The 111,951-nt window shown below is 73.1% G+C and carries 111 protein-coding genes, 2 tRNA genes and 2 pseudogenes (2 of these 115 only partly in view); 35 read left to right on the top strand and 80 right to left on the bottom strand.

What is annotated here, in order from left to right; translation table 11 throughout:
* The 7 genes from H5V45_RS22570 to H5V45_RS04275 all read left to right on the top strand — a co-directional run.
* Positions 1-521: the end of a rhodanese-like domain-containing protein gene (locus H5V45_RS22570; RefSeq protein ID WP_221633902.1), read on the top strand. It extends 838 nt beyond the left edge of the window; the window shows 521 of its 1,359 coding nt (coding positions 839-1,359); the start codon falls outside the window, past its left edge; it ends in the stop codon at positions 519-521.
* 131 nt (positions 522-652) lie between these two features.
* Complete coding sequence (locus H5V45_RS04250) at positions 653-2,626, top strand: hypothetical protein (RefSeq protein WP_185251795.1); 1,974 nt, start codon at positions 653-655, stop codon at positions 2,624-2,626.
* Positions 2,610-3,875 (top strand): type 1 periplasmic-binding domain-containing protein, encoded by a 1,266-nt coding sequence (locus H5V45_RS04255; protein WP_185251796.1) that lies wholly within the window; start codon positions 2,610-2,612, stop codon positions 3,873-3,875. The genes H5V45_RS04250 and H5V45_RS04255 overlap by 17 nt, the downstream gene beginning before the upstream one ends.
* 22 nt (positions 3,876-3,897) lie before the next feature.
* Positions 3,898-5,196 (top strand): YeeE/YedE family protein, encoded by a 1,299-nt coding sequence (locus H5V45_RS04260; protein WP_185251797.1) that lies wholly within the window; start codon positions 3,898-3,900, stop codon positions 5,194-5,196.
* Positions 5,197-5,380: 184 nt separating this feature from the next.
* Positions 5,381-6,307, top strand: coding sequence for a serine protein kinase RIO (locus H5V45_RS04265; protein WP_185251798.1), 927 nt, complete (start codon positions 5,381-5,383; stop codon positions 6,305-6,307).
* Between the two features lie 40 nt (positions 6,308-6,347).
* The gene (locus H5V45_RS04270) at positions 6,348-7,436 is read left to right on the top strand and encodes a Rossmann fold nucleotide-binding protein (RefSeq protein ID WP_185251799.1); all 1,089 of its coding nucleotides are present in this window, start codon (positions 6,348-6,350) and stop codon (positions 7,434-7,436) included.
* Between the two features lie 28 nt (positions 7,437-7,464).
* Entirely contained in the window at positions 7,465-9,039 is a 1,575-nt protein-coding gene (locus H5V45_RS04275; protein ID WP_185251800.1) for a metallophosphoesterase, read from the top strand.
* Positions 9,040-9,117: 78 nt separating this feature from the next.
* Here the strand turns inward: H5V45_RS04275 and H5V45_RS04280 are convergent, their stop codons facing one another.
* From H5V45_RS04280 to rpsB, 11 genes are all read right to left on the bottom strand, one after another.
* Positions 9,118-9,972, bottom strand: a complete 855-nt coding sequence (locus H5V45_RS04280; RefSeq protein ID WP_185251801.1) for a hypothetical protein — start codon at positions 9,970-9,972, stop codon at positions 9,118-9,120.
* Between the two features lie 863 nt (positions 9,973-10,835).
* Complete coding sequence (rlmN, locus tag H5V45_RS04285; RefSeq protein ID WP_185251802.1) at positions 10,836-11,990, bottom strand: dual-specificity RNA methyltransferase RlmN; 1,155 nt, start codon at positions 11,988-11,990, stop codon at positions 10,836-10,838.
* Between the two features lie 85 nt (positions 11,991-12,075).
* A complete protein-coding gene (locus H5V45_RS04290; protein WP_185251803.1) occupies positions 12,076-12,423 on the bottom strand; it encodes a hypothetical protein in 348 nt (115 codons plus the stop codon).
* A gap of 88 nt (positions 12,424-12,511) precedes the next feature.
* Complete coding sequence (locus H5V45_RS04295; protein ID WP_185251804.1) at positions 12,512-13,024, bottom strand: histidine phosphatase family protein; 513 nt, start codon at positions 13,022-13,024, stop codon at positions 12,512-12,514.
* The gene (locus H5V45_RS04300; protein ID WP_185251805.1) at positions 13,021-13,926 is read right to left on the bottom strand and encodes a phosphatidate cytidylyltransferase; all 906 of its coding nucleotides are present in this window, start codon (positions 13,924-13,926) and stop codon (positions 13,021-13,023) included. Before H5V45_RS04300 ends, H5V45_RS04295 begins: the two co-directional genes overlap by 4 nt.
* 13 nt (positions 13,927-13,939) lie before the next feature.
* Positions 13,940-14,494: a ribosome recycling factor gene (gene frr, locus H5V45_RS04305; RefSeq protein WP_343061634.1), complete on the bottom strand. Its 555-nt coding sequence runs from the start codon at positions 14,492-14,494 to the stop codon at positions 13,940-13,942.
* A gap of 79 nt (positions 14,495-14,573) precedes the next feature.
* Positions 14,574-15,287, bottom strand: coding sequence for a UMP kinase (pyrH, locus tag H5V45_RS04310; RefSeq protein ID WP_185251807.1), 714 nt, complete (start codon positions 15,285-15,287; stop codon positions 14,574-14,576).
* A 144-nt stretch (positions 15,288-15,431) separates the two neighbouring features.
* Entirely contained in the window at positions 15,432-16,589 is a 1,158-nt protein-coding gene (locus H5V45_RS04315; protein WP_221633903.1) for a hypothetical protein, read from the bottom strand.
* A gap of 13 nt (positions 16,590-16,602) precedes the next feature.
* Positions 16,603-17,724: an SPFH domain-containing protein gene (locus H5V45_RS04320; protein ID WP_185251808.1), complete on the bottom strand. Its 1,122-nt coding sequence runs from the start codon at positions 17,722-17,724 to the stop codon at positions 16,603-16,605.
* 190 nt (positions 17,725-17,914) lie between these two features.
* Complete coding sequence (gene tsf, locus H5V45_RS04325; RefSeq protein WP_185251809.1) at positions 17,915-18,727, bottom strand: translation elongation factor Ts; 813 nt, start codon at positions 18,725-18,727, stop codon at positions 17,915-17,917.
* A 102-nt stretch (positions 18,728-18,829) separates the two neighbouring features.
* A complete protein-coding gene (gene rpsB / locus H5V45_RS04330) occupies positions 18,830-19,837 on the bottom strand; it encodes a 30S ribosomal protein S2 (protein ID WP_185251810.1) in 1,008 nt (335 codons plus the stop codon).
* 396 nt (positions 19,838-20,233) lie between these two features.
* Between rpsB and H5V45_RS04335 the strand changes: the two genes are divergently transcribed.
* Complete coding sequence (locus H5V45_RS04335) at positions 20,234-20,845, top strand: M23 family metallopeptidase (RefSeq protein WP_221633904.1); 612 nt, start codon at positions 20,234-20,236, stop codon at positions 20,843-20,845.
* A 7-nt stretch (positions 20,846-20,852) separates the two neighbouring features.
* Here the strand turns inward: H5V45_RS04335 and H5V45_RS04340 are convergent, their stop codons facing one another.
* The 11 genes from H5V45_RS04340 to H5V45_RS04390 all read right to left on the bottom strand — a co-directional run bounded on the left by H5V45_RS04340 (position 20,853) and on the right by H5V45_RS04390 (position 31,541).
* Positions 20,853-21,752: a tyrosine recombinase XerC gene (locus tag H5V45_RS04340; protein ID WP_185254461.1), complete on the bottom strand. Its 900-nt coding sequence runs from the start codon at positions 21,750-21,752 to the stop codon at positions 20,853-20,855.
* Positions 21,753-21,859: 107 nt separating this feature from the next.
* Positions 21,860-22,117, bottom strand: a complete 258-nt coding sequence (locus tag H5V45_RS04345) for a hypothetical protein (protein ID WP_185251811.1) — start codon at positions 22,115-22,117, stop codon at positions 21,860-21,862.
* Positions 22,118-22,203: 86 nt separating this feature from the next.
* Positions 22,204-23,334: a DNA-processing protein DprA gene (gene dprA, locus H5V45_RS04350; protein ID WP_185251812.1), complete on the bottom strand. Its 1,131-nt coding sequence runs from the start codon at positions 23,332-23,334 to the stop codon at positions 22,204-22,206.
* Positions 23,331-24,920, bottom strand: coding sequence for a YifB family Mg chelatase-like AAA ATPase (locus tag H5V45_RS04355; protein ID WP_185251813.1), 1,590 nt, complete (start codon positions 24,918-24,920; stop codon positions 23,331-23,333). The genes dprA and H5V45_RS04355 overlap by 4 nt, the downstream gene beginning before the upstream one ends.
* The gene (locus tag H5V45_RS04360; protein WP_185251814.1) at positions 24,920-25,294 is read right to left on the bottom strand and encodes a YraN family protein; all 375 of its coding nucleotides are present in this window, start codon (positions 25,292-25,294) and stop codon (positions 24,920-24,922) included. The genes H5V45_RS04355 and H5V45_RS04360 overlap by 1 nt, the downstream gene beginning before the upstream one ends.
* A gap of 119 nt (positions 25,295-25,413) precedes the next feature.
* Positions 25,414-27,336, bottom strand: a complete 1,923-nt coding sequence (locus H5V45_RS04365) for a TadE/TadG family type IV pilus assembly protein (RefSeq protein ID WP_185251815.1) — start codon at positions 27,334-27,336, stop codon at positions 25,414-25,416.
* On the bottom strand, positions 27,333-27,788 hold the full coding sequence (locus H5V45_RS04370) for a TadE/TadG family type IV pilus assembly protein (protein WP_221633905.1): 456 nt from the start codon (positions 27,786-27,788) through the stop codon (positions 27,333-27,335). The genes H5V45_RS04365 and H5V45_RS04370 overlap by 4 nt, the downstream gene beginning before the upstream one ends.
* 103 nt (positions 27,789-27,891) lie before the next feature.
* A complete protein-coding gene (locus tag H5V45_RS04375; RefSeq protein WP_185251817.1) occupies positions 27,892-28,317 on the bottom strand; it encodes a TadE/TadG family type IV pilus assembly protein in 426 nt (141 codons plus the stop codon).
* A complete protein-coding gene (locus tag H5V45_RS04380) occupies positions 28,314-30,560 on the bottom strand; it encodes a pilus assembly protein TadG-related protein (RefSeq protein WP_185251818.1) in 2,247 nt (748 codons plus the stop codon). Before H5V45_RS04380 ends, H5V45_RS04375 begins: the two co-directional genes overlap by 4 nt.
* Positions 30,554-31,054 (bottom strand): hypothetical protein, encoded by a 501-nt coding sequence (locus H5V45_RS04385; protein ID WP_185251819.1) that lies wholly within the window; start codon positions 31,052-31,054, stop codon positions 30,554-30,556. The genes H5V45_RS04380 and H5V45_RS04385 overlap by 7 nt, the downstream gene beginning before the upstream one ends.
* Before the next feature lie 178 nt (positions 31,055-31,232).
* Entirely contained in the window at positions 31,233-31,541 is a 309-nt protein-coding gene (locus tag H5V45_RS04390) for a DUF2469 domain-containing protein (protein ID WP_185251820.1), read from the bottom strand.
* Positions 31,542-31,633: 92 nt separating this feature from the next.
* On the opposite strand from H5V45_RS04390, the gene H5V45_RS04395 reads away from it, so the two are divergent.
* Together H5V45_RS04395 and H5V45_RS04400 are read left to right on the top strand one after the other, a co-directional pair.
* Positions 31,634-32,881 (top strand): FAD-dependent oxidoreductase, encoded by a 1,248-nt coding sequence (locus H5V45_RS04395; protein WP_221633906.1) that lies wholly within the window; start codon positions 31,634-31,636, stop codon positions 32,879-32,881.
* On the top strand, positions 32,878-33,615 hold the full coding sequence (locus tag H5V45_RS04400; protein ID WP_185251821.1) for a YqjF family protein: 738 nt from the start codon (positions 32,878-32,880) through the stop codon (positions 33,613-33,615). The genes H5V45_RS04395 and H5V45_RS04400 overlap by 4 nt, the downstream gene beginning before the upstream one ends.
* Here H5V45_RS04400 and H5V45_RS04405 read toward each other — a convergent pair.
* From H5V45_RS04405 to rpsP, 8 genes and pseudogenes are all read right to left on the bottom strand, one after another.
* Positions 33,547-34,296 (bottom strand): ribonuclease HII, encoded by a 750-nt coding sequence (locus H5V45_RS04405; protein WP_185251822.1) that lies wholly within the window; start codon positions 34,294-34,296, stop codon positions 33,547-33,549. The two genes, H5V45_RS04400 and H5V45_RS04405, sit on opposite strands and share 69 nt — an antisense overlap.
* Before the next feature lie 10 nt (positions 34,297-34,306).
* On the bottom strand, positions 34,307-35,113 hold the full coding sequence (lepB, locus tag H5V45_RS04410) for a signal peptidase I (protein ID WP_185251823.1): 807 nt from the start codon (positions 35,111-35,113) through the stop codon (positions 34,307-34,309).
* A gap of 37 nt (positions 35,114-35,150) precedes the next feature.
* A complete protein-coding gene (rplS, locus tag H5V45_RS04415) occupies positions 35,151-35,504 on the bottom strand; it encodes a 50S ribosomal protein L19 (RefSeq protein WP_185251824.1) in 354 nt (117 codons plus the stop codon).
* A gap of 213 nt (positions 35,505-35,717) precedes the next feature.
* Positions 35,718-36,200, bottom strand: coding sequence for a GNAT family N-acetyltransferase (locus H5V45_RS22240; RefSeq protein WP_343061635.1), 483 nt, complete (start codon positions 36,198-36,200; stop codon positions 35,718-35,720).
* A pseudogene (trmD, locus tag H5V45_RS22245) lies at positions 36,201-36,881 on the bottom strand (tRNA (guanosine(37)-N1)-methyltransferase TrmD); the annotation flags it as partial.
* Positions 36,882-36,894: 13 nt separating this feature from the next.
* Positions 36,895-37,443 carry a ribosome maturation factor RimM gene (gene rimM / locus H5V45_RS04425; protein ID WP_343061416.1) on the bottom strand — a complete coding sequence of 183 codons (549 nt, stop codon included), beginning with the start codon at positions 37,441-37,443 and terminating at the stop codon, positions 36,895-36,897.
* A gap of 79 nt (positions 37,444-37,522) precedes the next feature.
* The gene (locus H5V45_RS04430; RefSeq protein ID WP_185251826.1) at positions 37,523-37,765 is read right to left on the bottom strand and encodes an RNA-binding protein; all 243 of its coding nucleotides are present in this window, start codon (positions 37,763-37,765) and stop codon (positions 37,523-37,525) included.
* A gap of 140 nt (positions 37,766-37,905) precedes the next feature.
* Positions 37,906-38,352: pseudogene (rpsP, locus tag H5V45_RS21740) on the bottom strand (30S ribosomal protein S16); the annotation flags it as partial.
* 178 nt (positions 38,353-38,530) lie between these two features.
* On the opposite strand from rpsP, the gene H5V45_RS04440 reads away from it, so the two are divergent.
* Positions 38,531-39,148, top strand: coding sequence for a hypothetical protein (locus H5V45_RS04440; protein ID WP_185251828.1), 618 nt, complete (start codon positions 38,531-38,533; stop codon positions 39,146-39,148).
* A gap of 42 nt (positions 39,149-39,190) precedes the next feature.
* Positions 39,191-40,024: a VanW family protein gene (locus H5V45_RS04445; protein ID WP_246415856.1), complete on the top strand. Its 834-nt coding sequence runs from the start codon at positions 39,191-39,193 to the stop codon at positions 40,022-40,024.
* Between the two features lie 50 nt (positions 40,025-40,074).
* Here H5V45_RS04445 and H5V45_RS04450 read toward each other — a convergent pair whose 3' ends face one another.
* The 9 genes from H5V45_RS04450 to H5V45_RS04490 form a co-directional block, all read right to left on the bottom strand.
* On the bottom strand, positions 40,075-40,494 hold the full coding sequence (locus H5V45_RS04450; protein WP_221633907.1) for a VOC family protein: 420 nt from the start codon (positions 40,492-40,494) through the stop codon (positions 40,075-40,077).
* A complete protein-coding gene (locus H5V45_RS04455; protein WP_185251829.1) occupies positions 40,491-41,561 on the bottom strand; it encodes an amidohydrolase family protein in 1,071 nt (356 codons plus the stop codon). Before H5V45_RS04455 ends, H5V45_RS04450 begins: the two co-directional genes overlap by 4 nt.
* A gap of 105 nt (positions 41,562-41,666) precedes the next feature.
* Complete coding sequence (locus H5V45_RS04460) at positions 41,667-42,035, bottom strand: PIN domain-containing protein (RefSeq protein WP_185251830.1); 369 nt, start codon at positions 42,033-42,035, stop codon at positions 41,667-41,669.
* A gap of 133 nt (positions 42,036-42,168) precedes the next feature.
* A complete protein-coding gene (ffh, locus tag H5V45_RS04465; protein ID WP_185251831.1) occupies positions 42,169-43,728 on the bottom strand; it encodes a signal recognition particle protein in 1,560 nt (519 codons plus the stop codon).
* 90 nt (positions 43,729-43,818) lie between these two features.
* Entirely contained in the window at positions 43,819-46,035 is a 2,217-nt protein-coding gene (locus H5V45_RS04470; protein WP_185251832.1) for a [protein-PII] uridylyltransferase, read from the bottom strand.
* 75 nt (positions 46,036-46,110) lie between these two features.
* Complete coding sequence (locus H5V45_RS04475) at positions 46,111-46,449, bottom strand: P-II family nitrogen regulator (RefSeq protein ID WP_185251833.1); 339 nt, start codon at positions 46,447-46,449, stop codon at positions 46,111-46,113.
* Positions 46,446-47,810, bottom strand: coding sequence for an ammonium transporter (locus H5V45_RS04480; RefSeq protein WP_185251834.1), 1,365 nt, complete (start codon positions 47,808-47,810; stop codon positions 46,446-46,448). The genes H5V45_RS04475 and H5V45_RS04480 overlap by 4 nt, the downstream gene beginning before the upstream one ends.
* A 181-nt stretch (positions 47,811-47,991) precedes the next feature.
* Complete coding sequence (locus H5V45_RS04485) at positions 47,992-48,330, bottom strand: P-II family nitrogen regulator (protein WP_185251835.1); 339 nt, start codon at positions 48,328-48,330, stop codon at positions 47,992-47,994.
* Complete coding sequence (locus H5V45_RS04490) at positions 48,327-49,646, bottom strand: ammonium transporter (protein WP_343061417.1); 1,320 nt, start codon at positions 49,644-49,646, stop codon at positions 48,327-48,329. Before H5V45_RS04490 ends, H5V45_RS04485 begins: the two co-directional genes overlap by 4 nt.
* Positions 49,647-49,942: 296 nt before the next feature.
* On the opposite strand from H5V45_RS04490, the gene H5V45_RS04495 reads away from it, so the two are divergent.
* On the top strand, positions 49,943-52,174 hold the full coding sequence (locus tag H5V45_RS04495) for a glycosyltransferase family protein (protein ID WP_185251836.1): 2,232 nt from the start codon (positions 49,943-49,945) through the stop codon (positions 52,172-52,174).
* 6 nt (positions 52,175-52,180) lie between these two features.
* Here the strand turns inward: H5V45_RS04495 and ftsY are convergent, their stop codons facing one another.
* The 15 genes from ftsY to H5V45_RS04570 form a co-directional block, all read right to left on the bottom strand.
* Positions 52,181-53,329: a signal recognition particle-docking protein FtsY gene (gene ftsY / locus H5V45_RS04500; protein ID WP_185251837.1), complete on the bottom strand. Its 1,149-nt coding sequence runs from the start codon at positions 53,327-53,329 to the stop codon at positions 52,181-52,183.
* A 33-nt stretch (positions 53,330-53,362) separates the two neighbouring features.
* Positions 53,363-53,584, bottom strand: a complete 222-nt coding sequence (locus tag H5V45_RS04505) for a hypothetical protein (protein ID WP_185251838.1) — start codon at positions 53,582-53,584, stop codon at positions 53,363-53,365.
* A 135-nt stretch (positions 53,585-53,719) separates the two neighbouring features.
* Complete coding sequence (locus H5V45_RS04510) at positions 53,720-54,163, bottom strand: acyl-CoA thioesterase (protein WP_185251839.1); 444 nt, start codon at positions 54,161-54,163, stop codon at positions 53,720-53,722.
* Positions 54,160-57,744: a chromosome segregation protein SMC gene (gene smc / locus H5V45_RS04515; protein WP_185251840.1), complete on the bottom strand. Its 3,585-nt coding sequence runs from the start codon at positions 57,742-57,744 to the stop codon at positions 54,160-54,162. The genes H5V45_RS04510 and smc overlap by 4 nt, the downstream gene beginning before the upstream one ends.
* A gap of 154 nt (positions 57,745-57,898) precedes the next feature.
* Positions 57,899-59,113 carry an MFS transporter gene (locus H5V45_RS04520; protein WP_185251841.1) on the bottom strand — a complete coding sequence of 405 codons (1,215 nt, stop codon included), beginning with the start codon at positions 59,111-59,113 and terminating at the stop codon, positions 57,899-57,901.
* Positions 59,114-59,217: 104 nt separating this feature from the next.
* The gene (locus tag H5V45_RS04525) at positions 59,218-60,726 is read right to left on the bottom strand and encodes an LVIVD repeat-containing protein (RefSeq protein ID WP_185251842.1); all 1,509 of its coding nucleotides are present in this window, start codon (positions 60,724-60,726) and stop codon (positions 59,218-59,220) included.
* Positions 60,727-60,782: 56 nt separating this feature from the next.
* Entirely contained in the window at positions 60,783-60,992 is a 210-nt protein-coding gene (locus H5V45_RS04530; RefSeq protein ID WP_185251843.1) for a hypothetical protein, read from the bottom strand.
* Between the two features lie 75 nt (positions 60,993-61,067).
* Positions 61,068-61,955, bottom strand: coding sequence for a bifunctional DNA-formamidopyrimidine glycosylase/DNA-(apurinic or apyrimidinic site) lyase (mutM, locus tag H5V45_RS04535; protein ID WP_185251844.1), 888 nt, complete (start codon positions 61,953-61,955; stop codon positions 61,068-61,070).
* A gap of 10 nt (positions 61,956-61,965) precedes the next feature.
* Positions 61,966-62,781 (bottom strand): ribonuclease III, encoded by an 816-nt coding sequence (gene rnc, locus H5V45_RS04540; protein WP_185254466.1) that lies wholly within the window; start codon positions 62,779-62,781, stop codon positions 61,966-61,968.
* On the bottom strand, positions 62,729-62,914 hold the full coding sequence (gene rpmF / locus H5V45_RS04545; RefSeq protein ID WP_185251845.1) for a 50S ribosomal protein L32: 186 nt from the start codon (positions 62,912-62,914) through the stop codon (positions 62,729-62,731). The genes rnc and rpmF overlap by 53 nt, the downstream gene beginning before the upstream one ends.
* An 88-nt stretch (positions 62,915-63,002) precedes the next feature.
* Positions 63,003-63,578: a YceD family protein gene (locus H5V45_RS04550; protein WP_343061419.1), complete on the bottom strand. Its 576-nt coding sequence runs from the start codon at positions 63,576-63,578 to the stop codon at positions 63,003-63,005.
* A 71-nt stretch (positions 63,579-63,649) separates the two neighbouring features.
* Positions 63,650-64,147, bottom strand: a complete 498-nt coding sequence (coaD, locus tag H5V45_RS04555; RefSeq protein ID WP_185251846.1) for a pantetheine-phosphate adenylyltransferase — start codon at positions 64,145-64,147, stop codon at positions 63,650-63,652.
* A gap of 5 nt (positions 64,148-64,152) precedes the next feature.
* A complete protein-coding gene (gene rsmD, locus H5V45_RS04560; protein ID WP_185251847.1) occupies positions 64,153-64,767 on the bottom strand; it encodes a 16S rRNA (guanine(966)-N(2))-methyltransferase RsmD in 615 nt (204 codons plus the stop codon).
* Positions 64,768-64,822: 55 nt separating this feature from the next.
* Positions 64,823-67,066: an ATP-dependent DNA helicase RecG gene (locus H5V45_RS04565; protein ID WP_185251848.1), complete on the bottom strand. Its 2,244-nt coding sequence runs from the start codon at positions 67,064-67,066 to the stop codon at positions 64,823-64,825.
* Between the two features lie 22 nt (positions 67,067-67,088).
* Entirely contained in the window at positions 67,089-68,741 is a 1,653-nt protein-coding gene (locus H5V45_RS04570; protein ID WP_185251849.1) for a DAK2 domain-containing protein, read from the bottom strand.
* Positions 68,742-68,954: 213 nt separating this feature from the next.
* On the opposite strand from H5V45_RS04570, the gene rpmB reads away from it, so the two are divergent.
* Complete coding sequence (rpmB, locus tag H5V45_RS04575; protein WP_011756723.1) at positions 68,955-69,140, top strand: 50S ribosomal protein L28; 186 nt, start codon at positions 68,955-68,957, stop codon at positions 69,138-69,140.
* Positions 69,141-69,715: 575 nt separating this feature from the next.
* Here rpmB and H5V45_RS04580 read toward each other — a convergent pair.
* Positions 69,716-70,675, bottom strand: coding sequence for a thiamine-phosphate kinase (locus H5V45_RS04580; protein WP_185251850.1), 960 nt, complete (start codon positions 70,673-70,675; stop codon positions 69,716-69,718).
* 104 nt (positions 70,676-70,779) lie between these two features.
* Between H5V45_RS04580 and H5V45_RS04585 the strand changes: the two genes are divergently transcribed.
* Both H5V45_RS04585 and H5V45_RS04590 read left to right on the top strand, forming a co-directional pair.
* On the top strand, positions 70,780-71,016 hold the full coding sequence (locus tag H5V45_RS04585) for an Lrp/AsnC family transcriptional regulator (protein ID WP_028645383.1): 237 nt from the start codon (positions 70,780-70,782) through the stop codon (positions 71,014-71,016).
* Between the two features lie 33 nt (positions 71,017-71,049).
* Positions 71,050-71,541, top strand: coding sequence for a DUF3515 family protein (locus H5V45_RS04590; protein ID WP_185251851.1), 492 nt, complete (start codon positions 71,050-71,052; stop codon positions 71,539-71,541).
* Between the two features lie 16 nt (positions 71,542-71,557).
* Here the strand turns inward: H5V45_RS04590 and H5V45_RS04595 are convergent, their stop codons facing one another.
* Entirely contained in the window at positions 71,558-72,688 is a 1,131-nt protein-coding gene (locus H5V45_RS04595) for a D-alanine--D-alanine ligase family protein (protein ID WP_185251852.1), read from the bottom strand.
* A 61-nt stretch (positions 72,689-72,749) separates the two neighbouring features.
* Between H5V45_RS04595 and H5V45_RS04600 the strand changes: the two genes are divergently transcribed.
* Positions 72,750-73,847 (top strand): trans-sulfuration enzyme family protein, encoded by a 1,098-nt coding sequence (locus H5V45_RS04600; protein WP_185251853.1) that lies wholly within the window; start codon positions 72,750-72,752, stop codon positions 73,845-73,847.
* A 229-nt stretch (positions 73,848-74,076) separates the two neighbouring features.
* Here the strand turns inward: H5V45_RS04600 and H5V45_RS04605 are convergent, their stop codons facing one another.
* Positions 74,077-75,078, bottom strand: a complete 1,002-nt coding sequence (locus tag H5V45_RS04605; RefSeq protein WP_185251854.1) for an NAD(P)H-dependent glycerol-3-phosphate dehydrogenase — start codon at positions 75,076-75,078, stop codon at positions 74,077-74,079.
* Positions 75,075-75,860: a 1-acyl-sn-glycerol-3-phosphate acyltransferase gene (locus H5V45_RS04610; RefSeq protein WP_185251855.1), complete on the bottom strand. Its 786-nt coding sequence runs from the start codon at positions 75,858-75,860 to the stop codon at positions 75,075-75,077. Before H5V45_RS04610 ends, H5V45_RS04605 begins: the two co-directional genes overlap by 4 nt.
* A 140-nt stretch (positions 75,861-76,000) precedes the next feature.
* Here H5V45_RS04610 and cofC point away from each other — a divergent pair, with 140 nt between their 5' ends.
* Positions 76,001-76,615: a 2-phospho-L-lactate guanylyltransferase gene (cofC, locus tag H5V45_RS04615; RefSeq protein WP_185251856.1), complete on the top strand. Its 615-nt coding sequence runs from the start codon at positions 76,001-76,003 to the stop codon at positions 76,613-76,615.
* Between the two features lie 87 nt (positions 76,616-76,702).
* Here cofC and H5V45_RS04620 read toward each other — a convergent pair whose 3' ends face one another.
* Positions 76,703-77,404 (bottom strand): HU family DNA-binding protein, encoded by a 702-nt coding sequence (locus H5V45_RS04620; RefSeq protein WP_185251857.1) that lies wholly within the window; start codon positions 77,402-77,404, stop codon positions 76,703-76,705.
* A 305-nt stretch (positions 77,405-77,709) separates the two neighbouring features.
* On the opposite strand from H5V45_RS04620, the gene H5V45_RS04625 reads away from it, so the two are divergent.
* The gene (locus tag H5V45_RS04625; RefSeq protein WP_185251858.1) at positions 77,710-78,390 is read left to right on the top strand and encodes a GNAT family N-acetyltransferase; all 681 of its coding nucleotides are present in this window, start codon (positions 77,710-77,712) and stop codon (positions 78,388-78,390) included.
* 66 nt (positions 78,391-78,456) lie between these two features.
* On the opposite strand, the gene leuD is transcribed toward H5V45_RS04625, so the two are convergent.
* Entirely contained in the window at positions 78,457-79,056 is a 600-nt protein-coding gene (leuD, locus tag H5V45_RS04630; protein WP_185251859.1) for a 3-isopropylmalate dehydratase small subunit, read from the bottom strand.
* 3 nt (positions 79,057-79,059) lie between these two features.
* Positions 79,060-80,463, bottom strand: coding sequence for a 3-isopropylmalate dehydratase large subunit (gene leuC, locus H5V45_RS04635; protein ID WP_185251860.1), 1,404 nt, complete (start codon positions 80,461-80,463; stop codon positions 79,060-79,062).
* A gap of 108 nt (positions 80,464-80,571) precedes the next feature.
* Here leuC and H5V45_RS04640 point away from each other — a divergent pair, with 108 nt between their 5' ends.
* The gene (locus H5V45_RS04640; protein WP_125038842.1) at positions 80,572-81,294 is read left to right on the top strand and encodes an IclR family transcriptional regulator; all 723 of its coding nucleotides are present in this window, start codon (positions 80,572-80,574) and stop codon (positions 81,292-81,294) included.
* Positions 81,295-81,405: 111 nt separating this feature from the next.
* On the opposite strand, the gene H5V45_RS04645 is transcribed toward H5V45_RS04640, so the two are convergent.
* From H5V45_RS04645 to H5V45_RS04655, 3 genes are all read right to left on the bottom strand, one after another.
* Positions 81,406-81,954 carry an NUDIX domain-containing protein gene (locus tag H5V45_RS04645; RefSeq protein ID WP_185251861.1) on the bottom strand — a complete coding sequence of 183 codons (549 nt, stop codon included), beginning with the start codon at positions 81,952-81,954 and terminating at the stop codon, positions 81,406-81,408.
* Between the two features lie 91 nt (positions 81,955-82,045).
* A complete protein-coding gene (locus tag H5V45_RS04650; RefSeq protein WP_185251862.1) occupies positions 82,046-82,525 on the bottom strand; it encodes a methylated-DNA--[protein]-cysteine S-methyltransferase in 480 nt (159 codons plus the stop codon).
* 1 nt (position 82,526) lies between these two features.
* Positions 82,527-84,017 carry an AlkA N-terminal domain-containing protein gene (locus H5V45_RS04655; protein ID WP_185251863.1) on the bottom strand — a complete coding sequence of 497 codons (1,491 nt, stop codon included), beginning with the start codon at positions 84,015-84,017 and terminating at the stop codon, positions 82,527-82,529.
* A gap of 137 nt (positions 84,018-84,154) precedes the next feature.
* On the opposite strand from H5V45_RS04655, the gene H5V45_RS04660 reads away from it, so the two are divergent.
* Complete coding sequence (locus tag H5V45_RS04660; RefSeq protein WP_185251864.1) at positions 84,155-85,297, top strand: LCP family glycopolymer transferase; 1,143 nt, start codon at positions 84,155-84,157, stop codon at positions 85,295-85,297.
* A gap of 95 nt (positions 85,298-85,392) precedes the next feature.
* Here H5V45_RS04660 and H5V45_RS04665 read toward each other — a convergent pair.
* From H5V45_RS04665 to H5V45_RS04685, 5 genes are all read right to left on the bottom strand, one after another.
* Positions 85,393-85,468: transfer RNA gene (locus tag H5V45_RS04665), tRNA-Glu, on the bottom strand.
* Positions 85,469-85,592: 124 nt separating this feature from the next.
* Positions 85,593-85,664: transfer RNA gene (locus H5V45_RS04670), tRNA-Gln, on the bottom strand.
* Between the two features lie 43 nt (positions 85,665-85,707).
* On the bottom strand, positions 85,708-86,667 hold the full coding sequence (locus H5V45_RS04675; RefSeq protein ID WP_185251865.1) for a CPBP family intramembrane glutamic endopeptidase: 960 nt from the start codon (positions 86,665-86,667) through the stop codon (positions 85,708-85,710).
* 16 nt (positions 86,668-86,683) lie between these two features.
* Positions 86,684-88,159: a glutamate--tRNA ligase gene (gene gltX / locus H5V45_RS04680; protein ID WP_185251866.1), complete on the bottom strand. Its 1,476-nt coding sequence runs from the start codon at positions 88,157-88,159 to the stop codon at positions 86,684-86,686.
* A complete protein-coding gene (locus tag H5V45_RS04685) occupies positions 88,156-88,965 on the bottom strand; it encodes a fumarylacetoacetate hydrolase family protein (RefSeq protein ID WP_185251867.1) in 810 nt (269 codons plus the stop codon). Before H5V45_RS04685 ends, gltX begins: the two co-directional genes overlap by 4 nt.
* A 194-nt stretch (positions 88,966-89,159) precedes the next feature.
* Here H5V45_RS04685 and H5V45_RS04690 point away from each other — a divergent pair, with 194 nt between their 5' ends.
* The 5 genes from H5V45_RS04690 (at position 89,160) to H5V45_RS04710 (ending at position 92,641) form a co-directional block, all read left to right on the top strand.
* Positions 89,160-90,188 (top strand): 3-methyladenine DNA glycosylase, encoded by a 1,029-nt coding sequence (locus H5V45_RS04690; protein ID WP_246415858.1) that lies wholly within the window; start codon positions 89,160-89,162, stop codon positions 90,186-90,188.
* Positions 90,189-90,276: 88 nt separating this feature from the next.
* Positions 90,277-90,879 carry a M23 family metallopeptidase gene (locus H5V45_RS04695; protein ID WP_185251868.1) on the top strand — a complete coding sequence of 201 codons (603 nt, stop codon included), beginning with the start codon at positions 90,277-90,279 and terminating at the stop codon, positions 90,877-90,879.
* 37 nt (positions 90,880-90,916) lie between these two features.
* Positions 90,917-91,183, top strand: coding sequence for a DUF2087 domain-containing protein (locus H5V45_RS04700; RefSeq protein WP_221633911.1), 267 nt, complete (start codon positions 90,917-90,919; stop codon positions 91,181-91,183).
* Entirely contained in the window at positions 91,176-91,787 is a 612-nt protein-coding gene (locus H5V45_RS22250) for a pentapeptide repeat-containing protein (RefSeq protein ID WP_185251870.1), read from the top strand. The genes H5V45_RS04700 and H5V45_RS22250 overlap by 8 nt, the downstream gene beginning before the upstream one ends.
* On the top strand, positions 91,784-92,641 hold the full coding sequence (locus H5V45_RS04710) for an alpha/beta hydrolase (protein ID WP_185251871.1): 858 nt from the start codon (positions 91,784-91,786) through the stop codon (positions 92,639-92,641). The genes H5V45_RS22250 and H5V45_RS04710 overlap by 4 nt, the downstream gene beginning before the upstream one ends.
* Here the strand turns inward: H5V45_RS04710 and H5V45_RS22575 are convergent.
* Positions 92,638-93,405, bottom strand: a complete 768-nt coding sequence (locus H5V45_RS22575; RefSeq protein ID WP_185251872.1) for an MOSC domain-containing protein — start codon at positions 93,403-93,405, stop codon at positions 92,638-92,640. The genes H5V45_RS04710 and H5V45_RS22575 overlap by 4 nt on opposite strands.
* Positions 93,402-93,977: a TetR/AcrR family transcriptional regulator C-terminal domain-containing protein gene (locus tag H5V45_RS04720; RefSeq protein ID WP_185251873.1), complete on the bottom strand. Its 576-nt coding sequence runs from the start codon at positions 93,975-93,977 to the stop codon at positions 93,402-93,404. Before H5V45_RS04720 ends, H5V45_RS22575 begins: the two co-directional genes overlap by 4 nt.
* Before the next feature lie 130 nt (positions 93,978-94,107).
* On the opposite strand from H5V45_RS04720, the gene H5V45_RS04725 reads away from it, so the two are divergent.
* From H5V45_RS04725 to H5V45_RS04735, 3 genes are read left to right on the top strand one after another with little or no spacing between them, the layout of a single operon-like run.
* The gene (locus H5V45_RS04725) at positions 94,108-94,713 is read left to right on the top strand and encodes a biotin transporter BioY (protein WP_185251874.1); all 606 of its coding nucleotides are present in this window, start codon (positions 94,108-94,110) and stop codon (positions 94,711-94,713) included.
* A gap of 9 nt (positions 94,714-94,722) precedes the next feature.
* Positions 94,723-95,412, top strand: a complete 690-nt coding sequence (locus H5V45_RS04730; RefSeq protein WP_185251875.1) for an ATP-binding cassette domain-containing protein — start codon at positions 94,723-94,725, stop codon at positions 95,410-95,412.
* Complete coding sequence (locus H5V45_RS04735) at positions 95,409-96,020, top strand: CbiQ family ECF transporter T component (RefSeq protein ID WP_185251876.1); 612 nt, start codon at positions 95,409-95,411, stop codon at positions 96,018-96,020. Before H5V45_RS04730 ends, H5V45_RS04735 begins: the two co-directional genes overlap by 4 nt.
* Positions 96,021-96,188: 168 nt before the next feature.
* On the opposite strand, the gene H5V45_RS04740 is transcribed toward H5V45_RS04735, so the two are convergent.
* Positions 96,189-97,607, bottom strand: coding sequence for an amidase family protein (locus H5V45_RS04740; protein WP_185251877.1), 1,419 nt, complete (start codon positions 97,605-97,607; stop codon positions 96,189-96,191).
* Between the two features lie 52 nt (positions 97,608-97,659).
* Positions 97,660-98,205, bottom strand: a complete 546-nt coding sequence (locus H5V45_RS04745; protein ID WP_185251878.1) for an NAD(P)H-dependent oxidoreductase — start codon at positions 98,203-98,205, stop codon at positions 97,660-97,662.
* A gap of 132 nt (positions 98,206-98,337) precedes the next feature.
* Here H5V45_RS04745 and H5V45_RS04750 point away from each other — a divergent pair, with 132 nt between their 5' ends.
* The gene (locus H5V45_RS04750; protein WP_185251879.1) at positions 98,338-98,934 is read left to right on the top strand and encodes a TetR/AcrR family transcriptional regulator; all 597 of its coding nucleotides are present in this window, start codon (positions 98,338-98,340) and stop codon (positions 98,932-98,934) included.
* 191 nt (positions 98,935-99,125) lie between these two features.
* On the opposite strand, the gene cimA is transcribed toward H5V45_RS04750, so the two are convergent.
* Both cimA and H5V45_RS04760 read right to left on the bottom strand, forming a co-directional pair.
* Positions 99,126-100,721, bottom strand: coding sequence for a citramalate synthase (cimA, locus tag H5V45_RS04755; RefSeq protein WP_185251880.1), 1,596 nt, complete (start codon positions 100,719-100,721; stop codon positions 99,126-99,128).
* Between the two features lie 208 nt (positions 100,722-100,929).
* Positions 100,930-102,600 (bottom strand): protein kinase domain-containing protein, encoded by a 1,671-nt coding sequence (locus tag H5V45_RS04760; RefSeq protein WP_185251881.1) that lies wholly within the window; start codon positions 102,598-102,600, stop codon positions 100,930-100,932.
* A gap of 147 nt (positions 102,601-102,747) precedes the next feature.
* Between H5V45_RS04760 and H5V45_RS04765 the strand changes: the two genes are divergently transcribed.
* From H5V45_RS04765 to H5V45_RS04775, 3 genes are read left to right on the top strand one after another with little or no spacing between them, the layout of a single operon-like run.
* Complete coding sequence (locus H5V45_RS04765) at positions 102,748-103,743, top strand: FecCD family ABC transporter permease (protein WP_185251882.1); 996 nt, start codon at positions 102,748-102,750, stop codon at positions 103,741-103,743.
* An 11-nt stretch (positions 103,744-103,754) separates the two neighbouring features.
* Complete coding sequence (locus tag H5V45_RS04770) at positions 103,755-104,849, top strand: iron chelate uptake ABC transporter family permease subunit (RefSeq protein ID WP_185251883.1); 1,095 nt, start codon at positions 103,755-103,757, stop codon at positions 104,847-104,849.
* Positions 104,846-105,682 (top strand): ABC transporter ATP-binding protein, encoded by an 837-nt coding sequence (locus H5V45_RS04775; RefSeq protein ID WP_185251884.1) that lies wholly within the window; start codon positions 104,846-104,848, stop codon positions 105,680-105,682. The genes H5V45_RS04770 and H5V45_RS04775 overlap by 4 nt, the downstream gene beginning before the upstream one ends.
* 120 nt (positions 105,683-105,802) lie before the next feature.
* Here H5V45_RS04775 and H5V45_RS04780 read toward each other — a convergent pair whose 3' ends face one another.
* From H5V45_RS04780 to H5V45_RS04795, 4 genes are all read right to left on the bottom strand, one after another.
* Positions 105,803-106,855, bottom strand: a complete 1,053-nt coding sequence (locus tag H5V45_RS04780; protein WP_185251885.1) for an ABC transporter substrate-binding protein — start codon at positions 106,853-106,855, stop codon at positions 105,803-105,805.
* 182 nt (positions 106,856-107,037) lie between these two features.
* Complete coding sequence (locus tag H5V45_RS04785) at positions 107,038-108,111, bottom strand: branched-chain amino acid aminotransferase (RefSeq protein WP_185251886.1); 1,074 nt, start codon at positions 108,109-108,111, stop codon at positions 107,038-107,040.
* Positions 108,112-108,189: 78 nt separating this feature from the next.
* Positions 108,190-109,278, bottom strand: coding sequence for a 3-isopropylmalate dehydrogenase (locus H5V45_RS04790; RefSeq protein ID WP_185251887.1), 1,089 nt, complete (start codon positions 109,276-109,278; stop codon positions 108,190-108,192).
* Positions 109,279-109,288: 10 nt separating this feature from the next.
* Positions 109,289-109,426 carry a hypothetical protein gene (locus H5V45_RS04795; RefSeq protein WP_185251888.1) on the bottom strand — a complete coding sequence of 46 codons (138 nt, stop codon included), beginning with the start codon at positions 109,424-109,426 and terminating at the stop codon, positions 109,289-109,291.
* A 407-nt stretch (positions 109,427-109,833) separates the two neighbouring features.
* Here H5V45_RS04795 and H5V45_RS04800 point away from each other — a divergent pair, with 407 nt between their 5' ends.
* Positions 109,834-110,400, top strand: coding sequence for an O-methyltransferase (locus H5V45_RS04800; protein ID WP_185251889.1), 567 nt, complete (start codon positions 109,834-109,836; stop codon positions 110,398-110,400).
* Here the strand turns inward: H5V45_RS04800 and yczE are convergent.
* Entirely contained in the window at positions 110,374-111,069 is a 696-nt protein-coding gene (yczE, locus tag H5V45_RS04805) for a membrane protein YczE (protein ID WP_185251890.1), read from the bottom strand. The genes H5V45_RS04800 and yczE overlap by 27 nt on opposite strands.
* Before the next feature lie 62 nt (positions 111,070-111,131).
* Between yczE and yczR the strand changes: the two genes are divergently transcribed.
* Positions 111,132-111,951 carry the 5' portion of a MocR-like transcription factor YczR gene (gene yczR / locus H5V45_RS04810; protein WP_185251891.1) on the top strand. Its footprint extends 617 nt past the window's final position, so only the first 820 of its 1,437 coding nucleotides appear in the window; it begins with the start codon at positions 111,132-111,134; the stop codon falls past the right edge of the window.

The raw sequence follows: 111,951 nt of genomic DNA on the forward strand, positions 1-111,951 counted from the left end.
ACTTCGCCCACGCGCACCTGCCGGGCACGGTCAGCGTGGAGTACGGCACCCAGTTCGCGACGTACGTCGGGTGGCTGGTGCCGTGGCAGCACGAGCTCGTGCTCCTGACGGACGCGGCACCCGACCTGGGTCCGGCGTTGCGCGACCTCGCCGCGATCGGCATCGAGGGCGCCGGCGCCCACGTGCTGACGTCGCCCGCCGAGCTCGCCGGGACCTACCGCCGCACGGACTGGGCAGGCTTCCTCGAGGCCGCCACCGCGCCGCGCGTGGTCGTCGACGTGCGCCAGCGCGACGAGTTCGAGGACGGCCACCTGCCCGACGCGATCCACCTGCCCGTCCAGGACGTCGAGGTCGCGGCCGACTCCCTGCCCGCGGGCGAGCTGTGGGTCCACTGCCGCTCGGGCTACCGCGCCGGCATCGCCGCCAGCCTGCTGCACCGCACCGGCCGCTCGGTCGTGCACGTCGACGACGCGTGGGAGCGCGTCGGCGAGCTCGCGATCCCGACCACGACTGCGGCCTGAACGGGTGACGCCAGGCGTGCCCGGCACCGGATCCTGAGACAGGGGTTTACAGATCCTGAAAGTCACGTAAGTTGATGGTGTTTGTATACAAGGGCACGTTCCATGGGCCCCGATCTCGGAGGTATGACACCTTGCAGACACCTATCGCACGACCCCCAGCACGACGGCGGCGGCGCCGGATCCTCGGCGCCGCCGCAGCCACGCTCGGCCTCGTCGCCGCCTTCCAGGCGACCGACGTGGCCTCGGCGCTCGGCTCGGACCCGGCCACGGACGCCGGCCCGGTCGGCACCGACCCGGCGGCCGGCTCGCTGATCCAGACGCTGCTCACCGCGGCCGACGGGATCGTCACCGACACCTCGCGGATCACCGCGGGTGACGGCAAGGACTACTGGATCGAGAACCACGTCGACACCACCAAGCTCCCGGGCTCGGTGCTCGACGGTCTCGACATCCCCTCGCTCCCGGGCGGGCTGGGGGGCGCCGACGCCGGCGGCACCGTGCCGGACGACGGCATCCGCCGCGAGTACCTCGTCGTCTGGGCCGGCGACAACAACGTGCTCGACAAGAGCGGCGCGGAGCTCACCGCCCTGCCGAAGTCCGTCGGCACCGACCTGATCGGCCAGAAGGACCTGGTCGGGCCCGACTTCTTCGCCGTCGTCGACGCGACCAAGGGCTCGCCGTCGTACGGCACGGTCGTCAACACCGCGACCGTCGGGCCGCTCGTCGAGAACGAGCCGCACCACATGCAGTACATCTGGCACAAGGGCAACAACATCTACGCCGGCGGCCTGTTCACGGACGTCACCTACGTCGTGGACACCTCGAAGCTCCCGACGCTGCAGCTCAAGGCGGTCAACCTGCCCACCGACACCCTGTGCGGCTCCGTGCCGGACGCCTACTGGGTGACCAAGGACGGCGACGCCTACGGCACCTACATGGGCGGCCCGGACCTGCCCGGTCCGTGCACCTACACCGACGGCAGCGTCCGGGTCGGCAACGGCTTCGGCGGCTCCCCCGGTGAGCTCGTGCGGCTCGGCAAGGACGGCAGGACGATCAGCGAGGCGCCGGCCGCCACCGAGGCGCCCGAGACCGAGCAGCGCTGCGACAACATCCCCGCGCTGCCCGCGCCGACGTGCGCCAACCCGCACGGCGTGCAGGCCCGCGAGGACCTCGGCATCGTCGTCACGAGCGACTACAACGAGCCGCGCAACATCATCCTCAACCCGGTCGCCGCGCCGTCGTCCTACCTGCGTCGGCCGACCGTCCGCACCTGGGACGTCTCCGACAAGGACCACCCGAAGCTGAAGGCGGTGTCCTTCCTCCCGGACGGCCCCCGCGTCGGCAAGGTGCCGCACCAGGAGGAGCCGCGCGCGGCGATGGAGACCACGGTCACCAACCTGCCCGAGCACAAGGGCGCGTTCGCCGAGACGATGCAGGGCGGGGCGATCTACTACGCCCCCGACATCACCGTCGACGAGCCGCAGTGGCGCGAGGTCTTCGACCTGACCACGTCGAACAAGCTGACCGACCCGAACAGCAGCTACTACGGCGGCGGCAGCAACGGCGGCTGGCTCCAGACCAGCCTGGACGACAAGTACCTCTACCACGCAGTCGTGGGTCGTCCGGCGTCCGGCGACGACGCCGGCTCGCCGCCGTACATCCTCAAGCTCGACATCCAGCAGCTGCTGGCGTCGGGTGCCGACCCGCAGTGCTCGATCGACACGCTCGACGAGGTCACCGCCGGTGGTGCCGAGAGCGACTGCCCGGCCGTGGTCGACACGCTGCCCGCCAAGGGTGGCCCGCACTGGGGCGCGCTCGACAACTTCGCCCTCGGCGACGACGGGTACTACCACGAGACCACGGACGTGAAGCGGTTGGCGTACTCCAACTACTTCGTCGCCCGCACGGGTCTCAACGGCGACCACCGCGTCTGCATGGTCGACATCGCCGGCGACGGCTCGCTGGCCCTCGACCCGCAGTTCCGGGACGAGCGCACCGGTGAGTCCTGCATCGACTTCGACCGCGCCACCTGGCCGCACGGCGACTGGGGTCCGGCGAAGCCGCACTCGATGCTCTTCGTGACGGCAGATGACGACGTCAAGTAGCAGGGACGCCCGTGGGCGGGGCCGGTCCGACCGGTCCCGCCCGCGGGCGGTCGCCCTCGTCCCCGCAGCCGTGGTCGCGGCGCTGCTCGTGGGCGGTGCGGTGTACGCCGGCTCCGACGACGTCCATGCCCCGCCCCGCCAGGGCAACGCCCTGGTGGCCGACTGGTCCGCGCGCAAGGAGGGCCAGCAGGTCCTCGGCGGCGCCCGGACCCCCGGCGTCCCGAGCATCCAGCGGCTGCGCCACGACCGGGTCGAGTTCACCGTCACGGTGGCCCCGGCCCGCCCCGGGCCGAACCTGGTCCGCGTCGACACCACCCACCTCGGGGCCGGTCACCGGCACCGGGGCCTGCCGGTCCTCGTCGGGACCACGGAGCAGACCCTGGTGCGCGCCGTGCCACGCCCCGGCACCGACGGGCTCTGGGCCGTCGTCGACCTCCCCGAGGGATCCGGGACGGTGCTCGTCACGCACGGGCGCTACCACCGGGTCCCGTTCGCGGTGGAGACCGGCACCGACCGGCCCGACACCACCGCCTGGACCGGGCCCGACGGGCCCGAGTGCCTGGCCGCCGCCACCGCGGCGATCCTCGGTGGCGGCTCCGCCGACGCGTCGTGCCCGGCCGCGACGCTCGGCCCCACGGACGCGACCGCGCTGCGGTCCGTCGTCGACACGCTCGCCACGCGTGGGGTCGAGCAGCTCGCGGTCCAGCACGACGCGTCGGCACGCAGCCGGGCGGCGTACGACGTGGTCCGCGCAGCGGCGACGTCCCGGGGGCTCGACGTGGTCGAGCCGTCGGTGCGGCCCGGGCGGCGCAGCGCGCTGCTCGTGGTGAGCGGGTGGAGCGACGCGTCGCGGAGCCTGGCCCGCGTGACCGCGCTGCCGCTGCGGCAGCAGCCGATGCGCAACGACGGCACCTGGCTGGCGCCGTGGCTGCTCAGCCCGGCCGTCGTGGACTCCACGCTCGGGGCGGTCCTGCCGCTCGACTTCGACGTCCGCGACCCCGCGGCGCAGGAGTTCAGCCAGACCCTCGCGACCTACCTCCCCGGGCAGTCGCCCACCGCGTCGGGCTACCTGGCCTGGCGCTCCGTGCGGGGCACCGACCCGGACCCGCTGGAGCTCTTCGCGGCCTCGCGCACGGCGATCATGCCCGCGCAGGGCGGCCACGAGCAGCACGAGACGGCCGTCGCCTGGTTCCCCGGCGGCACCGTCACCCCCGTCGGCGCGCTCGTCCCCCGGACCGGCGCGCGCTAGTTTCGACCGAAAGGAACCCATCATGTCCACCACCGAACGCGCCGGCGCCGGCAGGCGTCGCGACGATGCCCGCAGACCGGGGACCGAGCAGGGCGACAGCCCCGCCCGGGTCGCAACCGCGCCCGAGGCGCCGCCGGCCCAGGCGAGCGTGGTCCTCGGCGGCCTGATCGCCGCCCTCCTGCTCGGCGGCATCATCTTCAGCCGCTCCGGGCAGGTCCCCGCGATCCTCTTCGGGATCGGCCTGGCCCTGGGCTTCGTGCTCTTCCACAGCCGCTTCGGCTTCACGTCCGCGTGGCGCCAGCTGGTCGCCGTACGCCAGGGCAAGGCGCTGCGCGCGCACATGCTGATGCTGGCCGTCGCGTGCACGCTCTTCGCCCCGATCCTGGCCACCCAGGCGTCGTTCGGCGACGTGCCGGCGGCGCCGTCGCTGGCGCCCATCGGCTTCGGGCTGTTCGTCGGCTCGTTCCTCTTCGGGGTCGGGATGCAGCTCGGCGGCTCCTGCGCCTCCGGGACGCTCTTCGCGATCGGCAGCGGCCAGACAGCCATCCTGCTCACGCTGACCGGCTTCATCATCGGCTCGGTGCTGGGGGCCTACACGTTCAGCTTCTGGACGACCACGCTGCCCTCGCACCCGCCGGTGTCGCTGGCGGACACGTTCGGCGGCTACTTCGGGGCCTGGGCTGTGTCGCTCGCGGTGATGGCCGCGATCGTCGGGCTGACCTACGCGATCGCCCGTCGCGGCGACGTCCCGCCCGTCGAGGAGCCCCCGGTCGCCCGCGGGGCCGCCCGCGCGGTGCGCGGCTCCTGGCCGCTGTGGGTCGGCGCGCTGCTGCTGGCCGGTCTCAACGCCCTGACCCTGTGGATCTCGGGCGGCACCTGGGGCGTGACGTTCGCGTTCTCCATGTGGGGCTCGAAGATCCTCGACGTGATCGGCGTCGACGTCCTGTCGTGGCCGTTCTGGGCGGACCCGGCGAACCTGGCGAAGTACCAGGCCGGGGTCCTCGGCGAGAAGACCTCGGTCATGGACCTCGGCATCATCGTCGGCGCGCTCGTCGCCTCGGCGGCGGCCGGCACCTGGGTCGTGCACCGCAACGTCCCCGGCAAGCTCGCGGCCGGCGCGGTCATCGGCGGGATCATGATGGGGTACGGCGCCCGGATCGCCTTCGGCTGCAACATCGGTGCCTACTTCGGCGGGATCGCCTCCTTCAGCCTGCACGGCTGGCTCTGGGGCGTGATGGCGGTGGCCGGCACCTTCGCCGGGCTGGCGCTGCGCCCGCTCTTCGGGCTGACCAACCCGAGGCCGACCGACTCGGTCTGCTGATCCGCACGGGCCGCGGCGACGCGTCCCGATAATGAGTTGTGGCGCCCGGCGCCGACCGTCACCATGGTCGGACCGGGCGCCACTGACGTGTGCCCATGACCCGAGAGGAGCCGTGACATGTCCATCACTGTTCCCGGCCTGCCCGCAGACCGATCCCCTCTCACCTCATGGAGCACCCGTACCGATGTCCCAGGACTTCACGCAGGACCCCGAGCTCGCTGAGCTCTTCGCACGCCACCACGAGCAGCACCCCTCTCGCGAGCCCTTCGACGGTTCGCGCCTCGACGACATCGACCCGTCGTTCGTCGTCGACTTCCGCGCCTACGACGACGTGGACGAGTCGTCGCAGCGCTGGTCGACCTGGCTGAGCGTCGAGCCGCTCTCGCGCGGCCCGGAGCCCCGACCCGACTGGCTGGTCACCTCCCAGGGCGCGATCGACACCGACCTCGGCATCCTCAAGACCGGCAAGGAGGCCGACGTCTTCCTGCTCGAGCGCTGCGACCCTGCCGAGCCGGACAAGGCGGTCGTGATGGCCGCCAAGCGCTACCGCAGCACCGAGCACCGCACCTTCCACCGGGCGGCGTCCTACACCGAGGGCCGCAGCACCAAGCGCTCCCGCGACGAGCGGGCGCTCAAGCGCAAGAGCACCTGGGGCAAGACCGTCGCCGCCGGCGAGTGGGCGGTCTCCGAGTGGGACGCGCTCAAGCGGCTCTGGACGCTCGGGCTGCCGGTCCCCTACCCGGTGCAGATCGACGGCACCGAGATCCTCATGGAGTGGGTGACCGTCGACGGCGAGACCGCGCCGCGCCTGGCCCAGACCCGCCCCGGGCCCGAGCTGCTCGCGTCGTACTACGACCAGCTGCGCGACGCGCTCGCGCTGATGGTGCAGGACGGCATCGTGCACGGCGACCTGTCGCCGTACAACATCCTCGCCGCGGGCGAGCGCCTCGTCATCATCGACCTCCCCCAGATCGTCGACCTGGTCGGGAACGTCAACGGCATGGACTTCCTGCTCCGCGACTGCACGAACGTGTGCTCGTGGTTCCGCGCCCGCGGGCTGAGGGTGGACGAGCACGAGCTCTTCGGCGACCTGATGGCGCACGCCTTTTGATGGGCCGGACCCCTGCGGCCCCATCACCTAGATTCGCAGGGTGAAGCCCACCCGCGGACGCGTCGTCCAGCTCGACTCCCTGGCGGCCCTCGACCGGCGATGGGCGGCGGGCGCCCGCGCGCTGGCCGGCTGGCGGCTCCGCTCGCTCGACCTGAGCGGGCGGAGCGCCGAGCTGGCCCGATCCGAGGTCGCGGGGGCGACCTTCGTCGGCTGCACCTTCGCGCCCGGGGACGCCGAGCGGCTCGCCGCCGCCGGCGCCCTGGTGGTGCCCGACCTCGGCGAGGTGCCGGTCGACCCGATGCGGACGACGCTCTACACCGCCGACGAGCTCTACGGCAGCGGGGCGTACGCCGACTCGCTGGACGCCCGGGCCTACGCCTGGTCCCAGCGCCGGCACGGCCACCCGGGGCTGCTCGCCTCCGCGCTGCACGACCAGGCCGTCGACGAGGCGCTGACGGCGTGGCGGTCCGGTCGCCGCCTGGTCGGGGTGATGGGCGGCCACGCCGTGCAGCGGGGCGAGCCGGCCTACGCCGAGGCCGCGCGGCTCGGTCACGCGCTCGGGGACCGGCTGACCGTGGCGACCGGCGGAGGGCCCGGCGCGATGGAGGCCGCCAACCTCGGCGCCCGGCTGGCGGGACACAGCCAGGCCGACCTGGACACGGCGCTGGAGCGGCTGTCCCGGGTGCCGACCTTCCGTCCCTCCGTCGGCGCCTGGGCGCGCACGGCGTTCGAGGTCCGCGACCTGGTCCCGGACGCCACCGAGTCGCTCGGCATCCCGACCTGGCACTACGGCCACGAGCCGCCCAACGTGTTCGCGACCGCGATCGCGAAGTACTTCCGCAACTCCACGCGCGAGGCCGTCCTCCTGGAGGTCTGCGACGGCGGGATCGTCTTCCTGCCGGGAGCCGCCGGCACCGTGCAGGAGGTCTTCCAGGACGCCTGCGAGAACTACTACGCCGACGCGTCCTCCCTCGCGCCCATGGTGCTCGTCGGGGTCGAGCACTGGACCCGGACGGTCCCCGCGTGGCCGCTGCTGGAGGCGCTGGCCCGCGACCGGCCCATGCAGGAGCACGTGCACCTGGTCGACTCCCTCGAGGAGGCCACCAAACTGCTTGTTTCGGGGACGTGAACAGGTCCCGACACCTAGCGTGACGCGCATGGAATTCTCCCGTCGTGACCTCTTCCGCTCGGCCGGCGCACTCGGTGCGCTGGCCGCCTTCTCGGGTGTCGGCGGCCTCGCCGCCGAGGCCGTCGCCGGCACCGGCAGCGCGGCCCGGGGCGGCGCCACCCTCGGGAGCGTCATCGCCAAGGGCAAGGCCGGCAAGGGTGGCTGGCGTCCCCTCGTCCGCAAGGCGGGCGAGCCGCACCGGGTGCGCGCCACCCTCGGCACGGCCAAGTCGGGTCGCCAGGCCCGCCGCACCGCGCTGCTGGCGTTCGTCCAGCTCTCCGACGTGCACATCGTCGACGCCCAGTCGCCGATGCGCCTGGAGAGCGGCGAGGGCGTGTCCTCCTCGGCGTACCGGCCCCAGGAGATCCTGACGGCCCACATCGCGGAGTCGATGGTCCGCGAGATCAACGCCGTCGGCAAGGGTGTCGTGACCGGACGCCCGCTGGACCTGGCCCTGCAGACCGGCGACAACTCCGACAACAGCCAGTACAACGAGATCCGCTGGAACATCGACCTCCTCGACGGCGGCCGGATCACCCCCGACTCGGGCGACCTCACCCGCTACGAGGGCGTCATGGACGGCAACCCCGACTCCTACGACACGCTCTTCTGGCACCCGCACGGGACGCCGAAGGGCAAGGAGAAGGACGTCTACCGCAAGGACTACGGCTTCCCGAAGGTCCCGGGCCTGCTCGACGACTGCCGCCGCCCGTTCTCCGCGCACGGCCTGGGCATCGAGTGGATCGCCGCGATGGGCAACCACGACCAGCTCGTGCAGGGCAACTTCGTGCACAACTCGGTCTTCGAGAACAGGGCGATCGGCAACCTGAAGGGCAACCGCACGGTCACCGCGGACCCGAACCGGCGCCTGCTCAGCCGGACGGAGACCGTGGCCGAGCACTTCACGACCACCGGCCTGCCGCTCGGCCACGGCTTCACGGAGGAGAACCGCACCAACGGGACGGCGTACTACACCTTCGACCGCGGTCCGGTCCGCTTCGTCGTGATGGACACCGTGAACGCGAACGGCGGGTCCGAGGGGTCGCTGGACGCCACGCAGTTCTCCTGGCTCCAGGAGCAGCTCGCCACGGCGACCGACAAGCTCGTCATCGTCTCCAGCCACCACACCTCGTGGACCATGGACAACCCCGCCGGTGGCAACCGCGTCTTCGGTGCGGCGGTCGTCCAGGAGCTCCTCAGCCACGAGAACGTCATCGCCTGGGTCAACGGGCACACGCACAGCAACACGGTGCGCGCGCGCGCCCGCTCCGGTGGCGGCGGCTTCTGGGAGATCAACACCGCCTCGCACATCGACTGGCCGCAGCAGTCGCGGATCATCGAGATCGTCGACAACGAGGACGCCACCCTGTCGATCTTCACGACGATGCTCGACCACGGTGCCGGGCTCGGCAAGGGCACCAAGCTCAACGGTCCGATGAAGCTGGCGGCGCTCGGCCGGCTGCTCGCCGCCAACGACTACCAGGAGCGCGAGAACCACCGTCGCGGCCGCAGCGTCGACCGCAACGTCGAGCTGCTGCTGCCGGCGCCGGCCTTCATGCGCTGAGCCCGACGACCGGCGCCGGCTGCGTCGTACGCCGGGTGTCCCGCTCCCGTGGGAGCGGGACACCCGGCGGCTGGCTGTCTAGGTGACCCTGCGCGTGGGCGCCGACCGGGCCGACCCGCGGGTGTACCCCGTCTTGCGCGCCGTCACCCTCACCGTGATCCGCTTGCCCCGGCTGGCCGGCGTCAGCCGGTAGGACCGTGCGTCGGCCCCGCGGATCACCTTGCCGTCGCGCAACCAGCGGAACGTGACGTCGACATCGCTCACCGACCACACCCCCACCGTGGCCCTGAGGGTCCTGCCCACCTTCATGACGCCGGTGATCCTCGGGGCGCCGGTCGAGCGGATCCGTGGTGGACCCGTCCCGACGTCGACGGTCGTGCTGCCCAGCAGCACGTTGTCGCCCGGACCGACGTTGATCGCGTAGACGTAGACCGGCTGCATCCCGGTCTTGCCGGTGGCGAAGGTCAGGTCGTACCCGTGGTTGCTGCCCGCGGCCGGGAAGGCGCTGCCGACGTCGGGCCTGCTGCCGTCGGCCGGTCCGAAGGCGTGGCCCTCACCGTTCGGATCACCGGCGGGGCCTCCGACGTAGACGTGGAAGCTGATGGCCGCCTGGGGGTCGTTGGGGTCGAAGGTCCAGCCGGCCACCCGCACCTCGCCGCCCTGGGGAGAGCCGGCCTGGTCGAAGGACCCGGTGGGGTTCGGGTCGGCGACCGCGACGGACCGCTGCCCGAGCAGGACGTTCTGCCCGGATCCCACGTTGATCGCGTAGACGTAGACGACCTGCGTCCCACCGGCCGCGTCGACCACGGCGTCGTAGCCGTGGTTGTCCCCCACGCCCGGGTAGGCAGCACCCACGTCCGGCCGGGAGGCGTTGGCCGGGCCGATGGAGTAGCCCCTGCCCTCCGGCGACCCGGCGGGTCCCCCGACGTACACGTGGAGTCCAGGCTCGCTCCGGTGTCATCGGGGTCGAATGCCCAGCCGCGCACCCGGACCTGACCCGGCGCCGGGCTCAGCGTCTCGTCGAAGCTGCCCTTCGGGTTCCCGACGCCGGCGGGCGCGTGGGCCGCCAGCCACGGGATCGGGTTGACGTGGCCGCCCCCGGCCCCGGCCCCGCTGGTGCAGTCCCGGTAGCCGTACCAGGACGTCGCGGACGAGTACGGCCCCGGGATCAGCGAGACGTGGACGTGGTTGTTGCTGGTGTTCGGCCAGTTGGCGACGGTCCCGACCTGCGTGCCGGGGCTCACCGACGCACCGACTCCCAGTCCGGGATTCACGTGCTGGTAGATCAGCGTGAACGGTCCCGCGTCGCTCTGGTACTCGACCATCAGGCCGTTGTTCGGAGCGGCGGCGTTGACGACCCGCCTGACGGTCCCGCTCCCGATGGACCTGACCGGCCCGGACCGGTACCCCTGGGAGTCGTCGCCGAGGTGAGCCCAGGAGTGACCGGTGCTGGGGTCGGTGTAGTAGCCGCACTGGTTGAACCCCCAGTCCTCCCACTGGGCCCCGCCGGCGGGGTTCGTCCACCCCGACGGCCACGAGAACAGCGTGGCCGACGCCGGCGATGCCGCGAGGCCGGTGCCCACGGCGAGGCCGCAGGTCGTCAGCACGATCCCGATCACGGACGCAACGAAACGGCGCACGGCACGACTCCCCCTGGCCCGTGACGGCCACCTGGCAGGTGACGGCGGAGGGTCGCGAACCGTGGTCGAAGTCAAGCAGTTCCCGGCCACGTCCGACCGGAGAACGTCAGAGGTCGCGGCATCGCGCGCCGGGTGACCCACTCCCCTGGGAGCGGGCTACTCGACGGCGGCCAGCTGGCCGCAGGCTCCGTCGATGTCGCTGCCGCGGGTGTCGCGCACGGTGGTCGGGATCCCCTTGGCCTCGAGGCGGAACACGAACTCACGCTCGTCCGCAGGGTCGGAGGCGGTCCACTTGCTGCCCGGGGTCGGGTTCAGCGGGATCAGGTTCACGTGCACCCAGCCCCAGTCGCCGTAGGAGTTCAGCACGTCGCCGAGCAGGTCGGCGCGCCAGGCCTGGTCGTTGATGCCGCGCATCATGGCGTACTCGATCGAGACGCGACGCTTGGTGACCCGGGCGTAGTCCCAGGCCGCCTCGACGGTCTCCACGACGGAGTAGCGCGTGTTGATCGGGACCAGCTCGTTGCGCAGCTCGTCGTCGGGGGCGTGCAGGCTCAGGGCGAGCGTGACCGGGATGCCCTCCTCGGTCAACTGGCGGATCCGCGGCACCAGGCCGACGGTGGAGACCGTGATCCCACGCGCCGACATGCCGAGCCCGTCGGGGGCCGGCTCGGTGAGGCGGCGTACGGCGCCGATCACGGCCTTGTAGTTGGCGAGCGGCTCGCCCATGCCCATGAAGACGACGTTCGAGACACGGCCGGGGCCGCCCGGGACCTCGTCGCGCGCCAGAGAGCGGGCACCCGCCACGACCTGCTCGACGATCTCGGCGGTCGACATGTTGCGCTGCAGGCCGCCCTGGCCCGTGGCGCAGAACGGGCAGGCCATGCCGCAGCCGGCCTGGCTGGAGACGCACATCGTGACGCGGCCGGGGTAGCGCATCAGGACGGACTCGACGAGCGCGCCGTCGAAGAGCTTCCACAGCGTCTTGCGGGTGGTGCCCTTGTCGGCCTCGAGCGTGCGCAGCGGCGTCATCAACGACGGCAGCAGGGCGCCGACGAGGGCGTCGCGCTGGCCGGCCGGGAGGTCGGTCATCTCGGCCGGGTCGTCGACCAGGCGGGAGAAGTAGTGCGTGCTGAGCTGCTTGGCGCGGAAGCCGGGCAGGCCCTGCTCCTCGAGCAGCGTCTTGCGCTCGGGAGCGGTCAGGTCGGCGAGGTGGCGCGGGGGCTTCTTGCGGCCGCGCGGCTCGTCGAAGACCAGCGTCAGCGGCGTGCTGCCGGCGGCTTCGGGGGTGGGGGCCTGCGAGGTGTCGGACATCAGGACCCGATCCTCTCATCCGGGCGGGTGCCGGGTCGAAAGCCCGGACGAGCGCGACCGCTCCCGGACGGTTGCCCGGGCCGGGTCAGCGGAAGAGGAACCAGAGCACGACGGCCGCGACACCGAGCACGACCAGCGCGGTGACGACCATCCCCAGGGTCATGTAGATGCCGAAGCGACGGGTGCGCTCGACCACGATCAGCGCGATCGGCACGACGAAGATGACGAGCACCAGCGGGAAGAGGTCCTCGGCGGTGTGGTCGGCGAAGAGCAGGTGCAGGATGCCGGCGAAGAGCCCGGGGACCACGATGACGAACACCAGGCCGGTGAAGAAGCCGGAGAGCGCGGTGAACGTCGGGTGGTCGCGGTGCCACCAGTCGGGCTGGCGGGCCGGGGCGGACCCGGTGGGTTCGACGGACTGCTCGGTGGTCATGCTGGCTCCCGGGTTCGAGGGTCGTCGATCATCGTAGGCCCGTCGCGGCCCGCGGCCGCGGCGCCACACGCCCGGCCGGTCGAGCCGGTCAGGGCACGACGAGGACGTCGGGCAGCGCGAGCGCCCGCCACCGGTCGAGGTCCGGCTCGGTCCCGGTCAGCGCCGCCACGACGAGGATCCAGGCGGTGCCGTGGCCGACCAGCACGACGTCCTCCCCCGCGTGCACGTCCAGCACCCGGCGTACGGCGGGGACGACGCGGTCCCGGCACGTGCTGATCGGCTCCCACCCGCGGTGGGCGGAGGTGTCGGGCTCCGCGAAGGCGCGCCGGACGGCGCCCTCGAAGTCCTCGATCCAGACCGCGTCGTCGCGCACCTGCTCGCGCAGGTCGTCGAGGATCCCGACGTCGCCCTCGGTGAGGAGCTGGGCGGTGGCGACGGCCTTGGGCTCGGGTGAGCAGAACCACGCCGCCCGGGCCGGGAGCCGCCCGGACTCGCGGAGCGCCCAGACGTCGTCGAAGCCGGCCGGGTCGAGCTCCCAGGCCGAGGCCGGCTGGCCGGGGACGGGCAGCGGGCGGCCGTGCCGCACGAGGTGGAGGGTCACGCCCGGAAGACGAGGTAGTGCAGCAGCAGCCAGATCGGGGCGATCGTGGCCAGCAAGGAGTCCAGCCGGTCCATCAGACCGCCGTGGCCGGGGATCACCTGGCTCATGTCCTTGATGCCGAGGTCGCGCTTGATGACCGACTCGCACAGGTCGCCGAGCGTGGCCATCACGACCGCGATCAGGCCCAGGGCGATGCCGACCCACCAGTCGCCGTCGAGGAGGTAGACGACGAGCAGCCAGCCACCGACCACGCAGGCCAGCAGGGAGCCGGCGAAGCCCTCCCAGGACTTCTTGGGCGAGATGACCGGCGCCATGGGGTGCTTGCCGAACAGCACGCCGGCGATGTAGCCGCCGATGTCGGAGCAGATGGTCACCAGGATGAAGGCGATGATCCCGCGCACGCCGTTGTCGTCCAGCCCGTCGCCGCGCCAGCCGCCCTCCGCGAGCAGCAGCGCCACGAACGAGCCGAGGAACGGCACGTAGACCAGCGTGAAGACCGACGCCGTGGCGTTCATGACGTAGCCGTCGATGCCCCGCCGCAGCAGCCAGAGCATGATGACCAGCGCCGTCACCGCGGTCGCGGTCACGAGCGCCGGCGCGCCGTAGAAGTAGGCCACGCCGACCATGACGACGCCGCCGAGCATGAGCGGCTGCTCGGGCAGGTCGATGCCCTTGGCCAGCATCCCCTTGCGCAGCTCCCAGATCGCCACGACGACCGCCGCCGCCACGATCAGCATGAAGGCGGTCTTCCAGAAGGCGAGCGAGGCGGCGATCGCGCCGAGCAGGACCACGGCGGAGAGTACGGCGGCCCGCAGGTCGCGGCCGGCACGGCCATGGTCCTTGGTCGGGGGCACCGGTGCCGCGGGGCCCGAGGCGGGGGCCGGGGTGGTGGCGTCGCTCATGTGATGGAGCCGCTCAGACCTCGAGCAGCTCGGACTCCTTGTTCTTCAGCATGTCGTCGACGGCGTCGGTGTGCTGCTTGGTCATCCCGTCCAGCCGCTTCTCGGCACCGGTGACGTCGTCCTTGCCGACCTCGCCGTCCTTCTCGAGCTTCTCGAGGTTCTGCTTGGCGGTGCGGCGCAGGTTGCGGATCGCGATCTTGCCGTCCTCGGCCTTGGTGCGGGCGACCTTGATGTACTCCTTGCGGCGCTCCTCGGTCAGCTCGGGGAACACGCAGCGCAGGAGCTTGCCGTCGTTGGAGGGGTTGACGCCCAGGTCGGACTCGCGGATGGCCTTCTCGATCGCGTTCATCGCGCTCACGTCGAAGGGCTGGATCAGGATGATCCGGGCCTCGGGGGCCGTGAACGACGCCAGCTGCTGCAGCGGCGTGGGCGAGCCGTAGTAGTCGACGACGATCTTGTTGAACATGCTGGGCTGGGCCCGGCCGGCGCGGATCGCGGCGAACTCCTCGCGCGTCGCCTCGACCGACTTGTCCATCTTGCCGTCGGCCTCGTTGAGGATGTCGTTGATCACGGCTGTCTTCCTTACTCCGTCGGTGGTCGGGCCGGGGCCCTGCTGCGGTGGGGCGTCGCTGCGGTGGCTGAGCGGGTCAGCCCGCGCTGACGAGCGTGCCAATCTTCTCACCCTGCACGACGCGCAGGATGTTGCCCTCGGGCTCCATCCCGAAGACGACCATCGGCAGCTTGTTCTCGCCGCACAGGGCGAACGCCGTCTGGTCCATGATCCGCAGGCCCTGCCGGATCGCGTCGCCGTAGGTGAGCTCGTCGTACTTCGTGGCCGTGGGGTCGAGCTTGGGGTCGGCGCTGTAGACGCCGTCCACCCCGCTCTTGGCCACCAGCACCACGTCGCACTTGCTCTCGAGCGCGCGCTGCACCGCCACGGTGTCGGTCGAGAAGAACGGCATGCCCATGCCGGCGCCGAAGATGACGACCCGGCCCTTCTCCATGTGGCGGATCGCGCGGCGCGGGACGTAGGGCTCGGCGACCTGGCCCATCGTGATCGCGGTCTGCACGCGGGTCTCGACGCCCATCTTCTCGAGGAAGTCCTGGAGCGCGAGGCAGTTCATCACGATCCCGAGCATGCCCATGTAGTCCGCGCGGACGCGGTCCATGCCGCGCTGCTGCAGCTCGGCGCCGCGGAAGAAGTTGCCGCCGCCGGTCACCACCGCGATCTGGACGCCCGCCTCGGCGACGTTGGCGATCTCGCGGGCGATCTTCTGGACCACGTCGGGGTCGACGCCGACCTTGCCGCCGCCGAACACCTCGCCGGAGAGCTTGAGCAGGACTCGTTTGTACCCGGTCACGGACCGTCCCTTCGTGATGCGTCGACAGTGATGCGGACACGCACGAAGGCCGGTCCGATGGTCAGTGTCTGATCCATCGAACCGGCCTCCTCGTGTGGTCTGGCTGCAACCTATCCGATCATCCGGGCCGCCGCCGAACGGCCGTCAGCCCCCGCTGCCCCTCTGGGAGGCGACGACCACGCCGATCACGGCGAGGACCAGCAGGATCGCGATCACCAGCCCGGCGATCTTCCAGGCGCTGTACGGGCGCTTGCCGACGACCTCGCCGGTGTTCGCGTTGACCATCACCTGGAAGGTCTTGCCGCCGTAGAGGTAGCTCGCGATCCACAGCGGCATCAGCAGCAGCTTGAACATCGCGTGGGCGTAGGTGACGTCCATGCCGCTGATGCGCTGCTCGTCCCCGCCGATGTCGCGCTCGACGTCGTTGGTGATCACCTGCCGCATCTCGTCGCGGGCGACCTTGGCGCCCTCCTGGGGGTCGACGTCGTAGCGCAGCGCGGAGTAGCCGGTGAGGTACTCCGGCTGGAAGGGACGCGCCTCCTCCAGCTTCCAGGGGCCCATCTTGCCCAGCTGCTTGGCGTCGAGCTGGCCGGTGCCGGGCACCAGGACGTCGTCGAAGGACCTCGCGACCTGACCCGACGCGTGCGACCAGCGGGTGTGCTGCTGCTGGTAGGTCTCGGTGCGGGTGCCGCCCTTGCCGTCGGAGACCTGGCGGGTCTCGGTCGTGTAGTAGTGGTCGCCCCGCTGCCCGGTGTAGACCGTCGAGGTGTCGGCGTCGAAGGTCCAGTGCGGCACGTAGGTGCCCTGCAGGCCCTCGGTCGAGCCGACCTTCTTCAGGGCGCTCGGAGCGAAGCGACGGGTGCGGACCCACGTCGTGAACGCGTCCTGGGCGCCGCGGCGGTCGACGTGGAAGGGCAGCACGGCCTCCGGGGGCACCACGCCCTCCGGCTGCTCGATCGAGACCAGCGCGCCGCCGCAGAACTGGCAGGTGCCGGCGAGGTCGACGGTCTCGGTCCGGGCACCGCACCCACGGCACTCCAGGACGTGCGCGCCGATGGCGGCCACCTGGGTGTCACCGTGCTTGGCCCGCCACTCGTCGTACGAGTGCTCCTGGATCTGCAGGCCGCTGTCGGCGATCGCGAGCTCGGCGCCGCAGGAGCCGCAGCGCAGCACCGTGGTGCCGGGGGCGTACGCCGTCTGGGCGCCGCACGAGGGGCACGTCGAGCTCAGCGGGGTCGGTGGCGGGCCGGCCGGCGGCGTCGTGGAGGCGGCCTGCGGCTCGGGCTGGGAGTCGGCGAGCATCGGTCCCCCGCTCTCAGGCGCTCGGCGGCATGGGCGGGGGCACGGCGGGGAAGAGGCCGGCCAGCTCGGGCACCTCGGCCGCGGCGGTCCAGGCGGCCATGCCCTGCTGCCAGACCAGGGTGTCCGGCTTCAGCTCGCCCGCGGCGACGCGCGGCGGCAGCTCGGCCAGGGCGACCGGTCCGACCTGCTGCCCGCCGAGCGCCAGGAACCACGGCGCGGCCGCACCCGGGATCGGCGGCGGGCTGGTCGAGGGGGCGGCCGGAGCGGCGGCCTGGGCCGGCTTGGGGGCCATCGCGTTGGCCATCTGCTGACCCATCGCCATGCCCATGCCGAGGCCCATGCCCTCCCCCGCGCCACCCGGGTTGTTGGCGGCGTCGCCGATGGCGGTGGCGGCCTGGTACTTGGCGTACTGGTCGAGGTCGCCCATCACGCCCATCGAGGTGCGCTTGTCGAGGACGGCCTCCACCTCGGGCGGCAGCGAGATGTTCTCGATCACGAAGCGCGGGATGCTGATGCCCATGTCGGCCAGGCTCGTCGTGAGCGTGCCGGCGAGGGTCGCGGCGATCGTCTGCTGGTTGGCGGCGAGGTCGAGCATCGGGAGCTTCGAGTTGGCCAGCGCGGTGCCGACCTGGCCGACGATGTTCTGGCGCAGGAACTCCGCGACCTCCTCGGTGCGGAACTGCGGGTCGGTGCCGACCAGCGCGCGCAGCAGCTTGCTGGCGTCGGTCACCTGGAGCGCGTAGGCGCCGAACGCGCGCAGCCGGACGATGCCGAACTCGGGGTCCCGCAGCGTGACGGGGTTCTGGGTGCCCCACTTCATGTCGGTGTAGAGGCGGGTCCCGACGAAGTAGACCTCGACCTTGAAGGGCGAGTTGAAGCCGTACTTCCAGCCCTTGAGGTCCGAGAGGATCGGCATGTTCTGGGTGTCGAGCGTGTAGGTGCCGGGCGTGTAGACGTCGGCCAGCTGGCCCTCGTCGACCAGCACGGCGACCTGGCCCTCGCGGACGACCAGCTGGGCGCCGTTCTTGATCTCGTTGCCCTGGCGCGGGAAGCGCCAGACGATGGTGTCGCGACTGTCGTCGAGGAACTCGACGATGTCGATGAACTGACCGCGGACCTTGTCCATGAAACCCATCGGGCGCCCCTCCTCGCGGTGGCCGGACCGACCACGTCAGCGAGGAACGCTACTGCAGATGGGGCACCCGCGAGGCGGGATTCAGGGAGTGTTCAGGTGCCCGAAATCGCCCCGACCCGCCGGGCACCGGGGTGCTCGACGGGTCGGGATCGGTGCGGGTCCGCGAGGGGACCTGCTCGGGTGCTGCGGCTCAGGCGCCGACCTCGAAGCGGGCGAACCGCTTCAGGGTGGTGCCGGCCTCGTCCAGGACGGTCTTGACGGACTTCTTGTTCTCCACGACCGACGGCTGCTCGAGCAGCACGACGTCCTTGAAGAAGCCGTTGAGGCGACCCTCGGTGATCTTGGCGATCGCCTGCTCGGGCTTGCCCTCCTCGCGGGAGGTCGCCTCGGCGATCTCGCGCTCCTTGGCGACGACGTCCGCGGGGACCTCGTCACGGGTGAGGAACTGCGGACGCATCGCGGCGACCTGCATGGCGGCCGAGCGGGCGGCGTCCTCGTTGCCGTCGTACTCGACCAGCACGCCCACGGCGGGCGGCAGGTCGGCGGCACGCTTGTGCATGTAGACCACGACGGGGCCGTCGAAGTAGGCCACGCGGCCCAGCTCGATCTTCTCGCCGATGGAGACGGCCAGGTCGTTGACGACCTCGCCGACGGTCTTGCCGTCGAGCTCGATGGCCTTGAGGGTCTCGGCGTCGCCGGCCTTGGCGGCGTCGGCCGCGTCGGCGATGCGCTGCGCGGTGCTGATGAACTCGTCGCCCTTGGCGACGAAGTCGGTCTCGCAGTTCAGCTCGACCAGGGCACCGCCGGAGGTGGCGACCAGACCGGCCGACGCCTCGCGCTCGGCGGCGCGCTCGGCCATCTTCTTGCCACCCTTGATCCGCAGGATCTCGACGGCCTTGTCGAAGTCGCCGTCGGCCTCGGTGAGGGCCTTCTTGCAGTCCATCATGCCGGCGCCGGACTGCTCGCGCAGCTTCTTGACGTCGGCGGCGGTGATGTTCGCCATGTGTGTCTTCCCCTCGGGTTCGTGTGTGTCAGGACCGATGCGCTCGGACCGGCACGACGGGTCCCGTAGGTCGTACGGGACCCGTCGTGCTCGGGGAACGAATCAGGCCTTGGCCTCGTCGGCGGCGGGCGCAGCGGCCTCGGTCGCGTCGGTGGTCTCGGCGGCGGGCTCGTCGGTCGAGGCGGTGGCCTCGGCGGCGGGCTCGTCGGTCGCGGCGTCGGCGGCCTCGGTCGCCTCGGCGGCCTCGGACGACGCGCCGGTGGCCTCGGAGGCCGGGGTCTCGGCGGTCTTGTCGGCGTCGCCACCGGTCGCCTCGACGGCGGCCTTCTCGGCGTCACCGGCGAGCAGCTCGCGCTCCCACTCGGCCAGGGGCTCCTCGGCACCGACCTCGGCCGCACCCTCGCTGCCGGCCTTGGCGCCGGAGCGGGCGATGAGGCCCTCGGCGACGGCGTCGGCGATCACGCGGGTGAGCAGGCCGACGGCGCGGATCGCGTCGTCGTTGCCGGGGATCGGGAAGTCGACCAGGTCCGGGTCGCAGTTGGAGTCCAGGATGCCGATGATCGGGATCCGCAGCTTGCGGGCCTCCTCGACGGCGAGGTGCTCCTTGTTCGTGTCGACGATCCACACCGCGGAGGGCGTGCGGGTCATCTCACGGATACCGCCGAGCGACTTGTTGAGCTTGTCGCGCTCGCGGCGCATCTGGAGCAGCTCCTTCTTCGTGCGGCTGCTGCCGGCCACGTCGTCGAAGTCGACCTCGTCGAGCTCCTTGAGGCGGTTGATCCGCTGGTGCACGGTCTGGAAGTTGGTGAGCATGCCACCCAGCCAGCGCTGGTTGACGTAGGGCATCCCGACGCGGGTCGCCTGCTCGGCGATCGCCTCCTGGGCCTGCTTCTTCGTGCCGACGAACATCACGGTGCCGCCCTTGGCGACGGTCTCCTTGATGAAGGCGTACGAGCGGTCGATATAGGCCAGCGACTGCTGCAGGTCGATGATGTAGATGCCGTTGCGCTCGGTCATGATGAAGCGCTTCATCTTGGGGTTCCAGCGACGGGTCTGGTGCCCGAAGTGGACGCCGCTCTCGAGGAGCTGGCGCATGGTGACGACTGCCATTGAGGTGTTCTCCTGTGGTGGAGCCGCTCCCGTTGTCGCCCGCCCTTCGTGCAGGGCGGGCCGGTGGCGTGCTCCGGTTGTGGTGTTCAGTTGCCACAGCCGACGGGTGCCGGCTGTCCTGACGCTCACGCGCGACCCCACCCGGATTTCTCCGGGACCGGGGATCGTCGCCCACGGGTGGCCGGGACCAAGGAGCTGGACCCGTCGCGGTCTGAGAGCGTGCGAAGTCAATCCAGAAGGATTGCTGCCGCTCAGGATAGTCCGCAGCGCTGCCGCGGGCGAATCGGTGCCACCGGTGCGCCAGGTGCCGTCCACAGGCGCCTCCCCCGACCCCGTTGTCCCCAGCCGCGAGCGCCCGGCGGGCGGGGCCGCGACGGCGTCGGCAGGCTGCTGCCCATGTCCCTGCGCCGCCTCGTCCTCGTCGTCCCGTTCCTGCTCGTCGCGGGGATGTTCCCGCCCGCGCAGGCGACGCAGGTCGGGGCGACGCCCGCCGAGGTGACGCCGGTCGGGATGTGGCCGCTGCTGCCAGTTCCGGAGGTCGTCGAGGGCTTCGACCCTCCGGACTCGCCGTGGGGCGCGGGGCACCGGGGGGTGGACCTGCTCGGCCGGGCGGGCCAGCCGGTGCGCAGCGCGCTGCCGGGGCGGGTGTCGTTCGCCGGACGGCTGGCCGGGCGCGGGATCGTCGTGGTGGACCACGGCGACACCCGGACGACGTACGAGCCCGTGGCCGCGGACGTCGCCGTCGGCGACCCGGTCGCGGCGGGCGACCGCCTCGGTCGGCTCGAGGTCGTCGGCTCGCACTGCTTCCCGCGGGCCTGCCTGCACTGGGGCTGGCTGCGCGGCGCGACCTACCTCGACCCGCTGCTCCTCGTCGGCCTGGGCCCGGTCCGGCTGCTCCCGCTCTGGCGGGACCAGCCGGTGGGGTCCACCGGGGAGGTCGCGGCGCCCTGGGCGCCCGGCGTCCCGCCGTACGCCGCCTGGCAGCCGCTGGTCCGGACGTCGAGGTGACGCGCACTCAGGCTCGTGGGTGCGCCTGCTGGTAGGCCCGACGCAGCCGGTCGGTGGTCACGTGCGTGTAGAGCTGCGTGGTGGCCAGCGAGGCGTGGCCGAGCAGCTCCTGGACCGAGCGGAGGTCGGCCCCGCCCTCGAGCAGGTGGGTCGCGGCGGTGTGCCGCAGCCCGTGCGGGCCGATGTCGGGAGCCCCGGGCACCTGGGCGATCCGCTGGTGCACCAGGGTGCGGACGGCCCGCTGGTCGATGCGGCGGCCCCGGGCGCCGAGGAACAGCGCGGCGCCGGCCCCCTCGACCCGGAGCGCGGGCCGGCCCTCGGCGAGCCAGCGCTCGACCGCGCGGGCGGCGGGCAGCCCGAACGGCACCATCCGCTCCTTGCGCCCCTTGCCGAAGACGCGGACCACGTTGCGCTCGCGGTCCAGGTCGTCGAGGTCGAGGCCGACGAGCTCGCCCACCCGGATGCCGGTGGCGTAGAGCAGCTCGAGCATCGCGACGTCGCGCAGCCCGACGGGGCTGCCGTCGTCGGCCAGCGCCGCGGCGCCGCGGATCAGGTCGGCCGCCTCGTCGGCGCGCAGCACCGGTGGCAGGGTCTTGTGCGCCTTCGGCGAGCCCAGGCTCGCCCCGGCGTCGGTCGTGGCGCGGTCGGTGCGCACCAGCCACGCGGTGAACACCCGCGCCGCCGTGGCCCGCCGGGCCAGCGTGGTGCGCGAGCGGCCGAGCGTCTGCTGCTTCGCCAGCCAGCTGCGCAGGGTCCGCAGGTCGAGCTCCCCGACCTCGGTGTGCCCGAGCCGCGACGCGTGCTCGAGCAGGCCGGCCACGTCGGCCAGGTAGGCCCGCACCGTGTGCGGGGCCAGGTCCCGCTCCGCCACCAGGTGGCGTTCGTAGTCGCCCAGCACCCGGGCCATCGGCTCGGGCAGGTGCTCCTGCTCCTCGCGGACGTCCTCCGTGGCTGCCACCCGTCGAGTCTAGGTCGGCGCGACTCCCCCGGCCGTGCCCTTGCACGGCGAGCCGGTCAGTCGTCGTCCTCGAACGCCGACCGCGCCCGGGCGTACGCGTCGACCCTGCGGTCCAGCCCGACCAGCACCACGCAGGCCAGGGCGAACCCCGCGATGCCCAGCGCCCGGTGGCCCCAGACGGCCTCCCCGACCCGCGCGAACACCGCCGTGAGAACCCAGAGGACGAGCACGTTGGCCGCCACGACCAGGACGGCGACGAGCACCAGGGGCGGGAACTCGTGCCGTCGGGTCTCGCGCACCGGGCCTGTCGTCATGCCCGCAGCCTCCCAGCCGAGGCGACGCGTGTGCGTCAGATCAGGAAATCCGGCCGTGGATCTTGATCCCACGCACACGCGTGCCCTCAGGTGGCGGCCCGCTCGGCGAGCCGCCAGCCCTCCGGGACCTGCAGGACCAGACCGAGGCGGGACAGACCGCCGAGGGCGGTGCGGACCTCGAGGAGGGCGACCCCGGCGGTGCGCGCGATCGAGTCGGCCGGGGCGGCGTGGCGCAGGGGCACGGCGTCGAGGACCTGTTGCTGGCGCGTCGAGAGCCGGTCGCGCGAGCGGGTCGCGCCGCGCGGCTCCTCGACCAGGAAGGCTCCGGACTCCCCCACCATCTCCAGGACCTCCGCGCCCGAGGTCACCAGGGTGGCGGCGCCCGAGCGGATCAGCTGGTGCACGCCCTGGGAGGGGGCGCTGGTCACGGGGCCGGGCACCCCGAGCAGCTGCCGGTTGAGGCGACCGGCCCAGTTGGCGGTGTTGAGCGCCCCGGAGCGCACGGCCGCCTCGACCACGACCGTGCCGCGGGTGAGAGCGGCGATGACGCGGTTGCGGGACAGGAAGCGCAGCCGGGTGGGCGAGCAGCCGGGCGGCAGCTCGGAGACCACGGCGCAGGTGGCGCCGAGGTGGTCGAGCAGGGCCCGGTGGGCGGCCGGGTAGACCCGGTCGACCCCGCAGGCGAGCACTGCCACCGTGGCGCCGCCACCGCCGAGCGCACCCCGGTGGGCGGCCTGGTCGATGCCGAACGCCGCACCGGAGACCACCGTGAAGCCGGCCCGGGCGCAGACCGCCGAGATCTCGGCGGCGGTGTCGGCGCCGTACGTCGTGGCCGACCGCGACCCGACGACCGCGACCGACCGGTCCAGCGAGTCCAGGCGCAGCGGTCCCCTCACCCACAGCCCCAGCGGCGCGCCGCCCCGCTCGTGCACCGCCTCGGCGCCCTCGAGGTCGTCGACCTGGCGCGGCCACTCCTCGTCGGAGGGGATGAGGAAGCGGATGCCCAGCCGGGCGGCGGTCTCGAGGTCGCGCTCCGGCTGCACGGCGGCCATCCGCGAGGTGACGTCGGGGAGCAGGCCGGCGAGGTCGCCGCCCGCGGCCAGGACCTCGTGCAGGCGGACCGCCCCGATCTCCTCGACCAGCGCGGACACCCGCGGGTCACCCGGCTCGGTGAGCCGGCCCAGGGCCACGCGGGCGAGCCGCTCGTCCGCGCTCATCCGGCCCGCTCCGTCAGCGTCGTCAGCAGCAGCGGCTCCCCGGTGCGCAGCCGGATCGCGGTGTCCGTCTCGCGGGGGCCGGGGCGCTCCACCCCGGCCAGGTCGGCGACCGTCCAGGCCAGGCGGTGCACACGCACGGCTCCCCGGGCGGTCAGCCGTCCGTCGTAGACCTTGTCGTCCACCAGCCGCTGCGCCTCGGGCGGCAGCGGCCAGCGCTCGCGCAGCACCGCCCCGGGGGCGTGACCGTTCAGCCGCCAGGTCTCCTCGGCGTAGCGGGCGGCCTGCCGGGCCCGGGCACGCTCGACGCGCACCCGGACCTCGGCGCTCGACTCGGGGACGTGCAGGGGGTCGCGCCGCTCGTGCGGCCGCAGCGGCTGCAGGTGGCGCACGACGTCGACCCGGTCGGTCAGCGGACCCGTGACGCGGCTGCGGTAGTCGCGGCGCTGCACCTCGCGGCACGTGCAGCCGTTGCGCCCGGCCAGGGGCGAGAACTCGCCGCACGGGCAGGGGTTGCACGCCAGGACCACCATCGCCCGGGCCGGGAGCACCACCGACTCGTCGCGCCGCGCGATCGCGACCTCCCCGCTCTCGAGCGGCTGGCGCAAGGCCTCGATCAGGTCGGTGCGGAACAGCGGGAACTCGTCGAGGAACAGCACGCCGCCGTGCGCCCGGCTCAGCTCGCCGGGCCGGACCTGCCCGCTGCCCCCGCCGATCACGCTCACCTTGCTGGCGTCGTGGTGCGGGGCGCAGAACGGGGGCCGAACCACGAGCCCGTCGCGGGACTCCAGGGCGCCGGCGAGCGAGTGCAGGGCGGTCAGCTCGAGCGACTCCTCGCGGTCGAGGTCGGGCAGGATCCCGGGGATCCGCTCGGCGATGCTGGTCTTGCCGACCCCCTTGGGCCCGGACAGCAGCAGGTGGTGCCCACCCGCGGCCGCCACCTCGACGGCGAAGCGGGCGTCCGCCATCCCGAGCAGGTCCGCGAGGTCGACCTCCTCGCGCCGCTCCTGGCCACGCCAGGCGAGCAGCGGGCTGCCCGACGCCGCCGCGACCGGTGGGGCCTCGGGCACCTCGTCGCCGCGCAGCTCGGCCACCACCTGCCCGAGCGAGCGCATGCCGAAGACCTCCATCCCGGGCACCAGCGCCGCCTCGGCCGCCTGCGGCTCCGGCACGAACACCCGCCGGATGCCGCGGGCCTGGGCGGCCAGCACCATCGGCAGCACGCCGTGAGCGGCCCGGAGGCCGCCGTCGAGCGTGAGCTCGCCGAGGAACGCCGTGCCCTGCAGGGCCACCGGCGGCACGTGGCGCGACGCGGCCAGCACCGACACCGCGATCGCGAGGTCGAAGTGGGTGCCGCGCTTGACCAGGTCCGCCGGCGAGAGCAGGACGGTGATCCGCCGGGTCGCCGGCCAGTCGAGGTTGCTGTTGATGATCGCCATCCGGCAGCGGTCCCTGGCCTCGTTCAGCGAGGCGTCCGCGCGCCCCACCAGGGTCACGCCGACCTGGCCGGGCGACACGTCGCTCTGCACGTCGATGAGGTGCCCCAGCGCCCCGTGCAGCGAGACGGTGCGGGCGGTCGCGAACGGCATCAGCCGATCCCCCGCACGTGCTCGACCAGCGAGGCCCCGCGGCGCGGCCGCAGCACCGCCACCAGGTCGATGCGGATGTCCTGGACCGCGATCCCCCGCTCGGCCACCCAGCGCGACGCCAGCCGGCGCAGCCGTGCGAGCTTGAGGTCGGTGACCGACTCGTGCGGCGTGCCGCACCGCGTCGTGCTGCGCGTCTTCACCTCGCAGACCACCAGCACGTCGCCGTCGCGCAGCACGAGGTCGATCTCCCCCGCGTCGCAGCGCCAGTTGCGGTCGAGCACGACCATCCCCTGCGCGGCGAGGTGCCGCGCGGCCAGGGACTCGCCGTACGCCCCGAGCGCCTGCCGGAAGGCCGCGGTCGCGGCCCCTGTCATGAGTTCGTCTCCATGCCCGCCAGCGTCCCCGCTGCCGCGGACGTCGTACGCCGTCCCGCCGGTCGCCTGTGGAGGACGGTGTCCGGGGCGTGCCCTGTGGACGCGACGTGGCGCGGGGGTCAGCCGACGAGACGGACGATCGACTGCCCGACCCGCGGGTCGAAGTCGATCGTGGTCGACTGCTCGTCGACCGGGAGCGCGGCCTTGTTGAACGTCAGCACCCGCAGCACCGAGACCGAGTGGCCGTTGATCTGCACGCCGTTGCGGTTGCCCGAGCCGTCGTCGACGGCCGCGGTCGTCTGCGTCTCGTTGGTGATGAAGGCCGGCACGAAGTCGACGATCGGCTGGAAGCCCTTCTGCGCCCGGTCGTTCGCCAGCACGACGGGCAGCCACACGAAACGCGGCGACTTCACCACGGCCGGGTCGAGCATCGCCTGGGTGACGCCGTCCTCCTTGGTGATGTCGGCCAGGGTCGCGCCGTTGCGCAGGAAGCAGGACAGCACGTCGTTGTTGATCGAGACGCCGCCGATGGTGACGTTGCTGCGCCCGGCGCACCGGGTCGTGCCGCGGCTCGCCGCGAGGCGGCCGGCCTCGCCGTTGTCCGCGCCCGTGAGGAGGCCGTCGTACAACGCCGGCCCGTCGTTGCCGGTGTCGCCCACGATGCAGTTGCGCGGCGGGTCGCTCGACGACACGATGTCGGGCTGCGCGCCGGCGAGGAAGCCGTGCTGGGTGGTGCCGCAGTCCTTGGACGGCGTCTGCGACGGGGCGAAGACGAACGGCGCGAGCTGGTGGTCGATGCCGCCGGCGATGTTCCGGGCCAGGCGGCGCTGCGTGCTGGAGCCGTCCGCCCGGGGGCTGTCGAGCTGGCCGAAGTTGCCGCGGTCCTGGCCCACGCAGCCGACCGGGATGTCGGTCGGCGAGGCCGACGAGGACGCCGCGGTCGGGGCGGCGGACGTCGGTGCCGCGGAGGTGGCGGGCGCCGACGACGACGGCGCGGGCGTGGCCGTCACCCGGAAGGTCAGGTAGTTGGACGAGTAGCGCACGACGCTGTTGTTCTGGATCAGGGCGTAGACCCGCCAGTCCCCTGGCGTCGCCGACACCTCGGTGCTCACCGGGAAGGCCGGCACGTTGAGGTAGCCCTGGCCCTTCTGCAGCGCCTGCGCCGCGTAGTCCACGAAGAAGGCGCCCGACGGCGAGTAGAAGCGGAGCGAGGCCCGGTCGGTGTTGTTGGGGATGTTCGTGACCGTGTAGTTCGAGACCGTCGTGGTGCCGTTCTGCAGCACCGAGAGCGGGCTGGTGCCGCCGAGCACGTGGTTGCCGGCCTGGCTCGGGCTCGGCGTGAAGGCGTACGTCGGGGTCGCCGTCGGTGTCGGTGAGGGGCTGGTCGAGGTGGTGCTGCTGGCGGTGCCCGTCGCCGTGGCCGTCGCCGTCGCCGTGGGCGTCGGGGTCGAGGACGTGCTGACCACGGGCGCGGGCGCGGCGGCGCCCCCGGTCGTGTCGGCGTCGGCGGCGCCGTACCCGCACCCGCTCGGCAGCCAGAAGGGGATCATCTTCTCGCGCGGCGGGAGCGAGGACTGGACCTGCACGGTCGCGGAGCGCTGCACGTCGGTGTGGTCGTTGCCGGTGACCTGCGCGAGGCCGAAGTCGACCCGGGCCGCCGGCGCGAGCACCGTCATCCGCACGCACCCGGTGGTGCAGGCGCTGCCGTCGGCCTTGGTGAAGGTGACCTCGCCGTCCGTGGTGATGCCGTTGATCAGCTGGCTGCCCGTGATCGCGGCCTGGCCGGTCACGGCGTTGTCGCCGAGGAAGAGCGCGACGCGGTCGGCGATCAGCTGCTTGTTCGCGGCGGTCTGGGGCAGCAGGTAGCCCGCGCTGAGCGCGCTGATGTCGGCCTGCTTCTGCACCGCGCGCTTGCGGGCCCACGCGTTCCCGAGGTCGACGCTGAGCGCGGCGCAGGAGAGCAGGACGACGCTGAGGATCGCGACGAAGATGGCCGTCGCCCCGCGGTCGTCGCGCTGGCGGCGGCGGGCAGGTCGCGTCACGGACAGTCCTCCGGCTGGACCGGGGCGAAGTCGACCCGCGACTGCGTCGTGGTCGTGACCTTGCCGTCGTCGATGAACGGGAGGAACGGCAGCTGCAGGTCGAAGCTGGTGAACGACACCGTCACCTCGACGGTGTCGCCGACGGTCACCGAGCCGGGGTTCTGGCGGACGTAGGTGCGCTTCACGGTCGCGGTCGAGCCGGTCCCGGTCAGGTCGTCGACCTCGGCCCGGACGTCCGAGGTGAAGGTCGAGCAGGTGGCCGGCTGACCCACCGCGGAGAGCCGCGCGGCGCTGCGGGCGATGTCGCTGCCGCCTTGCATCGCCCAGAAGTACATGCCGTACTGGATGATCCCGAAGACCAGCAGCAGCAGGATCGGCACGACGAGCGCGAACTCGACGGCGGCGGCTCCGGTGGCGTCACGGCGCGGGCGCGCGGCAGAGGGCAGTCTCACGTGGCGACTCCCTCTGTGACCCCCGAATGGCCTGGATGGTCGCATGCTAGCGCCCGGGGACGTCGCCTGTCCCCGTATCGGACACACCTCGTCGAACGACGTCTCAGCAGGTCAGGTCGGCCTCCGGGACGTTCTCGATCCGCGCCTCCGCGGTCTGGGTGATCCGGCCGTCGTCGGGCAGCGGCAGGAAGTGCAGGTCGAGCGAGTCGAAGGTCACCGTCACCCGGACGACGCCCCCGACGGTCCGGCCGGACACGTAGGTCACGGTCGCGGTCGGCGTCCGCGAGCCGACCGCGGGCCCGCCCACGCGCGCGACCGCCTCCGCCGTCGTGCACGCCTCGGCCGTGCCGACCGCCATCCGCCGGGCCGCCTCACGGGCACTCGCCGCCCCCGTCTCCAGGGCCCAGTAGTGGTAGCCGTACTGCAGGATGCCCAGCAGCACCGTCACGAGGAGGGGTACGACGAGGGCGAACTCGACGATCGTCGACCCCCGCTGGTCGCGGGCCGACCGCGTCGCGCGCGCGGTCACCGGACCAGCCTGACGATGCGCGGCCCGACCCCGAGGTAGTCCGTCGTGGGCCCGGAGTACGCCCGCGGCACCGCCGGCAGCGCGCCCGGCGCGAGCGTCATGATCCGCGCCGAGCGCACCCGCGCGGCGGCCCGGTCGATCACCAGCCCCCCGACCGTCACGGTGTTGGCGCCGAGGAAGGTCGCGAGCGGCGTGCTGACGTCGGCGAGCCCGAGCAGCGCCAGCTCGCACGTGGTCGGCGAGGCCAGGCAGGCCGCCGTCTGGCCGAACTTCGTCAGCGTCTGCGCGAGGGTCAGCCCGTTCGTCGTCGACTGGGTGATCAGGTCGAGGAGCAGCAGGTCGACCGGCGTGGTCACCTGCGACGAGGCGTCGGAGGTGAGGAACACCGGGCGGAACGCCATCACCGGGTAGTCCCCCGCGGCGCCGGTCGTGTACGCCGACACCACCACCGGCGCCCAGAAGAACCGCGGCGACGCGTAGAGGGCCGGGTCGACGCTGTCGTTCGGCGGCGTCACCAGCGGCAGCGTCGGCGAGACGAACAGGTCCAGCGACATCAGGAACGGGTCGCTGAGGTAGCGCGCGCTCCCGCTGCCGTCGCGCAGCGCGAAGTCGCTGAAGTGGTCGTCGTTGTAGCGGCCGGCGATCCCGCCCGGGTCGGTCAGGACGGCGCGGGTGCTGCTGTGGTTGCACGCGCCCGAGGACGGGCAGCGGAGCCGGCCGCTCACGGAGCCGGTCGCGAAGGTGCCGCCGGTCAGCAGCCCCTGGGTGAGCTCGGCCGACCAGTCGGTCGCGGTGTCGACGTGGACGCAGTTCGCGCCGTCCGTACGCCGGGTGGGGTAGTCGCGCTTGACGGCCGGGTTGCTCCCGCAGGCGAACGCCGCCGACGGGTTGCCCAGCAGGGTGGCGACGTTCCCGACCGTGGACCCCCCGGTGACGTGCACGGCGTCCACCGCGTCGCCGAGGCCCGGGAACGCCGCGAGCCCGTGGTCGAGCCCCTGGGCGAGGTCGACCACCATCGCGGCACTGTCGGTGGCGAGGTCCTGGTGCGGGCTCTGCAGCGGCCGCGAGCACGAGACGGTGTTGCGCAGGTCGCCGCCCAGCGGCTGCGGCGACACGGTGAAGTGCGCGTTGTTGGCGGCCAGGTTGGCCCAGGTGGCGATGTTCCCGGAGCTCGCATTGATGCCCTCGAGCTGGATCATCGCCTCGTAGTTCCCGGCCGGCAGCGCCAGCGTGAACGAGTACGGGTTCGCCAGCGGGGTGGCGAGCGTGACCGTGTGGGTGACCGGGTTCCACACGTAGGGGCTCTGCTGGGTCTGCACGTAGGAGCCGGTGACGCTGGTGCTCGTGTAGCCGGCCTTCCGCACGAAGATGCTCACGCGGTACGGCGTGTAGCCGGACTTGGTCTGCCCCCAGGTGAAGCTCAGGGACGACAGCCCCGACAGCGCATCCGGCGTCACCGGGTCGCTCATCCCGCCGGAGCCGGTGTTCAGCCCCACCTGGGCGCTGTTGCCCTGCGTCTGGATGTCGCCGAAGTACGGCGCGGTGGTGGTCGGGTCCGTGGTCGTGCCGACCTGCCCGCGGAAGCCCGAGGAGACGTAGTTGACCGGCATCACCCGCGACGCGGTGTCCCCCGCCCCCAGCGGCGCCGTGCCGAGCGTGTTCGCCAGGCAGGTCAGGCTCATCCCGACCGGCAGGATCTCGCCGGGCGACAGCACCACCGCCGTCGCGCTCTTGCGCTGGGTCGATCCGTCCTTGCCGACCACCCGGCCGAAGCCGAAGGTGACCCGCGCGTCGGGCGCCGTCACCGCGACCTGGTTCGTCGCGGGGAACGACACCGCCCCGAGCGCCGACGGCGCCGTGGAGCGCCCGTTGGCCAGCATCGTCCGCGCCATGGTCGTGATCGCCGTGTCCGAGGTGTACGACGAGGGTGCCGGGCAGGCCGGGATCGCCGAGAGGTCCGACTGGCCCGGGACGCCGTGGCAGGCCAGGTAGTAGGCCGCCGCCTGGGCGACCCGGAGCTGGGTCGCGGTCGGGCTCGCCCCGACCGTCGCGGTGTCGACCGGCAGCTGCTCGGCGGCGTACTTCGCGGCCCGGTCGACCTGGTGCTGCAGCTGGCCGCGGCGCGCCCAGGTGTTGCCGACGTCGACGGTCAGCGCGGCCACGACGAACAGCACCGAGCAGGTGACCAGCGCGACGAGGATCGCCGCGGCTCCCCGCTCGTCGCGACGCCGCGGGCTCAGCACGACTCGCTCGAGATCATCACGTTCTCCAGGCGGACCACGCTGTCGCTCACGACGTTGCCGTCGTCGGGCAGCGGCAGGAAGGACAGCGTCTCCTCGAGCACCGGCGCCGTGATCGAGACCTGCACGCTGACGCCGAGGCTGCCGGGCACGTAGTCCAGGACGGTCACGACGATGTCCTCGAGCGAGATCGGCAGGCCCGAGCCCTCGTCGACGTTCTGGACGCTCACCAGCGTGGCGGCCCGGACCCGGTCGGCGAGCTGGGTCCGCTGGGTGGCGCAGTAGCTGCCCACGAAGCCGGACTGGTCGAGGTTCGGGTCCAGCGTCGGCACGGACTGCAGCTTCCAGAAGAACAGCCCGTAGTAGAGGACGCCGACCATCAGCGGCGCCAGCACGGCGCCGAGCAGCAGGGCGGCCTCGACCGCCGCCGCACCCCGCTCGACCCTCGGCGGGGAACCCCGCCGGGCACCCCGTCTCCGGGCGCACCACATCGCCATCGCACCCCACCAGCACCGTCGTTCCGACGGCGGCCCCCACCGCCCTACTCGACAGTAGGACCGGCTCGCGGCGGCGCGGCGGGGTTGGCCGAAACTGGGTCCCCGGAGGCGACGATGGTCTGGACCCGGGTGCTAGACCTGGCGCTTCCCGACTTGCGCAGGACGGCTACGGCGTGGATCAGACCTTGGGCGGGTCGATCTCCGACGGGCTGAGCTCCTCGACGTTGACGTCCTTGAAGGTCAGCACCTTGACGTTCTTGGCGAAGCGCGCCGGGCGGTACATGTCCCACACCCACGCGTCGCTCATCGAGACCTCGAAGAAGACGTCCCCGGCCTCGGTGCGCGCCTTCACGTCCACCTGGTTGCACAGGTAGAAGCGCCGGTCGGTCTCCACGACGTACTTGAAGATCGCGACGACGTCGCGGTACTCGCGATAGAGCGTCAGCTCCATCTCGGTCTCGTACTTCTCGAGATCCTCGGCGCTCATGCGGCCATTCTGCACGCCACCCGGGCACGCCGTCCCGCGGCCCGCCGCGGGGACCGCGGGCGCCGTCAGGGCCGGGGTGCCATCGTGGTTCCGTGGTGGACGAGACGGACGTCGTGGTGGTGGGTGCGGGGCTGGCCGGGCTGCGCTGCGCGCAGGTGCTGCGCGAGCAGGGGCTGCGGGCGGTCGTCCTGGACGCCGGCGACGCCCCGGGCGGGCGGGTGCGCACCGACGTGGTGGACGGCTTCCGCTGCGACCGGGGCTTCCAGCTGCTCAACCCCGCCTACCCGGCCGTACGCCGGCACGTCGACGTCGACGCGCTCGACCTCTGCTTCTTCGGGCGCGGCGTGGTGGTCGCGCAGGACGGCGGCCTCGCCGTCGTCGCCGACCCGACCCGCCACCCGCGCCTGCTCGCGGCGACCCTGCGCAGCGGCTACGTCCGCCCCGGCGAGCTGGCCGCGCTGGCCCGGTGGCTCGTCCCGGCCCTGGGCAGCGTCGAGCGCCTGCTGGCCGGGCCCGACACCACCCTGGCGGCCTCCCTCGACCGGGCGCGGGTCACCGGACGGCTGCGCCGCGAGATCCTCGAGCCGTTCCTGACCGGCGTCCTCGCGGACGACACCGGCGCCACCTCGGCCACCTTCGTGCGGCTGCTGATGCGCAGCTTCGTCCGGCACACGCCCGGCATCCCGGCGACCGGCATGCAGGCCCTCCCCGACCAGCTGGCGGCCGGGCTCGACCTCCGGCTCGGCACCCGGGTGACGGCTGTGAGCCGAGGGACCGCACCCCAGGTCACCACGTCGGCGGGCGAGGTGGCCGCCCGGGCCGTCGTCGTCGCGACGGACGCGGGCGGTGCGGCCGACCTGACGGGCGAGGCCGCTCCTCCGGTGCGGGGCCTGCAGACCTGGTGGTTCGCGGCGGACGACGTCCCGGCCGACCGGGCCACCTTCCTGCGCGTCGACGGCACCCGCGGCGGCCCGGTGGTCAACACCGCCCTGATGACGGCCGTCGCGCCGTCGTACGCCCCGCCCGGCCGGCACCTCGTCCAGGCGACCACGCTGCTCCCCTCCAAGACGGGGGCCGCGGCCACCGAGGCGGACGTGCGCACCCACCTCGACCGGCTGTGGGGCGTCCCCACCCGCGGCTGGGAGGTGGTGGTCCGCCACGACGTCGAGCGCGCGCTGCCCGCCCTGCCGCCGCCCCTGGTCGTCCGCCGGCCCGCCCGGGTCGACGAGGGGGTCTTCGTCGCCGGCGACCACCGCGAGACGGCCTCGCTCCAGGGCGCCCTGGTCTCCGGGGCCCGCGCCGGCCACGCCGTGGCGCGCGCGCTGGCGGGTGTGCGATGACCGACCAGCAGGGCCCGCCGCTCGCGAGCCGCCAGGTGATGAGCCAGTGGTGGCGCGACATCGCGTTCCTCCACTGGCGGGTCGACCCCGCGGTCGTCGCCCCGCTGCTGCCCGAGGGGGTGCGCCCCGACGTGCACGACGGGAGCACCTGGGTCGGGCTGATCCCGTTCCGGATGGTCGACGGGGCGCTGGGGCACCGCGGCCCGGTCCCCCGGTTCGGCACGTTCAACGAGACCAACGTCCGGCTCTACTCCGTGGACGACGCGGGTCGCCACGGTGTCGTCTTCCGCTCGCTCGAGGCCGACCGGCTGGCCGTGGTCGCCGCGGCCCGGGCGACCTTCGGGGTGCCCTACCAGTGGGCACGCCTGTCGGTGGACCCTCCCGAGCTCGGCCCCGAGCCCGAGGGCCGCACGATCTCCTACCGCGGCCGCCGGCACGGCCGTCGCGGCGTCGGCGGACGCATCGACGTGGAGGTCGGCGCGCCGATCGCCGAGCCGTCGCCGCTCGACGTGTTCCTCACCGCGCGCTTCGGGCTGCACACCCGGGTGCTCGGCCGCACGCTGTGGGTGCCGAACACGCACGGCCCCTGGCCGCTGCGCGTCGCCCGGGCGACGCACGTCGAGGACAGCCTGGTCGCCGCCGCTGGGCTGCCCGGGGTGACCGGGTCAGCCCCGGACTCCGTGCTCTTCTCGAGCGGGGTCCGCACCGTCTTCGGCCTGCCGCAACGGCTCTGAGGGGTCCGCGGCCGGGTCGGGGTACGCCTCCAGACCGGCGGCCCGGCGTACGTTCACGAAGCGCATGCGGTGCACCGGCGACGGGCCGTGCTCGACGAGCGCGGCGGTGTGCACCTCGGTGATGTAGCCCTTGTGCGTCTTGAAGTCGTACGCCGGCCAGTGGGTGTCCAGCTCGCACATGATCCGGTCGCGGGTCACCTTGGCCAGCACCGAGGCGGCCGCGATGCAGGCGGCGACCCGGTCGCCCTTCCAGACCGCGAGCCCGGGAACCCCGAGCCCGTCGACGGGGAAGCCGTCGGTCAGCACGTAGGCCGGGGGCACGTCGAGCAGCGCGACCGCCCGGCGCAGCGCCTCGATGTTCGCGACGTGCATGCCGAGCGCGTCGCACTCCTCCTGGGAGACCACGACGACCGACCAGGACAGCGCCCGCCTGACGACGTGCTCGTAGCAGCGCTCCCGGGCCTTCTCGGTGAGCAGCTTCGAGTCCGCCAGGCCCGGGATGATCCCGGCCTTCCCGGCCGGGAGGATCGCCGCGCCGGCCACCAGCGGGCCCGCACAGGCCCCGCGACCGGCCTCGTCGACCCCGGCGACCGGCTCGATGCCCTCACGCCGCAGGGCGCGCTCGTAGCCGTACAGGCCGGCGTCACGGCGTACGGTCGAGCCTCGGGGCAGGGCACTCACGCGTCGGGCCTCAGGAGGCGTCCGGGACGTCCTCGAACGTCGCGGGGCGGTGGATCCACTGGAAGTGGTCGCTGGGCCAGAGCAGCACGAAGACCTTGCCGACGATCAGGTCGTCGGGGACGAACTCGTCGCCCGGCACGCAGTCGGTGGCGTCCTCCGGGCACATGTGGACCGTGGAGTCCGCGGAGCGCGAGCGGTTGTCGCCCATCACGAAGACGTGGTCCTTCGGGACGGGGCCGTCGGTCCAGCTGCAGGTGGAGGTCATCGGGCCGTAGCACTCGGCGCCGTTGAGCTTGGCGTAGCCCTTCTCGTTGAGGGGCACGCCGTTGACCATGATCCGCCCCTTCTTGTCGCAGCACTTGATGACGTCGCCGGCGACGCCGATCACGCGCTTCACGAGGTGGCCGCCCGAGGGGTAGAGACCGATCTTGGCCATCAGCGAGGTGACCGGGCTGGTCGGGCCGGCCTTCTCCTCCGGGCCGAGCCAGTCGCCCGGGTCCTCGAAGACGATGACGTCCCCGCGCTGGGGGCTGCCGCCGAACCAGTAGGAGACCTTCTGGACCAGGATCCGGTCGTTCTTGACCAGGCCCGGCTCCATCGACTCCGACGGGATGTAGAACGCCTGGACGAACAGCGCCTTGATCACGATCGCGAGGACCAGCGCGATGCCGAGCAGCAGCAGCGTCTCCTGCCAGACGGGCAGGTGCTTGCGGGCGGCCTTGCGGTCGGACGGCTCGGTGGCCGTGGACGACGAAGACCGCGACCCTGCCCCGTCGGTGTCGACGGAGGATGGGGGGTCGCGGTCTTCGGGAGTCACGCGCAGAGCGTAACGAGAGGCTGGCTGGACGCCGGACTCAGGCCTCGCGGCGCTCCTTGATCTTGGCGGCCTTGCCGCGCAGGTTGCGCAGGTAGTACAGCTTCGCGCGACGGACGTCACCGCGGGTGACGATCTCGATCTGCTCGAAGATCGGGGAGTGCAGCGGGAAGGTGCGCTCGACACCGACGCCGAAGGAGACCTTGCGGACGGTGAAGGTGCGGCCGACGCCGGAGCCCTGGACGCGGATGACGACGCCCTGGAAGATCTGGACACGCGAGCGGCTGCCCTCGACGACCTTCACGTGGACCTTCACGGTGTCACCGGCGCGGAAGGCCGGGACGTCGGTGCGCAGGGACGCGCTGCTGAGCTCGCTGATGACGTGGTTGGTCATGTCTCTCCTCGCGATTGCCACAGGTCAGGCGCGGAACGGGGAACGGGATCGGTGCTGGCCCAGCACGCGGGTGGCCGGCGGCGTCATGCTCCCCCTGTGGCAGGAACCCGACGCGGAACCCCCGACAGGACGTGTCCTCGGGGCGATCCGTGTTTGACCGGCTGGGCCGAGGGTCGATTCTGCCACAGGCGCGGCGTGCGTCACCAATCGCTGTCAGCGGCGCTTGGTGAGGCGGACGACGCCGGGCTCGGCCTCGCCGCGCAGGCGGTAGCCCGCCTTCTTGTACATCCGCTGGTTGCGCAGGCTGCCCGCGCCCGTGAAGAGCTCGTACGACGTCGCGTCGGCCGGTGCGGCCGCCTCGATGCGGCCGAGCAGCATCCGGCCGAGCCCGCGGCCGTGCAGGTCGGGCGCCACCATCAGCCGCCCGATGTCCCAGGCGGTCCCCCGGTCCGTGGTGCGGGCCCGGGCTCGGACCGCCCCGACCAGGCGGCCGGCGCTGCGGGCGACGAGCACGTGGTCCCGGGCGGCCCAGGCGACGACGTCCTCGAGCGACTCCCCCAACGCCGGGATCTCGACGTCCGGGTTGTCCTGGGCCTCCTGGACCCAGCAGGCCCGCTGCAGCGTGTAGAGCTCGCCGACGTCGCCGGGCTGCACCAGCCGCACCTCGAGGTCGTCGAGCAGGACCGAGGCGTGCACGAGGTCCGGGCGCCGCTCGGCGGTCCGGCGGACCGCCTGCTCGCGGCGCCAGGCGGCGATCGAGGCGTGGTCGCCCGACAGCAGCACGGGCGGGACCTCGTGGCCGCGCCAGGCGGCGGGCTTGGTGTAGACGGGGTACTCCAGCAGGCCGTCCTCGTGGGACTCCTCGGCCAGCGACTCGGGGTTGCCCATGAAGCCCGGCAGCAGCCGGACCACGGCCTCGGTGATCGCCAGCGCGGCGACCTCGCCGCCGTTGAGGACGTAGTCGCCGAGGGAGATCTCGCGGACCTCGCCGACGGAGGCTGCGTGGTCGAGCACCCGCTGGTCGATGCCCTCGTAGCGCCCGCAGGCGAAGACCAGCCGCTCGCGCCCGGCCAGCTCGCGGGCCACCTCCTGGGTGAACGGCGCGCCGGAGGGCGTGGTGAAGACGATCGTCGGCCGGGCGCCCTCGGGCGCCTCGAGCAGGGCGTCGAACGCCGCACCCCAGGGCTCGGGCCGCATCACCATGCCGGCGCCGCCGCCGTACGGCGTGTCGTCGACGGTCCGGTGCCGGTCGTGCGTCCACTGCCGCAGGTCGTGCACGCGGAGGTCGAGCAGGCCCTTGGCGCGCGCCTTGCCGGGCAGCGAGAGCTCCAGCGGCGCGAGGTAGTCCGGGAAGATCGTGAGGACGTCGATCCTCATGACCGCGCCCGCATCAGTCGTCCTCCGGCAGCGGCGTCACGAGCCCGGGCCGGTCGGCCACGACGACCCGGCCGCCCGCGACGTCGACCTCGGGGACGAGCTCCTTGACGAACGGCACGAGCGTGGGACGGCCGTCCACGGCCTTGACGGCCAGCAGGTCCTGGGCGCCGCCGTGCACCAGCCCGGTCACCTCGCCGAGCAACGTGCCGTCCACGTCGTACGCCGCCAGCCCGACGAGCTGGTGGTCGTAGAACTCGTCGGGGTCCTCGGGCGTCTCGGCGGCGTCGATGGTCGCGTGCAGGACGATGCCCCGCGCGGCCTCGGCGGAGTTGCGGTCGGTGAGCTCGGCGAAGGTCACGAGCAGCGTGGTCTGGTGCCAGCGGGAGCGCACCACGGTCATCGTGGTGAGGGTGCTGTGCGAGCCGCGGGGGGCCTCGGCGCGGAGCCGGGCCTCGGGGGCGAAGCGCCGCTCGGGCTCGTCGGTGCGGACGTCCACGGTCACCTCGCCGCGCACGCCGTGCGGCTTGCCGATCCGGCCGACGACGACCTCGATGGTCTCCACGTTCTCTCCTTCGTCAAGCAGAACGGGCGCCGCTCCCGGAGGAGCGACGCCCGTCGTGCGGTGCTACGGAACTGGTGCGTCAGCGACGGCGGTCGACGTCGACGAAGTCGACGCGAGCGCCACCGCGACCGGCGAGCGCGGAGACGACCGTGCGGAACGCCGTGGCGGTGCGACCGCCACGACCGATCACCTTGCCGAGGTCGTCGGGGTGGACCCGGACCTCGAGGATCGAGCCGCTGCGCAGCTGCTTGTCACGCACGGAGACGTCGTCCGGGTGCTCGACCACGCCGCGCACCAGGTGCTCGAGAGCGTCCGCGAGCATGCTCAGGCCTCGCTCTTGCCGGCGTCCTCGGCGGTCACCGTCTCGGCGGACTCGGCCTCGGCGGCCGCGCCCTCCGGGGTCTCGGAGGCGGGAACCTCGGCCGGGGCCTCGGTGGTCTCCTCGACAGCGGCGTCGGCCTTGTCGGCCTTCTTCGCCTTGGGCTCGACGGCCGGCTTGTCCTCGGTCGCGTCGGCCTTGTCGGCCTTCTTCGACTTCTTGGTGACGGCCTCGGCGTTCGCGGAGCTGTGCGCCTCGGCGAGGGCCTCGTTGAAGATGTCGAGCTTGTCGCGCTTGGGCTCCTTGACCTTCAGGGTGCCCTCGGTGCCCGGGAGGCCCTTGAAGGTCTGCCAGTCGCCGGTGATCTTGAGGATGGCCTCGACGGCCTCGGTCGGCTGCGCGCCGACACCGAGCCAGTACTGCGCCCGGTCGGAGGTGACGTCGATGTACGACGGGTCCTCCTTGGGGTGGTACTTGCCGATCTCCTCGAGGACGCGACCGTCACGCTTCTTGCGCGAGTCGACGACGACGATGCGGTACTGCGGCACCCGGACCTTGCCCAGGCGCTTCAAACGGATCTTGACGGCCACGTTGGTGGTGTCTCCTTGAGAGTTGTGTGGGTGAGGATCCCGTGGACCAGGTGGGGACCGGGCCGGGGAAGCTCGATGGGCCTTGTCGCGTCCGGATGAGAGGGTCCGGTCGCGCAGGACTCAGCGGGAGATTCTGCCAGACGCGACCGGCCCAGCCGAAATCGGGCAGGGTGGGCGCATGAGCGCGCCGTACCCGCCCCCGCAGCAGCCGCCGTACGGCGTCCCGCAGGCCCCACTCCACCAGCCGCCCGGGCCCCCGCGCAAGCCGCGCCCCAGCGGCTGGTGGTTCGTGCTCGGCGGCGCCCTCGTGGTCGCGGCGATCGCGGTCGGCGTCACGCTCGTCGTGCTGACCCTGCGCGGTTTCCTCACCACCGACGCCACGGTCAGCGCCGACGACCAGCCGCACACCGTGAGCGTCGGGACCGACCGCGACCGGCTGCTGTGGGCCACCACGGGGAGCACGCCGCAGTGCACGGTCGTCGACCGCGGCACCGGGCGCGAGGTGGCGACCTCGTCCCCCGGCGCGGCGTACACCAAGTCCGACGGCTCGGGCTCGTGGACGGGCTTCGCGCGCTTCGACCCGGGCAGCGGCACCCTCGAGGTCACCTGCACCGCGGCGGGCGGCGACGTGCAGATCGGCCCGGCCCCCGAGCTCGGCTCGTTCGTGGGCGGGATCTTCGCGACGATCCTGGTCCCGCTGGTGCTCGGGCTCCTCGGCCTGCTGGTGCTGATCGTCACCGGGGTCCGCTTCGCGACCGGTGCCCCGCGCGACCGGAGCGGCAACAACCCGGCCTGATCGTGCGTCCGATCCCTGAACCCACCGTCCAGGGAGGACGACATGACCACCACCACCGCCACCCGCACGCCGGCCCCGCTCGTGGTCCCGGCCCGCCTGACCGCGCCGCCGCGGCCGTCGGAGCGGCACCCGTGGCTCTACCCGTGGGCCGTGCGGGCCCACCAGGCCCGGCGCCGCGTCGCGTGGCTGACCTCCGGCACCGCGTGGGCGCACGTGCACCGGCCGGAGCCGCTGCCCGTCCGCGTCAAGCAGCACGGCTCGCTGCTGCTCCGTGAGCTGGCCGGCGCCGAGATGCGCCTGCAGCACAACAAGGTGACCAACCTGCGGCTCGCCTCGGCGCGGGTCGACGGCCTGCTGATCCGCCCCGGTGAGACCTTCTCCTTCAACAAGGTGGTCGGGGCCTGCACCCGCCGCAAGGGCTACCTCGAGGGCATGCGCCTCTCCAACGGCGTCGCCGTCCCCGGCGTCGGCGGCGGCGTCTGCCAGCTGGCGAACCTCCTGCACTGGATGTTCCTGCACTCGCCGCTGACCGTGGTCGAGCGCTCCGAGCACAGCTTCGACCCCTTCCCGGACAAGGACCGGGTGCTCCCGTGGGGCGTCGGCTGCTCGATCGCCTGGAACTACGTCGACCTGGTCGTGCGCAACGACACCGCGACCACCTTCCAGCTCAGCGCCTGGGTGGCCGAGCGGCACCTGCGCGGCGAGCTCCGCGCGGACGGGCCGACCGACACGTCGTACCGCGTGGAGGCGCGGGGCGAGCAGTTCCTCCGCCACGACGGCCGGGTCTTCCCGGACGAACCTGGCGGAGCCGGATCTCGAAGCGGACCGGCGACACCGTCGGCGAGGAGCTGCTGCGGACGAACTGCGCGCTGGTGAAGTACCTCCCGCCCGAGGACGTCGTCGTCGACGTCTGAGGCGGCCCCCGGTCAGTGGAGGAAGAGGCAGAGCGGGTGCCCGGCCGGGTCCAGCACGACCCGCAGGTCCTCGCGCGGCTGGTGCGGGTGCAGCCGGCCACCGGCGGCGACGGCGCGGGCGACCGCCGCGGCCAGGGCCTCCTGTCCGGCCGGCCCGGACGGGTCGCCGCCGTCGGCGGGCGTGACGCGCACGTCGAGGTGGATCATCTTCTGCTGCTCGGCAGCCGTCTCGGGCCAGACCGGGGGCACGTAGGCCGGCTCGGCCTGGAAGGACAGCCCCACCCCGCCGGCCGGGTCGCGCATGAGCACCCAGTCCGGCTCGGTGGCGGTCGCCTCCCACCCCAGGAGCACGCCGTAGAAGCGCGCCATCGCGTGCGCGTCGTCGCAGTCGAGGCAGATCGTGCCGAGCGCGATCGTGGGCGGCGCGCTCACGCGACGACCCTCCCCCGCAGCACCACCCGGCGCGGGGTGCGCAGCACCGCGAGGTCCTGGAGCGGGTCGGTGTCGTAGACGACGAAGTCCGCGGAGGCGCCCTCGCCGAGCGCGTCGAAGCCGAGCCAGTCACGGGCCCGCCAGCTGGCGGCCCCGAGGGCGTCGTACGCCGTGATCCCGAGGCGGGCCAGCGCCTGCACCTCGCCGGCGATGTTGCCGTGGCGGCTGATCCCGCCGCCGTCGGAGCCGGCGTAGATCGGCACGCCCGCCTCGTAGGCCGCCATGATCGTCGCCGGCATCCGGGCGTACAGGTCGGTCATCGTGGCGGCGTAGTCGGGGAACTTCGCGCCGCCGGCCGCGGCGTGCTCGGGGAACTTGTCCAGCTGCATCACGGTCGGGACCAGGGCGGTCCCCTGCGCGACCATCGCATCGACCAGGTCCTCGGTCAGGCCGGTGCCGTGCTCGATGCAGTCGATGCCGGCGGCGATCAGCCCGGGGAGCACGTCCTGCCCGAAGCAGTGGGCGGTCACCTTCGCCCCCGCCGCGTGGGCGGCCTCGATCGCGTCGGCGAAGGCCTGCGCGGGGAAGGACGGCGCGAGGTCGCCTTCCTCGCGCGAGATCCAGTCCCCCACCAGCTTGATCCAGCCGTCGCCGGCGCGGGCCTCCTGCGCGGCGTACGCCGCCAGCTCGGCCGGCTCGACCTCGTGGGCGTAGCCGCGGATGTAGCGCTTCGTCGCCGCGATGTGGCGCCCGCAGCGCACCAGCCGCGGCAGGTCGTCGCGGTCGTGGATCCACCGGGTGTCCGCCGCGGACCCGGCGTCGCGGATCAGCAGCGCGCCGGCGTCGCGGTCGTCGACCGCCTGCTGCTCGGTGGCGGCCCGGTCCACGGGCCCGTCGTCGTCGAGCCCGAGGTGGCAGTGCGCGTCGACCAGCCCCGGCACGATCCAGCCGCTCCCCGCGTCCTGCGCCGAGGCGACCTTCTCGTAGGTGATCCGGCCGTCCACGACGTACAGCTCCCGCGGCTCGCCGTCGGGCAGGACCGGTCCGCTGAACTTCAGGGCAGTCATGCGGCCGACGTTATCGCGGCCGGCCGGGTCCGCCTCGTGTGCCTGAGGACGCGCCGGGGCGCGTCGTGGGGCTCACGGGGCCGGTCCCGGGAGCCGCGACGACCCTCAGAGCCGGTCGAGCAGCCAGGACGGGCTGACGCCCAGCGCGCCGACGCCCTCGCAGCGGGCGCGGAGGAATCGGTCGGCCGTCACGACCGTGACCCGGTCGCCGCGCTCGGCGGCCACCCGGACCTGCTCGACGATCGTCTCGTCGCCGCTGCCCCGGGCGTGCACGGTGCGCACGTGCGCGTCCCGGCCCGCCTTCACCCCGGCCTTGGCCGCGCCCTCGAGGACGAGCACGATGACGTCGTACGTCGTGTCGCCGACGAGCAGGGACTCGTGCAGGCGTCGTGCGGCGGCACCGCGGTCCTTCCACCACCCGTCGGGCCGGGACCCGACGACGTTGGCGCCGTCGACGACCAGCGTCGAGGTCACGGTGCTCCTTCTTCCGACCCCATCGGTCTCGACGCGCCCGTCGCGCGCGCTCGCAAGCTCGCTCGCGCGGGGCCCGCTCGACCTGGCCGCCCGACCGCCGTGAGCTCGCTTCGCTCGCGCACGGCGGGGCGACTCATTTGAGGAACTTCGAGAAGTCCGTCGGCAGGTCGAGCGCGGCGGCGGCCTTCTCGTAGTCCAGCTCCTGGCCCGCGGGGTTGCCGAACGGGTTGGCGGCCGGCTTGTCCTTCTCGGCGGCCGCCTGCTGGGCGGCCTTGGCCGGGTTGCCGGAGCGCTTGGCGCCCTTGCCCTTCTTCGGCTGCGGCTTGGCCTTGGCGCGCCTGCCCGCACCGGGCATCCCCGGCATCCCGGGCATGCCCGGCATCCCGCCGCCCTTGGCGAACTGCATCATCATCTTGCGGGCCTCGAAGAAGCGGTCGACGAGGCTGTTGACGTCGGAGACCTGGCGGCCGGAGCCCTTGGCGATCCGGGCCCGGCGCGAGCCGTCGATCATCTTCGGGTTGGCGCGCTCGGCGGCCGTCATCGACTGGATGATCGCCTGGATGCGGTCGATCTCGCGCTCGTCGAAGTTCTCGAGCTGCTCGCGGAACTGCCCCATCCCGGGCAGCATCCCCATGATCTTCGACATCGAGCCGAGCTTGCGGACCTGCTGCATCTGCGAGAGGAAGTCGTCGAGGGTGAACTCGCCGCCCTGACCGCTGAGCTTGGCCGCGGCCTTCATCGCCTCGTCCTGGTCGAAGGCCTTCTCGGCCTGCTCGATCAGGGTCATCATGTCGCCCATGTCGAGGATGCGCGACGCCATGCGGTCGGGGTGGAAGAGGTCGAAGTCGGTCATCTTCTCGCCGTTGGAGGCGAACATGACCGGCTTGCCGGTGAGCGACGCGATCGACAGCGCGGCGCCACCGCGGGCGTCGCCGTCGAGCTTGGTGAGCACGACGCCGTCGTAGCCGACGCCGTCGAGGAAGGCCTGCGCGGTGAGGACCGCGTCCTGCCCGATCATCGCGTCGACGACGAAGAGCACCTCGTCGGGCTGCACGGCGTCGCGGATGTCCGAGGCCTGCTGCATGAGCTCGGTGTCGACACCGAGGCGGCCGGCGGTGTCGACGATGACGACGTCGTACAGCTTGCGCTTCGCCTCCTCGATCGAGGCACGCGCCACGTCGACCGGGTTGCCCACGCCGTTGCCGGGCTCGGGGGCGAAGACCGGGACGCCGACGCGCTCGCCGTTGACCTGGAGCTGCTTGACGGCGTTGGGGCGCTGGAGGTCGCAGGCGACCAGGATCGGGGTCTTGCCCTGCTCCTTGAGCCAGTGCGCGAGCTTCGCGGCCAGCGTCGTCTTGCCGGCACCCTGCAGGCCGGCCAGCATGATGACCGTGGGACCGGTCTTGGCGTAGCGCAGCCGCCGCGTCTCGCCGCCGAGGATCGCCACGAGCTCCTCGTTGACGATCTTGATGATCTGCTGGGCGGGGTTCAGCGCACCGCTGACCTCCTCGCCGCGGGCCCGCTCCTTGACGGCGCCGACGAACTCCTTGACGACCGGGAGCGCGACGTCGGCCTCGAGCAGCGCGATCCGGATCTCACGGGCCGTCGCGTCGATGTCGGCCTCGGAGAGCCGCCCCTTGCCGCGGAGGTTCTTGAAGGTGTCGGCGAGGCGGTCGGAGAGTGTGGCGAACAAGTCAGTCCTCGAGCGGTGCGGTGTCGGGCGGACGGGAGCCCGGACCTCGGGTCCGGTCCCTCCAGACTAACGGGGCGGGCGCGGAGGCCGTCACTCGCCGGACAGGGCGGCGCGTACGGCGTGGGCCGCGGCCGCCGAGCGCTGGTCGCTGAGCGAGCCGGCCGAGGACTCCTGCAGGTAGAACACGTCCACCGCCTGCGGCCCCAGCGTGTCCACGTGCGCCGAGCGCACCGCCACGTCCAGCCGGGCGAGGGCGGCGCACACGAGGTAGACGACGCCCGGCCGGTCGGCCGCCCGGACCTCCAGCACCGTGGCGTGGTCGGAGGCCTCGGGGCGCACCACCACGGTCGGCGCCAGCACCTGGGCGTCCGCGGGGCGCAGGCGGGTGGCCGGGTCCAACCGGCCGTCGACGATGGCGTCGTACCGCTGGCGCAGCACCGCGGCGTCGAGGTGCTCGTCGGCGACCTCCCAGACCACCACGCCGTACTGGTCCTGGGCCCAGGCGCGCGCGGCGCGCACCGGCACCCGCTGGAGGGCGAACATCGCGGCCATGTCGGCGAGCAGGCCGACGCGGTCGAAGGCGATGACCGTGACGCGGGAGCCGTCCTCGACGGGCTCGACGGAGATGGCGGCGGAGCCCTTGCGGACCTCGCGCGGGATGCGCACGTCGTCGGTCACGATCGGCGGCAGCGCGACGCCGGTGTCGAGGGCCGCCCGGCTGCGCCGGGCCAGGTCGAGGATCAGCCCGGACCGCCAGCTCGACCAGGCCTTGGGCGAGGCGGCCTTGGCGTCGGCCTCCGTCAGCGCGGTGAGCAGGGACAGGGCCTCGGGGCTGCCGATCCGCGAGGTGATCAGCTCGATCGTGGCGGGGTCGTCGGGGTCGCGGGTGGTGGCGGTCTCGGCGAGGAGCAGGTGCTGGCGGACCAGCGTGGCGATGAGGTCGACCGAGTCGGGGGCGAAGCCCATCCGCGTGGCGATGGCCCGCGCGATCGGCGCCCCGGCCACGCTGTGCTCGGTCAGGCTCCCCTTGCCGATGTCGTGCAGGAGCGCGGCGACCATCAGCACGTCGGGGCGGGCGACGTCACGGATCAGGGCCGCGGCCTCGATGCAGGTCTCGACGCTGTGCCGGTCGACGGTGAAGCGGTGGATCGCCGAGGCGTGCGGGAGCAGCCGGATCCGCTCCCACTCGGGCAGCACCTGCGAGAGCGCCCCGGTCTCCTCGAGCGTCTCCCAGACCGGGAGCAGCCCGCGGCCGGAGGCCAGCAGCCGCACCAGCAGCTGCCGGGCCTCGGTGCTCCACGGCTCCGGCAGCGGGGCGCACTCGCGCACCAGCCGGGCGGCCGTGGCGGGTGCCAGGACGGCGCCGTGCTCGGCGGCCGCGGCGCAGGCGCGCAGCAGCAGCTCGGGGTCCTCGGCGGGCCGCGCCCTCGCCTCGAGCACGACCTCGCCCGACGACAGCGCGACCCCGGGCGCGAGCGGCGTCAGCGACGGCTTGCGGGCGCCCTTCACCGACGTCGGCCGGGCCAGCACGGCGTCGACGCGCCCCCACGTGAGCCGGGACAGGTGGGTGATCCGGCGGCCCAGCTCGCGGACGGCGACCTGCGCGGCCCGGGCGTCGGTCAGCTCCAGCTCGCGGGCCACCTCGTCCCACATCTCGGGGCCGACGCGGTCGGTCGCGCGGCCGGCGACCCCCTGCACGACGTCGCGGACGTCGAGGAGGTTCTGCCGGCAGCGCTCGAGCTCCACGTGTGGCGCGTCGACCAGCCAGGTCGCCACGAGCGCCTTGAGCACCGTGGCGTCGCGCAGCCCGCCCTCGGCCTCCTTGAGGTCCGGCACCGAGAGGTGCGCGAGCTCGCCGATCAGGTCGTGGCGGTTGCGCACCATGTCGTGCAGCGCGGGCAGCCGCTCGCGGGCCTGGCGACGCCAGCTCGCGAGCATCGTGGTGCGGAGCCGGAGCGTGAGGTTCGGGTCGCCGGCGAGGTGGCGCAGGTCGAGCAGGCCGAGCGCGACCTTGAGGTCCTGGTCGGCGGCCTCGACCATCTGCGAGAACGTCCGCACCGAGTGGTCGAGCTTGGCGCCGGAGTCCCAGAGCGGGTACCACAGCTTCTCGGCGACCTCGCCGAGGTCGGTGCCCTCGTCGGAGACCAGCACCACGTCCAGGTCGGAGTGCGGCGCCAGCTCGGAGCGGCCGTAGCCGCCGACCGCCACCAGGGCGGCCCCGACCTCGGGGCCGCCACAGGCGTCGTACGACGTGGTGCAGAGCGCGTCGGCCTCGGCGGTGCGCCGGGCGCGGTCGGTGGCGGTCACGTGCTCCCTGTCTCGGATCCGTGCGGTCGGCTGGGGTGCGGCCGGCTGGGGTGGTCGCCGTGCGGCGGGGTCCGCTCAGATAGCGCTGTCGTCGCGGTCGCCGGTGCGCACGCGCACCACCGACTCGACGGGCGAGACCCAGACCTTGCCGTCGCCGATCTTGCCGGTCGCGGCGGTCCGCACGATGGCGTCGACGATCGCGTCCGCGTCCGCGTCGTTCACGACGATCTCGAGGCGGATCTTCGGGACCAGCGCGATGTCGTACTCCGCCCCGCGGTAGACCTCGGTGTGGCCCTTCTGGCGGCCGTAGCCGCTGACCTCGCTGACGGTCATGCCGGTGACGCCCACGGTCTCGAGCGCGACCCGGGTGTCCTCCCACTTGTGCGGCTTGATGACCGCGGTGACGAGCTTCATCGGTGTTCCTCTCGTGGGGCGTTGATGTTCAGGACTCCGGTGACGCCGCCCCCGGAGGAGCGCGCCCCCGCGGTGGCGTGCAGGTCGTAGGCGGTCTCGGCGTGCACGACGAGGTCGATCCCGGTGATCTCGTGCTCCTCGTCGATGCGGAAGCCCATGAGCTTGTCGACGACGATCCCGATGATGCCCGACATCACGAAGGCGTAGGCGAGCACCGCGCCGCCGCCGAGCAGCTGGCGGCCGAGCTGGTCGACGCCGCCGCCGTAGAGCAGGCCGTCGACGCCGGTGGGCGCGGCCCCGGTCGCGAGCAGGCCGATGCCGAAGGTGCCGACGAGCCCGCCGACCAGGTGGACACCGACGACGTCGAGCGAGTCGTCGTACCCGAAGCGGTACTTCAGGCCGACGGCCAGCGCGCAGACGGCCCCGGCGACCGCGCCCATCACGATCGAGCCGAGGGGCGAGAGCGAGCCGCAGGACGGGGTGATCGCGACCAGACCGGCCACCATTCCGGAGGCGGCGCCGAGCGAGGTGGCGTGGCCGTCGCGGAAGCGCTCCAGCACCATCCAGCCGAGCGAGCCGGCCGCACCGGCCAGCAGCGTGTTGGTGAAGACCACGGCCGCGGCCTGGTTGGCACCGAGCGCCGATCCGGCGTTGAAGCCGAACCAACCGAACCACAGCAGGCCGGCCCCGAGCATCACGAGCGTCAGGTTGTGCGGGCGCATCGGGTCCTTGCCGAAGCCGACCCGGTGGCCCAGCACCATCGCGAGGGCCAGCCCCGAGGCACCCGAGCAGATCTCGACGGCGGTGCCGCCGGCGAAGTCGACGAGGCCGACCTGGTTGGCCAGCCAGCCCCCGGTGTGGCCCTCGGAGGAGAAGTCGAAGACCCAGTGGGCGACGGGGGCGTAGACGACCAGGGTCCACACGCTGACGAACACCATCCAGGCCCCGAAGCGGGCCCGGTCGGCGATCGCCCCCGAGACCAGCGCGCCGGTGATGACGCAGAAGAGACCCTGGAAGACGGCGAAGAGGATCAGCGGGACGGTCGAGCCGCCGTTGGAGGACTCCCCCAGCAGCTGGCCGAGGCCGGCGTACTGGCGCGGGTCGCCCAGCAGGCCGGCACCGAGGTCGTCGCCGAAGGCCAGCGAGTAGCCGACGAGCACCCACAGCAGCGTGATGGCGGCGAGGGCGCCGAACGTCATCATCATCATGTTGAGGACGCTCTTGGAGCGCACCATGCCGCCGTAGAAGAGCGCGAGGCCCGGGGCCATCAGGAGGACCAGGGCGGCGGAGGCGAGCAGCCAGGCGGTGTCGCCGGAGTCCAGCGAGGTCGCGGCCAGCAGGACGACGGATGCGGGGGTCATGGCCGCCCACCCTCGCCAGCGGCTGTTACGGGAAAAGTCCCCGATTGTTTCAGGCAGGTTAACGAGCCCCTCGGTGCTGTGGGACATCCCACGGCTCCTGCGGGGCCCGGAGGCCTCCCCGCCGTCCGGTCCGGCGCACGTGCCGAACGACGGGGAGGGCGTCACTCAGAGCCGTCCGGTCTCAGATGGCATTGCCGTCACGATCGCCCGTGCGGACGCGGACGACGGTCTCGATGGGGCTGACCCACACCTTGCCGTCCCCGATGCGTCCGGTCTGGGCGGTCTTCACGACGATGCCGACGACGTCCTCGGCGTCACCGTCGTCCACGACGATCTCGATGCGGATCTTCGGGACCAGGGCGATGTCGTACTCCGCGCCCCGGTAGACCTCGGTGTGGCCCTTCTGGCGGCCGTAGCCGCTGACCTCGCTGACGGTCATGCCCGTCACGCCGAAGGTCTCGAGGGCCTCGCGGACGTCCTCCCACTTGTGCGGCTTGATGACCGCGGTCACGAGCTTCATGCCTTGGCTCCTTCCGGGGAGACGGTGCTGGCCGCCAGCACGCCCGTGCTGGAGCCGCCGCCGACGCCCGTGTGCAGGTCGTACGCCGACTCGCCGTGCTCGGCGAGGTCGATCCCGTTGACCTCGTCCTCCTCGCTCACGCGCCAGCCGATCGTGAACTTGATGGCGTAGCCGATGATCGCGGTGGCGACACCCGACCAGACGATGGCGATGAGGGCCCCGAGGGCCTGGTCGCCGAGCGAGCCGAAGCCGCCGCCGTAGAACAGCCCGTCGATGCCGGCGGCACCGTCCGAGGTGGAGAAGAGGCCGATCAGCAGGGTGCCGACGATGCCGCCGACCAAGTGCACGCCGACCACGTCGAGCGAGTCGTCGAGGCCGAACTTGAACTTGAGGCCGACGGCCCAGGCGCAGACCGCACCGGCGACGGCGCCGATCGCGATGGCACCGGTGATGTCGACGGCGCCACAGGCCGGGGTGATGGCGACGAGGCCGGCGACGATGCCCGAGGCGGCGCCGAGCGAGGTGGCCTTGCCGTGCAGGAACCGCTCGACCAGCAGCCAGGCGAGCATCGCGGCCATGGTGGCCAGCGTCGTGTTGGCGAAGGTGCGGCCGGTCTCGGCGTAGAACTGTGCGGAGAGCGCGGTCGGGTCGGACAGCGAGTCGGACGAGAGCACGATCGAGCCCACGTTGAAGCCGTACCAGCCGACCCAGAGCAGACCGGCACCGAGCATGGTCAGCGTCAGGTTGTGCGGGCGGGCCGGGTCCTTGGGCCACCCGACGCGCTTGCCGATGATGAGGGCGAGCACGAGGCCGGCCACACCGGCGTTGATGTGGACCGCCGTACCACCGGCGTAGTCCTGGGCGCCGATCTTGCCGCCGATGAGGCCGCCGCCGAACACCATGTGCGCGAGGGGGAAGTAGGAGAGCGTCACCCAGAGCGGCAGGAAGACCACCCACGAGGAGAGCTTCACGCGGTCGGCGATCGCGCCGCTGATGAGGGCGGCGGTGATGACCGCGAACGTCAGCTGGAACATCACGAAGATGTAGCCGCTCGGGTCGACGTCCTTGAGGCCGAAGAGCTTGAACGGGTCGGCGAAGAGCTTGCCGTCCCCGCTGAAGCCGTCGCTGAACGACATCGACCAGCCCCACAGGACGTAGACGATGCCGACGATGCCCATCGTGATGTACGACATCATCATCATGTTGAGCACGGACTTGGAACGCGTCATGCCGCCGTAGAACAGGGCGAGACCAGGCGTCGTCATCATGAGGACCAGCAACGTGGCCACGATCATGAAGGCGTAATAGCCGTCCACAGAACCTCCAGGGATCACATCTGAGGAGGGCGGGAAGTCGGCGACGACCGCACTGTCGACCCGGGTGTCCGCCCCATTGCCAGAAACGATCGGGGGTGGAGGTTTCACCGCTCGCCGAGAGATGTTGCGGGCAGGAAACGAGTTCCCGACGGCTGTTACTTCCGTGTTACGAACGCGCCGGGCAGGTTTGAGATCCGCGCGGGCGGGTCCGGGACCGGCGGCCGGGCCGCGGGCGCCCGCGCCCCTAGGGTGGGGGCACCACCGACCCAGGCGACGACCACGAGGCGAGCAGAAGCGTGAAGTTCCCCAGGAGGCGACCCGCCCCGGACGCGGCGGAGCCCCCGCCGCGCGAGGCGGTGGCCGGGCCGGTCCGGCGCCTGGTCGCGGCCGGTCTCGTCGATCGGGCGTTCTGCGAGGCGTCGAGCGGGCAGGCGTTCGCGTCCGACCTGGCCGCGGCGCAGGCGTTCGACGGGTCCGGCGGGCGGTGGTCACCCCATCCCCTGGTCGACCTGGGCTCGCTGCCCGCTCGCGTGCGCACCCGCCTCGAGGAGCGGGCGGCCGGTCCGCTGCTGCGCCACCTCGAGGGGCCGGGCTCCCGGCGCCGCCTGGGTCCGCTCTTCGACGCCCGGGCCGTGTCCGGGACCGACGAGGAGCGGGCGGCCCACCCGGGCGGGTCCCTCGGTCTCTTCCTCGCGACGGCCCGGGCGGAGACGCCCCTGCCGGGCGGGCGCGGGCTGACCTGGGGCCGGGCGCGCGACCTGCTGCTGGAGCACGCGCGCGTGGTGCAGGAGCAGCGCCCGGTGGCGGGCCCGCTCGCCGCCGAGCCGCGCGACGCCGTACGCCGGTCCGGGCTCGGTCGTGCTCCCGGCCGGCTCTCGGTGCTCGTCGCCGTGGACGACGAGGTCGGTCCGGCGGCGACCCTCAACGGGGTCGCCGCGGTCCTGCGCAGCTCCCCCGGTGTCGACCTCGAGGTCGTCGTGCTGGACCACGGCTCCCCTCCCCTCGCCGCGATGACCCTGGCTGCCGGGCTCCTCGGCGACGACCGGGTGCGCCTCGTCCGGCTGCCCCGGCGTCTCGACCGAGCCTCCGCACGCGACCTCGCCGTCGCCGCGTCGACCGGCGAGCACGTCCTCCTCCTCGCGCCCGGCTCGGAGCCTCGGCCCGGGTGGTGGGAGCCGCTGGTCGCCCACCTCGCCGACCCGCTCGTGCTCGGGGTCCAGCCGCTGCTGCTGGAGCCCGACGACACCATCCGGTCCGCGGGCACCGTCCTCGTCGACGGGTCCGACGCACCGCGCCACCACCTCGTCGGCCACCCCCTCGAGGACGCGCGCACGCGGGGCGGCACGGGCTTCGCGGCCGTGTCGACCGAGGCGCTGCTGCTGCGGGCCGAGGACGTCGTGGCCCTCGGCGGCCTCGACCCCCGGCTCCCGGACGGGCACGCCGACCTCGACCTCTGCCTGCGCGCCGGAGAGCTGCGTGCGGGCCACTTCGCCGTCGAGCCCTCCTCCCTCGTCACCCGGCACGGACCCGCGACCCCTCTCCCGACCCTCCCGGTGGACGGCCACGGCCCGCTGCTGGAGCGGTGGCGCGGTCGCTCCCCGTCCGCGCAGGCGCCCGACGGGCGGCGCTGGGCCCTGACGATCGCGGCGCCGGGCGGCGAGAAGGGCGACCGGTGGGGGGATGTGCACTTCGCCCGGTCCCTCGCCCGCGCGCTGGCGGCCCGCGGGCAGGACCCGGTCCTTGTCCGCCACGGTGCGCAGGACGTCGCACCGGCCGGGCCCGACGCCGTCGCCCTGCACCTGCGCGGCCTCGACCCGGTCCGCCCGGTCGACGGCCGGGTCAACGTGGTCTGGGTGATCAGCCACCCCGAGGACGTCGACCCCGAGGAGCTCGTCGGCGTCGACCGCGTCTTCGCCGCCTCGTCGATGTGGGCGCGGGAGATGAGCCACCGCAGCGGGCGACCGGTGGAGCCCCTGCTGCAGGCGACCGACCTGGCGCTGCGCCCCGACCGCTCGTCACCCGTCGGGGACGGGTCGCGCCCGCTCTTCGTCGGCAACACCCACGCCGGCCGGCCGCGCCGGATCGTGCTGGACGCCGTGGCGGCGGGCGTGCCGGTCGAGGTGCACGGCCCGGGCTGGGAGGGCGTGCTCCCGGACGGTCACCTGCGCTCGGCGTACGTCGCGAACGACGCGCTGATGGCGCTCTACCGCCGCCACGGCCTGGTGCTCGCCGACCACTGGGGCGACATGGCCACCCACGGGTTCCTGGCCAACCGCCTGTTCGACGCCGTCGCTGCCGGCGCGCGCGTCGTCTGTGACGACGTGCCCGGCACCGAGGCGCTGGAAGGGGCCGTGCAGGTCTACCGCACCCCCGACGAGCTGGCGTTCCTCTGCTCCCCCGCGGGGCGCTCGCGCTGGCCCTCGGACGAGGAGATGGCCGCGATCGCCGACCGGGTCGCCGTGGCGCACTCGTTCGACCGGCGCGCCGAGCAGCTCGCCGACGCCGTGACGGCCCTCCGTCGGGCCTGACCCGGCTCAGCCCAGCAGGGCGTCGACGAACGCGCCGGCGTCGAAGGGGGCCAGGTCGTCGGCGCCCTCGCCGAGACCGACGAGCTTGACCGGGACGCCCAGCTCGCGCTGCACGGCGACGACGATGCCGCCCTTGGCGGAGCCGTCGAGCTTGGTGAGCACGATGCCGGTGACGTTGACGATCTCGCTGAAGACGCGGGCCTGGATCATGCCGTTCTGGCCGGTGGTCGCGTCGAGGACCAGCAGCACCTCGGTGACCGGGGCCTGCTTCTCGATGACGCGCTTGACCTTGCCGAGCTCGTCCATCAGGCCGGCCTTGTTCTGGAGCCGGCCGGCGGTGTCGACGATGACGGTGTCGACGCCGCGCTCGGTGCCCTGCTTGACGGCCTCGAAGGCGACGCTCGCCGGGTCGGTGCCCTCCGGGCCGCGGACCACCTCGACGCCGACGCGCTCGCCCCACGTGGCCAGCTGCTCGACGGCGGCCGCGCGGAAGGTGTCGGCGGCGCCGAGCACGACGGTGCGGTCCTCGGCGACGAGGATCCGGGCGATCTTGCCGACGGTGGTGGTCTTGCCGGCACCGTTCACGCCGACGACCAGGACGACGCCCGGCCTGCCGTCCTCGCCGCTGACCTGCAGGCGGCGGTCCATGGTCGGGTCGACCAGCTCCAGGAGCTCCTCGCGGAGCACGGTCCGGGCGTCGGCGGCGCTGGCGCCGTCGACGCGCAGCCGGGTGCGCAGCCGCTCGACGAGCTGCTGGGTCGGGGCGACCCCGATGTCGGCCGTGAGCAGGGTGTCCTCGATGGACTCCCAGGTGTCCTCGTCGAGCCGGTCGCGCGACAGCAGCGCGAGCAGGCCGCGGCCGAGGCCGCCCTGCGAGCCGGCCAGCCGCTGGCGCAGCCGGACGAGGCGCGACGCGGTGCCCTCGGGGCGCTCGAGCGTGGGAGTGGCCGGCGCGGTCGGGCCCTCGGGCACGACGACCGCCGGTGTCTCCTCGACCGGAGCCTCGACGTCGCCGTCGGCCGGCGGCGGGGTGATGACGTCCGTGCCGCCCCGCGGCGGCTCGATGCGGCGCCGGCGACCCGAGGTCACGAGGCCGGCAAGAGCGGCGACGCCGAGAACGGCGATGCCGACGATCAGATAGATCCAGTCACCCATGCGGCCATCCAACCAGAGGCCGGCGGGGCGGCGTCACGCGCGGTGCTGCGCCTCCTGGCGCTCCGCGACCTCGCGGCCGTGCACCTCGTCGCCCTCGGTCGGCAGGGTGGGGGCGGCCTCGGCCGCCTTCGCCATGGCGTCCCCGAGCCACGGGGCGGCCGGGACCTCCTCGCCACGGTGGGGGAACGCCACGTAGGTGACGACCAGCACGGCCAGGACGACGATCACGAGCATCACGAGGGCGATGGTGAGCACGGCGGGAACCTCTTCCGAGACGACGGGGGTAGCAGGTGAGTACCCCTCCCCACCGTGACACACACCCCCTGCGTGCCCGCAGCGCTCGCACCCGGACGCGCCGGGGACGTGGTCGACGTCACCGCCGCGGGCGACTCAGCGGGTGGGCCGGAGCAGCGGCTCCACGGCCGCGCGAATCGCGTCGGGCATCGGGGTCACCGAGCGAGCCGGGTCGGTGTTGTCGACGTACACGTGCACGAACCGGCCCTCGGCGGCCGCCTCGTCGGCGTCCCCCTGGAAGATCCCGATCCGGTAGACGATGCTCGAGGTGCCGACCTTGTCCACGACCAGCCCGGTCTCGATCGGCGCCGGGAAGCCGACCTCGCGGAAGTAGCGGCACGAGGTCTCGGCCACCACCCCGATCTGCGGGAGCGAGCGCACGTCGAGCCCGGTCGCCTCGTAGAGGTGGGCGTTGACCGCGGTGTCGAACAGCTCGTAGTACGTCGCGTTGTTCAGGTGGCCGTAGGCGTCGTCGTCGCGCCACCGGGTCGTCACGGTGCGCCACGCGACGTAGTCGGCGCGGGTGGGGCGCTCGCTCATGCCGGCTCGGCCCGCAGCCGCTGGCTGATGACGGCGGAGACGCCGTCGCCGCGCATGGTGACGCCGTACAGCGCGTCGCCGACCTCCATGGTCCGCTTTTGGTGGGTGATGACGAGGAGCTGGGAGTTCTCGCGGAGCTCCTCGTAGATCTCGAGCAGCCGGCCGAGGTTGGTGTCGTCGAGGGCGGCCTCGACCTCGTCGAGGATGTAGAACGGCGAGGGCCGGGCCTTGAACAGCGAGACCAGGAAGCAGACCGCCACGAGCGACCGCTCACCGCCGGAGAGCAGCGAGAGCCGCTTGACCTTCTTGCCGGCCGGGCGGGCCTCGACCTCGATGCCGGTGTTGAGCATGTCGTCGGGCTGGGTGAGCACCAGGCGGCCCTCGCCCCCGGGGAAGAGCCGCGCGAAGGTCGCGTCGAAGGCGCGCTCGACGTCGGCGTACGCCTCGGTGAAGACCTGCTGCACGCGGTCGTCGACCTCCTTGACGATGTCGAGGAGGTCCTTGCGGGTCTTCTTGAGGTCCTCGAGCTGCTCGGTGAGGAACTTGTGCCGCTCCTCCATCGCCGAGAACTCCTCCAGCGCGAGCGGGTTCACCTTGCCGAGCATCGAGAGCGAGCGCTCGGCGCTGCGCAGCCGCTTCTGCTGCTCCTCACGCACGAACGGCACCGGGTCGGGGTAGACGTCCTCGTCCCCCTCGGCACCGCCCTCGGCCCCGTCAACGCGGGCCAGCGGCGAGGTGGCGGGGACAAGCTGGTCGGGGCCGTAGTCCGCGACCAGGCCGTCCGGGTCGAGGCCGAGCTCCTCGAGCGCGCGCTCCTCGAGCTGCTCGATGCGCATCCGCTGCTGGGTGCGGGCCATCTCGTCGCGGTGCACGGAGTTGACCAGCTCGTCGTGCTCGCGGCCGAGCTCGCGCAGCCGGGCACGGATCGCGAGCAGGTCCTGCTCGCGGCCCTGCCGGGCCTGCTCGACGGCGGTACGCCGCTCCGTGGCCAGGTGGATCGAGACCTCCAGGCGAGTCAGCACGTAGGCGACCGCGACGCCGACGGCCTCCGCGGCCCGGCCCTCGCGCAGCAGCCGCTCGCGGCGCTCGGCGGCCCGGGCCCGCGTCTCCCGCTCGGCCTTGGCCGCCCGGACGAGCGAGTCGGCGCGACCGTGCAGCGCGCGGGCGCGCTCCTCGGCGGTGCGCAGCGACAGCCGGGCGTCCATCTCGCCCTGGCGGGAGGCACGGGCCTCGTCCACCAGGCGCTCGCGGTCGGCGGTGTCGGGCTCCTCGTCGGGGGCGTCCTCGGCCTGCGCGAGGCGGGCCTCGAGGTCGGCGAGCCCGGCGAGGTCCTGCGCGCGCGCCTGCTCGGCCTTGGCGATCGCCTGGGTGACGCGCTCGGCCTCGGCGCGGGCGGAGCGGGCCTGGGAGCCGTACTGCCCCAGCTCCTCGGCCACCGCGGCGAGGGTCGCGTCGGACTCGTGGAGCTTGGCCAGCGCGACGTCGACCCGCTTCTGCGCGTCGAGGCGCTCGGCCTCGAGGCGGGACATGTCGAAGCCGAGCCGCTCCGAGGACGCGATCGCCTCGGCGAGCTGGGCGGCGGCCTCGTCGACGGCGGCCTGGATCTCGATCAGGCTCGGCTGGCTCGAGGAGCCGCCGGAGGCGAAGTGCGCGCCGAGCACGTCCCCGTCGCGGGTGACCGCGGTGAGGTCGGACATGTCGGCGACGAGGGCGCGGGCGGCGGCCAGGTCGTCGACGACGGCGACCTTGAACAGCAGCCGCGCCAGGGCGGGTCGCAGGGCGTCGGGGCACTCCACGACGTCCACGGCGTACGCCGCGTGGCCCGGCAGCCCGGGCCAGGAGGTGTCGTCGGTCGGTCCGCCGCCGAGCAGCAGGCCGGCGCGGCCGAGGTCGTCGCCCTTGAGGTGGCCGATCGCGCGGACGGCTGCGTCGGCGTCGGTGACGGCGACCGCGTCGGCCGCGGAGCCGAGCGCCCCGGCGACGGCGGCCTCGTAGCCGCTGCGCACCGACAGCAGCGCGGCGACGGAACCGAGCATCCCGGAGACGTGGTCGGTGGCGGCCAGCAGGGCACCGGCCCCGTCCTTGCGGTTGAGGCCCATCTCGAGGGCGTCCTTGCGGGCCAGCAGGGCGCCCCGGTCGCGGTCGGCCTGCTGGGCCTCGTCGCGGGCCTTGGCCAGGCGGTCCTCGATGTCGCCGAGCAGGCTGCTCGCCGCCTCGTGCTCGGCGTCGAGCCCCTCCTCCCCCGCGTCGAGCCCGGCGACCCGGGTCTCGAGGGAGGTGAAGTCGCGCTGGGCGCGGTCGGCGCGGGCCACGGCCTCCTCGCGGGCGAGCTGGAGGCGTCCGACCTCGTCGTCGGCCGCGGCGGCGCGGGACTTGAGCGCGTTGACCTGCCCGTGCAGCCGGGCCAGGCCCTCGCGGCGGTCGGCGGCGGCGCGCTGGAGCCCGGAGATCCGGCGCTCCTCGGCGGCGGCGGCGTCCTCGGCGGCCTTGCGGGCCGTGACGGCCTGCTCGAGCGTGGTGCGCTGGCGGTCCACCTCGGCGGCGATCTGCTGCTCCTGCTCGCGGACCCGGGTCGCCTCGGCCTCGAGCTGCTCGGGGTCGCGCCCGGAGTGGCTCAGCTCGGACTCGGTCGTGCCGGCGGCGTTGCGGACCCGCTCGGTGGCCAGGGACTGCGTGCCCCGGAGCCGCTCGCGCAGGCCGGAGAGGGCGAACCACGTCTCCTGGGCCGCGGACAGCGCCGGCAGGTCCTCGCGCAGCGCGGCCTCGAGGGCGGCCTCGGTCTCGCGGGCCTCGGCGACGGCCGCCTCGACCAGCGCGCGGCGCTCGACCAGGATCGACTCGTCGGCCAGCTCCTGCTCGAGCGCGGTGCGGGCGGTGACGAGGTCGTCGGCCATCAGGCGGGCGCGGGCGTCGCGCACGTCCATCTGCACGGCCTGGGCCTTGCGGGCCACCTCGGCCTGGCGGCCGAGCGGCTTGAGCTGGCGGCGGATCTCGGTGAGGAGGTCCTGCAGCCGGGTCAGGTTGCCCTCGGTCGAGTCGAGCTTGCGGAGGGCCTTCTCCTTGCGCTTGCGGTGCTTGAGGACGCCTGCGGCCTCCTCGATGAAGCCGCGGCGGTCCTCGGGGGTCGCGTGCAGGATCGTGTCGAGCTGGCCCTGCCCGACGATCACGTGCATCTCGCGGCCGATGCCGGAGTCGCTGAGCAGCTCCTGCACGTCGAGCAGCCGGCACGAGCTGCCGTTGATGGCGTACTCCGAGCCGCCGCTGCGGAACATCGTGCGGCTGATCGTGACCTCGGCGTACTCGATCGGGAGCGCGCCGTCGGAGTTGTCGATCGTCAGCAGCACCTCGGCGCGGCCCAGCGGCGGGCGGCCGGAGGTGCCGGCGAAGATGACGTCGTCCATCTTGCCGCCGCGCAGCGACTTGGCGCTGGCCTCGCCCATCACCCACGCGAGCGCGTCGACGACGTTGGACTTGCCGGAGCCGTTGGGGCCGACGATGCAGGTGATGCCGGGCTCGAGCTGGAGCGTCGTGGCGGACGCGAAGGACTTGAACCCCTTGAGGGTCAGGCTCTTCAGGTACAACGCGGTGGCTCCTCACCATCGTCGGGCCGCCCGTCCGGGCGGTCCGTGCACGGCACTGCGACGGGGCTGCATCATGGCAGCCACGAGGGGGGAAGCCCGGTGACGGGTACAGCGCCGCTCACCCTACCCGGCGTCGTACGCCGCCCGCGGGAGGTCAGGCGGTGTCCTCCGCCTGACCTCCCGCGGCCGCGACCGGCTCCTCGTCCGCGTGCGCGATGTGGGAGAGCTGCCCCCAGATCAGGACGACGAACACGGCCGAGCCGGCGAACGCGAACCAGAACGGCGCGGTGATCCCGGCGTGCTGGGCGAGGAGCCCGCCGATGCCGGAGCCCAGGACGAGTCCGCCGAAGACGCCGACGCCGTTGACGCTCCCGACCCGCCCCTGGAGCTCCGTCGGGACGGCGCGCTGCCGGACCGTGACCGAGGTCGTGCCCCACACGAACGCGTGCGCCCCGAAGACGAAGAAGATCACCATCGCCACCCACGGCACGGTCGTGAGCGCCAGGAACAGGTGGGTGAACGTCTCGATCACCAGGCCGATGCGCATCAGGTTGCCCAGGCTGACCCGGCGGGTGATCCAGCCGTACGACAGCGTGCCGGCCAGCCCGCCGACCGCGGAGACCGTGGTGAGCAGGCCGAACCCGACCGCCCCCATCCCGAGCCGCTGCGTCGCGTAGAGGACGAGCACCGACCAGGCGGCGCCGAAGGTGATGTTGAAGGTGAAGATCGTCAGCACGAGGGTGCGCACCGCCGGGTGGTGGCGCACCCAGCGCAGCCCATCGACGATGTCCTGCCGCACGTGCGTGTCCGCGGCCTCCTCCCGGCGGTGCGGCGGCAGCACCACCCGCGAGACCAGCAGGGCGCCCAGCGCGACGAGCACCGCCTGGGTGACGAAGGGCAGGGCCGCGCCGGCCGCGAACAGCGCCGCCCCGATCGGCGGCCCGGCGAGCTGGTTGACCGTGATGAAGCCGGTCTGCAGGCGTGCGTTCGCGACCGCGAGGTCGTCGCGGGCGACGACCATCGGAAGCAGGGTCTGCGAGGAGTTGTCGGCGAACACCTCGGCGGTGCCGAGCAGGAAGAGCGCGGTGAGCACGACCGCCCGCAGCAGGTCGACGGTGACGACGATGAGCCGGCGGTCGAGGCGGTCGGACAGGGCCCCGGCGTACAGCCCGAAGAGGAGCGGCGGCAGCCACTGGAGCAGGGCCGCGAGCGCGACGAGGAAGGGGTCGTGGGTCTGCGAGGCGACCAGGAGCGGTCCGGCGGCGATCGCGATCCCGTCACCCAGGTTGGAGATCCACGACGACGCCAGCAGCCAGCGGAAGCGGGTCCCGAGACGTGCGGGGACGACGGCTTCCAGCAGGCGGCTCACAAGTCGAGGAGCCTAGGGCAGGGAGGTCACCGGCCACGTCCGGTTTGCGGCGGGACGACCCCCCGCGCCCAGCACGGGGGGTCGTCCTGCGTCCGGGGCAGGGATCAGGCGCGGGCGCGGGCGCGGCGGCCGCGACGGCGTACGGCGAGGGCCAGCGCCATCGCCCCGCCGACGAGCCCGAGCGGCACCGCGGTGTCCTGGGCACGGTCGGCGACCGAGGGGTGCGGGACCACCGAGGCGGTCGGCCGGGCGCCGATGCCGTCGCCGGGCACGTCCACGGCGTACACGTCGAGACCGCGGACGGCGTCGATGGCGTAGACGACGTTGGACGTCCGGCCGGTGTCCTTGCCGTTCTTGTAGACCGGGACCCAGACGTTGTCCCAGACCTCGGAGGCACCCCAGAGGGCGTGGCCGTAGGACGTCAGGTTGCGCGGGTTGCGGGCGTCGATGATCTGCGTGCCGCCGCCGTAGAACCCGACCGCGACGAGGCCGCCGGGGCGGTAGTCGAACCAGTGCGAGGAGCAGAAGGTGCCCTGGGGCAGCGGGAAGTTGCCGAGGTCGGAGAGCTCCACCTTGTCGAGCGGGACGATCGCAGCCTTCGAGCCGTCGAGCTTCTTGACCCACCAGGTCTGGAAGGAACCGGCCTGCGTGCAGTCGGTCTGCTCGTAGTCCTCCTCGGTCGCGAGCAGGATGTTGCCGTGCTTGAAGGACGGCTTGCTGTTCGGCTTGAAGGCGTTGGCGTTCGGGCGGAACGAGTTGTGCAGGATGAAGTCGTTCCAGCCGGGGTGCTTCGGGTCGGTGCCGCGGCCGGCCTTGCCGGTCGTGGTGATCAGCTTCGGGTGCCGCGGGTGGGTGGTGCGCCACATCGAGGCGCCGTTCCAGCCGGTGTGGGTGCCGATGCCGGCCGCGTCGAAGTTCCACTTGTGGCCCGCGGTGGGCGAGAAGAACGGCTGGACGCCGGCCTTCGCCTTGTCGGCGTCGACCTCGCGCGGCTTGGTCACGTCGCGCAGGTCGAAGATCGAGAAGTGGTCGTCCTCGCCGGCGGAGTAGGCGTAGGAGCACTGGGTGTCGCGCACGCACGCGACGGTGTGGGTGCTCGTCGTGCCGGGGGCCCGGCCGGCGATGACCGGGTTCGTCGGGTCGGTCACGTCGACCACGATCAGCTCGCCCCCGCCGACGTTCGTGTGCTGCACGTCGCCGGGCGAGGCCTGCACGGCGTCGACGCCGATGAGCACGAAGCGGGTGGTCTTCCCGTCCTTCGTGGTGCGCTCGCCGCAGTTCATCGCCTCGTTCTCGAACAGGGCCTGCGGCAGCACGCCGACGACGGTCGGGTGGGCCGCGTCGGTGACGTCCCAGACGCGGACCGAGTCGGCGCCGCTGGTGACGAAGATCGGGGCGGACTTCATGAAGCAGCCGGAGATCCCGACCTGGCCGGGGTTGGCCGAGAGGTGCTCGACGTTCGGGCTGGCCAGGAGGCCGGTGCCGTCGCCCGCGATCGCGGACTGGGCGGGGCGCTGGTGCGGTCGCTCGCCGTGCGCGGACGCCGGGGCGGCCAGGCTCACGGCGGCGCCGACGGTCAGGGTGGCGGCGGCAAGGGCGGCTAGGGCTCGCATGGACGGTCAACGACCCAACCGGCCCGCGGTCACGCGGGTCGGCGGTCGGACTCCGGTCAGACCGGCTGCATCTCCGCGAGCGACGCCGACTCGAGGTCGAGCAGCGTGTCGGCGTGCGCGGCCGCCAGCCGGTCGTTGTCCTCGGAGAGGCGGAGGACGAGCGTCTCGAGCTCACCGACACGGGCGCGGAGGCGGGCGTTCTCGGCCACCAGCCGTGACGGGGTGCGGAGGTCGCTGTTCAGGTAGCCGATCAGCGCCTTGGCCATGGACGAGCCTTCCAGCTGGGAGGGAAGCCCGCGGTGGCGGGCCGCCTTCCAATGTCCCACCACACCGCGGCAGGGTCAATCCGGCGTCGGCAAAGCCTGGGCGACCGCACGGCGACGCCGCGGCGCCGGCTGGCAGACCGGGCAGGAGTACGACGAGCGGTTCATGAAGGCGGCCCGGCGGATCGGGGCCCCGCACCGGTCGCACGGCTCGCCCTCGCGGCCGTAGGCGTGCAGCGAGCGGTCGAAGTAGCCGGACTCGCCGTTGACGTTGACGTACAGCGCGTCGAAGGAGGTGCCGCCCTGGCCCAGCGCGTCACTCATCACGGTCCGGGCGTGGTCGAGCAGCTCGCGGACCTGGGCCCGGGTGAGCCGCTCCCCCGGACGCTCGCCGTGCAGCCGGGCCCGCCAGAGCGCCTCGTCGGCGTAGATGTTGCCGACGCCCGAGACGAGCCCCTGGTCGAGCAGCTGGCGCTTGATGCCGGAGGAGCGGGTGCGCACCCGGCGTACGAACTCGTCGTCGTCGAACGCCGGGTCGAGCGGGTCGCGCGCGATGTGCGCGATCTCGGTCGGGAGGTCGGCGCCGCCCGCGGAGATCGACAGGCCGCCGAACATCCGCTGGTCGACGAAGCGCAGCTCGCGCCCCTCGGCGGCGCCCTCGAGCGCGAGCCGGACGCGCAGGTGGCGCTCGTCGGCCGCCTCGGGCGGCTGCACGAGCAGCTGGCCGCTCATGCCGAGGTGGCCGAGCAGGGCATCGCCGTTGTCGAGCGGCAGCCAGAGGTACTTCCCGCGGCGGCGGGCCGCCTCGATCCGGCGGCCGGTCAGCGCTGCGGCGAAGCCCTCGGGCCCGCGCGGGTCGCGCCGGACCGGGCGCGGGTGCAGGACGTCGACGCGGGTGACGGTGGCGCCGAGGACGTGGCGCTCGAGACCGGCGCGGACGACCTCGACCTCGGGGAGCTCGGGCACGGGGTGCCCGTCAGTCGTTGAGGGAGGCGGCGCGGCTGGTCGCGGCGCCGACGGCGGGGTCCTCGACACCGAGGGCGTGGGCGATCTCGCCGTACGCCGTCTCGGCAGCCGCCTGCTCGGCCTCCTTCTTCGACCGGCCGACGCCGTTGCCGTAGAGGGAGGTGCCGACGCGGACCTGCGCGGTGAAGGTCTTCATGTGGTCCGGGCCCTCGTCCTCGATGACGTACTCGGGGACCCCGAGCGCGTGCTCGGCGGAGAGCTCCTGGAGCGAGGTCTTCCAGTCCAGCCCGGCGCCGAGGGCGGAGGCGGCCTCGATGAGCGGGTCGAAGAGGCGGTGGACGACCTGCGAGGAGACGGCGATGCCGCCCTCGCTGAGGTGCACGGCACCGATCACGGCCTCGACGGTGTCGGAGAGGATCGAGGCCTTGTTGCGGCCACCGGTCGACTCCTCGCCGCGCCCGAGCTTGACGTGCTCGCCGAGCCCGATGCCGCGGCCGACCTCGGCCAGCGCGCGGGCGTTGACGACCGCCGCACGGAGCTTCGCGAGCCGGCCCTCGGAGAGGTCCGGGTGCGTGAGGTAGAGCGTCTCCGTCACGACCACGCCGAGCACCGAGTCCCCGAGGAACTCCAGGCGCTCGTTGGTCGGGAGGTTGCCGTTCTCGTAGGCGAACGACCGGTGCGTGAGGGCGCGCTCGAGCAGCGCGGGGTCCAGGATCGGATCGCCCAGCGCTGCTCGCAGCTCGCCGTAGTTGGTCAGCGGACCGAGATCAGGATCAGAGGACCTGACGGCGGTCGGCCCGGGCGCCGTACTGACCGCACGTGCCACAGGCACGGTGGGGCAGGTGCTTGGCGCCGCAGGCGGCGTTCGCGCAGGTCACCAGGGACGGCGCGACGGCCTTCCACTGCGAACGACGGTGACGCGTGTTGCTGCGCGACATCTTCCGCTTCGGGACTGCCACTGTTTTCTCCTCTACCTGGGCCGGAGACGTCTCCGAGCCGCTTGCGTCCAGCCGGTGGTTGCCCAGCTGGTGTTCGTCTTCCGGTGTTTCAGTCTTCTTCTTGGTCCTGCACCAGCTGGGTCAAACCTGCCCAGCGCGGGTCGATCGGCTCGTCGTGCCCGTGGTCGGGATCGTCGGCCAGTCGGGCACCACACTCGGTGCACAACCCTGGACAGTCCTCGGAGCACAACGGCTGGAACGGCAGTGCGAGCACCACCGCGTCCCGCAGCAGTGGCTCGAGGTCGAGCAGGTCGTCCTCGAGCCGGCTGGTCTCGTCGTCCTCGTCGGGGTCGTGGTCGCGGTCGTCGTAGACGAACAGCTCCTGGAACCTCGCGGACAGCTCGTCCTCGATCGGCTCCAGGCACCGCACGCATTCGCCGACCAGCTCGGCCGTGGCCGAACCGGTGACCAAGACACCCTCCATGACCGCCTCGAGCCTCAGGTCGAGTTCGACCTGGGAGCCTTCGGGGACACCGAGGACCTCGATACCCAGATCTGCCGGTGCCGGAACCATCCGCGTCACTTCGCGCTGGGACCCCGGGCGGCGGCCGAGCTCGCGAGTATCGAGCACGAGCGGCGCTCTCGGGTCCAGATTGCTGATGTGATCACTTCCGGGTCCGGGCACAAACAGATCGTTGTGAATCGTAACGGTCAGGGGCGGGGCGGGGCAAAACCGACCCCGGGTGGGCGGCGCGCTCAGCCGTCGGCGGCCGCGCGGCGCTCGGCCAGTCTGGCCGTCAGTCGCTCGTTCACGAAGTCGGGGAGGTAGGCCGACACGTCGCCGCCGAAGGTCGCGACCTCCTTGACCAGGCTCGAGCTCACGAAGGAGTGCGCCGGGTCGGCCGGCAGGAAGACGGTCTCGACGCCGGTGAGCGAGGCGTTCATCTGCGCCATCTGGAGCTCGTAGTCGAAGTCGCTCACCGCGCGCAGGCCCTTCACGATCGCGTGCACGTCCTGCTCCTGGCAGTAGGTCGTAAGGAGGCCGGTGAAGCCGTCGACGCGGACGTTCGCGTGGCCCGAGCAGGCCTCGCGGAGCATGTCGAGGCGCTCGTCGGCGCTGAAGAGGCGGTTCTTCGACGCGTTGGTGCCCACGGCGACGACGACCTCGTCGAAGAGGCCGGACACCCGCGCGATGACGTCGAGGTGCCCGAGGGTGACCGGGTCGAAGGATCCGGGGCAGACGGCTCGGCGCACGGGGGTCACTCCTGGTCGGGGGGCGTCGCGGGGTCGGTGGTGCCGGGGGCGCCGGGTGACGACGCGGCGTGACCGTACCAAAGCACGGTCTCGCCGTAGCGGCGCTCGCGGACGTCGGTGAAGGTGCCGGGCCAGGTCGGCTCGGGGCTGCGGACCGAGCGCTCGACGACGACCATCGCGCCCGGGACCAGCCAGTCGTGCGACACCAGCGCGGCGAGGTCGTCGCGCACGGCCGCGTCCTCGAGGGGGTACGGCGGGTCGAGGAACGCGACGTCGTACGGCGCGCTGGGGGCGCGGCGCAGCGTGCCGGCGACGGGGGCCGCGACGACGTTCGCCTTGGGGAAGCCGAGCGTGCGGGCGTTGCCCGCGATCAGGGCGGCGGTGCGGCGGTCCTGCTCGACGAGCGTCACCACACCGGCCCCGCGGGACCACGCCTCGAGCCCGACGGCCCCCGAGCCGGCGTACAGGTCGAGGAAGCGCAGGCCGTGCAGCGAGCCGCACCACGACTCCACGGCCGAGAAGAGCGCCTCGCGCACCCGGTCGCTGGTCGGGCGCGTGTGGACGCCGCGGGGTGTCGTGATGCGACGACCGCCCGCGGATCCCCCGATGATGCGGGTCATGTCGGCGTCGGCCCCCCGGTCGGAGAGGGTCGGCGGGCACCCGGGCAGGGGGTGTTCACGACTTCTCCATGAAGTCAGACTGCCGTGATTGCTCCATATCTGCCACCGCGACGGCGAGCAGCGGGGTCTCGAGGAGGTCCGGGTCGGCGGCCAGCAGGTCGGTCGCGCAGGCCCGCGCGGCGACGATCGTGTCCTCGTCGCGGAGCACCTTGAGCGTCTGGAGGCCCGAGCGGAAGCCGGACTGGGACTTGCCCAGGACGTCGCCCTCCCGGCGCTGCGCGAGGTCGATGCGGCTCAGCTCGAAGCCGTCGGTGGTGGCCGCCACGGCGTCCAGGCGCTCGCGGGCCGGGGTGCCGTCGAGGCTGTGGCTGACGAGCAGGCAGATGCCCGGGTGGCCGCCCCGGCCGACCCGGCCGCGGAGCTGGTGGAGCTGCGAGACGCCGAAGCGGTCCGCGTCGAGGAGCACCATGCCGGTGGCGTTCGCGACGTCGACGCCGACCTCGATGACGGTCGTCGAGACGAGCACGTCGACCTCCCCACGCGCGAACGCGCGCATGGTGCGGTCCTTCTCGTCGGGGTGCAGCCGTCCGTGGAGCACCGCGAGACGCAGGCCCGCGAGCGGGCCGTCGGCCAGCTCGGTCGCGACGTCCTCCACGGCGCTCAGCGGCGGGGCCGCCTCGGGCGGCGGGACCGGGAAGCCGTCCTCGTCGAGGTCGAGCTGGTCGCTGCCCCCCTCCTCGGGCTCGTCGCCGGAGATCCGCGGGCAGACGACGTAGACCTGGTGGCCCTTCGCGACCTCCTCGCGCACCCGCTCCCACACCCGCGAGATCCAGCCCGGGTGGTCGACCAGGGGGACGACGTTCGTCTGGATGGGGGCGCGGCCCGCGGGCAGCTCGGTCAGCGTGGAGGTCTCGAGGTCGCCGAAGACGGTCATCGCCACCGTGCGCGGGATCGGGGTCGCCGTCATCACCAGGACGTGCGGCGGCGTCGCCGCCTTGCCGGTGAGCGCCGCGCGCTGCTCGACACCGAACCGGTGCTGCTCGTCGACGACGACGAGGCCGAGGTCGTAGAAGCCGACGCGGTCCTCGAGCAGGGCGTGGGTGCCGATGACCAGGCCGGCCTCGCCGGTCGCCATCCGGCTCAGCGGACCGGTGCGCTGGGCCTTGGTCATCGAGCCGGTGAGGAGCTCGACCGCGGTGCCCTCGGCGGCGCCGCCGAGCATCCCGCCGGCAGCGAGGTCGCCGAGCATCGCGACGATCGAGCGGTGGTGCTGCTGCGCGAGCACCTCGGTGGGCGCGAGCAGCGCCGCCTGCCCGCCGGAGTCGACGACGCGGAGCATCGCGCGCAGCGCCACCAGCGTCTTGCCGGAGCCGACCTCGCCCTGGAGGAGGCGGTTCATCGGGTGCTCCTCGGCGAGGTCCCGCTCGATCTGGGCCCCGATCTCGCGCTGGCCGGTGGTGAGCTCGAACGGCAGCCGGGCGTCGAAGGCCGCCAGCAGCCCGCCCCCGCCGGTGCGGGAGGTGGCGCCCAGGGCTCGCACGGCGAGCCGGCGCCGGGCCAGCACCAGCTGGGTGACCAGCGCCTCCTCGAAGCGGAAGCGGTGGTGCGCCCGGTCGACGTGGTCGGGCTCGGTGGGCGCGTGCACCCACTCGAGGGCGCGGCGTACGTCGAGGACGTCGTAGTCCGCGCGGACCCGGTCGGGCAGCAGCTCGGCGAGGTCGTCGACGATCGTGAGCGCGAACGACACGGCCCGCTGCAGGTCCCACGACTCGACGCCCTTGGTGAGCGGGTAGATCGGGTAGTAGTCCCCCACGTCGTTGATCCAGGCGGCCTCGCCGTCGGCGTCGCCCTCGTCACCGGCCCCGAAGAGCACCATCTTGGGGTTCGTGAGCTGCCACGAGCTCTGGAAGGACGAGACCTGCCCGACGAACAGGCCGCGGGTGCCGACCGCGAGGGTCCGGGCGCGCCAGTTGGCGGAGTACTTGTTCTTGGCGAAGAAGGTCATCCGCAGCGACGGACCGTCAGTCGAGAGCACCGTCTCGACCCGGTTGGCCGGCCGCCCGGTCCGGCGGTCCTGGTAGCTCTTGACGTCGCAGCGGACGATCTCGCCGACGAGCGTCAGCATCTGGCCGTGCTCGAGCTCGCTGACCCGGGTGAGCTCGCCGGTGCGGACGTAGCGGCGCGGGAAGTGGTGCAGGAGGTCGCCGACCGTGTGGATGCCGAGGCCGTCGGCGAGACGCTTGCGCTTGGCCTCCTTGGCGCCCAGCACGGTCGCCACGGGTGACTGCAGGTCGATCATGGTGTGGTGGCGCTCCCCCGGGTCACTCGACGGACATGAGGAGCGGGTAGCGCTCCTGACCACCGTCGTACACCACGACGTCGACAGCCGGGTGGTGCTCCTCCACCCAGGCGCCGCAGCGCGCGGCCAGGTCGTCGGTGTCGTCGGCGCCCGCGACGACCGTGACGAGCTCGCCGCCACCGCCGAGCAGCCGGTCCAGGACACCGGTGCCGACCGTGAAGAGGTCGTCGCCCACGATCGCGAAGTCGCCGCCGAGCACGCCGAGGACGTCGCCGGGCTCGCACGGGCCGGCCATCGTGATCGCCTGGCGGGCGGCGACCGTCACGGCGCCGTGGCGGGCGTGCCGCGCGGTGGCGGTCATCTCGAGGACGTCCTGGTCGAAGCTGCGGCCGGGCTCGTGCACGGCCAGGGCGGCGAGACCCTGCACCTGGGCCTGCGTGGGGACGACGGCGACCCGGACGCCCAGGTCCTCCTCGGCGGTCCGGGCGGCGATCTGGGCGACCCGCACGGAGTCGGCGTCGTTCGGGAGCACGACGACCTCGGCGGCACCGCACCCGGTGATCGCCTCGAGCAGCTGCCCGGTCGACGGACGGCGGCCCGGCCCGCCCTCGACCACCACCGCCCCCGCCTCCTCGAACAGCGCGGCCAGCCCCGGCCCGGCCGCGACCGCGACGATCCGGCGACCGGTGCGCTCCGACCCGGAGGCGCTCGCGGCCTGCGCCTGCTCGGCGAAGTGGGTGACCCGCACGCGGTGCGGACGACCCGCCTCGATGCCGGCCTCGATCGCGGCGCCCACGTCGTCGACGTGGACGTGGACGTTCCAGAGCCCCTCGCGTCCGACGACGACGAGCGAGTCGCCCAGCCCGGCCAGCGCCGCCTTGAGCGGCGCGATGCGGTCGGCGTCGGCGTCGAGGAGGTACATCACCTCGTACGCCGGCCCGTCGGCCGTCAGGTCGCCGGACTGCAGCGCGGCGGGCTGCGGGATCGGGATGCGGTGGTCGAAGGGGCTCGTGACCGGGATCGGGTGGCGACCGGTCAGGACGGTCTCGGCCGCGTCGAGGATCACGCTGAGCCCGCGTCCGCCCGCGTCCACGACACCCGCGTCGCGGAGCACCTGGAGCTGCTCGGGGGTGCGGGCCAGCGCCTCGCGGGCCGCCGCGGCCGCCGTGGTGAAGACGTCCCTCGCCCGGGCGCCGGGCTCGGCCGCGCGGGCCACGGCCGCCTCGGCGGCGGCACGCGCGACGGTCAGGATGGTGCCCTCGACCGGGGTGCCGACGGCGGCGTAGCTCGCGTCCGAGGCCTGCTGCAGCGCCTCGGCCATCACGTGGGCGTTGCGCTCCTCCGGGTCGGCCGTCTCGATGCGGCGCAGCACGGCGCCCAGCATCTCGCTGAGGATGACCCCGGAGTTGCCGCGGGCGCCGAGCAGCGCCCCGCGGCTGCACGCCGCCAGCGCCGTGGCCCGGTCGGCACCGGCGTCCCCGCCACTGGCCTCGCGGATGGCGTCGCGGGCGGCGGAGACGGTGAGGTACATGTTCGTGCCGGTGTCGCCGTCCGGCACGGGGTAGACGTTGAGGGCGTCGATCTCCTCGCGCGCCCCGTTGAGGGCGTCGGTGGCGATGTCGACGAAGCGCAGCACGGTTGCGAGCTGGATCTGGCCGCTCCCCGGTGCTTCCATCGCCTGCTCACCCTGTCGATCGCGCCGTCGGTCCCTGGGCTCCGCCGCAGCGGCGGATGAGGGCACAATGTAGTGCCTGGGTCGCAGCCGGGGGTCCGCCCGGGCGCTGGCCGGCTCACGATTCGCACCCGCCCCGGCCCATCGGATACGCTTCTTCGGTTGCCCGATCGCTCGGGCCCCTCGTACACACCTCAACCGTTCAGGAGTTCACCGGTGGCTGCCGTCTGTGACATCTGCGCCAAGAAGCCGGGCTTCGGTAACAACCGGCCGTGGTCGCGCAAGATTACGAAGCGTCGCTTCGACCCCAACATCCAGCGCGTTCGCGCGACCGTCAACGGCACCCCGAAGCGGCTCAACGTCTGCACCGGCTGCCTGAAGGCGGGCAAGGTCACCCGCTGACCTGATCTCTTCCAGAAGGCCGTCACCCCTCGGGGTGGCGGCCTTTCTGCATGTTCGGGGGGTCTCGACAACGGTCGCGACCTCCTACGTCGGAGCTCAGCTGAGGGGGCGTCGGCTTCCCCGGATATCCGGGGAAGTTGGCTCTTTCCGGGTGTTGCAACACCCGGAAAGAGCGGGTTTCCCCCGGACAGTGGGGTCGATGTGACGGATGGGCCGGGGCGTCAGCCGCGCCGGCCGGTGTCGTCGCGGGCCCGGCCGGGCGGGTCGAGCCCCGGGAGACCGCCTACGCGAACGGGTTCGCGAGTCGGCCAGGCAGAGCCCCCGCGCGACGGCTTCTGGTCCGAGGTCGCCGCGGTCGTGACCGCGCGGCCGGCGCGGGTCAGCCTGGTCGAGGTGGCGGTGATCGCCGTCGCGCGGCTACTCGACCTTGGCGCAGGTCCAGGTCCTCGCAGGCTCGGCGGCCATGTTCGGGGGGTCTCGATACGCCGGTCGCGACCTCCTTCGTCGGTCGCGCGGCTACTCGACCTGGCTGCCGCCTCTCGTCGTCCCGAGCGAGCTCGGGACGACGAGACAGCTCAAAAATGCGTCCAGCCGGTGGGGCCGTCGTACGCCGCGCCGTCGACCGTGACGCCGGGGCCGTCCTCGCCGGCCTCGGTGACCTCGCCGACGACCGACCAGCCGTCCGGCACGGTGTCGGGGGCGAAGGTGGCGAGCAGGGCGTGGTCGTCGCCGCCGCCGAGGATGAACTGCAGCGGGTCGGCACCGAGCGCGGCTCCGACCGCCTGCAGCGGCTCGGGGATCTCGAAGGCCTCGCGGCGCACGTCGATCGCGACCTGCGAGGCGGTCGCCAGGTGGCCGGCCTCGGCGAGCAGCCCGTCCGACACGTCGATCATCGCGGTCGCGCCGGCCTCCGCGGCGACCCTGCCGGCGTCGTACGGCGGCTCCGGGCGGCGGTAGGCCTCCACGAGGACCCGGGGCGAGCGGAAGCCGCGGCCGAGCACGGCGAGCCCCCCGGCGGCCCAGCCCTGGCGGCCGAAGAGCGCCAGCACCTCGCCCGGCTCCGCGCCGGACCGCACGACCGGCGACTGCGTGCAGGCGCCGATGACCGTGACCGCGATGACGACCTGGTCGGAGCGGGTCAGGTCTCCCCCGACCACGCTGGCGCCGACCAGGGCGCACTCGTCGGCGAAGCCGCGGGCGAACTCCAGCGCCCAGGCGGCGGGCAGGTCCGCCGGGGCGGCGAGGCCGATGGTCAGCGAGGTGGCACGGCCGCCCATCGCGTTGATGTCGGAGAGGTTCTGCGCCGCCGCCCGGTGGCCGACGTCCTCGGCCGAGGCCCAGTCGCGCCGGAAGTGCCGACCCTCGACCATCAGGTCGGTCGAGACGACGACGTGCCCGGTCTTCACGCGCAGCACGGCCGCGTCGTCGCCGGGACCGATGAGCACGTGCTCCCCCTGGGTGAAGAGCTCGGTGAGGGCGGAGATCAGTCCGAACTCACCGACGTCGGCCAGGGTCGCGTCAGGGGGAAGGGGCATGCCCCCATCCCACCAGACCGGCCCGCGACCCGCGCCTATGGACACCCGGCGCGGGCACGATAGGTTGACCGACGACACATGCCCGTGACACAGAGGAGTCCCAGATGGTCGTCCAGGCGTACATCCTGATCCAGACCGATGTCGGCAAGGCCGCCGAGGTCGCGACCGCCATTGCCCAGGTCAAGGGCGTCACGCTCGCCGAGGACGTCACCGGACCGTACGACGTGATCGTGCGCGCCGAGGCCCGCAACGTCGACGAGCTCGGCAAGCTCGTGGTCTCGAAGGTCCAGAACCTCGACGGCATCACCCGCACCCTGACCTGCCCGGTCGTCCACATCTGAGTGTCCGACCCCGCCGTACGTCGCCGACGCCCCGTGTCCCACCGGACGCGGGGCGTCGTCGCGTCCTGCGCCGTGCTGCTGGTCGCGGCCGGCTGCAGCAGCACCCCGCCCGCGATCGACGCGCCGCGGATGGACGACGCGACCGCGTCCGCCTGCCGTGACCTGGTCGCCGCCCTCCCCCAGGAGCTCGCGGGGCGCGAGCGCGTCGAGGCGACCGGCGACACGGCGTACGGCGCCGCGTGGGGGGACCCCGCGATCGTGCTGACCTGCGGCGTCGGCCAGCCGGCCGGCTTCAGCGCGACCTCCACGTGCGTGCAGGTCGACGGGACCGGGTGGTTCGTCCCGGACGACGTGCTGCTCTCGAGCGACGAGACGCTCGACGTCACGACCACGGAGCTGAACTTCCGCCCGCGCGTCGAGCTGGTCATCCCGGGCGACTACCGCCCCAACGGCTTCACGAACAGCATCGGCGAGGTCGGCAAGCTCGTCGTCCAGCACCTGACCAAGGTCGGTCGCTGCAAGTAGCCCGTCGCGGGGCGGCTCAGCGCAGGCCGGTGCCGCGGGCCAGCGCCAGCTGGATCAGCCGGTCCACGAGCGCGGGGTAGTCCACGCCGCTGGCGGCCCACATCTGGGGGTACATCGACGTCGGGGTGAAGCCCGGCATCGTGTTGATCTCGTTGACCACGAGCGAGTGGTCGGGCATCACGAAGAAGTCGACGCGGGCCAGGCCCTCGCACCCGACGGCCTCGAAGGCCTGCGCGGCCAGGTCGCGCAGCCGCTCGGCGACGTCGCCGGGCAGGTTGGCCGGGATGTCGATCTCGGTGCTCTCGCCGGGGAGGTACTTCGCGGCGAAGTCGTAGAACTCGTGGTCTCCACCGACCCGCAGCTCGGCGGGCAGGCTGGTCTCGGGGGTGCCGTCGAGCGCCTGCAGCACGCCGCACTCGACCTCGCGGGCGCCCTCGGCCGCCACCTCCACGAGCACGCGGGGATCGTGGCGCAGGGCCTCCTCGATCGCCTCGTCGAGCTCGGAGGCGTCGTGGGCCTTGGAGATGCCGATGCTGGACCCGCCGCGGGCCGGCTTGACGAAGAGGGGATAGCCGAGCGCCGCCGACCGCTCGCGGATGCCGGCGGCGTCGCGGGCCCACGAGCGCGCGGTGACCGTGATCGAGGGCATCGTCGCGAGGCCGGCCGCCTGGAGCACGACCTTCATGTAGGCCTTGTCCATGCTGACCGCGGAGGCCAGCACGCCGGCCCCGACGTAGCGGACGCCGGCCATCTCGAACATGCCCTGGATGGTCCCGTCCTCGCCCCACGGCCCGTGCAGCACCGGGAAGACGACGTCGACCTCACCCAGCGTGCGGGGCGGCTGCGACGGCTCGGTGACCACGAGGCCGGTGGCGTCGGCCTCCTGGGCCAGCGTGATCGCGGCGCGGCTGCCGTCGACGGCGGGCAGCCGGTCGGCGGACTCGATGCGCAGGCGCTCCGGGTCCCCCGACTCCAGGACCCAGCGGCCGTCGGTCGCGATGCCGATCGGCACCACGTCGTACACGTCCGGGTCGATGGCCTTCAGGACGCTGCCGGCGGTGACGCACGAGATGCCGTGCTCGCTGGAGCGACCGCCGAAGACGACGGCGACGCGGGGCTTGCGGGTCTCGGCGGTGGGCTCGTTCATCGCGGCCGACCCTACCGGCCCGCTGCCCCGTCGCCCCGCAGCCCGGCCTAGGCTCGTCGCCATGCCCGAGGACGCCACCACCGCCCAGCCCTCGCCCGCCCCGGCCTGGAAGCCGTCGACGCTCGCCGTGACGGCGGGCCGCCCGGCCCGCGAGCCCGACCAGCCCCTCAACGTGCCGATCACGATGGCCTCGACGTACGTCGCCGGCGGCGACCTGGAGTACGGCCGCTACGGCAACCCCGGCTGGACGGCCTTCGAGGACGCGCTCGGCGCGCTGGAGGGCGGCCGCTGCCTGGCCTTCGCGACGGGGCTCGCCGCGGTGACCACGGTGCTCGACCTGGTCGGGCACGGCGCCAAGGTGGTCGCGCCGGCGCACTCCTACACCGGCACGCTGCTGCAGCTCGCGGACCTCGAGTCGCGCGGCCGGATCACCGCGACCCTGGTCGACATCACCGACACCGACGCCGTCGTCGCCGCGTGCGAGGACGCCGCGCTGGTGTGGTTCGAGTCCCCGACCAACCCGGCCCTCGAGCTCGCCGACATCGAGACGATCAGCGCGGCCGCCCACGAGGCCGGCGCCTACGTCGTCGTCGACAACACCTTCGCCACTCCCCTGCTGCAGACCCCGCTGGCGCTCGGCGCCGACGTCGTCGTGCACTCGGCGACGAAGTACCTCTCCGGCCACAGCGACGTGCTGCTCGGCGCCATCGCGACCAACGACGACGAGCTGTACGCCGTGCTCAAGGGCCGCCGCGACCTGCTCGGCTCGACGCCCGGCACGCTCGAGGCGTGGCTCGCGCTGCGGGGGCTGCGCACGCTGCACCTGCGCGTCGAGCGGGCGCAGGCCAACGCGCAGGAGCTGGTCCGCCGCCTCGGCAAGCACCCGGCGCTGTCCGAGGTCCGCTACCCCGGCTTCGGCGGGATCGTCTCGATCGTGCTGGCCCAGGGCGCGATGGCCGCCGACCTGCTCACCCGCAAGACCAAGCTGTGGGTGCACGCGACGTCGCTCGGCGGCGTGGAGTCGACCTTCGAGCGGCGTCGTCGCTGGAAGGCCGAGCCCGGCACCATCCCCGACGGCCTGGTGCGCCTGTCGGTCGGCATCGAGGACGTCGACGACCTGTGGGACGACCTGCGCCGGGCGCTCGACGACCTGAGATGAGCAGCGCGGCGCGAGGGACGAGCGCCGCGCGTGGGCTCAGCCAGGTTGAGCAAGTGCCGCGACTGAGGAACGAAGTCGCGTAAGCGCGTCGAAACCGGTGGGCTGAGGCGCTCCCGCTGCGGTCACTGGATCTCGACGCGCTCGCGCGACCTCGTTCCTCGGTCGCGTCGCTTGCTCGATCTGGCCTGACGTCGCCCCGACCTCGTTCCTCGGTCGGAGCTCGTCAGTCTCAATCAGTCTCGGCCTTGGTGTCGCGGGCGATGAACGCGTCCATCATCTCCTGCGCGGTCATCCGGCCGGCGACGACGGCGTCGACGTGGTGGGCGATCGGGGCGTCGACGCCGGTGCGGGCGGCGAGCGCGAGCAGCGACGAGCACGACTTCGCGCCCTCGGCCACCTGGCGGGTCGAGGCATAGATCTCCTCGGTGGTCATGCCCTTGCCGAGCTTCTCGCCGAAGCTGCGGTTGCGCGAGAGCGGCGAGGAGCAGGTGGCGACCAGGTCGCCGAGCCCGGCCAGCCCCATCAGGGTCAGCGGGTTCGCGCCGAGCGCCATCGCGAGGCGGGCGGTCTCGGCCAGCCCGCGCGTGATGACGGAGGCCGTCGTGTTGTCGCCGAAGCCCAGGCCCACCGCCATGCCGACGGCGAGACCGACGACGTTCTTGTAGGCGCCACCGAGCTCGCAGCCCAGGACGTCGACGCTGGTGTACGGACGGAAGGCGGGGGCGTGGCAGCGCGCCTGGATCTGCTTGGCGACGTCCTCGTCGGCGCAGGCCACCACCGAGGCGGCGGGCTCGCGGCGGGCGATCTCCATGGCGAGGTTCGGCCCGCTGACGACGGCGATCCGCTCGGGTCCGGCCCCGGTGACCTCGGCGATCACCTCGCTCATCCGCTTGAGGCTGCCGAGCTCGACGCCCTTCATCATCGAGACGAGCACGGCGTCCTTCTGGAGGTACGGCGCCCAATCGGTGAGGTTCTCGCGCAGGGTCTGCGAGGGGGTGGCGAGCACGACGAGGTCGGCGCCGTGGGCGGCCTTCTCGACGTCGGTGGTCGCGGAGACCGACGGCGGGAGCTCGACGCCGGGCAGGTAGTCGGGGTTCTCGCGCTGGCCGTTGATCGCGTCGACGACCTCGTCGCGGCGTGCCCAGAGCGTCACGTCGTTGCCGGCGTCGGCCAGCACCATGGAGAAGGCGGTGCCCCAGGACCCGGCGCTGAAGATCGCGACCTTGCTCATGCGGTGTCCTTCTTGTGCGTCTTGGGGGTCTTGTCGGTGCGGTGCGGGTTGCCGGTCGGGCGGACGCCGGACCGGCGGGGGTCGTAGCGCTCGGCGGGTGCGGTCTCGCCGCGGATCTCCTCGACGAGCGCGGTCACGGCGGCCATGATCCGGTCGGTGGCCTGCTGCACGACCGCCGGGGTGCGCTCCAGCGCCGCCAGGTCCGCGAGGTCCACGGGGGCGCCGGCCTTCATGGTGATCCGCTTGCGCGGGAAGAGGTGGGGTGTCTTGGTGTACGGCGCGAGCAGCTCCTGCGCGCCCCACTGCCCGACCGGGATCACCGGGCAGCCCGTCTCCAGCGCGATCCGGGCGGCCCCCGACTTGCCGGTCATCGGCCACAGCGCCGGGTCGCGGGTCAGCGTGCCCTCGGGGTAGACCACGACGCACTCCCCGGCCCGCACGGCCGCGACGGCCGCGTCGTACGCCCCGACGGCGTTCTTGCTCAGCCGCTCCACCGGGATCTGCCCGGCGGCGGTGAGGAAGCCACCGAGGGCCTTGTTGCGGAACAGCCCGGACTTGGCGAGGTAGCGCGGCAGCCGGCCGTGGTCGTAGACGAAGTGCGCGGCGGTCAGCGGGTCGACGTGCGAGAGGTGGTTGAAGATCACCAGGCAGCCGCCGGTGGCGGGCACCCGCTCGCCGTCGATCCAGGTGCGCTTCGTGGTGGCGAGGAGCAGCGGCTTGATGATGGGCACCGCGAGGTTCCATGCCCAGCCGCGCTCCTGCTGCAGCTTGCGAACCGTCACGTGCGTCCTCGCCGTTCCTCAGGCCCGGGGGCCGTGACGCGCCTTACGTCGAGTGCAGGCTACTCGGTCGCCACCCCTCCCCGTCTCGTCACGACACACCCCGGCGCGCCTCCGTCGGGGCGCCTGACAGGATCGTGGGGATGTCCCTGCAGCAGTACGCCGTCGTCGTGCCGGTCAAGCCGCCCGCCGTCGGCAAGTCCCGCCTCGTCCGCGCCACCGACGACGACCGTCGCGCCCTGGCCGCCGCCTTCGCGCTCGACACCGTCAGCGCCTGCCTGGCCGCCTCCCGGGTGGCCCAGGTGCTCGTCGTGACCGACGACGTGCCGTTCGCCGCGCAGCTCGGGCGGCTCGGGTGCGCCGCGATCCCCGACGGCGTCTCCGGCGACCTCAACGGCAGCCTGCGCGAGGCCGCGGCCGAGGCACGCCGCCGCTGGCCGGACCTCGTCGGCGTCGCGCTGTGCGCGGACCTGCCGGCGCTGCGGCCCGAGGACCTCGACGCGGCCCTGGCGGCCGCCCTGCCCGGCCGGGCCGCGTTCGTCGCGGACGCCGAGCGGGTGGGCACGACGCTCTACACCGCGCCGTACGACGAGTTCGACCCGCGCTTCGGCGTCGAGTCCCGGGAGGCGCACCTCGACGCCGGCGCCCTCGAGATCGCCGGCGACCTGGTGACGCTGCGCCGCGACGTCGACGACACCGAGGACCTGCGGGCGGCTGCGGCGCTGGGCCTCGGACCGCACACCCGCGCCCTGGTCTGAGCGACTCCAGGGAACGACGGTGGGCCACCACCCCGACCGGGGTGGTGGCCCACCGTGCTGCTGCTGGTGCTGCCCGTCCTGCGCTGGTCAGGACTTCTTGGCGGCGGCCTTCTTCGCGGGCGCCTTCTTGGCCGGGGCCTTCTTCGCCGGCGCCTTCTTGGCGGCGGCGGCCTTGGCCGGGGCCTTCTTCGCCGTGCTGGTGCTGGTCGTCTTCGCGGCGCTCGTCGTCGAGGCCTTCTTGGCCGGTGCCTTCTTGGCCGCGGTCGTGGTGGAAGCCTTCTTGGCCGGCGCCTTCTTGGCGGCGGTCTTCGCCGGCGCCTTCTTGGCGGCGGTCGTGGAGGCCTTCTTGGCGGTCGTCTTGGCGGGAGCCTTCTTCGCCGGCGCCTTCTTCGTGCCGCCGGGTGCGGCCTTCTTGGCCACGGACGCCGCAGCGCCCGCGGTGGCGGTCGCCGTCGCGGTCGCCTTCTTGGCGGCCGCAGCCGGGGCGGCGAGGGTCAGCTTCGGCAGCTTCTTCGCGCCGGAGACGACGTTCTTGAGGTCGGCGCCGGGGCTGAACTTCGGCACGGCCTTCTTCTTCGACTTGATCCGCGCACCGGTCTGCGGGTTGCGGACCCACCGAGCCTCCCGGATGCGCTTCTCGAAGGAGCCGAAGCCCGTGATGGCGACCTTCTCGCCCTTCGCCACCTCGCGGGTGATCGTGTCCAGGACGGACTCGAGCGCGTGAGCGGCAGCCTTGCGATTCCCCTCGTAACGCGCAGCAAGCGCGTCGATGAGCTGAGACTTGTTCACTAGCTTCCCTTCCAATGAACCCATGGGCCGAGCCCGTGCTCGACTTGCTGCAACGCACGCTAGGCACACGTGGCCCTCGTCACAATCACCGCGCGGCTGTTTTCCCCTTATTTCTCGGGGCGCTTGCACGTCGTGCAGCACCGTCTGGTAGTGAGCGCGACCACCGCGCACCTGACACCAAGAGGAGAATCCCCAGCCAGGCTTGGGGATTCTCGATCGAGCGGGGCATGGGACCGCGGTTTTCGCCCCCAGGACAGGGGAAACGGCGTCGCCGCGACCCGCACCCCGCGTCTAGGGTCGGCGCCGTGCAGCCCGGAATGTGCGACCTCGTCGACACCTGGTGGTGCGACCTGTTCGGCATCACCCGCGACGAGCTGTGGCAAGCAGCCACGGTGCAGCCGCACGGACGGCTCGAGGGGTACGCCGGGTTGTTCGTCGCCTGGCGGGACCACGGGGTCCACGTCTCGGCGCCGCAGTCCGCCGAGGTCGTCCCGCTGCCGCCGCCTGACTCCTGGACGTCGTACGCCGCCTCGATCGGCGGGACCGTGATCGGCCCGGCGACCCACCACTACCTGGACGTGGACCCGGGGCCGGACCCGCGGGTGGTGCGGGTGGAGGTCGCCGACCTGGCGGAGCTGCGCGCGGTCGTGACCGACGAGGAGTGGTGGGAGTCGGGCTCCTCCGACGACGACGTCGAGGTCGCGTTCGGGCTCGTCGAGGACGGCGCGCTGGTCGCGGCCGCGTCGCTGTCGCCGTACGCCGGCAGCCCCCGCGACCTCGGGGTGCTCGTCGCCCCGTCGCACCGCGGCCGGCGCCTCGTCGATGCCGTCGGGCGGACCGCGGCGTCGTACGCGATCCGCGAGCACCGGGTGGCCCGCTGGGTCGCCCGCACCGCCAACACCGCGTCGATGGCGGCCGCGGCGCGGCTGGGCTTCGAGCCGTGGTGCGAGCAGCTCGCGGTGCGGCTGCCGACGACGACCCCGTAGACGAAGGAGGATCTGCGGCACCTGGTGCCGGAGATCCGCCTTCGTCGTACCGCGTCGCGCGGGGCCCTACTGCGTGGCGGGCTTCCAGCTCGGGCGGGTGGCCTCGTAGGCCGTGATGTCGTCGGCGTGGCCGAGGGTGATGCCGACGTCGTCGAGCCCCTCGAGCAGCCGCCAGCGGGTGTAGTCGTCGATGTCGAAGGAGTCCTCGATCGCGTCCGGGCCCTCGCCGGCGCGCACGGTGCGCGACTCGAGGTCGACGGTGATCGCGGCGCCCGGCTCGTCCTCGAGGAGGTCCCAGAGCCGCTGCACGACCTTCTCGTCGACCTGGGCAGCGAGCAGGCCGGCCTTGCCGGAGTTGCCGCGGAAGATGTCGCCGAAGCGGGGTGAGATCACGGCCTTGAAGCCGTAGTTCTGCAGGGCCCACACGGCGTGCTCGCGCGAGGAGCCGGTGCCGAAGTCGGGGCCCGCGACGAGGATCGTGCCCCCGGCGTACCGCGCGTCGTTCAGGACGAAGGCCGGGTCGTTGCGCCAGGCCGCGAAGAGGCCGTCCTCGAAGCCGGTGCGCGTGACCCGCTTGAGGTAGACCGCCGGGATGATCTGGTCGGTGTCGACGTTGCTGCGGCGCAGCGGCACGCCCTGGCCGGTGTGGCTGGTGAAGGCATCCATGAGTCAGTCCTCCAGGTCGGCCGGGGACGAGAGCGTCCCGCGGATGGCGGTGGCAGCGGCGACGGGCACGGAGACCAGGTGGGTACGCCCCCCCTTGCCCTGCCGGCCCTCGAAGTTGCGGTTGGATGTCGACGCGCTGCGCTCGCCGGGGGCGAGCTGGTCGGGGTTCATGCCCAGGCACATCGAGCAGCCGGCGCCGCGCCACTCGGCGCCCGCCTCCTTGAACACGACGTCCAGGCCCTCCTCCTCGGCCTGCAGGCGCACGCGCACCGAGCCGGGGACGACGAGCAGGCGGGTGTCCTTGTCGACGTGCCGGCCCTTGATGATGTCGGCGGCCAGGCGCAGGTCCTCGATGCGGCCGTTGGTGCAGGAGCCGACGAAGACGGTGTCGACCTTGACCTCGCGCATGGGGGTGCCGGGCTCGAGGGCCATGTACTCGCAGGCCTTCTCGGCGGCGATCCGGTCCTGGCTGTCCTCGAACTGCTCGGGGAACGGCACGGACCCACCCAGCGGGACGCCCTGGCCGGGGTTGGTGCCCCAGGTGACGAACGGCGTCATCTCGGCGGCGTCGAGGACGATCTCCTTGTCGAACTCGGCGTCGTCGTCGGTGACGAGCGTCTTCCAGTGCTCGACCGCCGCGTCCCAGTCGGCGCCCTTCGGCGCCTCGGCGCGGCCCTCGATGTAGTCGAAGGTCGTCTGGTCGGGGGCGATCAGCCCGGCCTTGGCGCCCCACTCGATGCTCATGTTGCACACGGTCATCCGGGCCTCCATCGAGAGCTCCTCGATGGCCTGGCCGCGGTACTCGACGATGTAGCCCTGACCGCCGCCGGTGCCGGTGTGCGTGATCAGGGTGAGGACGAGGTCCTTGGCGGTGACGCCGGCCGGGAGCGAGCCGTTGATCGTGACCGCCATCGTCTTCGGCTTGGCCTGCATCAGCGTCTGCGTCGCGAGGACGTGCTCGACCTCCGACGTGCCGATGCCGAAGGCGATCGCCCCGAAGGCGCCGTGCGTGCTGGTGTGGCTGTCGCCGCAGACGATCGTCATGCCGGGCTGGGTCAGGCCGAGCTGCGGGCCGACCACGTGCACGATGCCCTGCTCGATGTCGCCCAGCGGGTGCAGCCGGACACCGAACTCCTCGGCGTTGCGGCGCAGCGTCTCGACCTGGGTCCGCGAGACGGGGTCCGCGATCGGCTTGTCCCAGTCGACCGTCGGGACGTTGTGGTCCTCGGTCGCCAGGGTGAGGTCGGGACGGCGTACGGCGCGGCCCGCGAGGCGCAGCCCGTCGAACGCCTGGGGCGACGTCACCTCGTGGATCAGGTGGAGATCGATGAACAGCAGGTCCGGTTCTCCGTCTGCGGCCCGGACGACGTGCTCGTCCCAGACCTTCTCGGCCAGGGTCTTGCCCATGACGTTCTCCCTCACATCCCGGTGGTCGACGCGGTCCGGACCACCCCTCGGTTCACGTCACACACCCTAACGCTTGCATCCCATGATCTGAGACGGCAGTATTGCCATATGGACAACACCAGCGGAGTGGGCGTGCTCGACAAGGCCGCCCTCGTGCTCACCGCCCTCGAGTCGGGACCCGCCACCCTCGCCGGTCTCGTCGCCGGAACCGGCCTCGCCCGACCCACCGCGCACCGCCTCGCGGTCGCCCTGGAGCACCACCGGCTGGTGGCCCGCGACATGCAGGGACGCTTCGTCCTCGGCCCCCGGCTGGCCGAGCTCTCGGCGGCCGCCGGCGAGGACCGCCTGCTCGCCACGGCCGGCCCGGTCCTGGCCCGCCTGCGCGACATCACCGGCGAGTCCGCCCAGCTCTGGCGCCGTCAGGGCGAGCACCGCGTGTGCGTCGCCGCCGCCGAGCGCCCCTCCGGCCTGCGCGACACGATCCCGGTCGGCTCGCAGCTCACCATGCGGGCCGGCTCGGCCGCCCAGGTGCTGCTCGCCTGGGAGGACCCGGAGCGCATGCACCGCGGCCTGCAGAACGCCGCCTTCTCCGCCGCCGCCCTGTCCGGCATCCGCCGCCGCGGCTGGGCGCAGTCGGTCGGCGAGCGCGAGCAGGGCGTCGCGTCCGTCTCCGCCCCCGTCCGCTCCCCCGGCGGCAAGATCATCGCCGCGGTCTCCGTCTCGGGCCCGCTCGAGCGCCTGTCGCGCCAGCCCGGCCGCATGCACGCCCCCGCCGTCCTCGCCGCCGCCGAGCGGCTGTCCGAGTCCCTGCGCCGCGCCGCCGCCGAATAGCCGAGTGAGCGCCCTCGGCGCGAGCGTGCTCGCGCCGAGGCACAGGTGCCAGGTCGAGTAGCCGCGCGGGCGAGGAACGAGCCCGCGACCGGCGTATCGAGACCCGCGCAGTCAGGCGATCAGTCCCAGCTCCAGCCCGGCGAGCATCAGGGCCGCGATGGCCTCGCTGTCGTGGATCGCGCCGCTGCGCACGAGTCCCATCGCTTCGGCCCACGGGACGACCAGCACCTCGCTGATCCCCTCGTCGGCCGCACCGTGCCCCACGTCTTCGAGCCCCGTCAGCCCGCGCGCCAGGAACACGTCGGCGCGCGCGTTCGCGACGCCGTTCAGCGCGAAGAACTGCCCCAGCCGCGTCCAGCTCGACGCCGTACGCCCCGTCTCCTCCAGCAGCTCCCGCTGGGCGGCCGCCAGCGGGTCCTCCCCGTCCGACCCACCCGCGGGCACCTCGATCGACTCGCGGTCAATCGGGTAGCGGTGGAGCCGCACCAGCAGCACCTCGCCGGCCGCAGTGACCGGCACGACGAACACCGCCGGGTGCTTCATCTCCACCACGCCGTACACCCCGGCGGAGCCGTCCGGCCGCGTGACGTCGTCCTCGCGGACGCGGATCCAGTGGTTGTCGTACGCCGTGCGCGTCGCGTGGGTCTGCCAGCCGGTCATCGCGCCAGCGTGCCACGGCAGCACCACCCAACCGTCTGCAGATGCGCCGACTCGACCCCCCTCAGCGCGTGCAGATGCGCCGACTCGGCACCTAGAAGAGGGCGTCCTGCTCGAGCTCGAGGAGGAGCTGCTTGCGCTCGAGACCGCCGGCGTAGCCGGTCAGGGTGCCGTTGGCGCCGATGACGCGGTGGCACGGGATCACGATCGGGATCGGGTTGCGGCCGTTGGCCAGGCCGACGGCGCGGGAGGCGGCGTTGGTCAGGCCGAGGCGCCCGGCGACCTGGCCGTACGACGCGGTCTCGCCGTAGCCGATCTCCTGCAGCTGGGCCCAGACCCGCTGCTGGAAGGCGCTGCCGACCGGGGCGAGCGGGAGGTCGAAGTCCTTGAGCTCGCGGGCGAAGTACGCCCCGAGCTGACGGGCGCACTCGGCGAGCACGGGGTGGGCGTCGTCGCGCGGGCCCCGGACCCGGCCGTCGGCGTCGCCGAACGGCGAGAACTCGATGGCGGTGATCCGCCCGGCCTGCTCAACCAGCCGCAGCTCGCCGATGGGTGAGTCGATCACGGTCCACATGTCAGGGCTCCAAGCTGTCGGGCAGGGGTGGCATCAGGGTGTTCCAGAGGTGCATGAGGGCGTACGAGCGCCAGGGGCGCCAGGTCTCGCTCGCGGCGACCACCGCCGCCGGGTCGTGGCCGAGGCCGGCCAGCGCGTTGCGGACGCCGATGTCGGTCGGGAGGAACACGTCGGGGTGCGCGAGCGCGCGCATCGCGACGTAGTCGGCGGTCCAAGGACCGATGCCCGGCAGCTCCAGCAGTGCCCGGCGTACGTCGTCACGATCCGGCCCGCGGTCCAGCGCGACCGATCCGGTGGCCAGCGCGGCGCACAGCGCCACGAGCGCCCGGCCGCGCGCCCTGGGCATCGGGAGCGTCTCGGGGTCGACGGCCGCCAGCGTGGCCGCGTCCGGGAAGAGGTGCGTCAGCCCCGGGACGCCGGTGTCGACCGGCCGCCCGTGCAGCGCGACCAGACGACCGGTCACGGTGCGCGCGCCGGTGACGCTGATCTGCTGGCCGATCACGGTGCGGACCGCGGTCTCGTCGCCGTCGACCTGACCGGGCACCCGCAGCCCCGGCGTGCGCCGCGCGAGCGGCCCGACGACCGGATCGCCGGCGAAGTGGTCGTCGACGGCGAGCGGGTCGCAGTCGGCGTCCACGAGCCGTCGGGCCCGTTCGACCGCGGCGGCGGTGTCGCGCAGGTCGTGCAGCGTGAACGTCGCGGTCACGAAGGCGGTCCGCCCCGCGTCGAGCGCGTCGTCGATGTCGAGCCGCACCGTGCCGGGCCCGTGCGGCAGGTCCAGCGTGCGGGCGTAGAACCCGTCGCCGGCGACCTCCACGCCCGGCACCAGGTGGTAGGCCAGGAACGCCAGCATCGCCCGTCCGGCGTACGGCGTCCGCACGGCCAGCCGCATCGTGACCGTGCCGGTGGCGGGGCGTCCGCCGCGGCGACCGCGCAGGTCGGTGGGGGTGGCGGCGTACACCTCGCGGATCGTGTCGTTGAACTGCCGCACGCTGGAGAAGCCGGATGCGAACGCGACGTCCGCGTAGGTCAGGTCGGTCGTCTCGATCAGCACGCGCGCCGTCTGCGCCCGCTTCGCCCGCGCCAGGGCCAGCGGACCCGCCCCGAGCTCGGCCGTCAGGATCCGGGTCAGGTGCCGCGGCGTGTAGCCGACCCGCTGCGCCAGCCCCTCCACGCCCGCGCGGTCGACCACGCCGTCGGCGATCAGCCGCATCGCGCGCCCGGCGGCGGTCGCCGCGACGTCCCAGTCGGGGCTGCCCGGTGTCGCGTCCGGCAGGCAGCGCTTGCAGGCGCGGAAGCCGGCCGCCTGGGCCGCGGCCGCACTCGGGTGGAAGGTGACATTGGCGAAGCCGGGGGTCCGCGCCGGGCAGGAGGGGCGGCAGTAGATCCCGGTCGTCCGCACGGCGGTGTAGAACACGCCGTCGAAGCGCCGGTCCCGGGACTTCACCGCCCGGTAGCAGGACTCCCGGTCCAGCCGCTCCACTCCGCTCATGCCCCCATCATGTCGTACGACGGGGACACCATCTCGCGGGAATCGGACATGAGGATGGCGCCACTGCGAGGAGCGGGCGCCGGACACCTTCTGCCGAATCGCCGCCCGGCTCAGGCTCCGACTGCGAGGATCGTCCCGTGACCGACGAGACGCCGCCCGCCCGACGTCCCGAGGCGACCCCGATGCAGCCGCACCACCGGCGTACGGTCCTGCTCGTCATCCTGACCACCTGCCTCGTCCTGGCACTGGCGACCGCGGTGACGGTCGTCCTGGTCTTCAAGAAGGTCGACGGCAACATCGAGGCGGGTCCGCCGATCCAGCACCTCACCACCAAGAAGCCGAAGACCCCCGACCAGCCGCACGAGCCGCTCAACATCCTGCTGATGGGCAACGACACCCGCGACTGCGCGGGCTGCCACGTCGACAACGAGGAGGGCGCGGACGGGTCCGACACCACGATCCTGCTGCACGTCTCGGCCGACCGGAAGTCGGCGTACGGCATCTCGATCCCGCGCGACCTGATCGTCGACCGGCCCGACTGCACCGTCGACGGCAAGACGGTGCCGGGTGCGAAGCAGGTGCTGTGGAACGAGGCGTTCTCGCGCGGCGGCCCCGAGTGCACGGTCGAGCAGGTGGAGTCGGTCTTCCGGCCGATCTACGTCGACGACTACCTGACCCTCAACTTCGGCGGCTTCAAGAACATGGTCGACGCGATCCACGGCGTCAGTGTCTGCATCCCCCAGCCGCTCGACGACCCGAAGTACCTCCACACCAGCTTCCCCGCCGGCAAGGACGTGCACCTCGACGGCACCCAGGCCCTCAACTACGTGCGCCTGCGCCACGTGCTCGCGGGCACCGACATCGGCCGGATGAAGCGCCAGCAGTCGTTCATCGCGGCGATGACGAACAAGGTGCTCTCGGCCGACACGCTGACCCGCCCCACCCGGCTGCTCGGCTTCGCCAACGCCCTCACGAGCTCGTTGCAGGCCAGCCCGGACCTCGCCAGCGCCAAGGCCCTGGTCGACCTCGCCGGCCAGCTCAAGGACATCGACCTGCCGCACATCAAGTTCGTCACGATGCCGAACTTCCTCTACGCCGAGGGCACGGCCGGCTACCCGCACGTCGGCCTGCTGCCGTCGTACAAGAAGCTCGTCCGCCAGGTCCACGACGACCGGCCGCTCGGCTCCTTCACGCGCGACTCGCTGTCGGCCGACGGGCCGGCGAAGCGCCCCAGCCAGGCCCAGAAGGACGCGGCCGCGGCGGCCGGCATCTGCGCCTGAGCGACGCCGGGCCGCGACGACCGGGGCCCGACCACCTTCGGAACACCCCCGGAAATGACCGAAGGGCCCGGTCTGGTGACCGAGCCCTTCGTGAGTGGTACCCCCGACCGGATTCGAACCGGCGCTACCGCCGTGAGAGGGCGGCGTGCTAGGCCGCTACACAACGGGGGCATGCACTGCTGCTGACCTTCGGAGCGCCTCGCGGCCCTCCCCGATCAACCTGCGAAACTCTAGCCAATGGCCAACGTGTCGCACAAATCGCGACCCGATCCGCAAAGGGATCTCCGCGACTCAGCTGGGATACTAGGACTCGAACCTAGAACGACTGAACCAGAATCAGCTGTGTTGCCAATTACACCATATCCCAATGTTGCCGGCCCCTCGTGACTCCTCAGGACCGAGACGAAACCTTACACGCGAGGGCTGGGGGCCGCCAAAACGACCTCCCCCGTGCGTGTCTCCAGGCCCCGTCTCCGGGCGGCCAGGAGCACCAGTCCGAGGAAGACCAGCGACTGCGTCAGCGTGACCGGGATGCTCCACCAGCTGCCGCCGGTGGGGTTCAGCGTCGAGGCCATGTCGCCGTACGCCAGCGCCAGCCCGAAGGCCAGCAGGTTGTTGAGCACGTGCATCGCGATGCCGGCCTCGAGGCCGCCGGTCAGGATGACGAGTACGCCGGCCACCAGGCCGAACGCGAAGCGGTCGAAGAAGACCGGCGCGCTCTGCGAGCCGTGCGCCAGCGCGAACAGCAAAGCCGGGCCGACGACCGCGACCCAGCGGTTGCCGAAGAGCCCCCCGAAGGCCTGGGTGAGGTAGCCCCGGAAGGCGTACTCCTCCCCCGCCGCCTGCAGCGGCGTGAGCAGCACCAGGACGAGCAGGAAGTCGCGGGTCGTGCGGGTGAAGTCGTTGACGCCGCCGCTGACCTCGGTGCCGTCGCCCGCCGACGGCAGGGCCGCCGAGACGACCAGCGTCACGATCAGCGCGCCGAAGGCGATGGCCATGCAGGTCAGCAGCCAGCCCCAGCGGATCCTGGGCGTGACCGAGGCCAGCCAGCGCGGTCGCAGCCCGTGCAGCACCCGGGTGATCAGCCACGTGACCGGGATCGCCGAAGCCAGCACCAGGTTGAGGTAGGCGAGCCCGGCCGGCGTCGGGTCGTCCAGCTCGAGCAGCCGGCTGACGCTGTCGACGACGGGCTGCCCGGTGACGGCGTAGTACGCCGCGAACGGCAGCTGCCAGAACACCGGCGCCACCACCAGCATCAGCGCGATCAGCGCGGTCGTGCCGATGACGGGACGCCACCACGCGTGCCGGCCCGCGACGGGACCGCCGCGGTGCACCTCGTGGTAGGCCAGCCCGGCGGGGACCTGGCTCATGCCGTCGGCTCCATGCTCAGCCCAGCACGCTCTGCAGCCGCGCCAGCGACCGCTCGCGACCGAGCAGCTCGAGCGACTCGAAGAGCGGCGGCGAGATCCGGCGGCCGGTCGCGGCGACGCGGACGGGGCCGAAGGCGTTGCGGGGCTTGAGACCCATGCCCTCGACCAGCGTCGCCTGCAGCGCGTCCTGGATCGCCTGCGTCGACCAGGTGTCCAGCGCCGCGAGGGCGTCGTACGACGCCCGCACGACCGCCAGGCCGTCCTCGGTCAGCAGCTTCTCGGCGTCGGCCGGGTCGACCGTGAAGTCGGCCTCGTCGACGAACAGGAAGCCGAGCATGTCGACGGCCTCGGTGAGCTTGTTGATCCGCTCGGCCACCAGCGGCATCGCCAGCTCGAGCAGCTGCGCGTCCGCGTCGCCGACGGGGTCGCCGACCACGCCGGCCGCCTGGAGGAACGGCAGCGCCCGGTGGGTGACGTCCTCCACCGACAGCTGGTGCATGTGGGAGGCGTTGATGGCCTCGGCCTTCTTGAGGTCGAAGCGGGCGGGATTCGGGTTCACGTCGCCGATGTCGAACGCCTCGACCATCTCGTCGAGCGAGAAGATGTCGCGGTCGCCGGAGATGGCCCAGCCGAGCAGCGCGAGGTAGTTCAGCAGCCCCTCGGGCAGGAAGCCCTGGTCGCGGTAGAGCGACATGTGCGCCTGCGGGTCGCGCTTGGAGAGCTTCTTGTTGCCCTCGCCCATGACGTAGGGCAGGTGGCCGTACGACGGGGTCACGGTCGCCAGGCCGACCTCCTTGAGCCCCTCGAACAGCGCGAGCTGGCGCGGCGTGCTCGAGAGCAGGTCCTCGCCGCGCAGCACGTGGGTGATGCCCATCAGCGCGTCGTCGACCGGGTTCACCAGCGTGTAGAGCGGGTCGCCGTTGGCCCGGCACAGCGCGAAGTCCGGGACGTGCTCGGTCTCGAAGGTGATGTCGCCGCGGACCAGGTCGTCCCAGGTGATCGACCCGTCGGGCATCCGGAACCGCACGACCGGTCGGCGTCCCTCGGCGACGAACGCCGCGCGCTGGTCCTCGGAGAGGTCACGGCAGAAGCCGTCGTACCCCATCACCTTGGAGCCGGACGCCTTGCGCCGCGCGTCGACCTCCTCGGTGGTGCAGTAGCAGTCGTAGGTGTACGACGACTCGCGCAGCCTGGCCAGGGCGTCGGCGTAGATGTCGCCGCGCTCGCTCTGGCGGTAGGGACCGTGCGGGCCGCCGGCCTCGATGCCCTCGTCCCAGGTCAGGCCGAGCCAGCGCCACAGGTCCAGGATCGCGTCGTACGACTCCTGGGTGTTGCGCTCCTTGTCGGTGTCCTCCATGCGGAAGACGATGGTGCCGCCGTGGTGACGGGCGAAGGCCCAGTTGAAGAGCGCGGTGCGGGCCAGGCCGACGTGCGGGGAGCCGGTCGGGGACGGGCAGTAGCGGACGCGGACGTCGCTGCCGGGGCTGGTCATCGTCGTGCCACCTTGTTCGTGAGGGTGCCGAGGCCGGCGATCGAGATCTCGATCTCGTCGTCGACCTGCATGGGACCGACACCCTCGGGGGTGCCGGTGAGGATGACGTCGCCCGGGAGCAGCGTCATGGCGCTGGAGACGTGGGCGATCAGCGTCGGGATGTCGAAGATCAGGTCGCTGGTGTTGCCGTCCTGGACGAGGTCGCCGTTGAGGTGCGTCTGGACCGCGACGCCGTCGGCGAAGACCTGCGGGTCGAGGTCGGTCTCGATCCACGGCCCGAGCGGGCAGAACGAGTCGAAGCCCTTGGCGCGGCTCCACTGGCCGTCGCTCTTCTGCAGGTCGCGGGCGGTCACGTCGTTGGCGATCGTGTAGCCGTGGATGACGTCGGTCGCCTGGTCGACGGGGACGTCACGGCAGATCCGACCGATGACGACCGCGAGCTCGCCCTCGTAGTGCAGGTTCTCGGTCTGGCGCGGGTAGAAGATCGGGTCACCGGGCCCGACGACGCTGGTGTTCGGCTTGAGGAACATCAGCGGCTCGGACGGCACGTCGCCGCCCATCTCGGCCGCGTGCGCGGCGTAGTTCTTGCCGATCCCGACGACCTTGCTGCGCGGCAGAACCGGCGCGAGCAGGCGGACGTCGGCCAGCCGGTGGGTCTGCTCGAGCAGCTTGACCCCGACGTACAGCGGGTCGCCCGCGAGGGCCACCACGACGCTGTCCTCGTCGGGCTGGCCGAACTGGTCGACGTCGCCCGTCAGGACGCCGTACTGGGGGTCTTCTCCGACGGTGAATCTCACGATGCGCACGAGGTCGAGCCTATCGACCGCCTGCGCGGCGTCGTCCGGTGGTTGAGGCGTCCCCGCCCGCGGCGGCGTCCGGTGGTTGAGGAGGTCGCGCCCGCGGCGGCGTCCGGTGGTTGAGGAGGTCGCGCCCGCGGCGTAGTCCGGTGGTTGAGGAGGTCGCGCAGCGACCGTCTCGAAACCACTCCTACCCTTGACCCATGGACCCGGTGGTGCTCGACGAGGCGACGTGGCGCGCCCGGGCGGACGCCCACGCGGCCCGGGTCGACGCGTTCGTGACGCCGCACCTCGAGCGTCGCTCCGGCGGCGTGAAGCACCCCGTGCACGACTTCCTCTTCACCTACTACGCCCAGCGACCGGCGCAGCTGCGCCGCTGGCATCCGGGGTACGGCGTCGGGCTGGCCGGCGGGGCGGCGTACGCCGGCCTCAAGGGCTACGGGTGGTTTCGAGACGGTTGCTGCGCAACCTCCTCAACCACCGGGACGGTGGTTGAGGAAGGCGCCCTGGCGCCTGTCTCGAAACCACCCGCCGCTGAGGGCGACGCCGTCGCGGTCACCACGGCGCACGTCGTGAAGCAGCGTCCGCTGCTCGAGTCACTCCACCGGCTGCTCAGCGCGACGGCGGCCCGGCCCGCGCAGCTGGGGTGCTTCGGGCTGCACGAGTGGGCGATGGTCTACCGGATGACCGAGGAGCAGACCCGGCACGCGGACTGGCCGCTGCGGCTCGGGCCGGACGGCACGGACGCGGTGGCCGAGTCGCACCGGATCGGGTGCTCGCACTTCGACGCGTTCCGCTTCTTCACCGAGCCGGCCCGTCCGCTCAACACCCTCGCCCCCACGAGCGAGGACCGGCCCGCCTTCGAGCAGCCGGGCTGCCTGCACGCCGGGATGGACCTCTACAAGCACGCGTTCCGGCTCACGCCGATGATCAGCTCCGACCTGGTCGCCGACTGCTTCGAGCTGGCGCGCGACATCCGGGTCCTGGACATGCGCGCGGCGCCGTACGACCTCGCCGACCTGGGCTTCGACCCGGTCCGCATCGAGACGGCCGCGGGCAAGCAGGAGTACGCCGCCGCGCAGCGCGTCTTCGCCGAGCGCGGCGCCCCGCTCCGGGCGCGGCTGGTCGACGAGTGCGCGCGGCTGCTCGCGGTCGCCGGAGCTGCCGACCACCTCGGTGAGCGGCCCGCACGACAGGAGGAAGTGCCGTCACACCCGGTCGGCCACGCCTGAGGAGCCGGCGTACGCCGACTTCCTCCTGTCGTTCGGGCCGCCGCCCGGCGGACGACCGCGACCGGTGTCGAGAACTAGGGTGAGCGCCATGGTCTCGGTCCCCGCTCGCCCCGCCCGTCCGGCCCGCGTCGCCCGCCTCGCCCGTCTGGCCACCCTCGTGCTGGCGCCGCTGCTGGCGCTGACGGTCCTCGCGACGGCGGCGCAGGCCGACAAGCGCTGGGTGTTCTACACCGACGACACCACGCACTACACGTCCCCGTGGTTCGGCGGGGCGCACCGGATCATGGTGCCGTTCGGCTGCACGAGCGCGCCGTACTACTCCCCCGACCCGCGCTGCTCGGACGACCGCGGCTTCCACCACGGCCTCGACATCGCGATGCCGTGCGGCACGAAGCTCTTCAGCCCCTACCGGGGCCGGGTCGTCTCGCACGACACCCTCGGGCCGGCGTACGGCGACAACCCGATGCTGATCCGCTACGCCAAGCGCGGCTTCGACCTCGTGATCGGCCACACGCGGCGGGTCTTCCTCCAGCCGGGCGACCGGGTGCGCGCCGGCGCGAAGATCGCGCTCGCCTCGGACAACGGCGCGCCCGACGGCTGCCACCTGCACTTCGAGAAGCGCGCGGTCGAGGGGGGCCTCGCCACGGCGACCAAGCCGCGCCGGCTGCTCGCCCTCACGCCCCAGTCCTGAACAGCCCGACCGACCGAACGGAACCACCATGTCCGCCATGCACGACCGCGTCCTCCGCAACTTCATGTCTGCTGACGGCCGACTGACCTCGATCCCGACCAAGCAGTCCAAGCTCGCCATCGTGCTCGACCACATCGCGCAGTCCTTCGAGCTGGGTCAGCGCTACCCCGAGTCCGAGGTCAACACGATCCTGATGCGGGTGCACAGCGACTACGCCGCGCTGCGCCGCTACCTCGTGGAGGGCGGCTTCCTCACCCGCGAGGACGCGGTCTACTGGCGCAGTGGTGGCAGCGTCGATGTCTGACCCGCTCGTCGCGGAGGGACGTCACTTCCGCGGCGACGACTGGTACGCCGAGGACCTCGGCGCGGCCCGCTTCGTCGACTGCACCTTCACCGACGTCGACCTCTCCGAGGCGTCGACGTCGAGCGCGCTCTTCGAGAGCTGCGTCTTCCACGGCGGCCGCTTCAACGCCTCGGTGCACCGGAGCACGGCCTTCGTGGCCTGCGACTTCCGCCGGGTCAGCTTCTTCGACGCGACCTTCGAGGGCTGCAAGCTGATCGGCTCGGCGTTCGCCGACTGCGTGCTGCGCCCGATCAAGGTCGTCGGCGGCCAGTGGCGCGGGGTCACGATCCGCGGCACGAAGCTGACCAAGCTCGACCTGGCCGGCCTCGACCTGCGTGAGGCGGACCTGTCGCTGTCCGACCTGAGCGGTACGACGCTGCGCGGTGCCCAGCTCGACGGCGCCACCCTGCGCGAGACCGACCTCTCCGGGGCCGACCTCCGCGGGGCCTCGCTCGACCGGGTCGACCTCGCGGCGGCCCGGCTGCGGCGTACCCGCCTCGACCTCGCGGGCGCCGTCCTGCTCGCCGAGCTCCACGGCGCCGACGTGGAGGTCGGTCCAGCATGAGCCCGGACGTCCCCTTCCGGCCGCTGCCGCTCGACCTGACGGACGTCCGCCACCTCCCCGGCCCCGACTCGACCGTCCACGAGGGCGTGCCCCGCGGCACCGTCACCGAGCTGCACCTGGACCCGAGCGGCGTCTTCCCGGGGACGACGCGGACGGTGCGCGTGCACGTCCCCGCGCAGTACGACCCCGCGCATCCAGCGTCGCTGCTGGTCCTGCAGGACGGGGCGGGCTTCCTCGACCCGTCGGGCGATCTCCGCGTCGGTGTCGTCCTCGACAACCTGGTCCACGGCGGCGACCTCCCGCCCACGATCGCGGTCCTCGTCGACCCCGGCGAGCGCGACGGCGTCCCCGACGCCGACCGGCCGCGCCGGGAGCGGCAGCGCAACCGCGAGTACGACGCCTTCGACGACCGCTACGCGACCTTCCTCCTCGACGAGGTCCTCCCCGAGGTCCGGCAGCGCTGGGCGGTCACCGACGACCGCGACCGCTGGGCCATCGGCGGCTTCAGCAGCGGCGGCAGCTGCGCCCTCACCGCCGCCTGGCACCGCCCCGACGACTTCCGCCGGGTCCTCTGCCTGCTGCCGAGCTTCCCGCAGGTGACGGGCGGCGATCCCTACCCCGGGCTGATCGCCTCGACGCCGACCAAGCCGCTGCGCCTCTTCCTCCAGGCCGGCCACCGCGACCTCGGCTGGGACGAGCCCGAGGACAACTGGCTCGCCGAGCACCTCCGCGTCGCGGCGGCGCTGCTGGAGGCGCAGTACGACGTCCGGCTGGTCCTCGGCGACGGCGGGCACGATCCCCAGCACGGGGGCGTGCTGCTGCCCGACGCGCTGCGCTGGCTGTTCCGGCCCTAGCTCCGTCGGAGCAGCGCGGCGGAGTCCCCCGGGCGCACGGCGCCGGCCACGGTGACCCGGGCATCGACGCCGAAGGCCAGGGCGTCGTGCGGGCCGGTGCCGGGGCGGATCCGGCCGAGGGTCGTGAGCAGCGAGGTGTCGCGCTCGCCGGCCCGGCCGAGGTCGATGACCGCGCAGCGCGGGATCGGGGCGGTCACGTGCAGCGTGGCGGCGCCCACCTGCAGGTCGTGACCGATCCAAGCGTCCTCGAGCCAGGGCTCGTCGCCCGCGTCGACGACCAGCGTGGAGCGGAAGCGGGCCGGGTCCACGGTCTCCACGCCGGCCTCGCGCGCCAGCGCCCGGAGCGAGGCCGTGGTCAGGATGCTGACGAGGCCGCCGTACACGATCTCGCCGCGCGGCGCGCGCGCCAGCCGCACGTCGCGGCCGACGTGGCGGGCGAGGAGGTCGGGGTGCGGGCCGTCGACGAGGGCGAGCTCGACCGGGCGGCCCCAGTAGTCGCAGGTCACCGTCTCGCCGGTCTCCTCCGGCGCGCCGGTCGCGCGCTCGCCGGACGGCAGCGTGACGTCGAGCGTGTGGCCGTCCCAGTCCGCCAGGACCGCCACGAGGGACGGGTTCTCGACCGTCTTGAGGACCTTGCGCGCGGTGGTGTCGACGAGGCAGAACGCGCGGTCGCCGACCGCCCCGCGGGCGTCCAGCTCGAGGGCGTCGTACGCCGTGTGCCGGGTGCCCTTGAGGGCGGCGACGCCGACGCGGGTGATCCTCACGGGCGCCGGGAAGCGTCGGGCGACGGGAGCCGCAGGCGGATGCCGTCGAGCACCAGCGCGAGCCCGAGCTCGAAGTCGGAGTCGTCGCGCGGCTGGTCGTCGATCGCGCCGACGCTGCCGGCCTGCAGGTGGGTCTGCTCGTCGCTGGTGTGGCCGAAGACGAAGTGCAGCAGGGTGCGCGCGGCGGTGCGGACCAGGTCGTCGGCGAAGCCGCCGTCGGTCAGCGCGTCGACGAGCTCGTCGTACGGCGCCGCCGCCCCGAGACCGAAGGCGTGGGCGGTCGCGACGACGTCCGCGCCGTCGCGGTAGGCCAGCATCGCGTCGCGCAGCTCGGTGCACACCGCACGGACCCGCTCGTCCCACGGCGCGGGGCGCGAGGCGCGCCGACCGCGGGCGAGGATCTCGTCGGCGACGGCGGCCAGCAGCGTCTGCTTGTTGGCGACGTGGTGGTAGAGCGCGCTCGGCTGGACCCCGAGCTCCGCGCCGAGGCGGCGCATCGTCAGGTCGGCCAGGCCGTACGTGTCGAGCACGGTGATCGCCCGGTCGACGACGTCCTCGCGGTGGTGCCGCATCTCACTCCGTCCGTGACGCTGTCCCGTGTGGACCGGCGTTGACGCCGGCTGAACCCGACCCTAACCTGAACACCGTTCACCTGACCACCGTTCAGGTCACTCGCGATCCGGCACCGACGAAGGACGATCCATGACGACCACCACCCCTCCCCAGACGCACGACGACCTGGGCCGCCGCCGCTTCACGACGACCGACCTCGCCCTCATCGCGTCGTTCGCGGCGCTGATCTCGGCGTGCGCGTACGTCGGCAGCATCCCGGTCGGCGGCGCCGCCGTGCCGATCACGCTGCAGACCTTCGGCATCCTGCTCGCCGGCTTCGTCCTGGGCCCGGTCCGCGGCTTCCTGGCCGCGTCGCTCTACCTCGTCCTGGGTGCCGTCGGCCTGCCGGTCTTCGCCGAGCACAGCGCCGGGCTCGGTGCGTTCACCGGCATCGCGTGGGGCTACCTGTGGTCGTTCCCCTTCATCGCCCTGCTCGCCGGCCTGCTGGTCGTCGTGGCGTCGCGCGCGGCCGGCCCGACCCGGGCCTTCGTCGTCTTCCTGTGCGGCCTGCCCGCCGTGCTCCTCAACCACGGCCTCGGCATCACCGGCATGAAGCTCCACGAGGACGTGTCGTGGACGACGGCCGCCGGCTGGGACGCGCCGTTCTGGGTCGGCGACCTCTTCAAGCTCGCCGTCGCCGCCCTGATCGCGGCCGAGGTGCACCGCGCGTTCCCCGCGCTGCTGCGCCGTCGCTGAGCCGCCTGCGTGATCGAGTACGACGCCGCCGCGCTCACCGTCGCGACCCCCGCGGGTGACCGCGTGGTGCTCGAGCCGACCACGCTCACGCTGACCGAGCACCGGATCGGTGTCGTCGGCGCCAACGGGTCCGGCAAGTCCACGCTGGCCCGGCTGGTCAACGGCCTGGTCCGGCCGACCTCGGGCCGGGTCGTCGTGGACGGTCTCGACGTGGCTCGCCAGGGCGCCGGCGTACGTCGCCGCGTCGGCTTCTGCTTCACCGACCCGGCCGCCCAGCTCGTGATGCCCACGTGCGTCGAGGACGTCGAGCTGTCGCTGCGCCGGGTGGAGAAGTCCGCCGCGCGACGCCGCGCCCGCGCCCTCGAGGTGCTCGCGCAGCACGGCCTCGGCGAGCACGCGGACGTCAGCGTCCACGCGCTGTCCGGTGGCCAGAAGCAGCTGCTCGCGCTCGCCGGCGTACTCGCCACGGAGCCCGCGATCCTCGTCGCCGACGAGCCGACCACCCTCCTCGACCTCCGCAACACCCGCCGGGTCGCCGACCTGCTCTTCGGGCTCGAGCAGCAGCTGCTGCTGGTGACCCACGACCTCGACCTCGCTGCGCGCTGCGACCGGGTCCTGGTCGTCGAGGACGCCCGGGTGCGCTTCGACGGGCCGCCGGACGCGGCGATCGCGGACTACCTCGCCACGGTGGACGCGTGAGCCAGCCGACGTTCATCGGCGTCTACCAGCCCGGCTCGACGCTGCTGCACCGGCTGCCGGTGGGGGTGAAGCTCAGCGGGCTGGCCGCGCTGAGCCTGGCCATCGTGCTGGTGCGCAGCATGCCGTCGGCGCTGGTCTTCCTCGGTGTCGGGCTGGCGCTGGCGCTCGTGGGGCAGGTGTCCCTGGGGCTGTTGCTGCGCGCCGCTCGCGGCGTGCTCGTCGTCGCGGTCGTGATCGCTGCGTTCCAGTGGTGGCTGAGCGGGTACGCCAAGGCCGTCGAGACGCTCGTCGACCTCGTGACGCTGGCGCTGCTGGCCATGGTGCTGACCGCGACCACGCCGGTGAACGCGGTGCTCGACGCGATCGTGCGCTGGATCACCCCGCTGCGGCGCCTCGGCGTCGACCCCGACCGGGTGGCGCTGACCTTCGCGCTGACGATGCAGTCGCTGCCCGGCACCGTCGCCCTGGCCCTCGAGACCCGCGACGCCGCCCGCGCCCGCGGCGTCCGCTCCCCGCGGGCGTACCTCTCCCCCTTCGTCATCCGCGTCGTCGCCCGCGCCCACGAGACCGGCGACGCGTTGATGGCGCGCGGGATCGGCGACGACTGAACCCTGCGCCGGCTCGGCGCCGATCCGGGACGTCCTGCGATGTGGTCGCCCGGACGACCACATCGTCGGACGTCCCGCGGCCCGGCCCGAGATGCACGGGACGTCATACGTCCCGTGGTGGGGGTTGCTCCGTCCGTATGACGTCCCGCGACCCGCACCCCGCACCACTCACCAGCCCGGCGGGCGCCGATCGGCCCAGGGGGCGGCCTCCTCGACCTGGGCGGAGAGCGCGAGCAGCAGCTCCTCCTCCGCGGGCCGGGCGGCCAGCATCACGCCGACCGGCAGCCCCTCGGCGGTCCAGTGCAGCGGCAGGGAGATGGCGGGCATGCCGGTGACGTTCCAGGCGGACGTCCAGGGCGTGAACTCCTTCTGCGCCTGGAAGTCCGCGGCCGGGTCGGCGTCGTTGCGGATCGCGCCGACCGGCAGGGGCGGCGTGGCGAGGGTCGGCGTCAGCACGGCGTCGTACGGCGCCAGCGCGGTCAGGGCGGCGGCCGCGAAGCGTCGCATCCCACCGATCGCAAGGCCGAACTCCGGCCCCGTGACCCGGTTGCCCCAGGCCGTGAGCCAGCGGGTGAGCGGCCGGATGAGGTGCTCCTGCTCGGGCGGGACCACGGACAGCGCGGTGAGCACGGCCCAGCAGGTCTCGAAGGTGGCGACCGCCTCGCGCGGCAGTGGCAGCGGCACGTCGACGACCTCATGCCCGAGCGACTCCAGCAGCCGCGAGGCGTCCTCCCAGGCCTGGACGCAGTCGGGGTCGATCGCACTGTCGGTGATCACCGGTGCGATGAAGCGAGCGACCCGGAGCCGACCGGGCTCGCGATCACAGGCCGCGAGGAACGAGCCGGACGGAGGCGGTGCCCAGGCAGGATCCCCCACCCGACGACCGGCGAGCACGTCCAGCATCGCCGCCGCGTCGCGCACGGTCCGGGCGATCGGCCCGGCCGTCGCCAAACCCACCGGGTCGCCGTAATTCGGGTGACCACTGATCCGACCGCGGGTGGGCTTCAGCCCCACGAGGCCGCAGCACGAGGCGGGGATCCGGATGGAGCCGCCACCGTCCGAGCCCTGCGCCAGCGGGACGAGCCCCGCGGCCACCGCCGCCGCCGCGCCACCGGACGAGCCGCCCGCCATCCGGGTCCGGTCCCAGGGCGTCACGGCCGGGGGCAGGCCCTCGGGCTCGGTGTAGCAGGGCGAGCCGAACTCCGGCGTGCTGGTCTTGCCGAGGCTGACCAGGCCGGCGGCCTCGAGCGCGAGGGTCACGCCGTCGGAGACCTCGGGCACGAAGTCCGCGAAGACTGGTGAGCCGAACGCCGTCGGCACGCCAGCCGTCAGGTTGAGGTCCTTGATCGCGGTCGGGACGCCGAAGAGCGACGACTCCCCCGCGCCGTCGGCGCCCGCACCCGCGCCGGCGCTGAGCGCGGTGGCGCGCGCCCGCGCCAGGTCGGGCGTGAGCGTGACGAACGCGCCGACCGTGTCGAGCCGGTCGGCGCGTTCGAGGTAGTGCTCGGTGAGCTCGAGCGGCGACACCTCGCGGCGTCGGACGAGCGCACCCTGCTCCAGCGCGGTCAGGTCGTGGAGTTCGGTCACGAGCCGACGCTAGCGCGGCAGCCGGGCGCGTGGGCGCCCGGCGGCGGGACGGTCAGGCCGCCTCGACCTCGGTGTAGTCCACGAGGGTCTGGACCGCGGCGCGCAGGCGCGCGAGGACCTCGGGGTCGCTCAGCACGTCGACCTCGAGGGCCGACTGCGAGACGGTGACGTCCTCGACCACGACGGCGCCGGCGATGCCCGCGGAGCGCGCGGTGTCGGCGTGCGCCCACTTGCCGCCGTACGGCGTGGGGGTGGCGCCGACGACGCCGAAGGGCTTGCCCTTGATGGCGCCGACGCCGTAGGGACGCGACAGCCAGTCGATGGCGTTGTTGAGGACGGCGGGCATGGTGCCGTTGTACTCGGGGGTGACCGCGAGGACGCGGTCGGCGCGGGAGACCTGGTCGCGCAGGGCGGCGGCCGCGGCGGGCACGTCACCGGCGTCGAGGTCCTCGTTGTAGAACGGGAGCTGCTCGAGGTTCTCGGCGATCTCCACGGTGACGCCGGCGGGCGCCTGGTCGCGGAGGGCCTCGGCGATCTTGCGGTTGAGCGAGTCGGCGCGAAGGCTGCCGACCAGGACGAGAACGGTGGTGTCGGACACGGGGGCTCCTACGAGGTGGTTCGGTACGGTCACGAGGTTAAACGGACCGCAGTCCGCTTTGTATTCCCGTCCCGGGCATCTTTCTCGGTGAGACCCCGCCCACACCGGCCGCAGCCCTACAGTGAGCGCGACATGACCGAGCACCGTCTCCTCCCGCTGGTCGACGCCCCCGCCCCGGAGCGCCGGGACGCCGCGCGCAACCGGGAGGCGCTGCTGGAGGCCGCCCAGGCGCTCATCGACCACTGCGGTCTGGACGCGGTCACGATGGACGCGGTCGCGGCGGCGGCCGGGGTCGGCAAGGGCACCGTCTTCCGGCGCTTCGACTCGCGCGCCGGCCTGATGGGCGCGCTGCTCAACCACAACGAGACCGCCTGGCAGGCCTCGGTGATGTCCGGGCCTCCCCCGCTCGGCCCCGGCGCCGAGCCGTGGGAGCGGCTGCTGGCCTTCGGCCGCTCGCGCCTCGAGACCACGCTGCAGCACGCCGACCTGATCCGGCACGCCGGGCAGGCGGGGACGCGGTCGTTCGCGGCGTACTCCTTCGCGGCCATGCACGTGAGGTACCTGCTCGGCCAGCTCGGCGTCACCGGCGACCTGCCGCTGCTCGCCACCGCCCTGATGGCCCCGCTCGAGGCCCCGATCCTGGAGCAGCAGGTGCGCATCGAGGGGATCGACGTCGAACGGGTCTTCCACGGCTGGGCCGACCTCGCCGGGCGGATCGTCCGCCGCTGAGGCGCTGGGCACCGCGGAAGTTTCATCGGTCGGCCGATGAAACTGGCGGCGGGACGCTGATGCTTCACCGTCCCGGCGGGAGTTCCAGCGGTCGACCGACAAAACTGGCGCTCCTGTCACGGAACTCCGTGACACCAGCGCCAGTTTCACCGGGTACCCGGTGAAACTTCCGCACCGATGACCCACCGCACTCACGCCGAGTGGTGCCGCCGCAACCCGAAGGTCATGCCGTCGACCAGCGCCCCCCAGGACGCCTCGATGACGTTGTGGCCGACGCCGACGGTGACCCAGGACGACTCGCCGTCGGAGGTCTCGATGAGCACGCGGGTGGTGGCGTCGGTGCCGTGGCCCTGGTCGAAGATGCGGACCTTGTAGTCGATGAGCTCGAACTTCGCGACCTCGGGGTAGGCCTGCCCGATCGCCTCGCGGAGCGCCTGGTCGAGCGCGTTGACGGGACCGTTGCCCTCGCCGGTGACGACGTACCGCACCCCGTCGGCCTTGAGCTTCACCGTCGCCTCGGAGACCGCCTCGTCGTCGACGCCGCGGTTGTTCAGCGTCTCGGTGATGACCCGCCAGGACTCGACGTCGAAGTACGCCGGGCGCACCCCCTCGACCTCCTCGACGAGCAGCAGCTCGAAGGACGCGTCGGCCGCCTCGAAGGTGTAGCCACGCGACTCCATCGCCTTGACCCGGTTGGTGACCCGGGTGACGAGGTCCTTGTCGCCGGACAGGTCGAAGCCGAGCTCGCGCCCCTTGAGCTCGATCGACGCCCGTCCGGCCATGTCCGAGACCAGCAGCCTCATGTCGTTGCCCACGCCGACCGGGTCCATGTGCTGGTAGAGGTTCGGGTCGACCTTGATCGCGCTGGCGTGCAGGCCGGCCTTGTGGGTGAACGCCGACGTGCCGACGTACGGCTGGCGCGACGCGGGCGGGAAGTTCGTGACCTCGGCGACCGCGTGCGCGATCCGGGTGGCGTCGCGGAGCAGCCCGGCGGGCAGCACCTGGCGGTCCAGCTTGAGCTCGAGGTTCGCGACGACCGAGACGAGGTCGGCGTTGCCGGTGCGCTCGCCGTACCCGTTGATCGTGCCCTGCACGTGCGTCGCGCCGGCGTCGACGGCGGCCAGCGTGTTCGCGATCGCGCAGCCTGTGTCGTTGTGGCAGTGGATGCCGACCCGCACGCCGGTCGTCTCGATGACGTCGTGCACCACGTCGGCCACCCAGCCCGGCAGCATGCCGCCGTTGGTGTCGCAGAGCGCGACCACGTCGGCACCCGCGTCGTACGCCGTCCGCAGCACCTCGAGGGCGTACGCGCGGTTCGCCCGGTAGCCGTCGAAGAAGTGCTCGGCGTCGAGGAACACCTGCTGACCCTCCTCGCGCAGGTGGGTGACGGTGTCGCGGACCATCGCGAGGTTCTCCTCCAGCGTGGTCCTCAGGGCCAGGTCGACGTGGCGGTCGTGCGACTTCGCCACCAGCGTCACGACCGACGCGCCGCTGTCGCGGAGCGCGGCGATGCCGGGGTCGTCGGCAGCGCGTACGCCGGCCCGCCGGGTCGACCCGAAGGCCGCGAGCTTCGCGTGCCGCAGGTCCAGCTCCTGCACCGCGCGCCGGAAGAACTCGGTGTCCTTGGGGTTGGCCCCCGGCCAGCCGCCCTCGATGTACCCGACGCCCAGGCCGTCGAGCTGCCGCGCGATCGCGAGCTTGTCGGCGACCGAGAGGTTGAGCCCCTCCTGCTGCGCGCCGTCGCGCAGGGTGGTGTCGTAGACGTGGAAGGTGCCGTGCAGGTCCATCGGTGCTGGCTTCCGTTAGGTCGGGTCGGGCAACAAAAAAACCTCTCGTGGGACGAGAGGTCGGCGCGTCGTGGTCTCCGCTGGGGAGTCGCGACGCGCTAGGAAATGATGATCAGCCGGTGCTGCATGTCGTCCATGCTGCCACGCGTCCCGTCCCGTGGGACCGGCATCTCGCGATCCGACCAGACCAGCCGGACCGCCGAGCGGCTCAGCCGCCGAACGGCATCGCCGGCAGGTCCACGCCCGTCCACGGCGCGTCGCGGTCCGGCGTCCAGCTCACGCCGGCGGTGTCGGCGCGGAAGCCGGCGACGGCCGCGAGACCGAGCACGAGCACGAGCCCGACCACCCAGGACCGGGGGTCGACGGAGAGCGGGTGGACCACGCGGGCCAGCGGCGAGCGCACCCGCGAGCCGCCCGGTCCCATCCACAGCGAGGCGGCGAAGACGACGCCGCTGGCGAAGAGCGACACGGCGACGCCGGTCGCGAACGCGTAGCAGAGCAGCGCCGCCGCGGCCCCCAGCCCGGCGCTCCACAGCGCGAGCATGATCGTGCCGGGGATCGAGCGGACCAGGTCCCATGGCGCGGAGATCAGGAACAGCACTCCGTCGTACCACTTGCGGCCCCGCAGCCGGCGCCGGTCGCCGTGCGCGCTCGCGGCCAGCGAGCCGCTGCGCAGCAGCCAGGTGAGGACGAGGATCAGCGCGGTCGCGACCCAGGGGTACGCCGCGATGGCGGCGCCGGCGGCCACGGCACCCGAGGCGAGCAGCAGGAAGCGGCGGGTCCGCTCGGCCAGCGGGACCTTGACGACCTCGGGACCCCACGGCGTCGCGTCGTCCCACAGTGCCCCCTCGCCTGAGGCCCCCTCGCGGGGGGCGCCCGGCTCGTCGTAGCCCCGGGTCAGCTGCTCGTCGTACGCGTCGGGGTGTCCCTCGAGCGCGCTGTCGAACGCGATCACCTCGGTCGGGTGCTCGCGCGAGCGCTCGGCGGCGGCCTGGGCGGCGATGGCGAGCGGGACGGTGTACGGGTCGTCGGCGACCGGCGTCGGCGGCACCACGCGCTGCACGCGGGTGTCGTTCGGCCGCAGCCACCCGATCAGCTGGTCGAGGGTCGGGCGCCGCTCGGGCTCGGGGGCGAGCGCGGCGGCCACGATCTTCTGCAGCCCGGACGGCAGGCCCGACAGGTCGTGCTCGCCGCGGCGGACGCGGTCCATGATCGCCATCGAAGGGCCGCGGCCGAACGGCGCGCGCCCGGTCCCCGCGTAGGCCACCGTGGCCGCCCACGAGTGCACGTCGGTCGCCGGGGTCGCGTCGTCGCCGTACAGGATCTCGGGCGCGAGGTAGCCCGGGGTCCCGAGCAGCCAGCCGGTGTGGGTCAGCTTGGGGTCGTCGGCGACGCGGGCCAGCCCGAAGTCGATGAGGATGGGCGTCCGCCCCTCCATCAGCACGTTCGACGGCTTCACGTCGCGGTGCAGGACGCCGACGTCGTGGACCGAGGCGATGCCCTCGGCGAGGCAGGCGGCGAACCAGGTCAGGTCGGCGCCGGCGATCGGCCCCTCCTCCACGACGTGGTCGTGCAGCGAGAGCCCGGGGACGTACCGGGTCGCGACGAACGGGATGTCGGCCCACGGGTCGGCGTCGACGATCTCGGCCACCCACTTGCTCCGGACCCGGCTCAGCGAGTTGACCTCGCGGGCCAGCCGGGCGCGGGCCTCGTCGTCGCCGACGATGTGCGGGCGCAGCACCTTGAGCGCCACGCGGGGCCCGCCGGGCTTGCGGGCCAGGTGGACGACGCCCATCCCGCCCTCGCCGATCCGCGACAGCAACGTGTAGTCGCCCACGGTCAGGCCCGGGGGCTGCTGCGGGCGCGGAGCGGTCGTCACGGGCTGAGGCTACCCGGGCGCGGCGGCACGACCCCGTTGGTCGGGGCCGTGCCGCGCGGCGTTCTGGACCGACCCCCCGGACGGTCCGAACGTTGTTAGGTTAGCCTTACCTTGCTCATTGACCAACCCCACCCTCCGAGGACCCCGATGACTCGCACCGGCTCGCCCCGCGGCCTGCTGCTGCTCGGCCTCGGCCTCCTCGGCGCACTGACGCTCAGCCTCGCGGTGGGCAGCCGGAGCCTCGCGCCCGGCACCGTGCTCGACGTGCTGCTCCACCCGGACGGCTCGGACGCGTCCACGATCGTGCACTCGCTGCGGCTCCCCCGCACGGTGCTCGCGGCCACGGTCGGCCTCTGCCTCGGCATCGCCGGCGCCCTCATGCAGGGCCACACCCGCAACCCGCTCGCCGACCCGGGGCTCCTGGGCGTGAGCGCCGGCGCGGCCTTCGCGGTCGTGCTCGGCATCTTCCTCTTCGGCGTCACGTCGCTCGCGGGGTACGCCTGGTTCTCGCTCGCCGGTGCCGGTCTCGCCGCCGCGGCCGTCTTCGCAATCGGCTCCACGCGCGGCGGGCCCGACCCAGTCTCGCTGGTGCTGGCGGGTACGGCGGTGAGCGCCCTGCTCGTCGCGCTCACCCAGTCGGTGGTGCTGCGCGACGTCGACACGCTGGACGACTACCGCTTCTGGGCGGTCGGCTCCGCCTCCGGGCGCGACCTCGCGGTGTTCTGGCAGGTGCTCCCGTTCGCGCTCGCCGGGCTGCTCCTCGCCGCGATCAGCACGCCCGGCCTCAACCTGCTCCAGCTCGGCGACGACGTGGCCGCCTCGCTGGGGATGCACCCGCTGCGGCACAAGGTCCTCGGCATCGGCGCCGTGATGCTGCTGACCGGTGCGGCGACCGCCGCGTGCGGCCCGATCGCGTTCGTCGGCCTGGTGGTGCCGCACGTGGCCCGGCGCCTGGCGGGCGTCGACTACCGCTGGATCGTGCCCTACGCCGGGCTGGTCGGCGCGCTCGTCCTGACCCTCGCGGATGTCCTCGGCCGGCTGGTCGTCCGCCCGGGCGAGCTGCAGGTCGGGATCGTGATGGCGCTGGCGGGCGGGCCGCTGTTCGTGCTGCTGGTCCGCCGCGCCCGGCTGGTGGCGCTGTGACGACCCGTCCCGTGACGAGCCCGGCGACGAGCGCCCGGACGTCGTACGCCGCTCCCCTGCGCGTCGGCCCGGCCTCGTGGCTGGTGCCGGTCCGCGCCGGCGCGGTGTCCGTGGTCGGGCTGGGCCTGCTCGCGCTGCTCGTGGCGCTGGACCTCGCCCACGGCGACTTCGTCATCCCGCTCGGCGACGTGGCGCGCACCTTGCTCGGCGGCGGCGACGCCGGCCAGCAGTTCATCGTGCGCGAGCTGCGCCTGCCGCAGACCACGGTCGCGGTGCTGGTCGGCGCCGCGCTCGGCCTGGCCGGCGCGCTGACCCAGACCTTCGCCCGCAACCCGCTCGCCAGCCCGGACATCCTCGGTGTCACCGACGGCGCCTCGGCCGGGGCGGTCGCGGTGATCGTGCTCTCCGGCGCGAGCGGGTACGGCGCCGGGCTGGTCACGGGCCCGCTGCAGGAGGTCGGCCTGCCACTGGCCGCGCTCGCCGGCGGGCTCGGCACGGCGGTGCTGCTCTACCTGCTGTCCTGGCGCCGCGGCATCGACGGCCAGCGGCTGGTGCTGATCGGGATCGGCCTCAGCGCGGCACTCACCGCGACGACCTCGTGGCTGCTGGTGAAGGCGCGCATCCAGGACGCCGCCAGCGCCCAGGTCTGGCTGAACGGCTCGCTCACCTCCCGCGGGTGGGAGCAGGCCGTGCCGCTCATGTGGACGCTGGCCGTGCTCGCCCCGCTCGCGCTGCTCCTCGTCCGGTCGCTCAACGCGCTCCAGCTCGGCGACGACAGCGCCCGCGGCCTCGGCGTACGCCTCCAGTGGACCCAGCTGCTCGTCCTGCTCACCGCGGTCGGGCTGGCGTCGGTCGCCGTGTCCGCGGTCGGGCCGCTCGACTTCGTCGCCTTCGTCGTCCCCCAGGTCGCGCTCCGGCTCACCGGCGGCTCCCGCCCGCCGGTCCTGGCCTCGATGGTGCTGGGCGGCTGCCTGGTCGTCGGCGCCGACCTGGTCACCCGCGTGGTGCTGCCGTTCGCCCTGCCCGCCGGGCTCGTCACGGCCGCGATCGGCGCGCCGTACCTCCTCTGGCTCCTGCTCCGCACCAACCGGAAGGCCTCCGCATGACGCCCCTCCAGCCCACCCTCGCCTCGAGGCTCCGCGCCGACGCCGTCACGGTGGGGTACGGCGGCCGCCCGGTCGTCCGCGACCTCTCCCTCGACCTGCCCGACGGCCGCGTCACCTCGATCATCGGGCCGAACGGCTGCGGGAAGTCCACGCTGCTGCGGACCCTGGCCCGGCTGCTGACGCCGACCTCGGGGCGGGTCGTGCTCGACGGGGACGACATCCGCGGCGTGCGGACCCGCGACATCGCCCGGCGCCTGGCACTGCTGCCCCAGACGCCGGTCGCGCCCGAGGGCCTGCTGGTGCGCGACCTGGTCGGTCGTGGCCGGCACCCGCACCAGCGCTGGTTCAGCCAGTGGTCGCCGGAGGACGAGGACGTCGTCGAGGCGGCGCTGCGGCTCACCGACACCGCCGAGCTCCGGGACCGACCGCTCGACCAGCTCTCCGGTGGCCAGCGGCAGCGCGCCTGGATCGCGATGACGCTGGCGCAGGACACCGACCTGCTGCTGCTCGACGAGCCCACGACGTACCTCGACCTCGCCCACCAGGTGGAGGTCCTCGACCTCGTCACCCGGCTCAACCGCGAGCGCGGACGGACCGTGGCGATGGTGCTGCACGACCTGAACCTGGCGGCGCGCTACAGCGACGTGGTCGTGGTGATGCGCGACGGCGTGCTGGTCGCCCACGGCACGCCCGGTGAGGTGCTCACGAGCGACCTGTTGGCCCAGGTGTTCGGCCTGGACGCCGACGTGCTGGACGATCCGCGCACCGGGCTGCCCATCGTGGTCCCGAGGTCGTCGGCGGCACCGCGCCAGACGACCGGGGCAAAGCGCTGACAGGACCGGGGCGTCGTGATTCCCTACTCCCTGCTCGTCATCCGGGCACCCGCATTCTGCTGCGGGGGGAACAGCAGGCCCGGCACCTTCACGGTGCCGGGCCTGTCGTTTGCCGCGATCTCAGGCCGCCGGCACCTCGGTGTCCGGGTCGCCGTCGACGGCCGCGGCCAGCTGCGGCACGTAGCGCTCGAGGACGTAGGGGATGCTCAGCGGCGTCGCCCAGCTGTGCGCAACGTAGTAGTCGCCGTCCGCGTCGCTGATGTCGACGAAGCGGCCCTCCTTCGACGTGTCGGTCTTCCCGAACACCGAGGCGACCGCCTTGTCGGCGTTGAGGTCGAGCCACACGGCGACGTCGACCTGCTCGAGGTCGGCGGTCCGCTCGGCACTCAGCGAGACGCCGAACTCGCCGTCGTCGCCCTGCAGGATCTCGGGGAAGGTGAAGCCGAGGTCGGTCAGCATCCGCGAGCGCGGGTCCTCGGGGCCGTAGACGAAGAGACCCTCGTACGGCGTGATGCAGGCGGCCGTCTTGCCGGCGAACTCCGGGTGCGCGGCGGCCTGCTCGGCGACGAGCGCCTTCACCCCGTCGACGACCGTCCTCATCGCGGCCGGGCGGCCGACCGCGGCCCCGATGTTGGTGGCCATCTCCTCCCAGGGCATCCCGTAGTCGGCGTACTCCCCCGACTGGACGACGGTCGGGGCGAGCTTCGAGAGGAGGGCGTACTCCTTCTCGGTGACACCGGCGTACTGCCCGATGATCAGGTCGGGGGCCAGCGCCGCGATCTTCTCGATCTCGACCCCGTTGGCGGAGTCGAGCACCTGCGGCAGGGCGCCGTCGCCGAGCGCCTCGGTCGCCCACGGGAAGATCGCGCCCTTCGCGTCGCCGAACCACTTCGTGACGCCGACCGGCACCAGCCCGACCGCGAGCAGCGCGTCCTGCTCGGTGAGGCCGACGCAGACGATCCGGGTCGGGGCCGCGGTCAGCTCGGTCTCGCCGTACTTGTGGGCGATCGTGACCGGGAAGGCGCCCTCCTCGGCGCCGCCGGCGCCGGCCGCGCCGGAGCCTCCCGTGTCGGTCGCCGCGCCCGGCGAGGAGTCGGCGCCGCAGGCGGCGAGGGCCGGGGCGACGGCCAGGGCGGAGAGGCCGACGAGGAAGCGGCGACGGGTGGGGTTCATGCGGACTCCTGCGAGACGGGGTTAGGTAAGGCTTACCTTACCCATCCTCGCGGAGGCATGCGACAGCGGCCGTCCCTCGGGACGACTGGTGTCGTGAAACTGGCGCTGGTGTCACGGAGTTCCGTGACAGGAGCGCCAGTTTCACCGGGTACCCGGTGAAACTTCCCGGCCGGGACGAGCCCTCAGACGATCCGGTGCATCCAGCCGAAGGTGTCCTCGGCCCGGCCGTACTGGATGTCGACGAGCGCGGAGCGCACCTTCATCGTCAGCTCGGTCGAGGCGGGCGCGGCGACCTCGCCGCCCTCCCACTTGAGCGCGCCGACGGGGGTGACGACGGCGGCGGTGCCGCAGGCGAAGATCTCGACGATCCGGCCGGACTCGACGCCCTCGCGCCACTCGTCGATCGAGAAGCGGCGCTCCTCGACCTGGTGGCCGAGCTTGCCGGCGAGCTCGATGATGCTGGAGCGGGTGATCCCCTCGAGGATCGTGCCGGTGGCGGGGGTGACGATGGAGCCGTCGTCGAAGACGAAGTACATGTTCATCCCGCCGAGCTCCTCGACGTACTTCCCGTCCTGGCCGTCGAGGAAGACGACCTGGTCGCAGCCGTGGGCGGTGGCCTCCTGCTGCGCGACGAGCGAGCTGGCGTAGTTGCCGCCGGTCTTGGCCGCGCCCATGCCGCCGCGGCCGGCGCGGGTGTACTCCTCGGTGAGCCAGAGCGTCACCGGCTTCACGCCGCCCTTGAAGTAGGCACCGGCCGGGCTGGCGATCACCATGAAGGTGACGTGCTGGGCCGGGCGGACGCCGAGGAAGACCTCGGTCGCGATCATGAACGGGCGCAGGTAGAGGCTCTTCTCCCCCGCGGCGTCCGGCACCCAGCGCTGGTCGATCTCGACGAGCGCGTCGACGGCCTGGACGAACTCCTCGATCGGCAGCTCGGGGAAGGCCAGCCGCTTGCTGGAGCGCACCATCCGGGCGGCGTTCTCCTCGGGACGGAAGTCCCAGATGGAGCCGTCCTCGTGGCGGTAGGCCTTCATGCCCTCGAAGGTCTCCTGCGCGTAGTGCAGGACGGCGGTCGCCGGGTCCATCGTGAGCGGGCCGTAGGGCTCGATCCGCGCGTCGTGCCAGCCCTGCTCGGGCGTCCACTCGACCGTGAACATGTGGTCGGTGAAGAACTGGCCGAAGCCCGGGTTGGCGAGGATCTCGGCCAGGCGGGCGTCGTCGACGGGGTTCGGGTTCTGCGTGGTGCTGATCTGCATGGGAGGCACGGTAGCCGACCTTTCGCGAGCTGGGAGGGGTGGCGTCTGCCCGTCGCCCGCCGGGTCGGCGGGGCCGGGCTAGCCGGCTACTCGGGCGGCGATCGCGTCGCCCACCTCGGGGGTACGACGCGTAGTCGCCGGCGTGCGCTCGGCGAGGTCCGCGACGACGGCGTCCTCGATGACGGCGGCCGCCTCGGGGTGGCCGAGGTGGTCGAGCAGCAGCGACGCGGAGAGGATCGCGGCGGTCGGGTCGGCGATCTGCTGGCCGGCGATGTCCGGGGCCGAGCCGTGCACGGGCTCGAACATCGACGGGGCGGTGCGGTCGGGGTTGATGTTCCCCGAGGCCGCGAGGCCGATGCCGCCGCTGATCGCGCCGGCGAGGTCGGTGATGATGTCGCCGAAGAGGTTGTCGGTGACGATCACGTCGAAGCGCGCTGGGTCGGTCGTCATGAAGATCGTCGCCGCGTCGATGTGCAGGTAGTCTACGGTGACGTCGGGGAACTCGCGCCCCACCTCCGCCACCAGGCGCGACCACACAGCGCCCGCGTGCACCAGCACGTTGGTCTTGTGGACCAGCGTGAGCTTCTGGCGGGGGCGACGCTGCGCCCGGGCGAACGCGTCGCGGACGACCCGCTCCACGCCGTACGCCGTGTTGAGCGAGACCTCGGTGGCCACCTCGTGCGGCGTGCCGACCCGGATCGAGCCGCCGTTGCCGGTGTAGGGGCCCTCGGTGCCCTCGCGCACGACCACGAAGTCGACCTCGCCGGGGTTCGCCAGCGGGGAGGTGACCCCGGGGAAGATCCGCGACGGACGCAGGTTGACGTAGTGGTCGAGCTCGAAGCGCAGCCGCAGCAGCAGGCCGCGCTCGAGGATGCCGGGCGGAAGGTTCGGGTCGCCCGGCTTGCCGCCGACCGCGCCCAGCAGGATCGCGTCGTGCTCGCGGATCTCGGCGAGGACGGAGTCGGGCAGCACCTCGCCGGTCGCGAGGTACCGCTCCGCGCCGAGGTCGTAGCGCGTCGGCTCGAACTTCACCCCGGCCGGGGCGGCGGCCTCGAGCACCTTGAGCGCCTCGGCCGTCACCTCCTGACCGATGCCGTCGCCCGGGATCACGGCGAGCCTGAGCGTCCCGGTGGCGGCCTGCGGGTGGGTGTCCGGAGCAGAAGTCATGAGCGCAACGCTAGTTGTCGTCGGGGCGCTGGCCGCCGTTGTCTCGCAGGTCAAGCGACTGCTGGACGGCCGTGCGGATGTTCTCGGCACTGCGGGGGTTCTCGGGGTGGTGGCTGGCGGGTCCCCATTCGGGATACATGTCGTACATGGCGAATCTCCTCACGAGATCAACGGTGTGAAGCGCGGATGAGTCGTGCACACGGAAGGTGTGCGGCCAGGACGCCCCGCGACGGGGGCCGGTCCGACTCATGGGTCACATGAGGGAGAAGAACCATCAGGATTGCGGGTCTCGCACGTGCTGTGGGTGCGATCCCGACGCGGAGGCGTCTCTGGCAGCGATCAGCTGGTGAGCCGATCAAGAGGTGGTGAGGCCGTCAACGCCGAAACTCAGCGGCGAGGTGGCCTCACTCAAGAAGCCTCGCCGCGGCGCTCGATAAGTACGAAGACGCTCCGCATGGTGCGACGACAGTACGACGAGGTCCCCGTCCTGCGACACCACCTTTTGCAGACTGCTCAGGATGCGAGACAGCAATCCCAAGGTGAGAGACTCACTGAATGAGCGCTCCTCCCGACCTCCCGGACGTCGTGTCCCGTGCGTTCGCGGTCTCCCGCAAGGCCGGGTACGTCTCCTTCTGCCGCAACGAGACCGGCCGCCTGCTCGCCACCCTCGCCGCCACCCGCGGCGGGACGATGGCCGAGTTCGGCACCGGCTGCGGCGTCGGCACCGCCTGGCTGCGCAGCGGCGTGCGGGGCGAGGCCCGGATCATCAGCGCCGAGCTGGACGCCCGCCTCGCCACCGCGGCCGCCGAGATCTTCGTCGACGACCCGCAGGTCGAGGTGCTGGCCGCGGACTGGTCGACGCTGCTCGACAAGGGTCCGTTCTCCCTGCTCTTCCTCGACTCGGGCGAGCCGGGCGACGTCGGCGTCGACTCGATCGCCGACCTGGTCGAGGACGGCGGCATCGTCGTGCTCGACGACTTCACGCCGTGCGAGGTGTGGCCGCCGATCGCCTACGGGCGCGTGGACAGCCTGCGCGAGCAGTGGCTGACCGACGAGCGGTTCACGACCGTCGAGGTCATGGTCGCCTCCGACGCGTCAGCGCTGATCGCCACCAAGCGCTGATGTCTGGGTGTCCGCCGGAGCCTCGACCGCGACCGTGAACCACGGCAGCATCAGCTGGGTCAGCGGCCCGATCGCCAGCGCGTAGAGCACCGTCCCGAGCCCGGCCACTCCCCCGAGCAGCAGGCCGATCACGACGACGGCGACCTCGAGCCCGGTGCGGACCAGGCGCAGCGAGACGCCCGTACGCCGGTGCAGGCCGGTCATCAGCCCGTCGCGCGGACCACGCCCGAGCTGAGCGCCGATGTAGAGCGCGCTGGCCACGCCGTTCGCCACGATCCCGCCGACCATCAGCGCCACCCGGGCACCCAGTGCGTCGGGTCGGTCGAGCAGCGCCAGGGTCGCGTCAGCCGAGAAGCCGACGACCAGCGCGTTGGAGATCGTGCCGAGGCCGGGCATCTCCCGCAGGGGGATCCACAGCAGCAGCACGACGAAGCTCATCACGACGACCGCCTGGCCCAGCGTGATCGGCACGTGGCGGATCAGGCCGGAGTGCAGCACGTCCCAGGGAGCCAGCCCCAGGTCACCACGCACCATCCAGCCCAGCGAGACGCCGTACAGCACCAGGCCGACGTACAGCTGGGGCAGTCGCCGCACCAGTTTCCCCGCCCGGAGCTGGGCGATCGGGCCGAGGTCCGTGAGGCCCGGGCGGGCGGTGGCGATCTGCGTCATGGCCCCATCCTCGCACCCGATTGGCCTTCTCCCGAATAGCCAATCGTGCGAGAGTGGCCTGCATGACCGGCTCCGTCAGCGCCGCCCGCGTGGCCACCCTCGTCGGCGATTTCGACCGCTCTCCGGCGTACGCCGGCCTCGCCGACGCCCTCGTCCTCCTGATCGGCGACGGCCGGATCGGCCTCGGCGCCCGGCTGCCGAGCGAGCGCGAGCTCACCGACGTGCTGGCGGTCTCGCGGACCACGGTGACGCGGGCGTACGCCGCGCTTCGGGATGCCGGGTACGCCGAGGCCCGGCAGGGCGCCGGCACCTTCACCCGGGTGCCCGGCGGCCGGGCCCGCGCCCACGACCGGGCGCTGCTGCCCCGCCCCGGCGACCACGAGGCGATCGACCTGAACTGCGCGGCGGCCGGCGCCCCGCCCGGGCTGGCGGCGGCGTACGCCGACGCGGCGGCCGACCTGCCGGCGTACCTCGGCGGCCACGGCTACTTCCCCGCCGGCCTCCCCGAGCTGCAGCGCGCGATCGCGGCGTCGTACGACGCCCGCGGCCTGCCCACCGACCCCGAGCAGGTGATGGTGACGCCGGGGGCGCTGAGCGCGGCATCGATCGTGGCGCAGGCGTTCACGTCGCGGGGCGACCGGGTGGTCGTCGAGTCGCCGGTCTACCCGAACGCGACCCAGGCGATCCGCAGCGCCGGCGCCCGCCTGGTCGCCTCCCCCGTCGATCCCGACGGCTGGGACCTCGACGCCGCCGGCGCGACGCTGCGCCAGGCCTCGGCCCGGCTGGCCTACCTGATCCCCGACTTCCAGAACCCCACCGGGCACCTGATGAGCGAGGCCCAGCGCGAGGAGTACGCCGCCCACCTGCGCCGCACCCGCACCG

The organism is Nocardioides luti (genome assembly GCF_014212315.1).
GTDB lineage: Bacteria > Actinomycetota > Actinomycetes > Propionibacteriales > Nocardioidaceae > Nocardioides > Nocardioides luti.

Excerpts from the sequence above, each read along its gene's own strand:
- H5V45_RS04255 (WP_185251796.1), top strand. The coding sequence starts at position 2,610 with ATGACGACGTCAAGTAGCAGGGACGCCCGTGGGCGGGGCCGGTCCGAC.
- H5V45_RS04260 (WP_185251797.1), top strand. The coding sequence starts at position 3,898 with ATGTCCACCACCGAACGCGCCGGCGCCGGCAGGCGTCGCGACGATGCC.
- H5V45_RS04265 (WP_185251798.1), top strand. The coding sequence starts at position 5,381 with ATGTCCCAGGACTTCACGCAGGACCCCGAGCTCGCTGAGCTCTTCGCA.
- H5V45_RS04275 (WP_185251800.1), top strand. The coding sequence starts at position 7,465 with ATGGAATTCTCCCGTCGTGACCTCTTCCGCTCGGCCGGCGCACTCGGT.
- rlmN (WP_185251802.1), bottom strand. The coding sequence starts at position 11,990 with ATGTCCGACACCTCGCAGGCCCCCACCCCCGAAGCCGCCGGCAGCACG.
- H5V45_RS04290 (WP_185251803.1), bottom strand. The coding sequence starts at position 12,423 with ATGACCACCGAGCAGTCCGTCGAACCCACCGGGTCCGCCCCGGCCCGC.
- H5V45_RS04300 (WP_185251805.1), bottom strand. The coding sequence starts at position 13,926 with ATGAGCGACGCCACCACCCCGGCCCCCGCCTCGGGCCCCGCGGCACCG.
- H5V45_RS04315 (WP_221633903.1), bottom strand. The coding sequence starts at position 16,589 with ATGCTCGCCGACTCCCAGCCCGAGCCGCAGGCCGCCTCCACGACGCCG.
- H5V45_RS04320 (WP_185251808.1), bottom strand. The coding sequence starts at position 17,724 with ATGGGTTTCATGGACAAGGTCCGCGGTCAGTTCATCGACATCGTCGAG.
- tsf (WP_185251809.1), bottom strand. The coding sequence starts at position 18,727 with ATGGCGAACATCACCGCCGCCGACGTCAAGAAGCTGCGCGAGCAGTCC.
- rpsB (WP_185251810.1), bottom strand. The coding sequence starts at position 19,837 with ATGGCAGTCGTCACCATGCGCCAGCTCCTCGAGAGCGGCGTCCACTTC.
- H5V45_RS04335 (WP_221633904.1), top strand. The coding sequence starts at position 20,234 with ATGTCCCTGCGCCGCCTCGTCCTCGTCGTCCCGTTCCTGCTCGTCGCG.
- H5V45_RS04340 (WP_185254461.1), bottom strand. The coding sequence starts at position 21,752 with ATGGCCCGGGTGCTGGGCGACTACGAACGCCACCTGGTGGCGGAGCGG.
- H5V45_RS04345 (WP_185251811.1), bottom strand. The coding sequence starts at position 22,117 with ATGACGACAGGCCCGGTGCGCGAGACCCGACGGCACGAGTTCCCGCCC.
- dprA (WP_185251812.1), bottom strand. The coding sequence starts at position 23,334 with ATGAGCGCGGACGAGCGGCTCGCCCGCGTGGCCCTGGGCCGGCTCACC.
- H5V45_RS04355 (WP_185251813.1), bottom strand. The coding sequence starts at position 24,920 with ATGCCGTTCGCGACCGCCCGCACCGTCTCGCTGCACGGGGCGCTGGGG.
- H5V45_RS04360 (WP_185251814.1), bottom strand. The coding sequence starts at position 25,294 with ATGACAGGGGCCGCGACCGCGGCCTTCCGGCAGGCGCTCGGGGCGTAC.
- H5V45_RS04385 (WP_185251819.1), bottom strand. The coding sequence starts at position 31,054 with ATGGCGATGTGGTGCGCCCGGAGACGGGGTGCCCGGCGGGGTTCCCCG.
- H5V45_RS04390 (WP_185251820.1), bottom strand. The coding sequence starts at position 31,541 with ATGAGCGCCGAGGATCTCGAGAAGTACGAGACCGAGATGGAGCTGACG.
- H5V45_RS04400 (WP_185251821.1), top strand. The coding sequence starts at position 32,878 with ATGACCGACCAGCAGGGCCCGCCGCTCGCGAGCCGCCAGGTGATGAGC.
- rplS (WP_185251824.1), bottom strand. The coding sequence starts at position 35,504 with ATGACCAACCACGTCATCAGCGAGCTCAGCAGCGCGTCCCTGCGCACC.
- H5V45_RS04430 (WP_185251826.1), bottom strand. The coding sequence starts at position 37,765 with ATGCTCGCGGACGCTCTCGAGCACCTGGTGCGCGGCGTGGTCGAGCAC.
- H5V45_RS04440 (WP_185251828.1), top strand. The coding sequence starts at position 38,531 with ATGAGCGCGCCGTACCCGCCCCCGCAGCAGCCGCCGTACGGCGTCCCG.
- H5V45_RS04445 (WP_246415856.1), top strand. The coding sequence starts at position 39,191 with ATGACCACCACCACCGCCACCCGCACGCCGGCCCCGCTCGTGGTCCCG.
- H5V45_RS04455 (WP_185251829.1), bottom strand. The coding sequence starts at position 41,561 with ATGACTGCCCTGAAGTTCAGCGGACCGGTCCTGCCCGACGGCGAGCCG.
- H5V45_RS04475 (WP_185251833.1), bottom strand. The coding sequence starts at position 46,449 with ATGAAGCTCGTCACCGCGGTCATCAAGCCGCACAAGTGGGAGGACACC.
- H5V45_RS04480 (WP_185251834.1), bottom strand. The coding sequence starts at position 47,810 with ATGACCCCCGCATCCGTCGTCCTGCTGGCCGCGACCTCGCTGGACTCC.
- H5V45_RS04485 (WP_185251835.1), bottom strand. The coding sequence starts at position 48,330 with ATGAAGCTCGTGACCGCGGTCATCAAGCCGCACAAGTGGGAGGACGTC.
- ftsY (WP_185251837.1), bottom strand. The coding sequence starts at position 53,329 with ATGGGTGACTGGATCTATCTGATCGTCGGCATCGCCGTTCTCGGCGTC.
- H5V45_RS04510 (WP_185251839.1), bottom strand. The coding sequence starts at position 54,163 with ATGAGCGAGCGCCCCACCCGCGCCGACTACGTCGCGTGGCGCACCGTG.
- H5V45_RS04525 (WP_185251842.1), bottom strand. The coding sequence starts at position 60,726 with ATGCGAGCCCTAGCCGCCCTTGCCGCCGCCACCCTGACCGTCGGCGCC.
- H5V45_RS04530 (WP_185251843.1), bottom strand. The coding sequence starts at position 60,992 with ATGGCCAAGGCGCTGATCGGCTACCTGAACAGCGACCTCCGCACCCCG.
- rsmD (WP_185251847.1), bottom strand. The coding sequence starts at position 64,767 with ATGACCCGCATCATCGGGGGATCCGCGGGCGGTCGTCGCATCACGACA.
- H5V45_RS04565 (WP_185251848.1), bottom strand. The coding sequence starts at position 67,066 with ATGATCGACCTGCAGTCACCCGTGGCGACCGTGCTGGGCGCCAAGGAG.
- H5V45_RS04570 (WP_185251849.1), bottom strand. The coding sequence starts at position 68,741 with ATGGAAGCACCGGGGAGCGGCCAGATCCAGCTCGCAACCGTGCTGCGC.
- H5V45_RS04580 (WP_185251850.1), bottom strand. The coding sequence starts at position 70,675 with ATGCCCCTTCCCCCTGACGCGACCCTGGCCGACGTCGGTGAGTTCGGA.
- H5V45_RS04585 (WP_028645383.1), top strand. The coding sequence starts at position 70,780 with ATGGTCGTCCAGGCGTACATCCTGATCCAGACCGATGTCGGCAAGGCC.
- H5V45_RS04595 (WP_185251852.1), bottom strand. The coding sequence starts at position 72,688 with ATGAACGAGCCCACCGCCGAGACCCGCAAGCCCCGCGTCGCCGTCGTC.
- H5V45_RS04600 (WP_185251853.1), top strand. The coding sequence starts at position 72,750 with ATGCCCGAGGACGCCACCACCGCCCAGCCCTCGCCCGCCCCGGCCTGG.
- H5V45_RS04605 (WP_185251854.1), bottom strand. The coding sequence starts at position 75,078 with ATGAGCAAGGTCGCGATCTTCAGCGCCGGGTCCTGGGGCACCGCCTTC.
- cofC (WP_185251856.1), top strand. The coding sequence starts at position 76,001 with ATGTCCCTGCAGCAGTACGCCGTCGTCGTGCCGGTCAAGCCGCCCGCC.
- leuD (WP_185251859.1), bottom strand. The coding sequence starts at position 79,056 with ATGGATGCCTTCACCAGCCACACCGGCCAGGGCGTGCCGCTGCGCCGC.
- leuC (WP_185251860.1), bottom strand. The coding sequence starts at position 80,463 with ATGGGCAAGACCCTGGCCGAGAAGGTCTGGGACGAGCACGTCGTCCGG.
- H5V45_RS04640 (WP_125038842.1), top strand. The coding sequence starts at position 80,572 with ATGGACAACACCAGCGGAGTGGGCGTGCTCGACAAGGCCGCCCTCGTG.
- H5V45_RS04645 (WP_185251861.1), bottom strand. The coding sequence starts at position 81,954 with ATGACCGGCTGGCAGACCCACGCGACGCGCACGGCGTACGACAACCAC.
- H5V45_RS04650 (WP_185251862.1), bottom strand. The coding sequence starts at position 82,525 with ATGTGGACCGTGATCGACTCACCCATCGGCGAGCTGCGGCTGGTTGAG.
- H5V45_RS04655 (WP_185251863.1), bottom strand. The coding sequence starts at position 84,017 with ATGAGCGGAGTGGAGCGGCTGGACCGGGAGTCCTGCTACCGGGCGGTG.
- H5V45_RS04675 (WP_185251865.1), bottom strand. The coding sequence starts at position 86,667 with ATGAGCCAGGTCCCCGCCGGGCTGGCCTACCACGAGGTGCACCGCGGC.
- gltX (WP_185251866.1), bottom strand. The coding sequence starts at position 88,159 with ATGACCAGCCCCGGCAGCGACGTCCGCGTCCGCTACTGCCCGTCCCCG.
- H5V45_RS04690 (WP_246415858.1), top strand. The coding sequence starts at position 89,160 with ATGGACCCGGTGGTGCTCGACGAGGCGACGTGGCGCGCCCGGGCGGAC.
- H5V45_RS04695 (WP_185251868.1), top strand. The coding sequence starts at position 90,277 with ATGGTCTCGGTCCCCGCTCGCCCCGCCCGTCCGGCCCGCGTCGCCCGC.
- H5V45_RS04700 (WP_221633911.1), top strand. The coding sequence starts at position 90,917 with ATGCACGACCGCGTCCTCCGCAACTTCATGTCTGCTGACGGCCGACTG.
- H5V45_RS22250 (WP_185251870.1), top strand. The coding sequence starts at position 91,176 with ATGTCTGACCCGCTCGTCGCGGAGGGACGTCACTTCCGCGGCGACGAC.
- H5V45_RS04710 (WP_185251871.1), top strand. The coding sequence starts at position 91,784 with ATGAGCCCGGACGTCCCCTTCCGGCCGCTGCCGCTCGACCTGACGGAC.
- H5V45_RS04720 (WP_185251873.1), bottom strand. The coding sequence starts at position 93,977 with ATGCGGCACCACCGCGAGGACGTCGTCGACCGGGCGATCACCGTGCTC.
- H5V45_RS04725 (WP_185251874.1), top strand. The coding sequence starts at position 94,108 with ATGACGACCACCACCCCTCCCCAGACGCACGACGACCTGGGCCGCCGC.
- H5V45_RS04750 (WP_185251879.1), top strand. The coding sequence starts at position 98,338 with ATGACCGAGCACCGTCTCCTCCCGCTGGTCGACGCCCCCGCCCCGGAG.
- cimA (WP_185251880.1), bottom strand. The coding sequence starts at position 100,721 with ATGGACCTGCACGGCACCTTCCACGTCTACGACACCACCCTGCGCGAC.
- H5V45_RS04765 (WP_185251882.1), top strand. The coding sequence starts at position 102,748 with ATGACTCGCACCGGCTCGCCCCGCGGCCTGCTGCTGCTCGGCCTCGGC.
- H5V45_RS04775 (WP_185251884.1), top strand. The coding sequence starts at position 104,846 with ATGACGCCCCTCCAGCCCACCCTCGCCTCGAGGCTCCGCGCCGACGCC.
- H5V45_RS04780 (WP_185251885.1), bottom strand. The coding sequence starts at position 106,855 with ATGAACCCCACCCGTCGCCGCTTCCTCGTCGGCCTCTCCGCCCTGGCC.
- H5V45_RS04785 (WP_185251886.1), bottom strand. The coding sequence starts at position 108,111 with ATGCAGATCAGCACCACGCAGAACCCGAACCCCGTCGACGACGCCCGC.
- H5V45_RS04790 (WP_185251887.1), bottom strand. The coding sequence starts at position 109,278 with ATGACTTCTGCTCCGGACACCCACCCGCAGGCCGCCACCGGGACGCTC.
- H5V45_RS04795 (WP_185251888.1), bottom strand. The coding sequence starts at position 109,426 with ATGTACGACATGTATCCCGAATGGGGACCCGCCAGCCACCACCCCGAG.
- H5V45_RS04800 (WP_185251889.1), top strand. The coding sequence starts at position 109,834 with ATGAGCGCTCCTCCCGACCTCCCGGACGTCGTGTCCCGTGCGTTCGCG.
- yczE (WP_185251890.1), bottom strand. The coding sequence starts at position 111,069 with ATGACGCAGATCGCCACCGCCCGCCCGGGCCTCACGGACCTCGGCCCG.